The sequence below is a fragment of the Pseudomonas sp. SCT genome, assembly GCF_003864275.1.
GTDB lineage: Bacteria > Pseudomonadota > Gammaproteobacteria > Pseudomonadales > Pseudomonadaceae > Stutzerimonas > Stutzerimonas stutzeri_AE.
In genome coordinates this window covers 681,596-796,938 of the sequence record NZ_BDJA01000001.1, presented here as the reverse complement: position 1 = coordinate 796,938, position 115,343 = coordinate 681,596, and the positions used below count along the sequence as shown (strand labels likewise).

The following is a 115,343-nucleotide window of genomic DNA, read 5'->3' as shown; positions in this document are numbered from 1 at the left end:
GGAACAGCCGCAGATACTGCCCCAGCGCACCGGACATCGGCTGGCGCGGCAGTCCGGCCGGGTAGGTCTCCGGCAGCCACAGCGTGACGGCTACCAGACACATCGCGCTGAACAGCGTCAGCAGGATGAAGATCGACGGCCAGCCGAACGACGCCAGCAACGCGCCGCCCGCCACCGGCGCGAGAATCGGCGCCAGGCCCATCACCAGCATCAGCTGCGAGAACACCTTGGCGCTGGTCATCGGGTCGCACAGGTCACGCACCACGGCCCGCGCCACCACCATGCCGGCGCAACCGCCGAGTGCCTGGACGAAGCGCACACCGATCAGCCAATCCATGGACGGCGCAAAGGCGCTGGCCAGCGACGCCAGGGTGAACAACGTCACGCCGATCAATAGCGGCCCGCGCCGCCCGTAACGATCAGCCAGCGGCCCGTAGACCAATTGACCGATGGCCAGACCGATGAAATAGGCGGCCAGCGATAGCTGCACGTGATCGACGCTGGTGCCGAACGACTGCGCCAGCAAGGGGAAGGCCGGCAGATACATGTCGATCGCCAGAGGACCGAACGCGCTGAGCGCGCCCAGTATGAGAAGAATCCGCAGGGACATCAGAGGCTCGCAAGCTGGAAGAGAGACGTGGCCGGGTGAGTTGTTGGGACCTCGACCTTGCCCGGGAATTTGCACCGGCGCGCAAGATGCTGTTACATACACCGCCGATTGTAAACATGCATCGCGACGAGATGCGCCGTTACACTGGCCGCCTCCATCGCTGCTGGACGCCCGAAGCAGCCGTCATCTGCCTGAATCTGCCCATGCGCCGAACCAAAGAAGAAGCCGAGAAAACCCGTATCGCCATCCTCGCCTCCGCCGAGCGGCTGTTTCTGGACAAGGGCGTGGCCCACACCAGCCTCGACCAGATAGCCCGTGACGCCGGTGTGACGCGCGGTGCGGTGTACTGGCACTTCCAGAACAAGGCGCACCTGTTCCACGAAATGCTCAACCAGATTCGCCTGCCGCCGGAGCAGATGACCGAGCGCCTGTGCAGCTGCAATCAGCAACAACCGCTGCAGGCCCTGATCGCCCTGCGCAACCTGACGGTCGAGGCCATCAGTACGCTGGCCAGCAACGAGCAGAAGCGCCGCATCTTCACCATCCTGCTGCACAAGTGCGAGTTCACCGATGAGCTGCGCGAGGCCGAAGAACGCCATCACGCCTTCATCAACCAGTTCATCGATCTGTGCGAAAACCTGCTGCGCAACGCCTCGGCCTGCCTGCGCCCCGGCGTCACGCCGCGGCTCGCCGCGCTGTCGCTGCACGCCATGGTGGTCGGACTGTTCACCGACTGGACGCGCGACACCGCACTGTTCGCCCCAGAGGTCGACACCAAGGCCTTGATCGACCCGCTGTTCCGCGGCCTGGTTCGCGACTGGCCGGACGATCCCGACCAGCCCACCGGCTGAGCGATCAGCTCACCTGATAACCCTCTTCGCTGATCGCCTCGCGAATCGCCTGTTCGCTGGCGCTGCTCTGTACCTGCACCGTTCCGGCCGCCAGGTCCACCTGCACCTGCACCTGCGCCTGCGGGTCCAGCGCCTGGATGGCCTGGGTTACCGCACGCTCGCAATGGCTGCAGGTCATTCCGCTCACGTTGAATACTTGCATCGTCCTGCTCCTCGACTGGTGAATGCGCCGATTCTCGACCTTGCCCCCCGGGCAAGGTCAAGGCACCTGCTGTCGCAGATCATGGTGTTGACCTTGCCATAGGGTTAAGGTCGACCCTGCAGCCATCGCAATCCAAGGAGTCTCAGCCATGTCCAGCGCCACCCATACGCTGCCGGTCAGCGGTATGACCTGCGCCAGCTGCGCCGGCCGCGTCGAACGGGCCTTACTGAAGGTGCCCGGCGTCGCCGCGGCCAACGTCAACCTGGCCAACGAACAGGTGCGCGTCGAAGGTGATGACGTTGGTGTAGCGGTGCTGATCGAGGCCGTGCAGAAAGCTGGCTACGGCGTACCGCTGCAGAACATCGAGCTGAATATCGAAGGCATGACCTGCGCCAGCTGCGTCGGCCGGGTCGAACGCGCCTTGCTCAAGGTGCCAGGCGTGCGCAGCGCCGCGGTGAATCTGGCCAGCGAGCGTGCGCATGTCGAGGTGATCGGTACGCCGGACCCCGCCGTGCTGATCCAGGCGGTCGAGGCCGCAGGCTACAAGGCAAGCGCCGGCGACCAGCAGCGCCCCGAAGAAGATGCCGAGCGGCGCCTGCAGCGCGAACGCTGGGCAGTGATCGCCGGCCTGCTGCTGGCCGCACCGCTGGTGCTGCCGATGTTCGGCGAGCTGTTCGGACAGCACTGGATGCTGCCGGTGTGGATCCAGTTCCTGCTCGCCACGCCGGTGCAGTTCGTGCTCGGTGCGCGCTTCTACGTCGCCGGCTGGAAGGCGGTGCGCGCCGGAGCCGGCAACATGGACCTGCTGGTCGCCATCGGCACCAGCGCCGGTTACGGCCTGAGCCTCTATCAATGGTGGGCGACGCCGGCCGGGCAGATGCCGCACCTGTATTTCGAGGCCTCGGCGGTGGTGATCGCCCTGGTGCTGCTGGGCAAGTATCTGGAAAGCCGCGCCAAGCGCCAGACCAGCGCGGCGATTCGTGCGCTGGAAGCCCTGCGTCCGGACCGCGCGACACGGGTGATCGACGGCCGCGAGGAAGAAATCGCCATCGCCGCGCTGCGCCTGGACGACCTGGTGCTGGTCAAGCCCGGCGAGCGTTTCCCGGTGGACGGTGAAGTGGTCGCGGGCGAAAGCCAGGCCGACGAAGCGCTGATCAGTGGCGAGAGCCTGCCAGTGAACAAGGCGCCAGGCGACCGCATCACCGGCGGCGCGATCAATGGTGAAGGGCGGCTGCTGGTGCGCACCACCGCGCTCGGTGGCGAGACCGTGCTGGCGCGGATCATCCGCCTGGTGGAAGACGCCCAGGCGGCCAAGGCGCCGATCCAGAAGCTGGTGGACAAGGTCAGCCAGGTATTCGTCCCGGCCGTGCTGGTGATCGCCGTGTTCACGCTGATCGGTTGGCTGCTCAATGGCGCACCGGCCGAGGTGGCGCTGATCAACGCCGTGGCCGTGCTGGTCATCGCCTGCCCCTGCGCACTCGGCCTGGCCACGCCGGCGGCGATCATGGCCGGCACCGGCGTGGCGGCGCGCCACGGCATCCTGATCAAGGACGCCGAAGCGCTGGAGGTCGCCCATGCGGTCACGGCCGTGGCCTTCGACAAGACCGGTACGCTCACCTCGGGCAAGCCGCAGATCATCCATCTGCATGCCGTGGATGGCGACGAAGCGCGAATCCTGCGCCTGGCCGGCGCCCTGCAGCGTGGCAGCGAACACCCGCTGGCGCGCGCCGTGCTGGAGCGCTGCGAAGCCGACGGCATCGCGGTGCCGGATGTGCAGAAGAGCCAGGCCCTCAGCGGCCGCGGCATTGCCGGCACGCTGGACGGCCAGCAGCTGGCGCTGGGCAACCGGCGCATGCTCGGCGAGTACGGCCTGCAGCCGGGCGAGCTGCTGGAAACCGCCCAGCGCTGGGAAGCCGAGGGCCGCACCCTGTCCTGGCTGGTGGAACATGCGCCCGAGCCACGCATCCTCGGCCTGTTCGCCTTCGGTGACAGCCTCAAGGACGGCGCCGCCGCGGCGATTGCCGGGCTGGCGGCGCGGCATATCCGCAGCCACCTGATCACCGGCGACAACCGTGGCAGCGCCCGGGTGGTGGCCGAAGCGCTGCACATCGATGACGTGCATGCCGAAGTGCTGCCGGCGGACAAGGCCGCCACCGTGGCGGAGCTGAAGAAGGGCGGCGCCGTGGTGGCCATGGTCGGCGACGGCATCAACGATGCCCCGGCCTTGGCGGCAGCGGATGTCGGCATCGCCATGGGCGGCGGCACCGACGTGGCCATGCACGCCGCCGGCATCACCCTGATGCGCGGCGACCCGCGCCTGGTGCCGGCGGCGCTGGAGATCAGCCGGCGCACCTACCGCAAGATCCAGCAGAACCTGTTCTGGGCTTTCATCTACAACCTGGTGGGCATTCCGCTCGCCGCCTTCGGCTTTCTCAGTCCGGTGGTGGCCGGTGCGGCGATGGCCCTGTCGAGCGTCAGCGTGGTGAGCAACGCCCTGCTGCTGCGCTCCTGGAAACCGGAAGAATGAGCGGAGGCGCGCGATGAATATGAATATCGGTCAGGCAGCAAAACACAGCGGCCTCACGGCAAAGATGATCCGCTACTACGAATCCATCGGCCTGCTTACGCCGGCCGGACGTGGTGCCAATGGCTATCGCCATTACAACGAGCGCGACCTGCACCAGCTGGCGTTCATCCGCCGCGCCCGCGACCTCGGCTTCTCGCTGGAAGAGGTCGGCAAGCTGCTGGCGCTGTGGCAGGACCGCCAGCGCGCCAGCGCCGATGTGAAGGCCCTGGCCGGTGCACATATCGACGAGCTGAATCGCAAGATCGCCGAGCTGGTCGGCCTGCGCGACACGCTGCAGGAGCTGGTCGACCACTGCCAGGGCGACGACCGGCCGGACTGCCCGATCCTGCAGGGCATCGAAAGCGGCTGCTGCAGCGCCCCGTCATCTCGCCCCGCCGCAATCCAATCTCCTCGCAAAGGCTGACGCGGGCCGCCCTCTCCAAGCCCCATAACATCCCCTGCTCCAGCGTGCCGGACATCCGTGACCAGCACGCTGCGACCACTCCTCGCTTTACATTCAAGTTCGTATGCTCGCGGCCGACAGAGGGGCCGAAGACACCCGCGGGCTGCCAATGCGCCCGTTCGGATCGAACTATTGATTAGATGGACTGCCATGAATAACTGGTTTGCAAACATCGGCGTCAGCAGGAAGCTCGCACTGGGCTTCGGCGTCGTCCTGGCCCTCACCCTCATCCTCGCCTGGAACGGCTGGGGCAGCCTTGGCAGCGTCATCCAGCGCAGCGGCTGGATGACCGAAATCTCGCTGCTGAATAAGACCCTCACCGACCTGCGCATCGCCCGCCTGCAATTCATGCTGGCCAATGGCGACGCCGAGTCCACCGAGCGTCTGGACAAGAACCTCGGCATCTACCTGGCGCAGCAGACCCAGCTGCTCAACACGTTCAAGAACCCGGCCAACGTCGCCCAGCTCAAGGAGCAGGCCGGCTACAACGCGCAGTACCAGAATTCGCTGAACGACATGCGCAAGGCCTACGCCCAGGCCAACGGCGCGCGGCAAGCCATCGATGGCGCCTCCGCCCGCCTGAGCGAGCTGACCGGCGGTGTCGCACGTCAGGTGTTGCAGCTTTCGGAATACGACGAAGAGCGCTTCGCACAATTCCAGGCGATCACCGAGATCGAGGACGACGTACAACGTGCGCAATATCTGCTGCGCGTCTACATCGGTACGCCGGGCAACGAGGCGGCAAAGGCCATCTTCGCCCAGCTCGACGCCACACAGGCTTCGCTGACACGCCACGCCGCCGTGCTCGACGCCAACAGCGGCGCAGCGCTGCAGCAGATCCGCACGGTACTCGACGAGTACCGCAGCGCCATCCAGGCGTTGGAGACGGCCACGCAGGCAATCGCCAAGGCACGTCAGGAGATGACCGATCAGCAGAAGGAAATCGTCCGAATCAGCGATTCGCTGTACCAGTTCCAGCTCGACCGCCTTGATGTGGAAAGCAGCGACGCGCGCAGCCGCCTGATCGTCAGCACGCTGCTGGCGCTGGTGCTCGGCGTGCTGGCCGCCTGGCTGATCACCCGTCAGATCATCCTGCCGCTACGTACCACCATGGCCGACGTCGAGCGCATCGCTTCCGGCGACCTCAGCGAAACCGCGCAGATCCAGCGTCGCGACGAGCTCGGCGTGTTGCAGCGTGGCATCCAGCAGATGGGCTCGACCCTGCGCGAGCTGATCGGTGGCATCCGCGATGGTGTCAGCCAGATCAGCGCGGCTGCCGAGGAACTGTCGGCCGTGACCCAGCAGACCAGTGCCGGCGTGAACAGCCAGAAGGAGGAAACCGACCAGGTGGCCACGGCCATGCATGAGATGTCGGCGACCGTTCAGGAAGTGGCGCGCAATGCCGAGCAGGCAGCCCTGGCCGCCACCGAGGCGGACAGCGAAGCCCGCGAAGGCGATCGCGTGGTGACCGAAGTGGTCACCCAGATCGAACGCATGGCCAGCGCCGTGGTGCGTTCCACCGAGGCGATGACCGCACTGCAGGAAGAAAGCGACAAGATCGGCAGCGTGATGAATGTGATTCGGGCGGTGGCCGAGCAGACCAACCTGCTGGCGCTCAACGCCGCCATCGAGGCCGCCCGTGCAGGCGAGGCCGGGCGCGGATTCGCCGTGGTCGCCGACGAGGTGCGCGGCCTGGCGCAGCGCACGCAGAAGTCCACCGAGGAAATCGAAGGGTTGGTTGCCGCACTGCAGAACGGTACGCAGCAGGTCGCTTCGATCATGCATACCAGTCGCGACCTCACCGACAGCGGCGTCGAGCTGGCGCGCCGTGCTGGCGCTTCGCTCGGCAGCATCACCCGCACCGTGTCGAACATCCAGGCGATGAATCAGCAGATCGCCGCGGCCGCCGAGGAACAGAGCGCAGTGGCCGAGGAAATCAGCCGTAGCGTGGTGAACGTGCGTGACGTGTCGGAACAGACCGCCGCTGCCAGCGAGGAGACGGCCGCATCGAGCACCGAGCTTGCGCGCCTGGGTGGTCAGCTGCAGATGATGGTGAGCCGCTTCCGGCTCTGATGGAACGCAAACGCCCGGCGAGACAGGCTATGTCTCGCCGGGCGAAGGCTCAGCTGGCCTGGGATTGCAGGTAGTTCTGCAGGCCGATGCGGTCGATCAGGCCGAGCTGCTGTTCCAGCCAATAGGCGTGGTCTTCCTCGGTATCGTGCAGCTGCAGCGCCAGCATGTCGCGGGTCGGGTAGTCGCCATGCTGCTCGGCCAGCGCGATGCCCTGGGCCAGCGCGGCGCGCACCTTGTACTCCAGCGCGAGATCGCTGCGCAGCATGTCCGGCACGGTATGCCCCGGATGGATCGGCTCCGGCGTCATGTCCGGAGTGCCTTCGAGAAAGAGGATGCGCTGCAATAGTGCATCGGCGTGCTGCGTCTCTTCTTCCATCTCGTGATTGATGCGTTCGTAGAGCTTGCTGAAGCCCCAGTCGGCGTACATCCGCGAGTGCAGGAAATACTGGTCGCGCGCCGCCAGTTCCCCGCGCAGCAGCTCCTTCAGATAGTCGATTACCGGTGCCTGGCCTTGCATTGCGTATTCCCCATGACTGATGCGTCTTCTACTGCGGGCAAGCATCCCCGCTGAGTCTGTGCCGGTCAAGCGCTGCGCAGCCACTAGGCGCGCCCCTTCAAGTGTGGCAGAGCCTGGGCAGAAAGCGACCGCACGGTCACGTCATTGGCAACACTGTGCCGGCGAACTCCTGCGACGGCGCGGGGCTCTATTGTCAGTCCCAGCGCATGCCCACCAACGCCCTCAATGCCGATCAGCCAGGAGCCCCGATGACGTCGACGCCAGCATTTCCAGTGTCCAAGGCCTGGTTGACGATCATCGCCTGTGCGCTGCCGCTGCTTGGCGGCTGTTCCTCGGAAGCCGAGCCGGCGCCCGAGCCGCCACGGGTGGCGCTGGTCGAGCCCTTGCGTCCAGCCGAGTCCAAGGCCGAAGCCCTGCGTTTCTCTGGTGTGGTGCAGAGCGTGACCACCACGCAGCTGTCCTTCGAAGTGGCCGGGCGCATCGAGCGCATCCTGATCGACGAAGGTACGCGCGTGCGCCGTGGACAAACGCTGGCCCAGCTGGACCGCACCGACTACCGCCTGCAGCTGCGCGAAGCCGAGGCGCGCCTGCGCCAGCTGGAAGCAGACCTGGCACGCAAGCGCACCCTGCTCGCCGAAGGCATCCTCGCCCCGGCCGCCATCGAAGCGCTGCAGGCCAACACCGTGGCCGCCCGCGTGGCCCGCGACAGCGCCCAGCGCAATATCGATCACAGCACCCTGACGGCACCGTTCGATGGCGTGGTTGCGCGCCGCCTGGCCGAGCCGGACATGGTGGTCGCAGTCGGCACGCCGGTATTCGAAATGCAGGACAACCGTCATATCGAAGTGAGTGTCGACCTGCCGGAAAGCGCCGCGCTAAGCATTCCACTCGGGCCCGAGCTGCAAGCCGAGGCTGAACTGGTCATCGCCGACCTGCGTCTGCCGCTGCGCTACAAGGAGCACAGCACCCAGCCGCGCGAAGGCGCGCGCACCTATCGGCTGGTGCTGCAAGGCGAACCACCGGAGGATTTCAACCTGCTGCCCGGCATGGCCATGCGTGTCAGCCTGGAGCGCCCCGCACAGCCAGAGACCGACAATGACGGCTTCCGCCTGCCGCTGTCGGCACTGCAGACCGGCAGCGACGGCAAACACTTCATTTGGCAAGCCGACGACGGCCGCGCGCGGCGGTTGGCGGTAGAGCTGCAGCAGGTCGAAGGCGATCAGGCACTGATCCGTGGCGACGCCCTGCAGGCGCAGCTGCCGATCATCGTCGCTGGCGGCAGCAAGCTGCACGACGACCAGCCGATCGAAGCGCGGGAGCGGAACTGAGCCGATGGATTTCGCCCGTTACGCCATCACGCGCCCGGTCAACATCTGGATTCTGGTACTGATCTGTCTGTTCGGCGGCATCCTCGCCTTTTTCGAGATAGGCCGCCTGGAAGACCCGGAATTCACCATCAAGCAGGCGATCGTCAACGTGCAGTACCCCGGCGCCACGGCACTGGAGGTCGAACAGCAGGTGACCGAGCCGCTGGAAAGCGCCATCCAGCAGATGTCGCAGATCAAGGAGATCCGCTCGCGCTCGATGCCGGGCATCGCCGAGATCCGCGTGGAGATGCAGGACCGCTACGCTGGTGATGCGCTGCCGCAGATCTGGGACGAGCTGCGCAACAAGATCAACGATGCCCAGGGCGACCTGCCGCCCGGCATCGAGCCGCCGCAGGTCAACGATGATTTCGGCGACGTCTACGGCATCTTCTACGCGCTCACTGGCGACGGCCTGACCCTCAAGGAGCTGCACGAAACGGCCAAGGACCTGCGCCGCGCGCTCCTCACCGCCGACGGCGTCGGCAAGGTGGAGATCGCCGGCGTGCAGGAGGAGCGCATCCTGGTGGAGGTCGACCAGGCGCAGCTGGCCGCACTCGGTGTTGCTCCCGACGAGATCGCCGCGGCGCTGGCCGATACCGATGCCGCCGTCGATGCCGGCGGGGTGAATGCCGGTGAATTCTTCGTGCGCCTGCGCCCGAGTGGCGCTTTCGATTCGCTGGAAGAACTGCGAGCGCTGCCGGTCGGCCAAGGACCGCAGCGGGTCGAACTGGGCGCGATCGCCAAGCTCTCCCGGGAATATGCCGAGCGGCCGCAGCAGATCATCCGTCACAACGGCCAGCAGGCGCTGACGCTCGGTATCAGCGGGGTTTCCGGGGCGAATATCGTCGAGGTCGGGCATAGCGTCGAAGCGGTTCTGCAGGCCAACGAGCACCGCATGCCGCTGGGCGCCGAGCTGCATCCGCTGTACGAGCAGCATCAGATCGTCGACGAGTCGGTGAACAGCTTCGCACTCAACGTGTTCCTCTCGGTAGCCATCGTGGTCGGCGTGCTGTGTATTGCCATGGGCCTGCGTGCCGGCTTCATCATCGGCGCGGTGCTGTTCCTCACCGTACTCGGCACGCTGCTGGTGATGTGGCTGGTGGGCATCGAGCTGGAGCGGATTTCCCTCGGCGCGCTGATCATCGCCATGGGCATGCTGGTGGACAACGCGGTGGTGGTCTGCGACGGCATGCTGGTACGCCAGCGCCAGGGCAAGAGCATTCTCGAGGCATCGCAACAAACGCTGCGGCAGACGCAATGGCCGCTGCTCGGCGCGACCATCATCGGCATTCTCGCCTTTGCGGGAATCGGCCTGTCCCAGGACACCACCGGCGAATTCCTCTTCTCGCTGTTCTTCGTCATCGCCGTGTCGCTGCTGCTCAGCTGGTTGTTGGCACTGCTGCTGGTGCCGTTGTTCGGCCATTACCTGCTGCGCAATGCCGACGCCGACGACGACCCCGACGCCGCCTACAACGGCCCCTGGTACAACCGCTATCGCCGGTTGGCCGGCGGCGTGCTGCATCGACCCTGGCTGACCATCGGCGTGCTGCTGGTGCTGACAGTGGTCAGCGCAGTGATCTTCACCCGGCTGCCGCAGAGCTTCTTTCCGCCATCGAGCACGCCGCTGTTCTACGTCAACCTGTTCCTGCCGCAGGGCACGCATATTCGCGATACCGCACGCACCGCGAGCGACGTCGAGGAATATCTGGCAGAGATGGAGGGCGTCAGCGGCGTGTCCAGCTTCATCGGCGCCGGTGCCTCGCGCTTCATGCTGACCTACATGCCGGAGCAGCCGAATTCATCGCTGATGCACTTTCTCGTGCGCACCGAGGATGCCGAGCTGATCGACGGCCTGGTCCGGCAGATCAACCAGGAGTTGCCGCAGCGCTACCCCTCGGCCGATGTCACGGCCGCGCAGTTCATGTTCGGCCCCAACGCCGAGGCCAAGCTGGAGGCGCGCATCAGCGGTCCGGATATCGAGGTGCTGCGAGCCATCTCCGCCGAAGGCCGCAAGCGCCTGCAGGATGAGGGCAAGGTATTCAACGTGCGCGACGACTGGCGCCAGCCGGTGCTGGTGCTGCGCCCGCAACTGGCCCTGGATCGCCTTGCAGACGCCGGTCTGACCCGCCAGGCGGTGGCGCGCGCGCTGGCCGCCGGCAGCGAGGGCCAGCGGGTCAGTCTGCTGCGCGAGCGCGACGAACTGATTCCAGTATTGCTGCGCGCCGCGCCGGAGGACCGCGTCAGCAGCGACGACCTGCTGCAACGATTGATCTGGAGTCCGGCGGGCAACGGCTACGTACCGCTGGCGCAAGTCGCCGACGGCATCGAGCCGACCAGCGAGGACAGCATCATCGTGCGCTATGACCGCGAGCGGACGATCTCCATTCGCGCCGAGCCGCGGGATGGCGAGAACACCAACGAGGCACACCAGCGCATTCGCCCGCTGATCGAGGGTATCGAACTGCCGGTCAACTACAGCCTGAAATGGGGCGGCGACTACGAACAGTCATCCGATGCCCAGCAGGCGCTGGCCAGTACCCTGGCGGTGCCCTACCTGGCGATGGTGCTGGTCACCGTGCTGCTGTTCGCCAAGGTGCGCCAGCCGCTGATGATCTGGCTGGTGGTGCCCATGGCCATCTGCGGGGTCAGCTTCGGCCTGCTGCTCACCGGCCAGGCGTTCGGCTTCATGGCGCTGCTCGGCCTGCTCAGCCTGACCGGCATGCTGATCAAGAATGCCGTGGTGCTGGTGGACGAGATCGACCGGCAGATCGATGACGAAGTGCCGCGTCTGACCGCCATCATCGAGGCCTCGGCATCGCGCCTGCGCCCGGTAATGATGGCCGCCGGCACCACGGTGCTGGGCATGGTGCCGCTGCTGTTCGACCCGTTCTTCGCCAACATGGCGGTGACCATCATGGGCGGCCTGGGCTTCGCCACGCTGCTGACGCTGCTGGCGGTGCCGTGCCTGTACCTGCTGTTCATGAAAGTGCGCCCGGAGGAAACCGCATGACTGCCAAGGCCCTGGCCGCCCCGCTGCTGCTCGCCCTGGCCCTGAGTGCCTGCTCCAGCGCACCGCAGCATGCCGATCCGCAACTGCCGGAAGGCTGGTTCAGTGCCGCCGGTGCGCAGTCGGCGGATGCCGAAACGCTGGCCGCCTGGTGGCGCCAGTTCGATGACCCGCAGCTCACCGCGCTGGTCAGCCGCGCCATGCAGCAGAACCACGATGTACGCCTGGCCATGGCGCGCGTCACCGCAGCGCGGGCCCAGCTGCGCCAGTCGCGTGCCGGCCTGTTGCCGAGCTTCGACCTGCCCGGCTCGACCAGCCGCCAGTGGATCGAGAACGATCAGGACGCCGAACCTGGCAGCCCGCTGGCCGATTTCATTCCTGACGATGATGTGATCAGTGTCGACACCTGGGAGCTGGCCTTGCAGGCGACCTGGGAGCTCGACCTGTTCGGTGCCACCCGCGCACGGCGTGACAGCGCGGCCCGGCAACTGCGTTCGGCCGAGGCACAGACGGTAGCGGCGCGGCTGGCCGTGGCCGCGAATACCGCGCAGGGCTATCTGCAGCTGCGTGCGTTGCAAGGCCAGCGCGCCTTGCTGGTCGAAGGCATCGATGTGGCGCGTGAGCTGGAGCGCATCGCCGGGCTGCTGTTTCACGCCGGCGAAGTGACACGGCTGGACGTCGAGGCCACCTCCGCCGAGCGCGCGTCGCTGGAAGCCGATCTGGACGAGCTGGATATCCATCTGGCCGAAGCGCAGCTGGCACTGGACACCCTGCTCGCCGAACCACCGGGCAGCACTGCCGCCCGCCTCGCCGCCAGCGCGCCGGTGCCGCTGGCCGAGCAGCACATCGCACCCGGCCAGCCCATCGACCTGCTGCGCCGCCGCCCGGACCTGATCGCCGAAGCCGCACGGCTGGACGCCGCCGAGCTGCAATCACTGGCCGCGCGCCGCGACCTGTTCCCCAAGCTGGCGGTACAGGCCGCCGTGGGCCGCTCCGGCTTCGCCCTGGGCGATGCCATCTCCAGCGCCTCGAACTTCGCCCGGGTTGGTGCCACCTTCGGCCTGCCGCTGCTGGACTATCCACGCCGCGGTGCCGCCATCGACCTGGCCGATGCCGAGGGCGAGACCGCCTACGTCGCCTTCGAACAGGCCCTGGCCCGCGCCCTCGAGGAGGTCGAGCGCGGCCTGACGAGGATGGCTGGTCAGCAGCGCAGGCACGTGTCGCTCAGCCGTACCCGCGAACACCGCGAACGTGCGCACCGCCTGGCGCAGCGCAGCTACGAGCTGGGGGAAGCGAACCTGAGTGAAGTGCTGGATGCCCAACGCGGCGCGCTGCAGGCCAGGCGACAAGCGCTGGAAGGCAGGGCCGCGCTGGCGACCGCGCAGGTGGCGCTGTATGTGGCGCTGGGAGGTGGGTGGCAGCCTGAGAGCGCAGATGCCGCGGCTGGGCCTGCAGAGAAATCGACACACTGAACAGCTCAAACAGCCGAAGCCCTGGAGTCTCTAGCCAAGCCGACCGCCGAGCCGCTTGATGGTTGGTCGCGCCCGCCACGGCGAAACCATACGTTCAAGCAACTCGACAACAAGGCAGAACCAGCGATCTCCGACTCTTGCTAGAGGCTGCCGATCAACCTCTCATCCACGGCGGCTCCGGCGGTTCATCCTTCGGTGCATCATCCGCCCCGCGCAAGGCCTCCCGGCGCTCCTGCTCGGCCAGCGTGGCCTTGATCTCCCGCATTACCGCATCTATATCCGCGGCATCTTCCGGCTCGGCAAACTCTCCGGTCAGCTCGGTCTCGGTAGTCAGCTTGCCCTGCTCGTATAGCGCCCACATCTCCTTGGCGTAACGGGTGAACTTGAGTTCTGGGGCAAACCGTCCGAAATAGGCCGACATGTTGCCGACATCGCGCTCGAGCATTTCGAACGCATGGTTGTTGCCGGCCGCATCCACCGCCTGCGGCAGATCGATGATCACCGGGCCGTGTTCGTCGAGCAGCACGTTGAATTCCGACAGGTCCCCATGCACCAGCCCTGCGCAGAGCATCTTGACCACTTCGTGGATCATGAATGCATGGAACTCGCGGGCATCGTCCGGGTGCAGGTCGACGTCATTGAGTCGCGGCGCGGCATCGCCATCCTCGCCGGCGATCATTTCCATCAGCAGCACGCCGTCGAGAAAGTCGTAGGGCTTGGGCACCCGCACGCCGGCATCGGCCAGGCGAAACAGCGCCGCGACCTCGGCGTTCTGCCAGTTGTCTTCCTTCTCCTTGCGCCCGTGCTTGGAGCCCTTGGCCATGGCCCGGGCATCGCGACTGCTGCGCACCTTGCGGCCTTCCTGGTATTTCACGGCCTGGCGGAAACTGCGCTTGTTGGCTTCCTTGTAGACCTTGGCGCAGCGCAGCTCGTCGCCGCAGCGCACTACATATACCGCTGCTTCCTTTCCGCTCATCAGCGGTCGCAGCACCTCGTCGATCAGGCCATCCTCGATCAGCGGTTCGAGTCGTTTAGGCGTTTTCATCAGCTGCTTGCAGGTCCTTCTCGGTGAGGGCGATGCTGCAGGTTACGGCAATCGTCAGCCGGCTTCCATTGCCCCCATCTACTTTGAAAGCATGCTTTGGATTGGCGCACGGCCTGCACAGGTCCGACAATCGCAGCATCAACCAGGGAGTCGCGCCATGCTCGACCAGGACCGCTGCTGGCAAGCGCTATGCGAACGCGATGCTGCCTTCGATGGGCGCTTCGTGTTCGCCGTGCGCTCGACCGGCATTTTCTGTCGCCCCAGCTGCCCGGCACGCCGGCCGGCACGCGAGCGGGTGGTGTTCTACACGGACACCGAGAAGGCCAAAGCCGACGGATTTCGCCCGTGCCGCCGCTGCTCGCCCTGCGGTCCCAGCCCGAGCGAGCAACTCGATGCCTTGGTGGTCGCCGCCTGTCGCCTGCTCGATGAAACCGATGCGCCGCTGCCGCTGCGGCAGCTGGCGATGCGTATCGGCTTGTCGCCGGCCTACCTGTCGCGTGCTTTCAAGGCCCGTACCGGCATGACACCCCATGCCTGGGCTGCGGCGCGGCGCCGCGAGCGCTTGAATGCTCGCTTGCCACAAGCCGATTCGGTACTCGATGCCGCCCTCGCCGCCGGCTATTCGGGCACCCGCGCGCCCTATGCCGAAGCGCAGGCGCTGACCCCGGCCCAGCGCCGCCGCAAGGGCGCAGGCGAAATCCTGCGCTACGCCCTGGCACCCTGCCCGCTCGGCCTGCTGCTGGTCGCCAGCAGCGACAAAGGTATCTGCGCCCTGCTGTTCGGCGACGACGAAGCAGCGCTGGAAGACGAACTGCGCACACGCTTTGCCGCCGCGCAACTGCAGCGCGATCAGGCTGGCCTGGGTGAGTGGCTGCAGGCAATCATCGCTCAACTGCAAGAGCCACAACGTGCCGCCCAGCTACCGCTCGATCTGCGCGGTACGGTCTTCCAGCAACGGGTCTGGCAGGCACTGCAGCAGATACCGGCTGGCGAGACGCGCCGTTACGGCGAACTGGCCGCAAGCCTCGGCAGCCACGCCCGTGCGGTGGCGCGCGCCTGTGCCAGCAACCCGGTCGGATTGCTGGTGCCCTGTCACCGCGTGGTCGGCAGCCAGCAGGCGTTGACCGGCTACCGCTGGGGCCTGCAGCGCAAGGCGGCGCTGCTCGAACGTGAAGCACAGGACGAGCCGGGAGCCTGAGCGGTTTTCGGCGGTCGGATGTATCAGTACCGCCCACCGCAGGAAGCCCGCCATGACCGATCTGAAACGCTACCGCATCCACTACTGCATCAACGGCGAGCCCGCATCGCTGCTGATCAGCTCGTTCGAAGTGCCAGGTCTCGAGCAGGCCGAGCTGGAAATTCTGCTGCATCACGTGCGCGAGCCGCGCGCCGCCGTCGATGCTCCCTGGGAAAATCCGATCCGCCCCAGCGAGGCCAGCCGACTCACCGAACTGGGCGTCAGCGACATCCAGATCGAAGAGGAAAGACACTGAAGGCCATGTAGCATTACCGCCCGCCCACCGCCGACCACTGGAGCCCGCTCGTGCAGTTGATCGACACCCACACCCACCTCGACTTCGAGATGTTCGATGACGACCGGGCGCAGGTCATCGCTCGCAGCCGGGACGCCGGAGTCGAGCGCATCGTGGTGCTCGGTGTACATGAAGCCAATTGGCAACGGGTCTGGCAGCTGGCCTGCGAGCAGCCGAATATCTATGCCGCGCTGGGCCTGCACCCGGTGTTCATCGAAGAGCATCGCGACGAGCATCTGCACCAGTTGCGCGACTGGCTGGAGCGCCTGCACGGCGATTCCAAGCTCTGCGCCATCGGCGAGATCGGTCTGGACTACTACGTGGAAGACCCGAACGTGGAGCGGCAGCACGAACTGCTCGATGCGCAGCTGACGCTGGCCGCGGACTTCGCCTTGCCAGTGCTGCTGCACGTACGACGTGCGCATGCACCGATGATCGCCGCGCTCAAACGGCACAGATTGGCACGCGCAGGTGTCGTTCACGCATTCAGTGGCAGCTGGGAAGAGGCTCGGGAGTACCTGCGCCTGGGATTCAAGCTCGGTCTTGGTGGCGCCGGTACCTGGCCACAGGCGCAGCGCATGCACCGGGTACTGAAACAGCTGCCGCTGGAAGCCATCGTGCTGGAAACCGACTCCCCGGACATCCCGCCGGCCGGTTATGCCGGCGAGCGCAACAGCCCGGAACTGCTGCCGGAGATCTGCCGGATGCTGGCCGATCTGAAAGGCGTCAGCGCCGAAGAGCTGGCCGCCGCCAGCTATCGCAACAGCTGCGAGCTGTTCGGCTGGCCACGGCCCTGAGCGGCGCGGCGCTCAGACGCGGAACGCGCTGATCAGCTGCTGCAGACGCCCGACCAGCTGCGACAGCTCGCGACTCGCCTGCTCGGTATGCCCGGCACCCTCGGCGGTACGCTGGCCGGCCTCGTTGATGGCGACGATGTTGCGATCGATATCGTGCGCCACGGCCGTCTGCTGTTCGGCCGCTGCCGCGATCTGCTGGTTCTGATCGACGATCAGCCCCACCGCGCCGAGGATGTTCTCCAGCGCCTGCTCCACCTGCCCGGATTGCCCCACCGTATCTTCGGCAAGCGCATGGCTGGCGTGCATGGTTTTGACCGCCGCGCCGACGCCATTCTGCAGCCGCGCGATCATCTGCTCGATCTCCGCCGTCGATTTCTGCGTCCGCTGCGCCAACCCGCGCACCTCGTCGGCCACCACCGCAAAGCCGCGCCCCTGCTCACCGGCACGCGCAGCCTCGATGGCGGCGTTGAGCGCCAGCAGGTTGGTCTGCTCGGCGATGGTCTTGATCACGTCGAGCACCTGGCTGATCGCCTTGCTGTCGCCGGCCAGCTGATTGATCACCTGCACCGACTGCTCGATTTCACTGGCCAGGCGCTGAATGCCACCGACCTGCGCCACCACCAGCGCCCGTCCACTGACGGTTTCCTCGTTAACGCTCTGCGCACTGCCCACAGCCGCCTCGGCACTGCTGGCAACCTCCTGGGCCGTGGCGGACATCTCGTTCATCGCCGTTGCGACCTGCTCGATCTGGCCGCGCTGCTCGGACACGGTCTGATTGCTCTCGCCAGAGACGCTTTCGACCCGCTGCGCCTGCCGGTCGACCTCGGCGACCGTCTGGCCGACCCGCTCGATCAGCTCGCGGACCTGCGCCACGGTGGTATTGAACACCTGCCCCAGCTCGCCGAGCTCGTCGCGGCTCTGCACCTGATAGCGCGCGGTCATATCGCCGGCGGCAACCTTGTCCATGATCTTGCCCAGGCTGCGCAGCGAGGCGCGGGTCGAGGCATAGAAGCCGGCGTACAGATAGGCGACCAGAACGAGCACAACGGCCACTGCCGAGATCAGCAGGGTCATCAGCAGACGCTTCTGTTCCAGCCGCTCGGCCAGCTCCACCTCGAGGAAACCGAGAATGGCATCGTTGAGCTGGTAGGTCTTCGCCATCTCGGCACTGATGCGCTCGTAGAACTGCTCCCACGGCCGATCCAGCGCATCGGCCATGATCACCTCGTCCTGCAGGATGTCGCTGCTCGCCTGCAGGGATTCGCGGCTGGCGGTGGCGAAGGATTCGAGCTTGCGCCGCGCGGCGGCGCTTGCACCCAGGGCGTCCTGCAGCTGCGCGGCGTACTGTGCCTGCTGCTTTTCCAGCTCCAGCACGAGGTTGTCCAGCGTGTTGCTGGCATCCGAATTCAGGTAGCCCTGGCCGAAGGTGTAGGAGCCCACCGCGCGGCCTTCGCCGAGCGTTGCACTGATGGCTGGGGTTACCGTGGTGAGCAGCTCGGCAAGCAGGCGCACCTCGCGTTCGAGGTCCTGACTGAGGCCCGATTGTCCGGCGACCAGTTTGATCATCACCTGCGACTGCCCCAGCAGCGTTTCCGCCATGGCCGCCTTGGATTGCAGCGACTGCTCGGCCTGGGCGGCGTTCAGCCCCGCCACCAGCTCATCGCGGCGGGCATTGAACTCGGCGACCTGTTCTGGCGCATCGCCAACCGGCGCAAGGGCCTGCAGCTGCGCCGCCAGCTCACCTTCGACACGGTTCAGACGGGTCTGCAGAGCCTCGACATTGCCGGTCTGGCCGATGATCGACTCGATTCGCACGAGATCCTTCCAGTCCTCCATGCTACGCCGCACCTGCAGGGTCGAACCGAGCAGCTCCAGGCTCTGCAATTCCGTGCGGGTACCGACGAATGCCCGGTACGAATCACGCACCAGGTAGTAGTTGCTCAGCAACATGGGAACGAAGAACAGGACGCTGACCAGGCTGAACTTCACGCCGAAGCTCAGGCGGTTCATGAACGCGATCGCGGGATACAACAGACTATTCACACGACGTCTCCCAATTTTATTGGTATGGGCTTGCACGCAATTGCAGCGCGCAGCAGGGCTCGTCAGAGAGTGGCATCTGCCCGGGTTATACGGGATATCGGTAGGTGCTTTTGTAACTTAAGGTAATAGCCAAATGATGGCCACCCGACAGGCGGTAGCCGCCACAGGCGCAGCCGCTCTGGCTCGCTGGCTGCAGCCTGTCGGGACGCGAACAGCCATCCAGCAGTTTGATGGACGGCCATTCACTTGAGCCTGCTCCGGGTCAGGCGAGGATGGTCAGAACCGCGATCACTGCGTACCAGAACACCCGGGTACGTACCAGCAGGGCGGCGATCCCATCGAGCCGGGCTATGCCCGCCTCGCCATCGATCGACGGTGAGAGATCGGCGGCCAGGGGGCCTGCATCGGCCAGCAGCCGCCGCGCAGGTACGTCCCAGCTCAGCAGTTCGTCGAGCAACGCTCGATTGACCGCGACAAAATTGCCGACCAGGGCAAAGCTGCCTAGCAGTACGCGCACCGGCAGCCAGTCGAAGGCATGGCGCAACTGCTCCCCACGCTCGCGCAAGCCCTCCAGCGAAGCATGCTCAGCGCACAACGCCAGTAGCCGATAGGCCAGCGCCGCCATCGGGCCCAGCAGCAGGTACCAGAAGATAACGGCGAAAAAGCCCTCATAGCTCTTCCACAACAGCCGCGTCTGCACCGCTTGCAGCAGGCTGGGCGGATCCTGTTCCTGCAAGCCGACATCACGGTCGGCGGCCAGTGCCGCAGCCTCCTGGTCGCCACGTCGCCAGGCGTCGCGGAAGGCGCCAAGTTCGGACTTGGCATGGCCACGACCGAGGCTGTAGAGCAGGACCAGCAGATGCAGCGGCAGGCTCAGCCAGCCATACGCCAACGGCTCCAGCGCCGCCAGCAACAGCCCCAACAGCAGCACGGGCAGCAGCACCAGCAGGAGCAGCGCGAGCCAGGGCGCACGCTGCAAGCGCTGATTGCCCTCCGCCTGGCGCAGTCGCGCCAGCCACGGCCCATCGTGTTGAACACGCAGACGCCAATCGGAAAACTTGTCCACCAGCAGCACGAGCAGGATTACCAGAAAACTCATCGCTCTTTTCCTTTCGTCAGCAGGTAATGAAAGCCGCGCGCAACCGCTGCCAGTCGAACGCCGGGCCGGGATCGGTCTTGCGGCCCGGGGCAATATCGCTGTGGCCACACACCCGTTCGGGCGTGATGGCGGGATAGGTGCTTTGCAGCAGTCGGCAGAGCTCGATCAAGGCACGGTATTGCGCGTCACTGAAGGGCTCGAGGTCCGTACCTTCCAGCTCGATACCGATGGAGAAATCGTTGCAGCCCTCGCGTCCGTCGAAACAGGACACACCGGCATGCCAGGCACGATCCAGACAGGAGACGAACTGGGTGACCGCGCCATCACGTTCGATGAGGAAATGCGCCGAGACCTGCAGCCCGGCGATCTCCTCGAAGAAGGGATGCTCGCAACGCTGCAGTGCATTCTGAAAGAACTGCTGGACCTTGCCAGTGCCGAACTGGCCCGGCGGCAGGCTGATGTTGTGAATTACCAGCAGGGATATTTCGCCGGCCGGACGCTGGTTGAAATTCGGTGACGGGCAGTGGCGGACGCCCTGACACCAGCCGGTGGCGCAATCCAGATGCATCGTGAAGGTCCATGCTGACGGCAGGCCCGCAGGCTAGCGCCTGCAAGACGCCAGCTGCAAGCGCCGCCGCAGCCCTCGGCAATCCTGGTTACAACTGCTGCCGGCTACTCTGCCATGCCAGACAGGCGTCGCGCGGCGGCCTTTTCTTCCCGCCGCGATGCGAGCCGGTCGGCCAGACGCGTCGGTTCGGGCAGGCGATAGCGCGTCAGGTAGCGCATGACCAGCTCCGGCGCCGTGGCGATGCTGACGCGATTGCCCGGCGAGATGATCAGCGGCCGCACCTTGTCTTTGCTGCGCAGTACGCAGCCGATCACTTCTCCGGACTTCTTGTCGCGCAACGCCACCTGCGCGCCGCGCGTCAGGTCGAGTTCGTCATGTTCTCCAGTCAGCAACTTCTTCGCCACACCGATGGTAGGCAGGCCGGTGACCACGCCCAGATGCGCAGCGATGCCAAGGCGCCGCGGGTGGGCGATGCCATGGCCGTCGGAGAAGATCAGATCGGGGACCGCTGGCAGCTCGGCGAGCGCCTGCAAGACCGCAGGCAGCTCGCGAAAAGACAGCAAGCCTGGGATGTACGGCATGTTCGTCGGGACACGCGCCAGGCTGCTACCGACCAGCTCGAGCGTGTCGGCATCCAGCAGCACCGCCGCCGCCCGGGTGATGCTGCCACCCTCTTCGAAGCCGACATCCACCCCGGCAATCAGGCGCAACGGTGGAAAATCGTCCTGCAGTCGCACCTGCGAGGCCAACGCCAGCTGCATCGCTCGAGCGGCTGTCGGGCTGCCGTCCCAATCGCCGAAAGGGGCCGCGGGATACGGGTTGTTTTCGCTCATGGTTCGCTCCTGTGCATCAGCGGTTCGACGCCGTGCCGGGACAACGGTTCACCCTTTCGGCAGCAGTTCAGACTGGACAGCGCACCAGAAAAATAGGACGCTCCAGCCGCCAGACGGCAGTTTCACCCTGTTACTCCACACAATAATTAGAATCGCATGCCCAATCACGCCTCGATCAGACACGTCAGCATACTGGCCACCGAAGGAGTGTTCGCCTCGACACTCATGCAGGCCAAGGATTTCTTCCACATGGCCAGCCTGCGCTACGGCAGGCAAATCGGCCTTGACCTGACCCCCGCTTTCGAAACCCGCCTGGTCAGCCCCGATGGTCAACCGGTGAATACTTTCAGCGGCACAGGCATAGCGGTGGATGGTCTGCTCGACGAAGCCGACATGGTCATCCTGCCGGCATTCTGGGGCGATTTCGATGCACTCTGCGCGCAGTATCCGGAAGTCGCGCCGTGGCTTCGCGAGCGGCACGCTGCCGGCAGCGTCATCTGCGGCGAAGCCACCGGCGTCTTCTGGATGGCTCAGGCGAGCCTGCTTGAGGGGCGGGAAGCGACTACCCACTGGCGCTTCGCCAATGATTTCGCAGCTCGCTTTCCTGGCGTGGCCTTCAGCGCCGACAAGCACCTCACCGACAGCGACAACCTCTACTGCGCCGGCGGTACGACCTCGGCATGCGACCTGTACATGTACCTGGTCGAGCGCTTTTGCGGCGCGCATGTGGCGCAGGGCATGGCCCGCGATGTGCTGTTCGAGCTGCAACGCAGCTACAGCCCGGGACGCTTGGGTTTCGGCGGGCAGAAGCTGCACCTCGATACGCGAATTCTGCAGATTCAGGAGTGGCTGGAAGCGAACTTCGCCGAAAAATTCCGCTTCGAGGATGTGGCGCGCCAGCACGGCATGAGCATCCGCAACTTCATGCGGCGCTTCCAGGCCGCCACCGGCGACAAGCCGTTGCACTATCTACAACGCCTGCGGATCGAGACGGCAAAGAGCCTGCTCGCCACCACCGGCAAGAGCATCAAGACGATCAGCTACGAAGTGGGCTACGACGACGCCAGCTTCTTTGCGCGTCTGTTCCGACAGCACACCGAACTGTCACCCAATCACTATCGGCAGAAGTACCGGCCGGAGTCGTAGGACAAACACGGAGAAGCCAAAGCTGCCGTGCGGAAGCAGGATGCCGACTGCTCGCATGCGCCAGCGTGGTCGAGACTTGAGCTACAAGGGCGTAGTGCAAGCAGACCCGCGGGAGCGTCCCTGGCCGCGAAGCTCTCGCGGCCAGGGCATCCTCAGGGCTTGTGCGGCCGAGCCAGGTACTCGTGGGACTGCATCTCCAGCAGGCGGCTCAGGGTGCGCTGGAATTCGAACTCCAGACGACCACCGGTATAGAGGTCCTTGAGTTCGACCTCGGCGGAGATGATGAGCTTGACGTTGCGGTCGTAGAACTCGTCCACCAGGTTGATGAAGCGGCGTGCCATGTCATCCTTGGCCACGTTCATCTGCTCGACGTTAGCCAGCAGGATGGCACCGAAGATCTTGCCCAGCTCGATATAGTCGTTCTGGCTGCGCGGACCGTCGCAGAGTTCGCGGAACTCGAACCAGGCGACATCGTTGCCGGTCTTCACCGCGCGGATCTCACGATTCTCGATCATCAGCGCGTCGTTGTTGACGACCCGGCAGTTCTCCGGCAGCAGGCTCTTGAAGCTGCGCTCCAGGCTCTGTTCGGCCTCGGCATCGAGCGGGAAGTGGAACAGTTCGGCCTGCTCCAGCGCACGCAGACGATAGTCGATGCCGCTGTCGACGTTGACGATCTCGGTATGCTTCTTCAGCAGCTCGATCGCGGGCAGGAAGCGCGCACGCTGCAGGCCGTCCTTGTACAGCCCGTCCGGGACGATGTTGGACGTCGCCACCAGGCTGACACCGTTCTTGAACAGCTCTTCGAGCAGCGTGGCGAGAATCATCGCGTCGGTGATATCGGAGACGAAGAACTCGTCGAAGCAGATCACCCGCGATTCGTCGGCGAAACGCTTGCCGATGATGGTCAGCGGGTTCTTCTCGCCCTTGAGTGTCTTCATTTCCTCGTGCACGCGCTTCATGAAGCGGTGAAAGTGCGTGCGCGTCTTCTGCTTGAAGGGCAACGCATCGAAGAAGGTATCGACCAGATAGGTTTTGCCGCGGCCAACGCCGCCCCAGAAGTAGATGCCCTTGATCGGCTCCTGCTGTTTCTTGCCGAACAGCTTGCCGAGCAAGCCGCTCTTGCTGCGATCGTCGGCCACCAGGTCGTCGTACAGACGCTGCAGGTGGCGCACCGCGTTTTCCTGGGCGGCATCGTGGAAGAAGTCAGGACGTTTCAGGTCGGCCTGATAGCGCTCAAGAGGAGTCATGGCGGAGTCTGGGTAGTGAAACGGGGCCGACACTTTAGCCGCGCCCTCGGTGGTTGGCAATTTACTCAGGTCGTTCAAGCGTCAGCCCTCCTGGGACACCCGTTCATGGAGACCGTCACGAGGCAGCGGAACGCAGCCAATCGGGGCGTTCCGCCGTGGCAGCGCAGCCTTACTCGACGAGCGTGGCCAGCGCCTCGCGCACCCGCAGCATGGCGGCATCGAGCGCCTCGGCGCTCTCGAAGTGCGGACTGTCGGCGATGCATTCGTCGTCCAGCCACAGGGTGAATTGATCGCCTTCGTCCTCGCGAAGTTCCAGCGCGTCCGGCCCGCCAGCGATCAACCGCTGCGTCAGGCTGCCGATGGCCTTCGGGTTGCTCAGCGGCCGGGACAGCAGCAGTTCCTCGCCGTCGGCGGCGAAGAAGCGGAAGCGGAACGCACCGTCGGCCTCGCGGAAGCTGGCGAAACGCGCCACCTTGCTGGACTTCTTCTTGGCTGGCGCCGCGCTTTTCACTTCGCTGCGGAAGTTGCGCAGACCAACCGCCTCGCGCAGCTCGCCGAGGAACGGCGTGGCGATCCGGCGCGCCTTGGCCGCACCTGCCTGCAGGATGTCCTCCAGCTCGGCGGGCTTGGTGATCAACTGGTGATACAGCTCGCGCGCCTCGCCCAGTTCGCTGTCGAGCAGTTCGAACAGGCGCTGCTTGGCATCGCCCCAAGCCAGCCCGCCCAGCAGCTCCTGGCGGAAATCAGCCTGCTGCTGCGCGGTGGCGAAGGCCTGGTACAGGGTGAACAGGTGGGAGTTGTCCGGGTCCTTCGGCTCGCCTGGCAGGCGCGAGTCGGTGACGATGCGCGCGACCGCCGCCTTGAGCTCCTTGGCGCTGCCGAACAGCGGAATGGTGTTGTCGTAGCTCTTGGACATCTTGCGCCCGTCGAGCCCCGGCAGCGTGGCCACGCCCTCTTCGATCACCGCTTCGGGCAGGGTAAAGAACTCGCGGCCGTTACCGAACAGATGATTGAAGCGCTGGGCAATGTCGCGGGCCATTTCCACATGCTGGATCTGGTCGCGGCCAACCGGCACCTTGTGCGCATTAAACATCAGGATGTCCGCCGCCATCAGCACCGGGTAGCTGTACAGACCCATGGTCACGCCGGCGTCCGGGTCTTCACCGCTCTCGACGTTCTTGTCCACCGAGGCCTTGTAGGCATGGGCGCGATTGAGCAGCCCCTTCGCGGTGACGCAGGTGAGCAGCCAGGTCAGCTCCGGAATCTCCGGCACATCGGACTGGCGATAGAAGGTCACGCGCTCGACGTCGAGCCCGCAGGCCAGCCAGGTCGCAGCGATTTCCAGACGCGAACGCTGGATGCGCAGCGGGTCGTCGCACTTGATCAGCGCGTGGTAGTCGGCCAGGAAATAAAAGGAATCGGCGGCTGCATCACGGCTGGCGAGGACCGCAGGGCGAATCGCACCGGCGTAGTTGCCCAGATGCGGTGTGCCGGTGGTCGTAATGCCGGTAAGGATTCGGGTAGTCATTCAGCAAATCTCGATCGTTGCGTACTGAAGAACGAAAGCAGCGGCTAGAGGCGCGGCGCGACCAGCTCTTTCAATTCCACCAGTTTGCCGTGAAAAAAGTGGCCGCATTCTGCCACTTTCAGTAGCTCGTGGGGGTGCTGCAGCGCGGCGGAAAAGGCATAAACCGACTCGGCATCAATCACCTCATCCTGCTCTGGCTGGATAATGGTGAGCTGGCAATCGCCCGCCAGCGACAGGCTGTTCAGCCGCGACACGGCCGGTGCCACTATCAGCAGACGCTGCACACTCTGCCCCTCGGCTTCCAGGCGCGCCGCCAGGCTGCCGGCGACGAAGCCACCAAAGGAGAACCCCAGCAGCGTCAACGGCAGCTCGGGTTGCTGCTGCCGCAGCCAGCGCAATGCGGCCTCGGCATCATCGACTTCCCCCTCGACCATATCGTGCGCGCCGGCACTGCCGCCCACGCCTCGGTAGTTGAAGCGCAGCGTGCAGTAACCCGCGTCGCGCGCGGTGCGCTGCAGCGTCGATACCACCTTGTTCAGCATGGTGCCGCCCTTGACCGGGTTGGGGTGGCAGATCAACGCCAGGCCGGTCGGCTGAGGCTGATCGAAATACAGCGCTTCCAGGGTGCCGCAGGGGCCGTCGAGAGAGAGAGGGGTTTCGCGTTTCAACAAAGCAGGAACTCCGTGACCTTGGGACGAGTCGACTCGTCTTGCTAACTAGCTGCCAACAACCGCCGCCTCGCGTTGCGGTATACAGAGCAGGTACGAGACGTTAACGTAAGCACAGCCGTTTATATAGAGGAAGGACTCGTGGAACAGACCCTCGCGACCTGGTTGCTCCCGATCGTCGGCCTGATCGCCGGCATCGCCATCGGTTATCTGGTGGCGCGCAGCAGCGCACCGAACCGTACACAGCGGCAGGTCGATGACCTGCAGGAACGCTTCGATACCTATCAGAGTGAGGTGGTCACCCACTTCAATACCACCGCCAGCCTGCTGCGCAAGCTGACCAATAACTACCAGGACATTCAGGATCATCTATCCGACGGCGCCAGTCGCCTAGCGCTCGACGAGCAGACCCGCCAGCGCCTGATGGCAGCCTTGCACAGCGAGGAAAATCACGGCACCCGCGAGCGCCTGTCGTCGCCGACGTTCACCGAGCCACCCAAGGATTACGCCCCGAAAGGCGACGACACTCCTGGCACGCTGCATGAGAACTTCGGCCTGAAGAGCCGCCACTGACCCCTCTGCCTGGCGCAGCTCCTGCGCCAGGCAGCGCAACTCCCCGCCTTACTGACGCAACCGCATCGATAGATCCACGGCGCGCACATGCTTGGTCAGCGCGCCAATGGAGATGTAGTCCACCCCGGTTTCCGCCACGCTGCGCAGCGTCTCATCACTGATGCCACCCGACGCCTCCAGCTTGGCCCGCCCCGCGGTCATGGCGACCGCGGTGCGCATGTCGTCCAAAGTCAGCTCATCCAGCATGACGATATCTGCTCCCGCGCGCAGCGCCTGCTCGAGCTCGTCCAGGCTTTCCACTTCGATCTCCACCGGCTTGCCCGGCGCGATTCGATGAGCAGCCGCAACCGCTTCGGCGATGCCACCGCACGCGGCGATGTGGTTTTCCTTGATAAGAAAAGCATCGTAAAGGCCGATCCGATGGTTATGGCAGCCACCGCAGGTAACCGCGTACTTCTGCGCCAGGCGCAGCCCCGGGATCGTCTTGCGCGTATCGAGCAAGCGCACACCGGTACCCGAAACCATGTCGGCGTAATGCCGGCAACGCGTCGCCACACCGGATAGCATCTGCAGGAAATTCAGCGCGCTGCGTTCTCCGGTGAGCAAAGCCCGTGCAGGTCCCTCGAGATGAAACAACACTCGATCGGCCTCAACCCGCTCGCCATCGGCGACCTGCCAATGGACCGCCACCCGCGAATCGACCTGACGGAATACCGCATCGACCCAAGCGGTGCCGCTCACCACTGCCGTCTCCCGAGTGATGACCGAGGCGTGGGCCAACCTCTCGGCCGGAATCAATTGCGCAGTGATATCGCCGCTACCGACATCTTCGGTCAGCGCTCGACGTACGTTAGCCTCGATTTCAGCAGTCAGATCGGCAAGGGTGAGATTCGGCATGGCGGGCTCCTCAGAATTGCGCGGATTATAAAGGTTGGACACGTCAGCGATAGCAACAACATGCCAACCGAAGCCGCGCCCTCAGACTGAGCTTTTTACCTCTCGGCGGAAAACCTGCGAGTATCTGTGAGCCAAGTCATGTCCAATGAAAAACCGGGCTTGGCACATGCAATCAATGCTTATAATGCCGTCTAAGAAATTGACGCCACCGAAATGGCGACACCTTACTGACGAAGCGCCGTTGTAAAATCAGACCGCTCGGCTATGCTGCGCCAAGAATCCGGTTCGACATGACAAAAACCGCACTAGATTGCGGTCTCGCCCGGTACCTTCCGCCTTGCCCTGCCGACTTGGTTACTTTATTAAGACGCTGCTGGAAATCTGGCGTTGTGTCCGCCCCAAATAGCAGGCGACAGCAGGAGAGTCTCGATGCGAACCGACGCGAAAGTGGTGCACCTGAACAAGGCCGCCCCTGAGCACAAGCCTTCCTCCCCGGCAGGCCGCTTGCCCGTGGCGCTGATTAGCGTGCGCGACAAGGCTGCTCAGCAACTTCGCCAGGCTCTGCAGTCGCTATTCGATAACGCTGACGACTCGCTTTTCGAAATCGCTGACCGAGCAACCAGCAACGCCGAACAAAACGCATTTTTCGAAGCGATGCGCGACTTGCGCATGAAACGCCGCAACATCGAGCGCGGCTTTCTGCAACAGCTGTTCGAAGCTTTCGCCAAGCTGAACCAGTACGAGATCGGCAAGCCGCCTGCCCTGGACAGCGTCTCTTTCGACAGCCTGTCGCTGGTACAGAACGACGAACTCGAAGAGTCGGTTGCCATCGACACCATGGTCGCCAAGGTCATGACTCGTGCCGCGCAGCCGCTGGCCCATCTGACCACGCGCATGAATGCCCTGATCAGCAAGAAGCTCGATGACAAGAGCAACCCGCTAGGCCCGCATGCACTCTGCGACCACTTCATCGAAGCGAGCAGCAGCCTGGGCGTGGAGATCAAGGTAAAGCTGATCATCTTCAAGCTCTTCGAAAAATACGTACTTGCCGATATCGACCAGCTGTACGCCGAAGCGAACCAGACACTGGTTGCGGCAGGCATTCTGCCGGAACTCCAGTCGGCGCCTCCGCGCCGCCAGCAACGCCCTGGAGCACCAACTGGCAGTCATTCAGCGAGCACGCCACCCGGTCTATCCGCACACGCTGATGAGGGGCTACAGGAAGCCGCATTCAGCGCCCTGCACAACCTGCTCTCCGAACTTCGCGGCACTAGCGTTCTCCCAGCCCGTAGCGTTCCGAGCGATGCCATCCCGATCTCCAGCGCAGACCTGCTTCGCCTGCTGTCACACATGCAAGCCAGGGCACCGCAGACCGTCGACGATTTCGATCTTCAGGAGCAACTCGCCAACCTGTTGAGCCGGGTCAGCGCAAAAACGGGGAAGTCGCGCGTCGTAGGCGAAATCGACGATGACGTGATCAACCTTGTCTCCATGCTGTTCGAGTTCATCCTCGACGATCGCACTCTGCCGGATTCGCTCAAGGCACTGATCGGCCGCCTGCAGATCCCGCTGCTCAAGGTCGCGGTACTGGACAAGACCTTCTTCAGCCGAGGCAGCCACCCAGCCAGGCGGTTGCTCAATGAGATCGCATCCGCGGCAATGGGCTGGGGCGACCAGGACGAGGCGCAGCGCGACAGTCTGTATCAGAAGATCGAGCAGATCGTGGCCCGCCTGCTCAACGACTTTGTCGATGATCCGGCTATCTTTTCCGAACTGCTGGCTGACTTCCTTGCCTTCAGCGGTGACGAGCGCCGCCGCAGCGAGCTGCTGGAACAACGCACCCGTGATGCCGAAGAGGGCCGCGCAAAGGCCGAAATCGCGCGCCAGGAAGTGGAGCGCGCGCTGAACCAGCGCCTGCTCGGCAGGACCCTTCCCGAGGTCGTTGTGCGCCTGCTGCAAGAAGCCTGGAGCAAGGTCCTGCTGCTGACCTGCCTGAAACATGGTACCCAGTCCGAGGAATGGCAGGCCGCTCTCGACACCATGGATGACCTGGTGTGGAGTGTTACACCGCACGAGGACGACGTATCGCGAGCACGCCTGCTTGAGCTGGTCCCGAGCCTGCTCAAATCACTGCGTGAAGGCCTGGTGAGTGCCGCCTTCGACCCCTTCTCCACCGGCGACTTCTTTACCCAGCTCGAAGCGCTTCATGTCCAGACGTTGCAGCGCTTTCAGCAACCACAGTCGCACCCAGGCGACACGCAACCAACCGACGCTTCAGCGACACCGGATACTGCACCGACCGCAGCCGAAGCTGCACCGGCAATGGTCGAAGTGGTCGACCAGATCGTTCTGCTTGCACCCGGCGAAAGCCGCGAGCAGGAGCCCGAGATCAGCCTGCCGGATAACGACGAAGCGTTGATTCAGGTCGATAACCTGCGCGTCGGCAGCTGGGTGGAATTCCAAGAGGACGAAGAACACAAGCTGCGCTGCAAGCTGGCCGCGGTGATCAAGCCCACCGGCAAATACATCTTCGTCAACCGCACCGGCATGAAGGTCCTGGAAAAGACTCGCATGGGCCTGGCGACCGAGTTCCAGCGTGGCGCCATTCGGCTGCTCAACGACACCCTGCTGTTCGACCGCGCCCTCGAGTCAGTGATTGGCAATCTTCGCAAGCTGAAGAACACCTGATCACAGCGATGAGCATGCTGTCCCAGCATGCTCATCGCTCATCACGCGGCAAATCGCCGCACTTCGCGCTTGGCTTTTGACCCCGCACAGCTAGAATGCCTGCATTCCACTCGAGGTGCCTATGCCCAGCCGCCTGAACCCCGAAGACCAGCAGCGCGTCGACGATTACCTCCGCGCTCCGCAGCACCAGGTCGAGCGCCAGCCGTTTCGCCCATGGATCCTGCTGCTCGTCGTGCTGGCCGTGGTGCTCGGCCTCGGGCTTCTGAGCCGCCTTTTGAGCCGCCTGGTGCTTTGAGCCTCGCTCGCCCCGTCGCGCCGCAGATTTCCTTGCAGCTATGAGTCAATCCCATGTCACATCGGATCGTAATCGTCGGCGGTGGCGCCGGCGGGCTGGAGCTCGCTACCCGTCTGGGTAGAACTCTCGGCAAGCGCGGTAGAGCGCGGATCACCCTGGTTGACGCCAACCTCACCCATATCTGGAAGCCGCTGCTGCACGAAGTCGCCGCTGGCTCGCTGAACTCGTCCGCCGACGAGCTGAACTATGTCGCCCAGGCGAAGTGGAACCATTTCGAATTCCAGATGGGCCGCATGGCCGGCCTGGATCGCGCCAACAAATGCATTCGCCTGGAAGCGACCCGCGACGAATTCGGCGTGGAACTGGTGCCCTCGCGCTCACTGAGCTATGACACGCTGATCATCGCGGTCGGCAGCACGACCAATGACTTTGGCACCCTTGGCGCTGCCGAGCACTGCATCTTCCTCGACACCCGTGAGCAGGCCGAGCGCTTTCACCGGCAGCTGCTAAGCCACTATATGAAGGCGCACGCCGGCGAGGGCGCCTCGAGCGACATCAGCATGGCCATCGTCGGTGCTGGCGCTACCGGCGTCGAACTGGCCGCCGAACTGCTGCATGCCGCCAAGGAGCTGGCCGCGTATGGCCTGGACGGCATCAAGCCCGAGGACGTGAAGATCACCCTCATCGAGGCGGGCCCAAAGGTACTGCCGGCGCTACCCGAGCGCATCAGCCAACCGGTGCACCAGACGCTGCTGAACCTGGGTGTCACGGTACTGACGGGCGCCGCGGTCAGCGAAGTGACTGCCGAAGGCCTGCAGACCAAACAGGGGCAATTCGTGCCAGCCAGCCTGAAGGTCTGGGCCGCTGGAATCAAGGCTCCAGCCTTCCTTCACGAACTCGACGGACTGGAAACCAACCGCATCAACCAACTGGTTGTCCACCCGACACTGCAGAGCACGCGCGACGACAACATCTTCGCCTTTGGCGACTGCGCCGCCTGCCCACAGCCGGACAGCGACCGCAATGTTCCACCTCGCGCCCAGGCAGCCCACCAACAGGCCTCGATGCTGGCCCGCTCGATCCGCAACCGACTCGAAGGCAAGCCGCTGCCAACCTATCGTTACAAGGATTACGGCTCGCTGATTTCGCTGTCGAGCTTTTCGGCGGTGGGCAATCTGATGGGCAACCTGACCGGCAACGTCATGCTCGAGGGCTGGCTGGCACGGATGTTTTATATCTCGCTGTACCGCATGCACCAGATCGCACTGTATGGCGTCCCGCGTACGCTGTTGATGATGCTCGGCGACAAGCTGAGCCGCACCACCGAGCCGCGCCTGAAGCTTCACTGATGCCAAACCGGCGCACCTTCGGGTGCGCCAGCAGGCGGCGATAAATCGCGGGCAAAAAAAAGCTGGATATCCGTGAGGACATCCAGCTCTTCATGCTTCCGCAGAAGCTTTTATGGTGGGTCGTGTAGGATTCGAACCTACGACCAATTGGTTAAAAGCCAACTGCTCTACCAACTGAGCTAACGACCCAAAAATGGTCGGGGTAGGGGGATTCGAACTCCCGACATCCTGCTCCCAAAGCAGGCGCGCTACCGGACTGCGCTATACCCCGATTGGAATTTGGCTCCGCGACCAGGACTCGAACCTGGGACCCAATGATTAACAGTCATTTGCTCTACCGACTGAGCTATCGCGGAACGACTTCAATTCCAGCTCTTTGGCGTTACGTTACCGCCTCAGAGGCGCGCCATTTTACGGTTCCCGGCTCGCCTGTCAACCCTAAAAATGCGATTCCTTACAACACTTTGCGTTCACCCCGCGGTTCGGCGAAAACACTGCGCTGCCAGGCATGACCTGTGGGGATGATTCCACCCCCCAGGGTCGCTACATTGCTCAGTCGAAAACGATCTGCTCGCCCTCGACCCGCGCCTTGACGCTGCTGCCCGGCGCAAACTGACCCGAGAGGATCTGCTGCGCCAGCGGGTTCTCGATCCAGCGCTGGATTGCGCGCTTGAGCGGCCGCGCCCCATAGACCGGGTCGTAGCCGACGGCGATCAGCTTGTCCATTGCCTCTTGACTGAGCTCCAGACTCAGCTCGCGCTCGGCCAGACGCTTGCGCAGGCGCCCAAGCTGAATATCGGCGATGCCGGCGATCTGCTCGCGGCCGAGCGGATCGAACACCACCACCTCGTCGATGCGGTTGATGAACTCCGGCCGGAAATGATGAGCCACCGCGTCCATCACCGCAGCCCGTTGCGCACCGGGGTCACCGACCAGCTCCTGGATCTGTGTCGACCCGAGGTTCGAGGTCATCACGATCACGGTGTTCTTGAAATCCACCGTCCGGCCGTGGCTATCGGTCAGACGGCCATCCTCGAGCACCTGCAGCAGCACGTTGAAGACGTCCGGATGGGCCTTCTCCACTTCGTCCATCAGCACCACCGAGTACGGCTTACGGCGTACCGCTTCGGTCAGGTAGCCACCCTCCTCGTAGCCGACGTAACCCGGCGGCGCACCGATCAGGCGGGCAACCGAATGCTTCTCCATGAACTCGGACATGTCGATGCGGATCATCGCCTCCTCGGTATCGAAGAGGAACTCGGCCAGTGCCTTGCACAGCTCGGTCTTGCCGACCCCGGTCGGGCCGAGGAAGAGGAACGAGCCACTCGGCCGGTTCGGATCAGCCAACCCGGCACGCGAGCGGCGCACAGCATTGGACACAGCGACGACCGCCTCATGCTGGCCGATAACGCGGGTGTGCAGCATGTCTTCCATGCGCAGCAGTTTGTCGCGCTCACCTTCGAGCATCTTCGACACCGGAATGCCGGTCCACTTCGAGACCACCTCGGCGATCTCCTCGTCGGTCACCTTGTTTCGCAGCAGCTGGTTCTCCTTCTTGCCGTGCTGGTCGACCATCTCCAGGCTGCGCTCGAGGTCAGGAATAATGCCGTACTGCAACTCGGCCATGCGCGCCAGATCACCCTTGCGCCTCGCCGCCTCGAGCTCGGCCTTGGCCTGCTCGATCTTCTGCTGGATCTGTGCCGAGCCCTGCACCTCGGCCTTCTCCGACTTCCAGATCTCTTCCAGATCGGCGTATTCGCGCTCCAGCTTGGCAATGTCGTCTTCCAGCTTGGCCAGGCGCTTCTTGGTGGCCTCGTCGTCTTCCTTCTTCAGCGCCTCGCGCTCGATCTTCAGCTGGATCAGGCGGCGATCCAGGCGATCGAGCTCTTCAGGCTTGGAGTCGATCTCCATGCGAATGCGGCTGGCGGCCTCGTCGATCAGGTCGATGGCCTTGTCCGGCAGCTGACGATCAGTGATGTAGCGATGGCTGAGCTTCGCCGCTGCGATGATCGCGCCATCGGTGATGGTCACCCCGTGGTGTACCTCGTAGCGCTCCTTGAGGCCACGGAGGATGGCGATGGTGTCCTCCTCGCTCGGTTCGTCGACCAGTACCTTCTGAAAGCGCCGCTCCAGCGCGGCGTCTTTTTCGATGTACTGGCGGTATTCGTCGAGCGTCGTAGCCCCGACGCAGTGCAGCTCGCCACGCGCCAGAGCGGGCTTGAGCATGTTGCCCGCATCCATGGCGCCCTCGGCCTTGCCGGCGCCGACCATGGTATGCAGCTCGTCGATGAACAGGATTACGCGGCCTTCCTGCTTGGACAGGTCGTTGAGCACGGCCTTGAGGCGTTCCTCGAACTCGCCACGGAACTTGGCACCGGCGATCAGCGAACCCATATCCAGCGCCAGCAGGCGCTTGTCCTTCAGCCCGTCCGGCACTTCACCGTTGACGATGCGCTGCGCCAGCCCCTCGACGATGGCGGTCTTGCCCACGCCGGGCTCGCCGATCAGCACCGGGTTGTTCTTGGTGCGCCGCTGCAGGACCTGGATGGTGCGGCGGATTTCGTCGTCGCGACCAATCACCGGATCGAGCTTGCCGTCTTCGGCGCGCTTGGTCATGTCGACGGTGTACTTGTCCAGCGCCTGCCGCGACTCCTCGGCATTGGGATCATTGACCGCATCGCCACCGCGCAGGTTGTTGATCGCATTTTCCAGCGCCTTCTTGCTGACACCCTGAGCCAGCAGCAACTTGCCCAGACGGGTATTGCTGTCCAGCGCGGCAAGCAGCACCAGCTCGCTGGAAATGTACTGGTCGCCCTTCTGCTGCGCGAGACGATCGGCCTGATTGAGCAGGCGGGCAAGATCCTGCGACAGGTTCATGTCGCCAGTGGGGTTCTGCAGCTTGGGCAGCTGGTCGAGCTCCTTGGTCAAAGCCTGACGCAAAGCTGCAATGTCAAAGCCAACCTGCATCAGCAACGGCTTGATCGACCCGCCCTGCTGCTCCAGCAATGCCTGCATCAGGTGCAGTGGTTCGATGGCGGGGTGATCCAGGCCGACAGCAATGGATTGGGCATCGGAGAGCGCAAGCTGCAGCTTGCTGGTCAATCGATCGATACGCATGGATATTCATCCTCAAGTAGAGCGGGCCGGCACCGTGAATCGCGCCACATAAACCCGCGAGATGCAGCATAGATGAGGATGATTGTTGAGGATTCAAGGCGGATGACATTGATGCATGTCATGCCCGGACCGCAGAGTCACTGCCGGTCGCCCGTGACGGGACGAATTATGGCGCCAGCCAGATCAGGCTGGCGAAGCGCCCGGTGCGCGCGGCACGACGGTAGGAGTAGAAACGCGCATCGCTGAAGCTGCACAGCCCGCCACCGTAGACTGCATGAACGCCGAAAGCCGCCAGACGGAGACGTGCAAGCTGGTAGAGGTCCGCCATGAAACGCCCGGCGTTGACGCTTGGCAAAAAGGCCGCGGCAGCGGCTGGATGCCGTGCCAGGAATGCCTCACGCACCTCGGGACCGATCTCGAATGCCGCTGGTCCGATCGCCGGCCCCAGCCAGACGAGCACCTGGTCGGCAGGAATCGCCAATGCCTCGAGCGTTGCTTCGAGAATGCCGCCTGCCAGCCCCCGCCAGCCCGCGTGTGCAGCCGCAACACGGGTTCCAGCACGATCACAGAACAACACCGGCAGGCAGTCGGCAGTCAGCACCGCGCAGGCCTGGCCCGGCGTCTCGCTCCAGCTGGCGTCGGCAGTCACGCAGGTCCCGGGAGCCGCGTGAACAGCCATGTTCGAATGCACCTGTGCCAACCAGATGGGTTCACAGCCGAGCGTGTCGCGCAGATGCTGCCGGTTCCAGGATACTGCCACCGGATCGTCGCCGACGTGATCGCCGAGGTTGAAGCTGTCGAACGGCGCAACGCTGACGCCGCCTCGACGCGTGGTCACACAGGCGCGGACATTGGCCGGAGCAGGCCACTCAGGCACGAGCCAGTCCTCGCCCCAGCCGCTCACCCGACGAAGGCCTCGCGGTCCTGTTGTAGCAGAGTGAGCAACCAGACGAAGTCGTCCGGCAGCGGCGACTCCCACTTCATCCTCTGCCCGGTCACGGGATGATCGAGCTCGAGGAAGCGCGCATGCAGCGCCTGCCGCGGGAACTCGCGAAGCGTCTGCACCAGGGTCGGATTCGCCGCTGGCGGAATGCGGAAACGCCCGGCATACAGCGGATCACCCACCAGCGGATAGCCAAGATGGGTCATGTGCACGCGGATCTGGTGAGTACGCCCGGTCTCCAGCTTGACCCGAACATGGGTATGCGAGCGGAAGCGTTCCAGCACGCGGTAATGACTGACCGCCGGCTTGCCGCCTTCGACCACCGCCATACGCTGGCGCTGCTGGCCGTGACGGCCGATCGGAGCATCGATGGTGCCACCGGTGATGATCACGCCGATGACGATCGCCTCGTAGATGCGACTGACGCTGCGCGCCTGCAACTGCTCGACCAGGCGCGTCTGCGCCTGCAGGGTCTTGGCGACCACCATCAAGCCGGTGGTGTCCTTGTCCAGGCGGTGGACGATGCCGGCACGCGGTACGTTGATCAGCCCAGGAACATGGTGCAGCAGCGCGTTGAGCAGCGTACCGTCGGCATGCCCGGCCGCAGGGTGCACAACAAGCCCGGCGGGCTTGTCGATCACCAGAATCTGATCATCCTCATAGACGATCTCGAGCGGAATATCCTGCGCCACCCACTCGCCTTGTGCCTGCTGCTCGGCATTCAATTCGAGCACGGCCCCCGCATGCACGGTGTCACGGGGACGCAGCACGGCGCCATCTACGGTCAGCAGACCATCCTTGATCCAGGCGGCAAGACGCGAGCGCGAGTGTTCGGAAAAGAGCTGCGCCGCGACCTGATCGAGACGTTGCCCGCCAAGGTCAAACGGCACCTCGGCATGGAGTTGGATGGCCTGTTTGGAAGTCGTGGACATACGGCGAGATAGGTTCGTCTGAGAGAGGCAGGTGACATCCGCTGGTAACGGACGGACCCGGGGACCGCAGATGGCGGAGCGGCCTTTGGTTTCGGCTACACGCTTGTGTTTAAATACGGCGTCTTTGTCCCGGCGCACCGGGGCGCTCATCATAACAGGACGGCTCCGCGCGAGACAGCCAGCCGTCACAGGGACGCAAGCCGCCATGCAAGTGAAACACCTGCTGCTGATCGCCATTCTCGCCCTCACCGCCGCCTGTTCATCCAATGAAACCGTCGACGAGAATCTGGGTGAAGTCGAGCTGTACCAGCAAGCACAGGCCGACCTGGACAACAAGAGCTACACCAGCGCCATCAGCAAACTCAAGGCACTGGAGTCACGCTATCCCTTCGGTCGCTTCGCCGAGCAGGCGCAACTCGAGCTGATCTACGCCTATTACCGTAACGTCGAGCCAGAAGCCGCACGCTCGGCGGCAGAGCGTTTCATTCGCCTGCATCCGCAGCACCCCAACGTCGACTACGCCTACTACCTGAAGGGCCTGGCCTCGTTCGATCAGGATCGCGGTCTGCTCGCCCGCTTCCTGCCGCTGGACATGACCAAGCGCGACCCGGGTGCGGCGCGCGACTCGTTCAACGAGTTTGCCCAGCTCACCAGCCGCTATCCCAACAGCCGTTACTCACCGGACGCCAAGGCGCGCATGATCTACCTGCGCAACCTGCTGGCGGCCAACGAGATTCATGTCGCCCACTACTACCTCAAGCGCCAGGCCTATGTCGCCGCGGCCAACCGCGGCCGCTATGTGGTTGAGAACTTCCAGAGCACGCCCGCCGTGGCCGACGGCCTGGCCGTGATGACCGAAGCCTATCAGCGCCTTGGCCTCGATGACCTGGCCGATACCAGCCTGAAGACCCTGCAGCTCAACTATCCCGACCATGCCACGCTGGAAGGTGGCAAGTTCACCCCTGTCGAGACAGAAGACGACAACCGCAGCTGGCTGAGCAAGGCCACTCTTGGCCTCATCGAAGGCGAAACGCCGCGTCCGGACGCGTCGCGCGCCAACCGCGACGTACTGCGCCAGTACGAAAATGCCTCTCGCGACCTGCCTGAAGAGCTACGCCCGGTGCTCAAGGACGTAGAGCAGCAGGAGCAGAAACGCTCCTGGTGGAGCCGCCTGACCTTCGGCCTGTTCGACTGAGAACGCTAACCTGGCGCCGGAGCGACATGTACACCGCGCGGCGCCTGCGCTACCAAGGGCCAGGGTCGGCCCTGGCTGGGCCGATCGCCACGCTTAACAGGAAGGAATCGATATGGGGCTGTTTCGACTGCTGTTCTGGATCGCGCTGATCGCCGCGGCGTTCTGGCTCTGGCGCCGCCTTGTGCAAAAGAAGGCAGCGGCAAAGCCGCACCAGACCACCCTGCCGATGGTCCGCTGCGCCCAGTGCGGCGTACACGTACCTCAGGACCAGGCGCTACAGTCGCAGGACCGCTGGTATTGCAGCCGCGCTCACCTGGAGCAGGACAGCAACACTGGTGGGCGCTGAAAACCTCACCTTCTTCGGCGACCAGGGACGGCGAATCCTTCGCCTGTATCACCTCTATCGCCTGACCATCGGCCTCGCGCTGGTCCTGCTGATCAGCGCCGACCTGCACAACGACCTGCTGCAGATGAGCAATCCGCAGCTGTTCCAGTATGGCGCATGGCTCTACCTGATCCTCAACATGCTGGTCGCCGTGTTGGTGCAAAGCCCCGAGCGCGATCTGTCCGTGCTTGGCCTGGCGTTGATGGACGTGATCCTGCTGTCGGGACTGTTCTATTTCGGAGGCGGCACGCCGAGTGGCATCGGCAACCTGCTGATCGTCGCCGTCGCCATCGCCAACATCCTGCTGCGTGGCAGGGTCGGCTTCTTCATCGCCGCGGTGGCGGCGACCGGACTGATCTATCTGACCTTCTACCTCAGCGTGAGCCGCCCGGAAGCGAGCAGCCAGTACGTGCAGGCCGGCGCGCTCGGCACGCTGTGCTTTGCCGCGGCGTTGCTTGTGCAAGGGCTGACGAGGCGCCTGCAGGTCAGCGAGACGCTGGCACGCCAACGTGCCGAAGAGGTCGCCAATCTCGAGGCCCTCAACGCACTGATTCTCCAGCGCATGCGCACCGGCATCATGGTCCTGGACCCCCAGGAGCGCGTCCTGCTCGCCAACCAGGGCGCGTTACAGCTGCTCGGCCAGGACTCGCTGGCTGGCGAACGCCTGGCGCCGCGCTGCCCCGACCTGCTCAAGGCACTGCAACAGTGGCGTGACAACCCGACCCTGCGCCCACGGAATTTCAAGGCCATCGCTGGCGGCCCGACGCTCCAGCCGAGTTTTGCCGCCCTTCAGCACGGCAACAAGCTGGACACGCTGGTGTTTCTCGAAGACACCTCGCAGATTGCGCAGAAGGCACAACAGCTCAAGCTCGCCTCGCTCGGCCGCCTCACTGCCAGCATTGCCCATGAAATCCGCAACCCACTGGGTGCCATCAGCCATGCCGCACAGCTGCTCCACGAATCCGAAGAGCTGGACGGGCCCGACCGGCGCCTGGCGCAGATCATCCAGGATCACTCGCGGCGCATGAATCTGGTGATCGAAAACGTCCTGCAACTCTCCCGGCGGCGCCAGGCTGAGCCGCAGCTGCTCGACCTCAAGTACTGGCTGCACCGTTTCGTGAGCGAGTATCGCCAGGGACTCAATGCGCAGCAGACGGTGCATCTGGAAACCATCGGCAGTTCGCTGCAGACGCGCATGGACCCCAACCAGCTGACCCAGGTCCTCACCAACCTGGTACAGAACGGCCTGCGCTACAGTGGCCAGCAACATGGGCGCGCGCAGGTCTGGCTGCGCCTGTACCGCGAAGAAGCCAGCGATCTACCCGTCGTCGAAGTGCTCGATGACGGGCCGGGCATCGCCACCGAGCAGCTGCATAACGTTTTCGAGCCCTTTTTCACTACCGAAAGCAAGGGCACCGGATTGGGACTCTACCTCTCGCGCGAGCTGTGCGAGAGCAACCAGGCGCGCCTGGATTATCGCGAACGGCCCGAGGGGGGCAGCTGCTTCCGCATCGTCTTTGCCCACCCGCGCAAGCTGAGCTGAACCGCGCGGACCGGTTGCTGGCAACACATCACACATCGACCAAAGCGGCAGCCACGGCGGCCTCCGGGGAGTTAACATGCTCGCCTGCCGCATTCGCGGCGACACCCGCTTCACGAATTTCAAGAGCAGGACCATGACCGCGCGCCAAAAAGCACTGATCATCGACGACGAGCCGGATATTCGCGAGCTGTTGGAAATCACCCTCGGCCGCATGAAGCTCGACACCCGCAGCGCGCGCAATCTCAAGGAAGCGCGCGAACTGCTGGCCCGCGAGCATTACGACCTGTGCCTGACCGACATGCGCCTGCCTGACGGTAGCGGCCTGGAACTGGTGCAATACATCCAGCAGCAGCACCCGCAACTGCCGGTGGCGATGATCACCGCCTACGGCAGCCTGGACACCGCGATCGGCGCACTCAAGGCCGGTGCGTTCGACTTTCTCACCAAACCGGTGGACCTCAATCGCTTGCGCGAACTGGTCAGCACTGCCCTGCGCCTGCGTGCGCCGGCCACGGAGGCGCCGGTAGACAGCCGGCTGCTGGGCGGCTCACCGCCGATGAAGGTCTTGCGCAAGCAGATCGGCAAGCTCGCGCGCAGTCAGGCGCCGGTGTATATCAGCGGCGAATCCGGCAGCGGCAAGGAGCTGGTGGCCCGCCTGATCCACGAACAAGGGCCACGCGCCGAAAAAACCTTCGTGCCGGTCAACTGCGGGGCGATTCCTTCCGAGCTGATGGAAAGCGAGTTCTTCGGCCACAAGAAGGGCAGTTTCAGTGGCGCCATCGAGGACAAGCCGGGCCTGTTCCAGGCCGCCAGTGGCGGCACCCTCTTTCTCGATGAGGTGGCGGATCTGCCACTGCCGATGTAGGTCAAGCTGCTGCGCGCCATTCAGGAGAAAGCCGTTCGTGCGGTCGGTGGCGCGCAAGAAGTCATGGTCGATGTGCGCATCCTCTGTGCGACTCACAAGGACCTGGCCGCCGAGGTCGCGGCGGGCCGCTTCCGCCAGGATCTGTACTACCGCCTGAACGTGATCGAGCTGCGCGTACCGCCGCTACGCGAGCGCCGCGAGGACATCCGCCTGCTTGCCGATGCCATGCTCCGGCGCCTGGCCCAGGAATGCGGCGACAGCATCGCCCATCTTCATCCTGAGGCCCTGGCCAAGCTGGAAAGCTACCGTTTCCCAGGCAACGTGCGCGAACTGGAGAACATGCTCGAGCGCGCCTATACGCTCTGCGATGGGGAGGAGATCAAGGCCGGGGACTTGCGCCTCGCCGACAGCCCCGGCTCGTCGGAGAACGGCGAGGCCAGCCTGGCGCAAATCGACAATCTGGAAGATCACCTGGAAGAGATCGAGCGCAAGCTGATCATGCAGGCTCTCGAAGAAACGCGCTGGAACCGCACAGCGGCAGCCCAGCGACTCGGCCTGACCTTCCGCTCGATGCGTTATCGCTTGAAAAAACTCGGCCTGGATTGAGTAGCGACGGGCCAGGGCCCGCCGCCAGTCCAGACGCCAGCTAGCCCTGCGACAGCAGGTTGCGCAAATCGATGATCGCCGCGTTGGCGCGGGAAATGTAGTTGGCCATCACCAGCGAGTGATTGGCCAGCACGCCATAGCCGCTGCCATTGAGTACCATCGGACTCCACAGCGGCTCCTGCGCCGCCTCAAGCTCACGGATGATCTGGCGCACGCTGATCGTCGCATTCTTCTTCGCCAGCACGTCGGCGAAATCCACCTCGATAGCCCGCAGCAGGTGTGACAGCGCCCAGGCCTGGCCACGCGCTTCGAAGAAGACATTGTCGATCTGCAGCCAGGGCGTCTCCACGACCTGCTCCTTGACCTGCGGAACGATACCCGCCCGCTCCTGCTCGGGTGCGATATCGGTATCCAGCCGCACGCGGCCGACGCTGGCCGAAAGCCGCTGCGAAAGCGAGCCGAGCCGGGTGGCCGCATCGCCAAGCCAGTTGTTCAGGTTGTCGGCGCGGGTATAGAACAGTGCCTTGGGCTCAGGATCGCTGAGGCGAGCCAAATAGCGATCCAGGCCGCGGATTGCATTACGGTATTCGGACTCGGACGCTGGCAGCGCCCAGCTGCGGTTATCGAAATTGAACAACGGTTCGGCCTTGGCCAGGTCCGGGTCTTCTGTGGACTGCGACTGCGAGCGCGCAAAGTCCTTGCGCAGTGCCCGCGAAAGGTCTCGAACCTGCACCAGCACGCCATATTCCCAGCTCGGCATGTTGTCCAGCCAGAGGCCCGGAGGCGCAATGTCGTTGCTCAGGTAGCCGCCTGGTTTGTCCAGCAGGGTGCTGGCAACGCGTTTGAGGGTTTCCACCGTCGTGTAACCGCTGACCAACTGGCGCTGCGATGCCTCAGCCGCCTGGCGTGTGTGCTGCTGCACCGGGAACATATCCGGCTCCCGGCTCCAGTACCATCCGAGTATCAGCGTGACCAACAGGTAGACACCCAGAAGGCCGGCAAGAATCAGCAGAAGCGGGCTGCCCGACCGATGGCCGGCCGTCCCGGCAGAGCCATTCGAGCGGCCTAGGCGGGCGAAGCGGTTCTTCCAGTCCAACATGGGCAATATGTCCTTCTCGCGAGTTCAGGAGTTCGACCGCATGGCGTCGGCGACGTTGCGATGAGATGCCCTCACTATAACGCACAGCCCCGACCAGCTCAGTGCCAAATTGAGAACCACTACCGCACCGGCGCGCTTTCAAAGCGCCCCAGCGGTGATAGCATGCCGCCATTATAAAGCACCAGGGCAGCGCACCTGGCGCACCAGGAAAACCGAGATGTCGGATCAGGAAGAACTCAAGCAGCATTTCGCGCAACGCGTCATCCACCAGGCACGGGAAGTGCTGGAGGTGTGGCAGCAGCTGCAACGCAGCGAATGGAGCGGGGATTACCACGCCGCTCTCAGCGAAGCGACCACCCGCCTTCGCCGCTTCGCCGACCGTTTCGAGCAGACCGAGCACAGCGAACTGGCGCTGAATATCGAGGATTGCCTGGGCGACATTCGTGACAACCGCGGCCGTCTTTCCAGCAGCACCATCTCAACCCTCAGCCAGTTGATCTATCGCCTCGCGCGCACTGGCCTGCGCCACAGCGATCCGCACAATCAGTCGTTTCTTCCGCCGCTGAGCAAGCCGGTATATATCGCCCTGCAGGATCCGCAGCGCGCCGAACACCTGGTACGCCAACTGGACTTCTTCAGCATGTCCGCGCAGGCATTTAACGACGTCGCTGCCTTTCGAACCGCCATGCATCGACGCCATCCTGCCGCCATTGTCATGGATGTGGATTTCAACGGCACCGGCGAGGGGCTACGCCTGGCCGAACAGGTGCAGCAGGGACTGGAATCCAAGCTGCCGATGCTGTTTTCAGCCATACCGAAACCGATACCCCAACGCGCCTGGCTGCCGTGCGCGCGGGCGGTCTGGAGTTCTTCACTGGCACCCTGGACGCCAGCAGCCTGCTGGAGAAGATCGAAATCTTCACCCGTACCGCGCACTACGAACCGATCCGCGTGCTGATCATCGACGACTCCCGCGCCCAGGCCACCCATACCGAGCGAGTCCTGAACAACGCCGGCATCGTCACTCAGACGCTGATCGAGCCGATCCAGGCCATCGGCGTGCTGGCCGAATTCCAACCGGACCTGATCATCCTCGACATGTACATGCCCGAGTGTCTGGGCACTGAACTGGCGAAGGTGATCCGCCAGCATGAGCGCTACGTCAGCGTGCCGATCATCTATCTTTCCGCCGAAGACGACTTGGACAAGCAGCTGGACGCCATGGGTGAAGGCGGCGATGACTTCCTCACCAAACCGATCAAACCCAGCCACCTGATCGCGACCGTGCGCACCCGTGCGACCCGAGCCAGAAGCCTGAAAGCACGTATCGTGCGCGACAGCCTCACCGGGCTCTACAACCACACCCACAGCCTGCAGCTGCTCGAGGACGCACGCTTCCGTGCGCTACGCGACAACCGTCCGCTGAGCTTCGCCATGCTCGACATCGATCACTTCAAGCAGGTCAACGACACCTTCGGCCATCCCATGGGCGACCGGGTCATCAAGAGCCTCGCGCTGTTCCTGAAACAACGGCTGCGCAAGACCGACCACATCGGTCGCTATGGCGGTGAAGAGTTCGCCGTGGTACTGCCCGACACCCCGGCAGAAGCGGCCTGCAAGGTACTGAACGAGATCCGCCAGCGCTTCGCCGAGATTCGCTTCCCGGCCCAGCCGCAGGATCTCAGCTGCACCTTCAGCTGCGGCATTACCGAGCTGACTGGTAATGCGGAGGTCAAGGTACTCACCCAGCAGGCCGACGAGGCGCTGTATCGCGCCAAGCACGGTGGCCGCAACCGCGTCGAGCGTTACTGATCCGCGGTCTTGTCTCCCCGGACGAGCCAACTTCAACCCGGCTGCTGACAGCGCCATCTCGACAGCCTCGCCGGCTGTAACGCGAATGACATCAAACTGCCATACCTTGCAGGGCTTCTGATCTGTCCTGCGAGGCAAGGATGCGCCTGAAGTCGCTCACCACTCTCAATACCCTGCTGCTCGTCGCGGTCTGCCTGGCACTCGGGGTCACGCTCTGGTGGTCTGAACGTGCCATGGAGCGCCCCTACCTGCTCATGGCGCGTTACCTGAGCCTGTCTCAGCAGTTTCAACACCACGCCGCAGAAAACATTCAAAGCTATCTCGCCAGCGGCGACGCGTTGCGCTACAGCCAGGCGCAGCAGGCACTCGCCGAGCTGCAGGAGGGCTCCGCCGAGCTGCCGAGTGTGCTGGCGGAAAACCTGGGTCCGAGCCTGGAAGAGCTGATCCGCTTCACCGCCGTTGATCTGCTCGCCGCTGGCAAGCTGGCCGGTGATCCGCAGGGCCTGCTGCTGCAGGCCGAACGTGAAATATCCGCAGCGCTGGCGCAACTTGACGACTATCGAGCCCAGTCCGACCACCCGGCTGCGCAGCACTACCAGCAGCCGCTGTTCACCACTGGGCAGCAACTGCTGCGACTCAGCCATGCACGGGGGAAGCTGGTGGCATCCGGCCGGGACGAACTCGCCGGCGAAGTCGAGCAAACCTTGCGCCAGCTCGAACACAGCGCAGCGAAGATCGATGCGTTGCCACTGCTGGGCGTGTTGACTGCAGACCCGTCGGCAGCCAACAGTTTCGCCGCGCTACTCGATCTCAACGATAGGGCCGAACAGACCCGTGAAGACCGTGGCATTGCGTTGAAACGCGAGCTGGCCGGCCTGATCAAGCGCTACCCGGCCGAACTGCAGCGCACCCGCCAGCTGATCCGCCAGCGCAGCGAGCTGCTGCAAAGCAGCGCCAGCAAGATCAATGCAGTGCAGCAGGCGCTGGCCGAACTGGAGCCGGCGGTACGCGGCGAACATGGCCGTATCCAGGCCGAGGTGCGCCTGCTGCAGGGCGGCATCATCCTGCTGATTCTGCTGATCGCCCTGGCGATCGACCGCCTGCAGCGCCAGCTGACTCGCACCCTCGGTCAGTTGGTGCCGACACTCTCGGCATGGGCCGAGGGCGACTTCGCCGGCGATGCGCGGATCGAGTCGAAGATCCGCGAGATCGCCGATATCGAAAGCTCGCTCAATCGCCTGCGCAGCTATCTGCTGGACCTAGTCGGCACCTTGCGTCAGCAGGCGACCCAGGTTGCCGCCAGCAGCCGCAGCCTCGACGAAATGAGCAGCGACCTGCACGAAGGCGCCCAGCGCCAGACTGGCGATACCGCGCAGATCCGCGACTCGCTAGGCGAACTGGAGGCCACCATCCAGCAGGTCGCCGATGGAGCCGGAGAAGCCGCCGAGGCGAGTCGTGCCGCGGCGCGCGCGGTGCACCAGGGCCAGCAGGTGATCGGCCAGAGCCTGACCGGCCTGCATGGGCTGGTCAGCGAAGTGCAGGACAACGCGGCTGCGATCGAACGACTAGCCGACGAGACCTCCACCATCGGCAACGTGCTGACGGTGATCCGCTCCATCGCCGAGCAAACCAATCTGCTCGCGCTCAATGCCGCCATCGAGGCGGCCCGCGCCGGCGGGCATGGACGCGGGTTCGCCGTGGTGGCCGACGAAGTGCGCTCACTGGCGCAGCGCACCAGCGGTGCTACCGAGGAGATCCAGCAGCTGATCGGTCGTCTGCAGCAGGCGGCACGGCAGTCGGTCGAGGCGATGCGCAGCCAGGTCGAGCATGCGCAAAGCACGGCGAACCTCGCACAAAGTGCCGATCAGGCGCTGGACGAGATCGTCTCGACCATCGCCACCATCAGCCGCATGGCCGAGCAGATCGCCCAGGCGACCGCCCAGCAGGGTGAAGCGGTGGGCGAGATTCGCGGGCACAGCGAACGCATCCATCAGTTGGGCGACGCCAACCTGAGCCATATCAGCCGTGGACGAGAGCAGAGTGCGCAGATGCTGCAGCTGGGCAGCGAGCTGGATCGCGCAACCCAGGCATTCAGGTTCTGAAAAAAAACGGAGCCTGACGCTCCGTTTTCTTATGCCGAGGAACCGCTACCGCTAGCGGGGTGCGACCGGACGCTGCGGCTTGCCACCCTTGCCCGCCGGCTTGCCACTCTTTTCCGCCTTGCGCCGGGCCTCGGCCGCGGCCTTCGCCTGCTCACGCTTGTCCCAGGCATTACCGTCATGGCTGCGTGGCGGCAGGCCGTTGTGCTGGGTGAGGATCTTGCCGCCCAGACCGGCCTTCTTGCTGCCGACCGGTGTCGAGTTCTTGCGCCGCGCGCTCTGATAACCCTCGGTGGCGGGCTGATGCGCAGGAATCAGCTGGTGCTTGCCATTACCGATCAGGTCGGCGCGCCCCATGCGGATCAGTGCCTCACGCAGCAGCGGCCAACCCTTGGGGTCGTGATAGCGCAGGAAGGCCTTGTGCAGGCGCCGCTGCTCCTCGCTCTTGACCACGGTGACGCCTTCGCTCTTGTAGGTCACCTTACGCAGCGGGTTCTTGCCGGTGTGGTACATGGCGGTGGCCGAGGCCATCGGCGACGGATAGAACGCCTGCACCTGGTCGGCGCGGAAGCCGTTGGCCTTCAGCCACAGCGCGAGGTTCATCATGTCCTCGTCGGTGGTGCCGGGGTGCGCGGCGATGAAGTACGGGATCAGGTATTGCTCCTTGCCCGCCTCTTTCGAGTACTTCTCGAACATCCGCTTGAAGCGATCATAGCTGCCGATGCCCGGCTTCATCATCTTGTCCAGCGGACCACGCTCGGTGTGCTCCGGGGCGATCTTCAGGTAGCCGCCGACGTGATGGGTGACCAGCTCCTTGACGTACTCCGGCGACTCCACGGCGAGGTCGTAGCGCAGGCCGGAGGCAATCAGGATTTTCTTCACGCCCGGCAGTGCGCGTGCCTTGCGGTACAGCTCGATGAGCGAACTGTGGTCGGTATTGAGGTTTTCGCAGATGCCGGGGAATACGCAGGACGGCTTGCGGCAGTGCTTCTCGATTTCGTGGCTCTTGCAGGCCAGGCGATACATGTTGGCAGTCGGCCCGCCGAGATCGGAGACCACGCCGGTAAAGCCCGGCACGTTCTTCATCTCCTCGATCTCGTGCAGGATCGACTCGTGAGAACGGCTCTGAATGATGCGGCCCTCATGCTCGGTGATCGAGCAGAAGGTACAGCCGCCAAAGCAACCGCGCATGATGTTCACCGAGAAGCGGATCATCTCGTAGGCCGGGATCTTCGCGCCGTTGTAGGCCGGATGCGGCACGCGCGCATAGGGCGCGGCGAACACGTAATCCATTTCCTCGGTGGTCAACGGAATCGGTGGCGGGTTGAGCCACAACTCGCGGTCGTCGTGGCGCTGCACCAGCGCACGGGCGTTGCCGGGGTTGGTTTCCAGGTGCAGCACGCGGTTGGCGTGGGCATACAGCGCCGGGTCGTTGCGCACCTTCTCGAAGGATGGCAGGCGGATCACCGTGCGATCACGCTCGAGTTTCGGGTGCGGCAGCAGTTCGACCGGCCTGGCCGCGTTCGGGTCGTCCTGCGGGCCCTTGTCCTTCTCGATGGCGCAGGCGGACAGGTCCTGCGTGTTGACGTAGGGATTGATGATCTTGTCGATCTTGCCCGGACGGTCAATGCGCGTGGAGTCGATCTCGAACCAGCCCTCGGGCGTGTCCTTGCGGATGAACGCGGTGCCGCGCACGTCGGTGATCGCTTCGATCGGTTCGCCGCGGGCCAGGCGCTGCGCCACCTCGACGATAGCGCGCTCGGCGTTGCCATAGAGCAGGATGTCGGCAGTGGCATCCATCAGGATCGAGCGGCGCACCTTGTCCGACCAGTAGTCGTAATGGGCAATGCGGCGCAGCGAGGCCTCGATGCCGCCAAGCACCACCGGAACGTGCTTGTAGGCCTCCTTGCAGCGCTGGCTATAGACCAGGCTGGCGCGATCGGGCCGTTTGCCTGCCAGGCCACCCGCCGTGTAGGCGTCGTCGGAGCGCACCTTGCGGTCGGCCGTGTAGCGATTGATCATCGAGTCCATGTTGCCGGCGGCGACACCGAAGAACAGATTCGGCTCGCCGAGCTTCATGAAGTCGTCTTTGCTGTGCCAGTCCGGCTGGCTGATGATGCCGACGCGAAACCCCTGCGCTTCGAGCAGTCGGCCGATGATCGCCATGCCGAAGGACGGGTGATCGACGTAGGCATCACCGGTGACGATGATGATGTCGCAGGAATCCCAGCCGAGCTGATCCATCTCCTCCCTGCTCATCGGCAGGAACGGCGCCGGACCGAAACACTCGGCCCAGTACTTGGGATAGTCGAACAATGGCTTGACGGCGTGCATGGCGGGAAACCGGGGCAACGAAAACGGGCGCGGAATATAGCACAAAAAATAACCAAGTCCGACCAGCGCGCAGGGTCTTTATCGACCTTGGCGACAGGCGCGCGCCGCGCTTTCCCATCCCGCTATACTCGCGCCACCCGACCCATGCATCGAGCCCGGGAGATCCTGGTGCACGCCGTCCTTCTCGTACTGTTGCTGTGCCTAGGCACACTTCTGCCGGCCCATGCCGATACCGCCCTGATCGGCGCGCATGACAGCGGCCGCAATCTGAATGCACACGTCGAACTGCTGATGGATCCCGGCGCCGAGTTGGAGGTGGAGGACCTGCAGCGGCCCGAGGTGCAGGCGCGCTTTCAGCCAGCGCAGGGCAAGGCCAGCGTCGGCCAGAGCCCGCACCCCTGGTGGGTCAAGGTCACGCTGCAACGGGCCAGTGAGGCGCCAGCGCAATGGTGGCTGGAAGTCGGCTCGGTAACACTGAAGGATCTGCGCCTTTATCTGCCGGACGGTGATGGTGGCTGGCACGGGCGCCAGTCCGGCGAGCTGGTCGGCTTCCACGAAGGACGCGACCACGCCTACCGGCGCATGCTGTTCCGCCTTCCCGAGCTCAGCGACCAGGGCCCGCTGACCTTTTATCTGCGCAGCTACGATCCGGCCGGCAACTCCTTTCCGCTCAAGGTCTGGCAGCTCGACGCCCTGCAGGAGCAGGCCGTGGGCGAGAATCTGTTTCTTGGCCTGATCTACGGCCTGATTCTGGCCATGCTGCTGTACAACCTGTTCATCTTCCTCAGCCTGCGCGATACCGCCTATTTCTGGTACGTGATGACCACCAGCGGCGCGCTGCTGATGATTCTGGGCATGACCGGACACGGCTTTCAGTACCTCTGGCCGAACGGGCCGGTGCCGTTCTGGCTGGATCGCATCAGCATCCCGGCACTGTGGGGCTTCAGCGCCTGCCGCTTCACCCAGACCCTGCTGCAGACCCGCCGTTTCGTGCCCTGGGCCCATCGCCTGCTGACCTTCGCCTTGTGCCTCTATGTCACGGCCGTGCTGCTCAATATATTCGGGCTGCGCGCATTCGGCGCCTGGGTCTTCGTCGCGCTGGCCCTGACCGCGATCCCAGCCTCACTCTGGGCCTCGTTCCGCCGATGGCGCCAGGGTTACTTTCCCGCCCTGCTCTACCTCTGCGGCTTCGGCGTGATCCTGGCCAGCGTCAACCTGCTGTTGCTGCGCGCCACCGGTGTGATCCAGCCGGCGGCCTGGAGCGGCTACGTCTTTCCGCTGGCGGTGGCAGCCGAATCCATCCTGTTCTCCTTCGCCCTGGCCTCGCGCATCCAGATACTCAAGCAGGAACGGGCGGCGGCGCTGGAGCATGCCGACCGGGAAAAGACCGAACGACTGAAACACATGCAGGCCAGCGCCGAGCACCTCAGCCTGGCGGTCGAGGCGCGCACCGCCGAGCTGGCGCAGGCCAACCGGGACCTCAGCGAACGGGAAATCGAACTCAAACAGGCTGCGTTCCACGATCCGCTGACCGAGCTGCCCAACCGTCGCTACCTCATTGAGCGCATCGAAGCGGCCATGGCCGAGGCCGCAAGGCGGGACGAGTCGATCGCGCTGCTACTGATCGATCTGGATCACTTCAAGCCGATCAACGACGGCCACGGCCATGACGCCGGTGATCTCCTGTTGCGCACGCTGGGCCAGCGGCTGCGTGGCCTGGTACGCAGCAGCGACATGGCGGCCCGGTTGGGCGGGGATGAGTTCGCGATACTGCTGACCGGGGCAAACGTCGAGCAGGACGCCAGTCAGGTAGCCGAACGGCTTTTGTACGAGCTTTCGCTACCTGTGCCTTACCGTGGCAACAGCCTGGCAGTGACCGTGAGCGTCGGTGCTGCATTCTTTCCGCACCATGCCGACGAGTTCACCCAGCTCTACAAGGCCGCTGACGAGGCGCTCTATCGCGCCAAGCAGCAGGGCCGGGCGAGCTGGGTCCAGCAGGACGGGTGCTTGCCGGTCGATCAGCCGATATAGCGGCGCGGCACCCGGCCGGTCACCTTGGTCAGCAGTTCATAGCCAATGGTGCCGCAGGCCTGGGCGAGCTCGTCGATGGGCATCTGAGCCCCCCACAGCTCCACCGCGTCGCCGAGCTGCGCCTGCGGCAGATCGGTCAGATCGACCGCCAGCATGTCCATCGAGACCCGGCCGGCCAGTGGCACGCGCTGGCCATGGATCACCACCGAGGTGCCCGAAGGCGCGGCACGCGGGTAACCATCGGCATAGCCGCAGCTGACCGTGCCGATACGCGAGGCGCGTTGCGCGACCCAGCTGGCGCCATAGCCGACACTTTCACCTTCGGACACATCACGCACGGCGATCAGGGCACCGGTCAGCGTCATCACCGGGCGCAATCCAAGTTCCTGCGCACTCAGTTCGGCGAACGGCGTGGCGCCATAAAGCATGATGCCGGGACGAATCCAGGCCATGTGTGCCTGCGGCAACGCCAACACCGCGGCAGAGTTGGCCAGCGAGCAGTTGTCGAACTCCAGCGACAGCAATTCAGCGTAACGCTCCAGCTGCAGCTCAGTCAGCGGGTGGCCGCGTTCATCAGCACAAGCAAAATGGCTGATCAGGTTCAACTCACCGACCTGCGCCTTGCCCTTGAGCCGCTCATGGCAGTCCCGCAGCCCCTCCAACGTGAAACCGAGCCGATGCATGCCGGAATCCAGCTTCAGCCAAACGTTGAGCGGTCGACTGATATTGGCGGCCAGCAGCCAATCGGCTTGGCGCTGATCCTGGACTGCGACATCCAGCCCCAATTCGGCGGCGCGTAGATACTCGGCCGGCTCGAAACAGCCCTCCAGCAGCAGGATGCGCGCGTCCGGCGCACTGCAACGGATATCTTCCGCCTCTTCCAGACAGGCTACGGCAAAGCCATCGGCAATCTCGCGCAGCGCCGTTACCGCCTCGCACGCGCCATGTCCGTAGGCGTTGGCCTTGACCACGGCAAACGCCTTGCGCTGCGGTGCGCATTGCTTGGCTAGCAGGTAGTTGTGACGAAGCGCGGTCAGATCGACCGTGGCAACCAGCGGACGCATGAAAATCTTCCTGTACAACGGCGGGTGGGCGAAATCTTACTCCTGTCGACCGGGCCGCGCAGGCCGGGGTTCTGCCGAAAGCGCGCCACGGATCATGCTGCACGCCTTCGAAAAACCCATCATGCACGCCGGCTATGGTCAGTCGTCGTCGAACTGATAGCTGCCCGGAGCCAGATTTTCGAAGCGCGAATAGCGGCCGAGGAACGCCAGACGGGTGGTGCCGATCGGGCCGTTACGCTGCTTGCCGATGATGATTTCGGCGACGCCCTTGTATTCGGTCTCGGGGTGATACACCTCATCCCGGTACACGAACATGATGATGTCGGCGTCCTGCTCGATTGCCCCCGACTCACGCAAGTCGGAGTTCACCGGGCGCTTGTTCGGGCGCTGTTCGAGCGAGCGGTTTAGCTGCGACAGAGCGATCACCGGGCAATTGAATTCCTTGGCCAAGCCCTTGAGCGAGCGGGAAATCTCGGAAATCTCGTTGGTCCGGTTGTCGCCACTCGAGCCGGGGATCTGCATCAGCTGCAGGTAGTCGACCATGATCATGGCGATCTCGCCGTGCTCACGGGCCAGGCGTCGGGTCCGCGCGCGCATCTCCGACGGACTGATCCCGGCGGTGTCGTCGATGAAGAGCTTGCGGTCGTTGAGCAGGTTCACCGCCGAAGTCAGCCGCGGCCAGTCATCGTCTTCCAGCTTACCGGCGCGGACCTTGGTCTGGTCGATACGGCCGAGCGACGCGAGCATACGAATGACGATGGAGTCGGCGGGCATTTCCAGGGAGAACACCAGTACCGCCTTGTCGGTGCGCAGCACGGCGTTCTCGACAAGGTTCATGGCAAAGGTTGTCTTACCCATGGACGGACGACCGGCGACGATAATCAGGTCAGCTGGCTGCAGCCCGTTGGTGGCTTCATCCAGATCGGTAAAGCCGGTGGAAAGGCCGGTAATCGCCTCGCCCGCATTGAACAGGGTATCAATGCGATCGATCGCCTTGACCAGAATATCGTTGATGCCCACCGGTCCACCGGTCTTGGGCCGTGCCTCGGCGATCTGGAAGATCAGGCGCTCGGCCTCATCGAGAATTTCCTCGCCGGTGCGGCCCTGCGGTGCGTAAGCGCTGTCGGCGATCTCGTTGCTGATGCCAATCAGTTGCCGCAGGGTGGCTCGCTCGCGAATGATCTGCGCGTAGGCCTTGATGTTCGCCACCGACGGGGTGTTCTTCGCCAGCTCACCGAGATAGGCCAGGCCGCCGACCTGCGGCAGGTGCCCTTCCTTGTCCAGCTGCTCGGACAGGGTGACCACATCGAAGGGCGAGTTACGCTCGGCGAGGGTAAAGATGGCGCGGAAAATGAGGCGATGATCGTGGCGATAGAAATCGCCATCGGATACCTGGTCGAGCACACGCTCCCAGGCATTGTTGTCCAGCATCAGACCGCCGAGCACCGCTTGCTCAGCTTCGATGGAGTGTGGCGGCACCTTAAGTGCGGCAGTTTCCAGATCATATTGCTGCGGGACGCTGATGTCGTTCATGGCACTCGAAATTCGAAACTACAGAAAAACAAAGGGCACGCTCCATTCGCATGGAAACGCGCCCGATGTTACTCGTCAGGCACCAGCGGTGCCAGACGATGGCTTAGCCGGCTACGACGATCAGCTTGACGGTCGCTTCGACGTCGGTGTGCAGGTGCACAGCTACGTCGTACTCACCAACCTGGCGGATGGTGCCGTTCGGCAGACGAACTTCGCTCTTCGCCACTTCAACGCCAGAGGCGGTCAGTGCGTCGGCGATGTCGTGAGTACCGATGGAACCGAACAGCTTGCCTTCATCGCCCGCAGTTGCGGTGATGGTGACTTCCAGCTCGGCCAGCTGAGCAGCGCGAGCTTCGGCAGAAGCCTTACGCTCGGCAGCAGCTTTTTCCAGGTCAGCACGACGAGCTTCGAACTCGGCGATGTTAGCTGCGGTAGCAGCAGTAGCCTTGCGCTGCGGCAGCAGGTAGTTGCGGCCGTAACCAGACTTGACGTTTACCTTGTCGCCCAGGTTGCCCAGGTTTGCGACTTTTTCCAGCAGGATGACTTCCATTTGAGTCTTACCTCTTAACTTTTAACCTTCACCGTTCGCAGGTCCCGCACCGTTCTTACCGGCTGCGCGACCACGAAAATCAAACAGACTGTCGACAATGGCCAAAACGGCCAGTAACGGATAAATCAACTGCATGAACAGCACCAGCGTGACGTACAGCCCCACCAGCCAGAATCGCGGCAGACGTCCCTGAGCCACCAACCCGTGCATCAGCGCGATGCCGGCGAATACCAGCGGCACGCTGCACAGCGGCGTCAGCACGGCCAACTGCACACCAAGATTCGGTCCCAGCAGCATGCCGACCAGCAGCGACATCGCCAGCAGCGGTGGAAACCGCAGCGCGCGAAACTCGCTGCCGAACCCGCCTGGGTTGTACAACGCAGCCTGCCAGTAACGACCAAGCATCAGGCTCAGCAGAGTGACCATCTGCAGCAGCGCGGCCAGAAGACCGGTCAGCACAGGTGCCAGCAGCGACTCCAAGCGCCCGCGCTCTTCCACCGAAAGCTGCTGATAGGCACCCGATAATGCGTCAGGCAGCACTTTCTGCAGTTCGCTGGCCAGCGCCGCGATGGGCTCGCCAAACACCGCACCGAGCGCCCAGACATACAACAGCCCGAGCCCCACGCTGCATAACATCACCCGCACCCACGACGCATGGCTGCGCAACAGCAGCGCCAGCCCCAGCGAACCCAGCAGTACCAGCAGGGTTCGCGGATCGCCGAAGTACCACCAGGCCAGCGCCGGCAATACAGCCCAGACCAGCACACCCAGCGCATCGTTGAGACCACGCCGCAGCAGCACCAGACAGCCTGCAGCAGCACTCAACCAGAACAGCATGGGCAGCGCCGCAGCCCCGGCCACCACAAAGATGGCCTGCATACGGCCGCGCATGATGAACTCAGCCAGGGCGCGCATGCGATTTATCCTTTACTTCTGTCGACCAGCCGGATCAACGGCCGTGGCTGTCGGTGTAGGGCAGCAGGGCCAGGTAGCGGGCGCGCTTGATAGCGGTAGCCAGCTGACGCTGATAACGTGCCTTGGTTCCGGTGATACGGCTAGGAACAATCTTGCCGGTCTCGGAGATGTAGGCCTTCAGGGTGTTGAGATCCTTGTAGTCGATCTCTTTCACGCCTTCGGCGGTGAAACGGCAGAACTTACGACGACGGAAAAAACGTGCCATGAAATAGGCTCCTCAATAGATCCGTGGATTACTCGTCAGCGTTGTTATCGCTGTCACTGTCGCTCTCGTTGGAGCCATCAGTGTTGTCAGGGCGATCACGACGCTCGCGGCGTTCGCTACGGTTTTCCTCGGCCTTGAGCATTTCAGACTGTTCGGTCTCGGCTTCGTCGCGACGAATGATCAGGTTACGGATGACGGCGTCGTTGTAGCGGAAGTTGTCTTCCAGCTCGGCCAGGGCCTTGCCACTGCACTCGACGTTCAGCATCACATAGTGAGCCTTGTGCACGTTGTTGATGGCGTAAGCCAGCTGACGACGGCCCCAGTCTTCCAGGCGGTGAATCTTGCCACCGTCTTCTTCGATCAGCTTGGTGTAACGCTCCACCATGCCGCCGACCTGCTCGCTCTGGTCCGGGTGAACCAGAAAGATGATTTCGTAATGACGCATAATTGCTCCTTACGGGTTGCAGCCTGCCGACAATGCGGTCAGGCAAGGAGTGAATGACTTGTTGTCTTGCTTGCAGAAAGGCGCGCAAACGCCTGCCATCCAGGCAAGGGGCGCCATTCTAGAGAAGGGCCGACAGCGGCGCAAGGCAAACTGGTGATTATTTAACCAGCCCAGTGCATATCAGATATGCAGCGCCGCACGCTCGGCGCGAATGCCATCAAGCAGCTCGCGAACCTGATGGATATCGTACGGTTTGAGCATGGTGCGAAGGCGATCAAGCCCTACGTCCGACGCATTGACCGGATAACCCGAAGCGATCACCAATGACAGCCGTGGCAGGCGTGTGCCGGCTTCGCGCGCAAGATCGATTCCGCTCATCCCAGCCAGGCCGACATCGGTCAGCAGTACATCGAACGACTGCCGCTCAAGAATTTCCAGCGCCTCTTCCGCCGTTTCACTGGCGACGACCTCATGACCGAGCTCCATCATCACTTCCCCGGTCAGCATGCGCAGCGTCGGGTCATCTTCGACGAAGAGGATCCGGAGACTGCCATCCACTGAGTCCGCGCCCGACTCAGGCGCCGAGCGCGAGGCGTCATCCTGCATCGACTCGACTGCACCGTCGCCGCCCAGCCCCGAGAGCTGCGGCTCGTTTTCTACATGGCGCGGCAAATGAACATGCACGGCCGTGCCGCCCTGCTCGCCGCTCTCCAGCGTGACGAAGCCACCGCTCTGCTTGACGAATCCATAGACCATGCTCAAGCCGAGACCGGAAGCATTGCTGCTCTGCTTGGTGGTGAAGAAAGGCTCGAACGCCCTGGCGCGGACGCCCTCGGTCATGCCGCTCCCTTCATCGATCACGCTGAGCAACACATAGTCACCACCCTGACCGACCGGAACGTCTGCGCCCAGCAGCCGATTCTCCAGGCGCAGCACGACGCGACCACCACCGGACATCGCATCACGCGCGTTCGCAGCGAGATTCAGCACCACGCTTTGCAGGTTGCCGACATCCACGAACACCGGCCACGGCCGACCCAACACCTGCAGTTCGAGCTGCACGGCCGAACCCAGCGCACCGTTGAGTAACTCATGCATCTGTTCGAGCAGGTCAGGCAGATGCACTTGCTGCGGAAGCAATGGCTGGCGACTGGCAAAGGCGAGTAGTTGCGAAGCGAGACGAGCGCCCTTCTCGACCCCGCTGACAGCGGAGTCCAGCCGCCGCGCGGCGGTTTCGTCACTGCCAAGGCTGCGTCGCAACAGTTGCAGGTTGCCGCCAATGATCTGCAGCATGTTGTTGAAATCATGGGCGATGCCGCCGGTCAGCTTGCCCACTGCCTCCAGACGCTGGGCCTGGAGCAGTGCCTGCTCGGTCATCTGTCGCTCAGCCTCGCTCTGCTGCAGCGCCAGGGTGCGCTCGCGAACCAGCTCTTCCAGATGATCGCGATAGCGGCGCAGCTCCATCTCATTGCGCTGCTGCTCGGTGACGTCCTGCCCCTGTACGAAGATGCCGATCACCTTGCCGTCATTTTCGACGATTGGCTGCAGCACGAAGTCGAGAATCACCTCTTCGGGCTCCCGCTCCGGCTGCCGCTTGAGGAACAGCGATACGCGTTTTCCAATATAAGGCTGCCCGGTCCGATAGACGTCATCGAGCAAACCGATCAGGACCTGCCCCTCGATCTCCGGCAAGCCGTCGCGAATCGTCTTACCCAGAAGCTGGCGGTGCCCGATGACCTGCCGATAGGCATCATTCACCAGCTCGTAGACATGCCTCGGGCCTCGCAGAAAGCAGACGAACCCGGGGGCCTGGGCGAACAGGCGCCGCAACTGCTCGCCTTCCGACTGCAGCAGCTTAGCCCGTGACATGACGCTCTGCTCCAGCTGCTGCACGGGCTGGCGCCCGCCAGCCGCCTGACTCACCGAGTCCTTTATTGCCTGAAGCTCAGTGATATCCGACGTGTGCTGCAGGATCGCCACCACCTCCCCCTGCTCATCCAGAATCGGGGTGTGCGTGGCGCTCCAGTAACGGTCTTCGTAAATGGGACCGAGCGGAGTCTGGCGGGCGATCGAGTAGCGAATCACAGGCAGCGTATCGACAGCCTTGCGACTAAGAACACGCGCGAAGGAATCGAGCAATTCCTGCACCCGGGTCATCTCGGGGCTGAGCGGATCGGCAGCGAACGCTTCATGCAGGCGCTGCCCCTGGATATCCTCCAGCTTGCGCCCGGTCAGGGCGAGGTAAGCTGCATTGGCGTCCAGGATGACCAGATCGCGATCAAGCAGGACATAGGCGTTTGGGGATAGCCGGAACAGGCTTTCGAAAGACGGGCGCTGCTGCATACAACCTCCATGGTACGAGCCTGACGCCGCGTAACGAACTCAGCAAGGCTCCGACAGCACCCGGAGCGCTCAAGCAATATGACGGGAAGCCGCTATCCGGCGGACGGGCCTGGGACACCGATTGACCACAAAAAGGTCAATCGGTTTCAGGCGGGCGGCGCAGCTACGCTGGAATCAGCTGGTGGCCTTGGCGCCCTCGCGCTGGCGCAAGGCCTCGAACAGGCAAACACCGGTCGCGACCGAGACGTTCAGACTGCTGACACTTCCCGCCATCGGCAGGCGCACCAGGTAGTCGCAGTGCTCGCGGGTCAAGCGCCGCATACCGCGACCTTCTGCCCCCATGATAAGAACGATGGGCCCGGTGAGGTCCTGATCGTAAAGCGACTGCTCAGCTTCGCCAGCTGTTCCGACGACCCACAGGCCGCGCTGCTGCAACTTCTCCAGGGTGCGCGCAAGGTTGGTGACGGCGACCAGGGGAATCACCTCGGCCGCCCCGCATGCCACCTTCCGTACAGTGGCGTTAAGCGTGGCCGATTTATCCTTCGGCACGATCACCGCGAGCGCGCCCGCGGCATCTGCGGTGCGCATACAGGCGCCGAGATTGTGCGGATCGGTCACTCCATCGAGCACCAGCAGCAATGGCGGCCCTTCGGCGCGATCGAGCAACTCCTCGAGCATTGCCTCACCCCAGACCTGACTCGGGCTGACATCGGCGACCACGCCCTGATGGACGCCTTCGACCCAGGCATCCATCTCACGGCGCTCGCATTGCCCGACACTCACACGCGCCTGTGCAGCGAGTTCGATCAGTACCTGCACACGCGGATCGCCACGCCCCTCGGCCAGCCAGACCTGCTTGACCCGCTTCGGGTGATGACGCAGCAGCGCCTCCACGGCGTGCAAGCCGTAGATCTTCTCCAGCTGGCTCATGACTTGGCCTTGCGCTTTCTGGGACCACCGCTGGCAGCGGACGGCTTCTCACCAGACTTGGCGGCAGACTTGGGCTTTGCGGAGCCCGACCGGGACTTGCTACCGGTCGACTTCTCACCCTTGCCCTTGCGCCCTCCCTTGGCCTCCTCCAACAGAGCCTTCTTCAGCTCGCGGCTCTTGCGTACGTCGGCATTGCCAGGCTCGCGACCACGACCCTCGCCATCGCGCTGGCCCGGAGCCGATTTGGTCCCGCCTGCAATCAGCTCGAAGTCGATCTTGCGTTCATCCAGGTCGACGCGCATGACGCGGACCTCGACGCTGTCACCAAGACGGAAGCTGCGGCCGCTACGCTCGCCTGACAGGCGATGGTGTAACGGATCGAAGTGGTAGTAATCGCCTGGCATCGCCGTGACGTGTACCAGCCCTTCCACATAGATATCGGTCAACTCGACGAACAGACCGAAACCGGTCACCGCGGTGATTACACCTGGGAAGGTCTCGCCGACGCGATCCTTCATGAACTCGCACTTGAGCCAGTTGGTGACATCACGGGTAGCCTCGTCGGCGCGCCGCTCAGTCATCGAGCACTGCTCGCCCAGCTGCTCCAGCGCCGCTTCGTCGTACGGATAGATACGCGCCTTGGGCATGCTGGTGGCGCCTTCACGGCGCACGTGCGGCGTATCGCGACGGGAACGAATGACACTGCGAATGGCGCGATGCACCAGCAGGTCGGGGTAGCGCCGGATCGGCGAGGTGAAATGCGCGTAGGCTTCGTAGTTCAGACCGAAGTGCCCGTGATTCTCCGCGCTGTACACCGCCTGGCTCAGCGACCGCAGCATGACGGTCTGGATCACGTGGAAATCCGGACGCCCCTGAATCTGCTCTAGCAGCGCCTGATAATCCTTGGGTGTCGGACCTTCCTTGCCCTTGTGCAGCGAGAGCCCCAGCTCTCCTAGAAACGCGCGCAACTTTTCCTGGCGCTCCAGCGGCGGTGCATCGTGTACACGATAGAGCGCGGGGATTTCGTGCTTCTGCAGGAACGCTGCCGTCGCGACGTTGGCGCAGAGCATGCACTCTTCGATCAGCTTGTGCGCATCGTTGCGCTCGGTGGGCTTGATTTCGGCGATCTTGCGATCGCTGCCGAAGACGATACGTGTTTCCTGCGTTTCGAAGTCGATCGCTCCGCGGGTGTGGCGTGCCTTGAGCAGCACCTTGTACAGCGAATAGAGCTGCTTGAGATGCGGCAGCACCTCCGCATACTCGGCACTCAAGCGCTTGCCTTCGGCAGACTTGGGCTGCTCGAGCATGGCACTGACCTTGTTGTAGGTCAGCCGGGCGTGAGAGTGGATCACAGCCTCGTAGAACTGGTAGTCGGTCATCTTTCCCGACTTGCTCAGGGTGATTTCACACACCATCGCCAGACGGTCGACCTGCGGGTTCAACGAGCAGAGCCCGTTGGACAGCTCCTCGGGCAGCATCGGCACCACCCGCTCGGGAAAATACACCGAGTTACCGCGGACCACCGCTTCCTTGTCGAGCGCCGAATCGACCTTGACGTAATGCGACACGTCAGCAATGGCGACGTACAAGCGGAAGCCACCGGTCAGCAGCTTCCAGCCACCCGGCTTCTCGCAGTAGACCGCATCGTCAAAGTCCCGCGCATCCTCACCGTCGATCGTGACGAACGGCAGATGGCGCAGGTCGACGCGCTTGTGCTTGTCCTTCTCCTCCACCTCGGGCTTGAGGCGGGAAGCCTCCTTCAAGGCGGCTTCCGGCCATACATGCGGGATATCGAAGCTGCGCAGTGCGACGTCGATCTCCATACCCGGCGCCATGTAGTTGCCGATCACTTCGACAATGTCGCCCTGTGGCTGGAAGCGCTGAGTTGGCCAGTGAGTGATCTTCACTTCGACGAACTGGCCTGGCTTGGCGTCGAGCGCGCGACCCGGCGTCACCAGCACTTCCTGCTGGATCTTCGGATTATCGGGAATGACGAAACCTACATCACTTTCGATGTGGTAGCGACCGACAATGCTTCCGTGCGCCCGGCTGATTACTTCAACGATGGCACCTTCGCGACGCCCGCGCCGATCCAGGCCGGCTACACGCGCCAGGCAGCGATCACCGTCGAACACCAGGCGCATCTGCGCAGGACTGAGAAACAGATCGTCGCTGCCATCGTCAGGAATCAGGAATCCGAAACCGTCACGATGACCACTGACGCGACCACAGACCAGATCCAGCTTGTCCACCGGGGCATAAGTGCCACGCCGGGTGTAGATCAGCTGACCATCACGCTCCATCGCGCGCAGACGGCGACGCAGCGCTTCGATATCTTCTTCGGACACAAGCCCGAACTCTTCAACCAGCTCTTCGCGGGCGGCCGGTGAGCCGCGCTCACCGAGATGCTGGAGAATCAGCTCGCGACTGGGAATGGGGTTGTCGTACTTTTCCGCTTCACGAGCGGCCTCGGGATCGAGGGATTGCCAATCGGCCATTAAGAGATGTCACCTTTCATTCATTTATAGAGGCAGAACGCCCTTTTTCTATTGAAGCGCGAATCGCTGCCGGACGGCAGCTTTGATGCGAATTATTTTTCGGCATCAGGGGTTTACAAGGCCAAACCTCAGCCGTATAGTTCGCGCCCACAATGTCTGGTAGACGTTGTAACACGGAAACGGCCAAGTATCATCGTTTCTCGTGCCCAGGTGGCGGAATTGGTAGACGCACTAGGTTCAGGTCCTAGCGGTGGCAACACCGTGGAAGTTCGAGTCTTCTCCTGGGCACCACTTATTCAAATGAAACCCGTCGAAAGTTGGCGAGTCTCATGCAAGACGAAGAAGTCGACTTCGACCGACCTGATCGGTAAAACGGCAAAGAAGTCGATGAGCAATCATCGCAATGTGCCCAGGTGGCGGAATTGGTAGACGCACTAGGTTCAGGTCCTAGCGGTGGCAACACCGTGGAAGTTCGAGTCTTCTCCTGGGCACCACTCTTCAAGAAAAAACCGAGCCTCTGGCTCGGTTTTTTCGTTTCAGCGCCAAACCGGCCAGCAGCGCGCAAAGTGCTCACACTAATCGGCTATCCCCGCAAGTCGCAAAGCAAAAGACCGCCTTCGGGCGGTCTTTTGTTGCAGCAGAATGCTTTGATCAGGCGTATGGATGACGCAGCACGATGGTCTCGTTGCGGTCCGGGCCGGTAGAAATGATATCCACCGGCGCCTCGACCAGCTCCTCGAGGCGCTTGATATAGGCGCGGGCATTGGCAGGCAGCTCATCGAGCGTCTTCGCACCAACGGTCGATTCGCTCCAGCCCGGCATTTCTTCGTAGACCGGTTGCAGGCCATCGTAGCTGTCCGCGTCAGTAGGCGCATCGACGAGCACGTCGCCATTGCGATCCTTGTAACCGACACAGATACGGATGGTTTCCAGCCCATCGAGCACATCGAGCTTGGTCAGGCAGATGCCGGAGATGCTATTGATCTCGATGGCGCGACGCAGAATGACCGCATCGAACCAACCACAACGCCGCGCACGGCCGGTGGTCGAACCGAATTCGTGACCACGCTCGGCCAGACGAGCACCAACATCGTCGAACAGCTCGGTCGGGAACGGACCGGAACCAACGCGGGTGGTGTAGGCCTTGGTGATGCCCAGGATGTAATCCAGGTACAGCGGGCCAAAACCGGAACCGGTCGCAGTACCGCCGGCAGTGGTGCTGGAGCTGGTCACGTACGGATAGGTACCGTGGTCGATATCCAGCAGCGAACCCTGCGCACCTTCGAACATGATGCAGGCGCCCTGCTTGCGCAGCTCGTGCAGACGAGCAGTAACGTCGGTGATCAGCGGCTTGAGGATTTCCGCGTAACCGAGAGCTTCATCGAGGGTCTTCTGGAAATCAACCGGCTCCACCTTGTAGAAGTTCTTCAGCACGAAGTTGTGGTACTCCAACAACTCTCGCAGCTTGACCGCGAAACGCTCCGGATTGAACAGATCAGCAATGCGCAACCCCCGACGCGCAACCTTGTCTTCGTACGCCGGACCAATGCCACGGCCGGTAGTGCCGATCTTGCCTTCCGAACGCGACGCTTCGCGCGCCTGATCCAGGGCCACATGGTAAGGCAGGATCAACGTGCAGGAGGGGCTGATGCGCAGACGCTCACGAACCGGCACACCCTTCTCTTCCAGCTTGGTGATCTCACGCAGCAGCGCATCGGGAGCGACCACCACGCCATTGCCGATCAGGCATTGCACGTTGTCGCGCAGGATGCCGGACGGAATCAGGTGCAACACGGTCTTCTCACCGTCGATGACCAGAGTGTGACCGGCATTGTGGCCGCCCTGGTAACGCACGACCGCAGCCGCCTGATCGGTCAGCAGATCGACGATCTTGCCCTTGCCCTCATCACCCCACTGGGTGCCCAGGACCACGACGTTCTTACCCATAACCCTTTGTCCTCTTCGGCGAAGCATGTGCCGGTCGCAACCGGCGATAATCGAAACCTGGCCAGCACCGCGGTGCGGCGCCACAGCCATCAGGACGCCAGCGAGGCCACCGTCCAGACACCATTACTCAACAGCAGCTGTCGATCGCAGCCCAGCGGCGCGGCATCAGCCTGCGACTGCCCATCGAGCGCCTGCACCACGCGCTCACCCTGACGTCGCAACTCGCGAACCACACGCCACAAACCAGGCTCATCGCCATGCGGCGCCCAAATGCCTGACACAGGCGCCGACAGATCCGCGTTACCCAGGCTGACTAAGGTTTTCAGATCCGTGGAAAAGCCCGTCGCCGGCCGCGCACGACCGAAATCGGCACCGATATCGTCATAACGCCCGCCCTGAGCGATCGACTGACCGACGCCAGGCACAAATACCGCGAACACCACTCCTGTATGGTAGTGATAGCCACGCAATTCGCCCAAATCGAAATACAGCGGAACATCCGGATAACGCGCTGCCAGCTGGTCGGCGATCAGAACCAGCGTTTCCAGCGCCGCCTGCACCTCGGCCGGCGCACCCGTCAACGCCTTACGGGCCTCATCGAGCGCCTGGCGCCCGCCGCACAGCCAGGCCAGCGCACGTAGCATATTAGCCAGAGCAGGTTCGAGCGCAGCAGTCAGTTCGGCAATCTCGTCCATCGCCTTGCGCTGCAACGCATCGAACAGGCGCTGCTCGGAATCGCCATTCAAGCCCGCAGCCTTGGCCAGACCGCGATAAATACCGACATGACCGAGATCCATGTGCACATCCGGAACATCGGCCAGCTCAAGCATCTCCAGCATCAAGCTGATCACTTCGATGTCGCTGGATGCAGAGGCGTCGCCATACAGTTCCGCACCCAACTGGATTGGGCTGCGCGAAGTAGAAAGGGCCTGCGGCTTGGCATGCAGTACGCTGCCGGCGTAACACAGGCGGCTCGGGCCTTCGCGGCGCAAGGTATGCGCATCGACACGAGCCACCTGCGGGGTGATATCGGCACGGAGGCCCATCTGCCGACCAGAAAGCGGATCGATAACCTTGAAGGTACGCAAATCCAGATCCTGCCCGGAACCGGTGAGCAGAGACTCGAGAAACTCCACATGCGGGGTGATGACCAGCTCGTAGCCCCAGCACTGGAACAGGTCCAGCACGCGTCTACGTGCCGTTTCGATACGCGCCGCCTCGGGCGGCAGCACCTCTTCGATGCCATCTGGCAAAAGCCAGCGGTCTACCGTTGCCATTCGCGAAATCACCTCTCGTTCCGGTAAGCCCAGACGAAAACCTTGGCAACAGCCTGGGCTGGCCTTCGGTCGCGTGCAGTTGTATTCGATCATGGCATCCGAGCCATGCCCCCTCAGGGGTCGGCATGACCGCGGCATGCCTGGGATAGCCTGCGACCTCAAGGGCACAGACGCAAAAAAGCCGGGATTTTCCCGGCTGGCGGATCATAGCAATCTTTTCCCTACCGGTCACCCGGCGGCACTCGCGCGCCGCCGGGGAAACCGTTCAGGTGGCCATGAAGCGCTACTTGCTGCTTTCCAGATAGCGGAAGAAGTCGCTCTTCGGATCGAGCACCAGCACATCTTCCTTACTGGAGAAGCTCTCACGGTAGGCCTGCAGGCTACGATGGAAAGCGTAGAACTCCTGATCCTGCCCGTAGGCGGAAGCATAGATCGCAGCCGCCTTGGCATCGCCATCACCGCGCAGCTCTTCAGCCTCGCGGAACGCCTCAGCCAGCAGAACCCGACGCTGACGATCGGCATCCGCACGGATACCTTCAGCAAGCTCCTTACCCTTGGCGCGATGCTCACGAGCCTCGCGCTCGCGCTCGGAGCTCATCCGCTCGAATACGCTGCGGTTCACTTCGCGCGGCAGGTCGATACCCTTGACCCGCACGTCGACGACCTCAATGCCCAACTCCTGCTGTGCCGCACGATTGAGACTGGTGGTGACCTGAGCCATCAGCTCGTCACGCTGCCCGGAAACAGACTCGTGCAAAGTGCGCTTACCGAACTGGTCACGCAGCGCCGCCTCGAGGCGACGTGCCAGACGCTCATCGGCGATCTGCTTGACACCGGAGGTCGCGGTATAGAAGCGCTCGGCATCATCCACGCGCCACTTGGCGTAGGAGTCGACCATCAACGCCTTCTTCTCCAGCGTCAGGAAGCGCGAAGTGGTCGTATCCAGCGTCAGCAGTCGCGCATCGAACTTGCGCACCGAGTTCACGTACGGAATCTTCATGTGCAGACCAGGCTTCACGTCAGGCTCGACGATCCGGCCAAAGCGCAGCAACACTGCACGTTCGGTCTGCGAGACGATGTAGAAGCTGTTCCACAGGACGATTGCGGCGACTACACCCACGATCAGCGCCGTAAGGGATTTATTGCTCATCAGCGACTCTCCCTCGTACGAACTTCACGCGGATCCAGCTCCGGCGGCAGACGAGTGCCCTGAGTTGCGGCACCCGAAGCAACGCCGGCAGGCGCTGGCGAGCTTGCACCGCGGCTGTTGATCATCTTGTCCAACGGCAGATAAAGCAGGTTCTGCCCACCATCGCCGCTGACCATGACCTTGCTGGTATTGCTCATGACTTCCTGCATGGTTTCCAGGTACAGACGCTCACGAGTGACCTCCGGCGCCTTGCGATACTCGGCGACCAGCTTGCTGAAGCGATCAGCCTCACCCGTGGCACGCGAGATTACCGCGTCGCGATAACCACTGGCCTCTTCCAGCATGCGCTGGGCCTGACCGCGGGCTTCGGGGATCACGCCATTGGCGTAGGACTCGGCCTGGTTCTTCTCGCGCTGCTCATCCTCGCGCGCGCGGATCACATCATCGAACGCCTCCTGCACCTCACGCGGCGCTGCCGCACTCTGCAGGTTGACCTGGGTGACGACGATGCCGGTGCCATAGTTGTCGAGGAACCGCTGCAGGCGTTCCTTGACCTCGCCAGCCATGACTTCACGACCCTCGGTCAGCACCTGGTCCATTGCCGTCGAACCCACCACGTGGCGTACGGCGCTGTCGGTAGCATGCTGCAGGCTGATTTCGGGTTGATCGACGCTGAGCACGAACGATTGCAGATTGCTGATCTTGTACTGAACGGTGAGCGGCACCTCGATGATATTCTCATCCTCGGTGAGCATCTGGCCCTGCTTGCTGTAAGAGCGCTCGCGGGTGACGTTCTCCTGGAACTTGCGATCGATCGGCGGGAAGTAGATGTTCAGACCCGGCCCTACCGTCTCGTGATACTTGCCGAAGCGCAGCACGACTGCCTGCTCCTGCTCGTCGACGATGTAGATCGCATTGAACAGCCATACCGCCAGCAAAACGACCAGAGCAACCCACACCAAGCCGAAGCCGCCGCGCTTGCCGCTGCCACCGAAATTGCTGCCACCACCACGCTTCTTGCCGCCGAACATGCCGTTCAGGCTGTCCTGCAGCTTGCGGAAAGCCTCATCGAGGTCCGGCGGGCCTTTCTGGTCGCCGCCGCCACCGCGACGACCACCGCCACCACTGCCCCAGGGATCCTGGTTGTTCGAGTTGCCACCCGGCTCATTCCAAGCCATAGCGCTCTCCATTCAAATAAAGCTAAAGGCGCGCCCACGGCACGCCCGCCAATGCTACAGAAAGCCCCGAACCACCGGCAAAAATGCCTGCGGAGGCTTTATTGCAAAGTGTGTTGCTCGATGAACTCGTCCACCCGCAACCCTTCGCGACTGATCAAGCGATTCAATTCGATTCTCGGCAAACGAACTTCCAGCAGGCTGCCGCCCTCTTCATCATGGGTCTCGCGCTGCACAGCGCTCAGCTCGAAGAACTGCGCACGCAGCCGTCCGAGCCGCTGCGGCAAGCGCAGCGTTCCGACGAACAGGTCATTGCCCAGCAACTCGGCGATCGCCTGACGCACAAGATCCAGACCCAGACCGTCACGCGCCGACACCCAGACCCGCTGCGGCTTGCCATCGGCATCACGCTGAATCTGCGGCTCGATACCCTCCATCAGGTCGACCTTGTTGTAGACCTCGAGCATCGGCAGTTCGTTGGCACCAATCTCACCGAGCACAGCCAACACCTGCTCGATCTGCTGATCGCGCTCCGGCTCGTGCGCATCGATGACATGCAGGAGCAAATCGGCATTGCTGGATTCTTCGAGCGTCGCCCGGAAGGACTCCACCAGCTTGTGCGGCAGATGACGAATGAACCCCACGGTATCGGCCAGCACCACTGGCCCGACATCGTCGAGTTCCAGTCGGCGCAGGGTCGGGTCGAGCGTGGCGAACAGCTGATTCGCCGCGTAAACGTCGGACTCGGTGAGTGCGTTAAACAACGTGGACTTGCCGGCGTTGGTGTAACCGACCAGCGACACCGAGGGAATATCGGCGCGACGACGACCACGCCGAGCCTGCTCGCGCTGCCCGCGGACCTTTTCCAGACGCTGCTTGATTTGACGAATACGCACACGCAAAAGCCGGCGGTCGGTTTCCAGCTGGGTTTCACCCGGACCACGCAGACCGATGCCGCCCTTCTGGCGCTCGAGGTGGGTCCAGCCGCGCACCAGTCGCGTACTCATGTGCTCGAGCTGAGCCAGCTCGACCTGCAGCTTGCCCTCATGGGTGCGGGCACGCTGAGCGAAGATATCCAGAATCAAACCGGTACGGTCCAGCACGCGGCATTCAAGTGCGCGCTCGAGGTTGCGCTCCTGACTGGGCGTGAGCGTGTGATTGAAGATCACCAGCTCGACCTCGCCATCCTTGACGAGGTCATGCAGCTCCTCGACCTTGCCGCTGCCAATCAGGAACTTGGCGGACGGCTGATGCCGAGAGACATTGACGAAGCCGACCGTTTCGGCGCCAGCAGAACGCGCCAGCTCCTGGAATTCCTGTGGGTCCTCGCGTGCCGCGGGGTCCTGGCCATCCAGGTGCACCAGGATAGCCCGCTCACCACCACCGGGACGTTCGAAGAACAAGGAAACCTACCTCAGTCGTTGCCCGACTCGGATTGCTCGGCATCGCCAGCGGTCGGCAGGCGTACTGGACGGCCCGGAACGACGGTGGAAATGGCGTGCTTGTAGACCATCTGGCTGACGGTATTCTTCAGAAGAATGACGAATTGGTCGAAGGATTCGATCTGGCCCTGCAGCTTGATGCCGTTTACCAGATAGATGGAAACCGGAACGCGTTCCTTACGCAGTGTGTTGAGGTAAGGGTCTTGTAGCGAATGCCCTTTTGACATGTGCCGCACTCCTTAGAGGATCTGTTTTCATTAGTGTTCTAAAAGTACAACCGACGATCCACGTGTTGAGAATAGACGGTCAATTCGCAGTGTCAGCTCAATATGGAGAGCGATTGCAGGTATTTCAATGCGCGCGGCAGATTGTCGCGGGACAAACTGTCCAGCCAGTGTACCTCCCCCCAACTGCGCAACCAGGTGAACTGCCGCTTGGCCAGCTGCCGAGTTGCGATGATGCCGCGCTCCACCATTTCCTCTCGGGTCGATGATCCGTCCAGATATTCCCAGACCTGACGATAACCGACCGCGCGAATCGACGGCATTCCGGGATGCAGATCACCGCGGCGCCTCAGGGCTTCGACCTCTTCGACGAATCCCTGTTCAACCATGTGCCGGAAACGGCTCTCGATACGCTCGTGCAGGATATGGCGTTGTGCAGGGGCGATGCACAGTTGCGCGACAGTATAAGGCAAGACTCCTGAGCCCGGCGCGTCTGCGGCGGCTTTTTGCGACCTTTGTCGGGCACGGTGCTCGCTCATGGTCAGTCCGCTGACCCGATAGACTTCCAGCGCTCGCACCAACCGCTGCGGATCGTTGGGATGAATGCGTGCAGCCGACTCCGGATCGACCTGCGCCAGCTCGCGGTGCAGTGCCTGCAATCCTTCTGCGGCGGCCAGCGCCTCCAGCTGGGCGCGGACCAAGGGATCGGCCGCCGGCATATCGGCGAGACCGTCCTGCAATGCCTTGAAATACAACATGGTGCCGCCAACCAGCAGCGGAATGCGGCCCAGCGCAGTGATTTCCGCCATGGCAGCCAGCGCATCGGCACTGAACTCGGCCGCCGAGTAGCTCTCAGCCGGATCGAGGATATCCACCAGGCGGTGCGGGAACTCGGCCAGGACCTCGGCGGAGGGCTTAGCCGTACCGATATCCATGCCACGATAGATCAGCGCCGAGTCGACGCTGATCAGCTCGCAGGGCAGCACGCGCGCCAGCTCCAGCGCCAGATCGGTCTTGCCCGAGGCGGTCGGACCCATAAGAAAGATGGCGGGTGGCAAGGAAGACATCGGCAGGCTCAAGGGCACGGCGGCATAGTTTCAGGTGGCAGGCACTCGACCGCAAGTCTGGCTCGCTGCCGGAGACAGTTGCTCAGCGACCGCGCAGGAACAGTTTGTCCAGTTCGTCCATGCCCAGCTGTGTCCAGGTCGGCCGCCCGTGATTGCACTGCCCGCTGCGCTCGGTGTGCTCCATATCGCGCAGCAAGGCGTTCATTTCCGGCAGCGTGAGGCGGCGGTTGGCCCGCACTGCGCCATGGCAGGCCATGGTTGCCAGTAATTCGTTGAGGTGCGCCTGGATGCGGTCACTGGTGCCGTACTCCAGCAGATCGACAAGCACATCACGCACCAGCTGGGTGGCTTCGGCCTGTTTGAGCAGCGAGGGAATCTGACGGATCGCCAGGGTTTCCGGGCCGAGACGCTGCAGCTCGAAGCCGAGCATCTGGAACCACTGCCCATGCTCTTCCGCGCAATCGGCCTCGCGCTGACTGAGGGCAATGGATTCAGGCACCAGCAGCGGCTGACCGCGCAGCCCTTCGCTGGCCATGGCGGTCTTCAGCCGCTCGTAGGTGATGCGTTCGTGGGCGGCGTGCATATCCACCAGCACCATGCCCTGGGCATTCTCGGCGAGGATATAGACACCTTTGAGCTGCGCCAGCGCATACCCAAGCGGCGGCACGTCATCCTGGCTCGCCGGCAGTGCCGCGGGACCGCTTTCGGGTAGCGGCGTGAAAAACTCGCGATACGCGCCCTGGGCCTCGGCGGTGTAGCCGGCCGCTGCCGGGCGTGACGCCTGATAACCCGCGCCAGCGCCCCGCCAGGCAGGTGTCTCGCCTGGTGGTCGCTCGAGCACGCTGGCGGCCAGACTCATCTCGTTCTGCCCACCGAACTCGCCGGCAGCAAGCCCGGAAACCTGGGTCATCGACGTGACGCTGGCAGGAGCCGCGAGCTGATCTTCCGGCCGCACGTCACCCAGTGCGCGGTGCAGCGTGCCGTAGAGAAAGTCATGCACCATGCGGCTGTCGCGGAAACGCACCTCATGTTTGGTGGGATGCACGTTGACATCCACCACCGCCGGATCGACGTCGAGGAACAGCACGAAGGTCGGGTGCCGGCCGTTGAACAGCACGTCGCGATAGGCCTGGCGCACCGCATGGGCGACCAGCTTGTCGCGCACCATGCGACCGTTGACGTAGAAGTACTGCAGATCGGCCTGGCTACGCGAGAAGGTCGGCAGCCCGACCCAGCCCCAGAGCCGCAGGCCGTTGCGCTCGATCTCGATGGGCAGCGCCTGCTCGAGGAACGCCGAGCCGCAAACGGCAGCTACTCGCCGCGCACGCGACGCGTCATCGCTCGCCTGATGCAGCGCCAGCACCGCCTTGCCGTTATGACGCAGATGGAAAGCGACATCGAAACGCGCCAGCGCCAGTCGCTTGATCACTTCCTGCAAGTGATCGAATTCGGTTTTCTCTGTGCGTAGAAACTTGCGCCGCGCCGGTGTATTGAAGAACAGGTCGCGTACTTCTACCGAAGTGCCAACCGGATGCGCTGCGGGCTGCACCCGCGCTTCCATTTCGCGGCCTTCGGTTTCCACCTGCCAGGCTTCGCTGGCATCGGCGGTGCGCGAGGTCATGGTCAGACGCGAAACGGAACTGATGGAGGCCAGCGCCTCGCCACGAAAGCCGAGGCTCATGACCCGCTCGAGATCTTCAAGATCGCGAATCTTGCTGGTGGCATGACGCGCCAGGGCCAGCGGCAGGTCATCCGGAGGAATACCGCAACCGTCATCTCTTACCCGCAACAGCTTGACGCCACCCTGTTCGACGTCCACCTCGATGCGACTGGCGCCGGAGTCCAGGCTGTTTTCCAGCAGTTCCTTGATCACCGATGCCGGGCGCTCGACCACCTCACCGGCGGCAATCTGGTTCGCCAGCCGCGGACTGAGGAGCTGGATGCGCGGAGTATCGGTCATGGCTGGGAAGCCAGCGTGGTAGCGGGGATATTCAGCGTCTGGCCGACCTTGATCACGTCATTGCTCAGACTGTTGGCGCTGCGCAATGCAGCCAGGCTGACCTGATAACGCTGAGCGAGCAGCGCCAGGCTTTCACCCGAGCGCACGATATGCTCGCGCGGGCCGGCGGCGATTTTGCCCGAGTCACGCAGCCAGGCTACGTAAGTGCCCGGCGGCGGATTTTCGTGGAAGAACTGCCGCACTCCGCTGTGAATCGAGCGTGCCAGCGATTGCTGGTGGCTAGCCGTCTGTAGCTTCTTGGCTTCCGAAGGATTGGAGATAAAGCCGGTTTCAACCAGGATCGACGGGATGTCCGGCGACTTCAGCACCATGAAGCCGGCCTGCTCGACACGGCGTTTGTGCAGCGGCGTGATCCGCCCCATGTTGCTCAGGACCTTCTGCCCAACGTTCAGGCTCGAAGACAGCGAGGCGGTCATCGACAGGTCCAGCAACACGCCGGCGAGCATCTGATCCTTGTCGCCGAGGCTGACGTTGCCGGCACCGCCAATCAGGTCGGAGCGGTTTTCGCTATCGGCCAGCCAGCGCGCAGTTTCCGAGGTAGCACCGCGGTCAGACAGGGCGAAAACCGAGGCACCGTAAGCCGCCGAGCGCGGCGCGGCATCGGCGTGGATCGAGACGAACAGGTCGGCGCCCTTCTTGCGGGCAATCTCGGTACGTTTGCGCAGAGGAATGAAGTAGTCGCCAGTGCGCACCAACTCGGCACGGAAGCCCTTGTCGGCGTTGATCTGGCGCTGCAACTCCTTGGAAATCTGCAATACCACGTGCTTTTCGTAGACCTTGCCGGGACCGATGGCGCCCGGGTCCTCACCACCGTGGCCGGCGTCAATAGCGATCACGATGTCGCGCTTGCTGCCGCCCGTTGCCGGCAGCTTCACCGCGGGCAGGGTTGGCGAAACGGGAGCGGCAGGCGTGGCAGGCGTAGCGGTGACCGGCGGCTGGGTCGCGGCGCGGGCAGCCGTGGCCTGGTCGAACAGATCGACCACCAGTCGGTGACCGTACTGCTGGTTGGGCGCCAGGCTGAAACTCTTCGGCGAGACCGGCGCGTGCAGGTCGACCACCACGCGCAGGGTGTTGGCGTCGTGCTGGCCGGCGCGCAGGGAGGCAACCGGCGTGTTTTGCAGCGCGAGCTTGTCGAGCTCGGCCTTGAGCGTGGCGCCGGTCACGTCGATGACCAGCCGATCGGGCGCGGTGAGCGTGAAGATCTTGTGCTCGACCGGCCCGGACAGATCGAACACCAGGCGGGTGTTGTCCGGCGCGCGCCACAAGCGCACGCTCTGCACATCGCTGACCGCCAACAGGTCCGTTGCCATCAGCAACAGCGCCAGGCCGCCAATAAAGGTGCGAATGCGCATACCCAAACCCATGTTATTCATAGCTCTCCGTCGGTCAGGGCGACACACCAGGCGTCGCCCCGCGCAGTGTGGGGCGACAGGCGCAGCGTACGGCCGGCCTCATGCGGTGCAATGGTAATGTCCATGTCGGCCTTTGGCAAAATGCCGGCCCCGCGTTCTGGCCACTCGATCAGGCACAGCGCATTGCCTTCGAAGTAGTCGCGGATACCGAGGAACTCCAGCTCTTCGGGATCGACCAGACGATACAGGTCGAAGTGGAAAACCTGCACATCGCCCAGCTCATAAGGTTCGACCAGGGTGAAGGTCGGGCTCTTGACCTTGCCCTCATGGCCGAAGCCGCGAATCAGGCCGCGCGACAGCGTGGTCTTGCCCGCGCCGAGATCACCCTGCAGATAGATGACGCCACGACCACCGGTCGCCTTGGCGATGCGCGCACCAACCGCAAGCATCGCCGCCTCGTCCGCGGCGTAGAGATTCACTTCAGGCATGGCGATTGCTCCTCGAGCAACTGACGAATCACGGGAATCAGATCGCTGGCGGCCAGCCCGCGGCCTTGCTGGCCGATACGCTCGCCGGCGGCAGCATGCAGCCAGGCGCCCAGGCAAGCCGCGTCGAATGGAGCCAGGCCTTGCGCAAGCAGAGCGCCGAGAACGCCCGCCAGCACATCACCGAGGCCGGCGCTGGCCATGGCTGGATGGCCGCGATCGCACAGCGCGAGGCGGCCATCCGGTGCGGCGATCAGCGTACCGGCGCCCTTGAGCAGCGCCACGCAGGCATAACGCTGCGCCAATGCGCGCGCCGCGGCCGGGCGATCAGCCTGCACTTCGGCCACCGAGCATTGCAGCAGCCGCGCAGCCTCACCCGGATGTGGCGTGATCAGGCTTCCGGACGGCAGGTCGACGACCCCACTCGCCAGAAGGTTCAGCGCATCCGCGTCCCACACCTGCGGCAGATCACGCTGCGCCGTCAGCGACAGCAGGCTGCGTCCCCATGGCGCCTGACCGAGCCCTGGGCCGACCACCAGCACATCGGCGCGCTCGACCAGCGCCGTCAGGCCATAGGTCGACTCGACACCACTGCACATGATTTCCGGGCAGCGCACCAACGAAGCGGTGACGTGCTCTGGACGGGTCGCCAGCGTCACCATGCCCGCACCACAGCGCAACGCCGCCTCGGCGCTAAGCAGTGCGGCGCCGCCAGTCCCCAGATCGCCGCCAATCACCAGCACCTGTCCGAAGCTGCCCTTGTGTGCAGTTGCCGAACGGGGCGCGACCCGCGCCAGCGAACCGTGGTCCAGGCGCACCGCCTCGCTCGCCACCTGCGCGACGATCGCCGGATCGGCCTGCAGATCGTCGAACACCAGGGTGCCGACGCGATCCGGGCCGTCCGCAGTGAACAGGCCAAGCTTGAGGCCGATAAAGGTGACACTGAGATCGGCGCGCACCGCATGACCCAGCACCCGCCCGCTGTTGGCACAGAGGCCGGACGGCAGATCGATGGCCAGCACCGGTAGCGCACTGGCATTGATCGCCTCGATCGCTGCGACATATGGCTCGCGCACGTCACCGCCAATGCCGGTGCCCAGTAGCGCATCCACCAGCACGCCCTGCAACATCGCCTCGGCATGCCAGGGCTCGACGACCACACCGCTCGCCTGCGCCTCGCTCAGGGCCTGCGCGGCATCGCCTTGCAGCATCTGGGGATCGCCCACCGCCAGCACCCGCACCAGCCAACCGGCGCGCTGCGCCAGCGCCGCCACCAGGTAGCCGTCGCCGGCGTTATTGCCACGTCCGGCCAGCACGGTGACAGCACTCGCATCGGGCCAGCGCCGACGCAGTGCGCGCCAGGCGGCATGGGCGGCACGCTGCATGAGTTCGAAACCGGGCGTACCGCTGGCGATCAGACGAGCATCGAGTTCGCGCACCTGGGCGGCGGTATACAGAGCGATGGGCAGGAAGTCGGTCATCGGAGCAGGGATCATCGCGGCGGAATGTCTGGCAGAATTATACGCACCAGCCTGTCATGCCGCTCTCTAATGTCCAGCCTCCCTCCTGATCCCGCCGCCCTCGCCCAATCCATCAAGGAATGGGGCCGTGAGCTCGGCTTTCAGCAAGTTGGCATTACCGACGTGAACCTCGGCGAGCACGAAGCGCACCTCGACGCCTGGCTGGCGGCCGGCTATCAGGGCGAGATGGACTACATGGCCGCCCACGGCAGCAAGCGCTCACGACCGGACGAACTGGTGCCGGGCACCCTCAGGGTGATCTCGCTGCGCATGGACTACCTGCCCGGCGACACGCGCATGACTCAGCAGCTCGCAAGCCCGGAGAAGGCCTATGTGTCGCGCTACGCGCTGGGCCGCGATTATCACAAGCTGATCCGCAAACGCATCCAGCAGCTCGCCGAGCGCATTCAGCAGGTGGTCGGCCCGTTCGGCTTTCGCGCCTTCGTCGACAGCGCGCCGGTGCTGGAGAAGGCCGCCGGACAACAGGCCGGGCTCGGCTGGATCGGCAAGAACACCCTGCTGCTCAATCGCAAGGCCGGCAGCTGGTTCTTTCTTGGCGAGCTGTTCGTCGACATCGCCCTGCCGGTCGACGAACCGACGAGCCGCGATCACTGCGGTAGCTGCCACGCCTGCCTGGACGTCTGCCCCACCGACGCTTTCGTCGGTGAACGGCTGCTGGATGCGCGACGCTGCATTTCCTACCTGACCATCGAGCTGAAAGGCGCAATCCCGGTCGAGCTGCGCGACAAGATCGGCAACCGTGTATTCGGCTGCGATGATTGCCAGATCGTCTGTCCGTGGAACCGTTTCGCTCGCCCCACCGAGCAGAGTGACTTTCAGCCACGCCACAGCCTGGACAACGCCGAGCTGGCAACGCTGTTCCGCTGGACAGAAGAGGAGTTTCTCAGCCGCACCGAGGGCTCGCCGCTGCGTCGCGCTGGCTACCAGCGCTGGCTGCGCAATCTCGCGGTCGGCCTGGGCAATGCGCCGTCGAGCATTCCGGTGCTGGAAGCGCTCGAAGCACGCCGCGACGATCCGTCAGAACTGGTCCGCGAGCATGTCGAGTGGGCGCTGAAGCAGCACGCCCAGCGCCAGCCCGACTGACTGACCGGCCCTAAGGCCGCATCAGCCCTGAGGGGATGCCTGCGCCGGAACGCTGGCTGGAGCTGCGCTGAGCTCACGCAGCTGCTCGGCATCCAGCGTCTCCTGTTGCAGCAAGCGACGCGCACAGCGCTCAAGCAGTTCCCGCCGAGCTTCGAGTAGCTCAAGGCTGCGCTGGAATGCCGCCTGCACCAGCTCTTGCACTTCCTCGTCGATGGCCGTGGCGGTGCTCTCGGCATAGTCATGTTGCGGCTTGAGGCCGAGCATCGCCTCGTTGCCAAGGAACGAGTTCGGCTCACGCTCCAGCGCCAGGTGGCCGAGACGCTTGGACATGCCGTAGCGGGTGACCATGGCGCGGGCGATGTCGGTGACCTTGGCCAGATCATCCGCCGCGCCGGTGGACAGATGCGTATACACCAACCACTCCGCCGCGCGCCCGCCGAGCAGCACGGCCATCTTGTTTTCCAGCTCGTCGCGGGTCATCAGGAAGCGGTCCTCGATGGGCCGCTGGATGGTGTAGCCCAGCGCGCCCATGCCGCGCGGGATGATCGACACCTTGTGCACCGGGTCTACCCCAGGCAGCGCCATGGCTACCAGGGCATGACCCATTTCGTGATAGGCGACGATCTCCCGCTCGCGCGGGTTGAGCAGGCGATTGCGCTTCTCCAGCCCGGCGATGATGCGCTCGATAGCCGCGGTGAAGTCCTCCATCGCCACTGCCTCGGCATTGCGCCGGGTCGCCAGCAGGGTCGCCTCGTTGACCAGGTTGGCGAGGTCGGCACCGGTGAAGCCCGGCGTCAGCGCGGCGATAGCCTGCGGATCGACATCGGTGCCCAGCCGGGATTTCTTCAGGTGCACATTGAGGATCTGTACCCGCCCGACCTTGTCCGGCCGATCGACCAGCACCTGACGGTCGAAACGGCCGGCGCGCAGCAGGGCCGGGTCGAGAATTTCCGGACGATTGGTGGCGGCCAGCAGAACCAGACCGCTGGAGGTGTCGAAACCGTCCATCTCCACCAACAGCTGGTTGAGCGTCTGCTCCTTCTCGTCATGCCCACCGGACAACGGCCCGGCACCGCGGGCGCGGCCGAGGGCATCCAGTTCGTCGATGAAGATGATCGCCGGCGCCTGGGCCCGCGCCTGTTCGAACAGGTCACGCACCCGCGCGGCACCGACGCCGACGAACATCTCGACAAACTCGGAGCCGGAAATGGAGAAGAACGGCACTTTCGCCTCACCAGCCACGGCCCGTGCCAGCAGCGTTTTGCCGGTGCCAGGCGGGCCGACCAGCAGCACGCCTTTCGGCATGCGCCCGCCGAGGCGACCGTAAGTCTGCGGGTCGCGGAGGAATTCGATGATTTCCTTGAGCTCATCCTTGGCCTCGTCGACCCCGGCCACGTCGGCGAAGGACACCTTCATGTCGGTCTCGACGTAAACCCGCGCCTTGCTCTTGCCGATCTGCATCATGCCGCCGCCACCCAGACCGCTGCCGATGCGCTTGAGCAGGAACAGCCAGATGCCGAAGAACAGCATGGCCGGCACGATCCACGACAGCAGGTCACGCACCAGCGTGCTTTCCACCTTGCCGGTGTAGCGCACCGGATACTGCTGCAGATGCTCGGCCAGCTGCGGCTCGACGCGATTGCTGATGAACCGCCGCTGACCGCTGGCCAACGGCTCCTTGAGCAGGCCTTCGATACGCCGCTCGGTGATCGCCAGCTCTTCGACGCGGCCTTCCTTGAGGTGCTGCTCGAACTCGCTGTAGGGGATGGTCGCCACTTCCTGCTGGATCGACAGCAGATACTGCAGGCCGAGGAACACCAGAATGGCGATCATCCAGTAATTCATATGGAACTGAGCCCGGTCTTTCACACCCTTCTCCTTGTGCCGCGAGCACGCGCAGCGCTGTCAGACGCCTCGATTATGCCTGCTGCCCCGCCGCCAGGCCTGGACTCAGATCAGTTCGCCGCAACTAAAGCCCACCGCGAACGCCAAGCCCGACGCCCAGTTCCGCCGCGACGGCGAAGGGCAGCAACAGCGTATCCAGCATGGCGCTGGCGGGTAGGTCCAGCGCGGCATATTTCGGCGGCATGGCACCGAACCGATCCAGCGGGCAACAGCCGCCGTTGAGGCTGTACCAGTCCAGGCGCGTGCCGGAATAGATGATCGGTGCGCCGGGCTTGGCGGCATCCAGCGTGCGGACGCTGGCGCAGCCGCCGAGCAGGCTCAGCGTTGTCAGGACGAGCAGCGCTCGGCCGATCATCTCAGTCGTCGCTAACGATATGGTGCTCACCCCAGCGCGGCAGCATGTCCTGCGGGATATTGAGCAGATTGAGGATGCGCGCGACGACGAAATCGACCAGGTCGTCGATGGTCTGCGGCTGATGATAGAAACCTGGCGAGGCTGGCAGGATGGTTACGCCGAGGTTGGACAGCTTGAGCATGTTTTCCAGATGGATGCTCGAATACGGCGCCTCGCGCGGGACCAGGATCAGCTGGCGGCGCTCCTTGAGGGCAACGTCGGCGGCACGCTCGATCAGGTTGTTGCAGGCGCCGGTGGCGATCGCCGACAGCGTGCCGGTGGAGCACGGCACCACCACCATGGCGGTCGGGGCGCCGGAGCCGGAGGCCGGCGGCGCCATCCAGTCCTCCTTGGCGAACACGCGGATCTGCCCGGCAGCGGCACCGGTGTATTCGGAGAGGAAGGCCTGCATCGCCTGTGGCTTGGCCGGCAACACCACGTCGGTTTCGGTGGCCATCACCAGCTGCGCGGCCTTGGAGATCAGGAAATGCACCTCGCGGTCTTCCTGGATCAGACAGTCGAGCAGGCGCAGGCCGTACTGCGCGCCGGAGGCGCCGGTCATGGCCAGGGTGATGCGTTCCGGTCCGTTCATTCAATCTGCTCCCAAAGCTGCTGCGCTTGCTTATGCCGCGTTGAAACCTTACCCGAACTGCTCACCTGCACCGGCAAGCTGCGCTTCTCGCAAGGTTTCGCCTTGCCCAAGCTTCGCTCGCGACGCGTTGAAAACAAATTCGCCCTGTGCCCGCCACTCGACATTGGCGCCAGCCCGCGCGTGGAAATGCCTTCGGCGATTTCCACCCTACCCATGATCAGCGTAGGGTGGAAAACCGCGAAGCGTTTTCCACCTTGAGCAATCAGCTCAACGCCGCGGCCAGCCTGCCGTGCAAGCCGCCAAAACCGCCATTGCTCATCACCACCACCTGGGTGCCCGGCACGGCGTCAGCTTTCACCTTGGCGATGATCGCCTCCAGCGAATCACACACCGTAGTCTCCACCGGCGAGCCGGCGACGATGGCGGCCAGGTCCCAGCCAAGGTTGGCAGGCGCATACCAGATCGCCTGATCGGCCAGCGCCACGGATTCAGCAAGGCCCTCGCGGTGCGCGCCGAGCTTCATCGAGTTGGAGCGTGGCTCGATCACCGCGATGATCGGTGTATCGCCCACACGCTTGCGCAGCCCGTCGAGGGTGGTTGCGATAGCCGTGGGGTGATGGGCGAAATCGTCATAGATGGTCACGCCATTGACCTCGGCGACCTTCTCCATGCGCCGCTTGACGCTACGGAACTCGCTCAGTGCCTCGGCGCCCTGCTTCGGCAGCACGCCGACATGCCGCGCCGCGGCGAGCGTCGCCAGCGCATTGTTGACGTTGTGCTGGCCGGTCAGCTCCCATTCCACAACGCCCTGTACGACGCCCTCGAAGATCACCTCGAAGCGCGAGCCGTCGGCGCTGAGCAGTTTCGCCTGCCACTGACCGCCATCCCCGGTGGTCTGCACCGGCGTCCAGCAGCCCATGCCGATCACGCGTTTGAGCGCGCCTTCCGACTCAGGATGGATGATCAGTCCCTCGCCCGGCACCGTGCGCACCAGATGATGAAACTGCCGCTCGATGGCGGCGAGATCAGGGAAGATGTCCGCGTGATCGAATTCCAGGTTGTTCAGGATCGCGGTGCGCGGGCGGTAGTGGACGAACTTGCTGCGCTTGTCGAAGAAGGCGCTGTCGTATTCGTCGGCTTCGACCACGAAGAACGGCGTGCCACCCAGGCGCGCGGAGATGCCGAAATTCTGCGGCACGCCACCGATGAGAAAACCCGGGCTCATGCCGGCATGTTCCAGCACCCAGGCGAGCATGCTACTGGTGGTGGTCTTGCCGTGGGTGCCGGCCGCAGCCAGCACCCAGCGTCCCTGCAGCACGTGATCGGCCAGCCACTGCGGACCGGAGACATAGGGCAGGCCCTTGTTCAGCACGTACTCCACCGCCGGGTTGCCGCGTGACAGCGCATTACCGATCACCACCAGATCCGGCGCCGGCTCGAGCTGACTCGGCTCGTAGCCCTGGGTCAGCTCGATGCCCTGAGCCTGCAACTGGGTGCTCATCGGGGGATAGACGTTGGCGTCGGAACCGGTGACCCGATGCCCGAGTTCCTTGGCCAGCACCGCGAGCGAACCCATGAAGGTGCCGCAGATGCCGAGAATATGGATATGCATGGATGCCCTCTGAAGCGGTCAGACCCGCTGAAAACTGCGACGCAGGTTAGCACAGCAGCCCATACCAGCCGACCAGACGCCGTTGGTCAGACGCGGGGCCCGAAAACCGACCGAGCGGTCATCTTCTTGAGCCAGGTCATTCCGCCGCCTGATCCAGATGCGATGCTGCGAGACCAGTTTTCAGACAAGCACAGGGGACTTTCCATGAGCAGCACCTTCTTCATACCCGCGGTGAACATGATGGGCATCGGAAGCCTCGATGAAGCGATGGTCGCCATCGCCAACTATGGCTTTCACAAAGCGCTGATCGTTACCGACGTCGGGCTGGCTCGCGCAGGCGTGGCCGAAAAGGTCGCGACGCTGCTGGCTGGCGCGGATATCCAATCCGTCGTATTCGACGGCGCACAACCCAATCCAACCGTTGGCAACGTCGAGAAGGGCCTGAGCCAGCTGCGCGAAAGCGCTTGCGACTTCATCATTTCGCTCGGCGGCGGCTCGCCCCATGACTGCGCCAAGGGCATCGCCCTGTGCGCCACCAATGGCGGACATATCGCCGACTACGAAGGCGTCGACCGCTCCGCCAAACCGCAACTGCCACTGGTAGCGATCAACACCACCGCCGGCACCGCCAGCGAGATGACCCGCTTCTGCATCATCACCGACGAGAGCCGCCACGTAAAAATGGCCATCGTCGATCGCAATGTCACGCCGCTGCTGTCGGTGAACGACCCGGCGTTGATGGTGGCGATGCCCAAGGGGCTGACCGCCGCTACCGGCATGGACGCCCTCACCCACGCAGTCGAAGCCTATGTCTCGACCGCCGCCACACCGATCACCGACGCCTGCGCGCTCAAGGCCATCGAACTGATCTCGGCCAACCTGCGTACCGCCGTCGCGAGCGGCAGCGACATGCCCGCGCGCGAAGCCATGGCCTATGCGCAGTTCCTTGCCGGAATGGCGTTCAACAACGCCTCGCTGGGCTACGTTCATGCCATGGCTCACCAGCTCGGCGGCTTCTACGATCTGCCGCATGGCGTCTGCAATGCCGTACTGCTGCCTCACGTGGAGAGCTACAACGCCAGCGTCTGCCCCGAACGCCTGCGCGACATCGCCACCGCGATGGGCGTTGAGACCCGCGGGCTCGATGCCACACAGGGCGCCGAGGCGGCACTCGCGGCAATTCGCACCCTGTCGCAGGACATTGGCATCCCCGGTGGCCTTGCCGAGCTTGGCGCCAAGGCCGATGACATCCCGACCCTGGCTGCCAACGCCATGAACGATGCCTGCGGCCTGACCAACCCGCGCCGCGCCACGCAAGAGGAAATCGAAGCCATCTTCCACAGCGCCCTCTGACCCCCCTGGGCCGGGGCTCCTGTCCCCGGCCCGACTGCGCGGCAGCGCTCGCTTTGCCGCCTCAAAAAGCGCCCCTGGCCGCCGCGACAGTATTCAAGTCCTGATCTACGCTTTGTGCAGCGAATCTCCATCCAAGAACAAACTGGAGCCCCCCATGATCTACGCCCCTCCCGGCACCGCCGGTGCCCTCGTTACCCTCAAGGCCCGCTACGGCAACTTCATCAATGGCGAGTTTGTCGAGCCAGTCAACGGGCAGTATTTCACCAACCTCTCTCCGGTTAACGGCCAGCCGATTGCCGAATTTCCGCGCTCCGACGCCGCCGATATCGAGAAAGCCCTGGACGCCGCCCATGCAGCGGCCGACGCCTGGGGCAAGACCAGCGTGCAGGCGCGCTCGCTGATCCTGCTGCAGATCGCCGATCGCATCGAGCAGAACCTGGAGATGCTCGCCGTCACCGAAACCTGGGACAACGGCAAGGCGGTGCGCGAAACGCTGAACGCCGATATCCCGCTGGCCGCTGACCACTTCCGCTACTTCGCCGGCTGCATCCGCGCCCAGGAGGGCACCAGCGCCGAAATCGACGAGCACACTGCGGCCTATCACTTCCACGAACCACTGGGCGTGGTCGGGCAGATCATCCCGTGGAACTTCCCGATCCTGATGGCCGCCTGGAAACTGGCTCCGGCCCTGGCTGCTGGTAACTGCGTAGTGCTGAAACCGGCCGAGCAGACACCGCTGGGTATCACGGTACTGATGGAGGTCATCGGCGACCTGCTGCCACCGGGCGTGCTCAACGTGGTGCAAGGCTACGGTCGTGAGGCCGGCGAGGCCCTGGCCAGCAGCAAGCGCATCGCCAAGATCGCCTTCACCGGCTCCACATCGGTGGGCTCGCACATCATGAAGCGCGCCGCCGAGGCCATCATCCCGAGCACCGTCGAGCTGGGCGGCAAGAGCCCGAACATCTACTTCGAAGACATCATGCAGGCCGAGCCGACCTTCATCGAGAAGGCCGCCGAAGGCCTGGTACTGGGCTTCTTCAACCAGGGCGAAGTGTGCACCTGCCCGTCGCGCGCGCTGGTGCAGGAGTCGATCTATGCACCCTTCATGGAAGCGGTGATGAAGAAGGTCGCGCAGATCAAGCGTGGCGACCCGCTGGACACCGAGACCATGGTCGGCGCCCAGGCCAGCCAGCAGCAGTTCGACAAGATCATGTCCTATCTGGAAATCGCCAAGGGCGAAGGCGCGGAGGTGCTCACCGGCGGCGCAGCGGAGAAGCTCGAAGGCTCGCTCGCCACCGGCTATTACATCCAGCCGACCCTGCTCAAGGGCACCAACCAGATGCGTGTATTCCAAGAGGAGATCTTCGGCCCGGTGATCGGCGTCACCACCTTCAAGGATGAAGCCGAAGCCCTGGCGATCGCCAACGACACCGAGTACGGCCTCGGCGCCGGTGTCTGGACCCGCGACATCAACCGCGCCTACCGCATGGGCCGGGCCATCAAGGCCGGCCGCGTCTGGACCAACTGCTACCACCTCTACCCGGCGCATGCCGCGTTCGGTGGCTACAAGAAGTCCGGCGTCGGGCGCGAAACCCACAAGATGATCCTCGACAGCTACCAGCAGACCAAGAATCTGCTGATCAGCTACGACATCAATCCGCTGGGCTTCTTCTGATGGATCAGCATGGGCGGCGCATGCCGCCCATGCCTTGAACAAGACGCCTGCCGGGCTCCGCCGTGGTGCTGCGGAGCACGCAAAAGGTGCGTTCCTGCCGAACTTGGCTGACAAATCACTGCAAACACCGGTTTGTAGCGTGGGGCATGACGCTTGCTAGGGAGAGACTTGCCAACCTATCCAAGAGGATTCCCCCATGGCTCTCGAACACAGCCGTTCAACGCCACCGCACCACGCAATCGATTTCGAAACCGTTGGCAGTAGTTATTTCCAGGAACGCGAACTGAAGAAAGGCGCCGCCGGTTGGGTGTTGCTGGTTGGCCTCGGCGTCGCCTATGTCATTTCCGGCGACTATGCCGGCTGGAACTTCGGTCTGGCCCAGGGCGGCTGGGGTGGGCTGTTCATCGCCACGCTGCTGATGGCGACCATGTACCTGTGCATGTGCTTCTCGCTGGCCGAGCTGTCCTCGATGGTCCCGACCGCGGGCGGCGGCTACGGCTTCGCCCGCACCGCCTTCGGCCCGCTGGGCGGCTTTCTCACCGGCACGGCAATCCTGATCGAATACGCCATCGCCCCAGCCGCCATCGCCGTATTCATCGGCGCCTATTGCGAATCGCTGTTCGGCATCGGCGGCTGGATGATCTATCTCGCCTTCTACATCATCTTCATCGGCATCCATATCTTCGGTGTCGGCGAGGCGCTGAAGCTGATGTTCATCATCACCGCCGTCGCTGCCCTCGCCCTGGCAGTCTTCATCGTGGCGATGGTGCCGCACTTCTCGGTGGACAAGCTGCTCGATATCGCCCCGACCACCGCTGCCGGTGCCAGCAACTTCCTGCCCTACGGCTACGTCGGCATCTGGGCGGCAATTCCCTACGCGATCTGGTTCTTCCTCGCCGTGGAAGGCGTACCGCTGGCCGCCGAGGAAACCAAGAATCCGCAGCGCGACATGCCGCGCGGCTTGATCGGCGCCATGCTGATACTGGTCGCCTTTGCTGGCCTGATCCTGCTGGTCGGCCCAGGCGGCGCCGGCTCCAGCACGCTGGTGGCATCCGGCAACCCGCTGGTGGAAGCGCTGACCACCGCCTATGGGTCGTCAACCTGGATGAGCGGCTTCGTCAATCTGGTCGGCCTGGCCGGGCTGATCGCCAGCTTCTTCTCGATCATCTACGCCTATTCACGACAGATCTTTGCGCTGTCGCGCGCCGGTTACCTGCCGCGCAAGTTGTCGCTGACCAACCGGAACAAGGCGCCGGTGCTGGCCCTGGTGATCCCCGGCGTAATCGGCTTCCTGCTGTCGCTGACCGGCCAGGGCGACCTGCTGATCCTCGTCGCGGTGTTCGGCGCAACCATCTCCTACGTCTTGATGATGGCCTCGCACATCGTCCTGCGCCTGCGCCGGCCGGACCTGCATCGCCCGTACAAGACCCCCGGCGGCATCGTCACTTCTGGCATTGCCCTGGTTCTCGCTTGCATCGCGGTCATCGCGGGCTTCCTGGTCGACCCGCGGGTGGTGATCGGCGCCGCGATCATCTATGGGATCTTCATCGCCTACTTTGCGATCTACAGTCGACACCATCTGGTGGCCGGCACGCCGGAAGAGGAATTTGCGGCGATCGAGAAAGCCGAGGCATCGCTGCACTGAAGAAGGAGGCTGACATGGCGTACTCGCACAGCGTGGGCGGCACCACCTGGCGCTTCGACGACCTGCGCGAGGTGATGGCCAAGGCCAGCCCGGCACGCTCCGGCGACCTGCTCGCCGGAGTCGCGGCCGACAGCGACGCCGAACGCGTGGCGGCGCAGATGTGCCTGGCAGCGGTGCCGCTCAAGCGCTTTCTCGAAGAAGCGCTGATTCCCTACGAAAGTGATGAAGTGACCCGGCTGATCATCGACAGCCACGACGACGCGGCCTTCGCCCCGGTCAGCCACCTGACCGTGGGCGATTTCCGCAACTGGCTGCTCGGCGATGATGCTAACGAGTCGTCGCTAAAGGCTCTGGCACCTGGCCTGACGCCGGAGATGGTCGCCGCGGTGTCGAAGATCATGCGCGTGCAGGACCTGATCCTGGTCGCGCAGAAGGTCCGGGTCGTCACCCGCTTTCGCAACACCATCGGGCTGGCCGGGCGCATGTCCACCCGGCTGCAGCCCAATCACCCGACCGACCACGGGGCCGGCATCGCCGCGAGCATCCTCGACGGCCTGCTCTACGGCAACGGCGATGCGGTGATCGGCATCAACCCGGCCACCGACAGCACCAGCGGCATCTGCGAGTTGCTGAAAATGCTCGACGCGGTGATCGGCCGCTACGAGATTCCGACCCAGGCCTGCATCCTCACCCACGTCACCACGTCCATCGAGGCGATCAACCGCGGCGCACCGCTGGATCTGGTGTTCCAGTCCATCGCCGGCACCGAGGCGGCCAACGCCAGCTTCGGCATCAGCCTGGCGACCCTGCAGGAAGGCTACGAGGCCGGGCTGTCGCAGAACCGCGGCACCCTCGGCGACAACCTCATGTATTTCGAGACCGGCCAGGGCAGCGCGCTCTCGGCCAACGCCCACCACGGCGTCGATCAGCAGACCTGCGAAGCCCGCGCCTACGCCGTCGCACGCAGCTACAAGCCGCTGCTGGTGAACACCGTGGTGGGCTTTATCGGCCCGGAGTACCTCTACAACGGCAAGCAGATCATCCGCGCCGGGCTGGAAGACCACTTCTGCGGCAAGCTGCTCGGCGTGCCCATGGGGTGCGACATCTGCTACACCAACCACGCCGAAGCCGATCAGGACGACATGGACATGCTGCTGACCCTGCTCGGCACGGCGGGCATCAACTTCATCATGGGCATCCCGGGCTCGGACGACGTGATGCTCAACTACCAGACCACCTCCTTCCACGACGCGCTCTACGTGCGCCAGGTGCTCGGCCTCAGGCCCGCGCCGGAATTCGAGGAATGGCTGGCGAAGATGCAGATCCTCCGCCAGGACGGCAATCGCCTGCAGCTCGGCCGCGAGCTGCCCGAAGCCTTCCGCCGGGCGCTGGAGAAAATGGCATGAAGCCGCTCTCGTTTCCTCGCCCATCCTCAGGTGGAAAACGCTGCACGCTTTTCCACGCGGCTGACCGTCACGCTCCGAGGTAGCCATGCCCGACCGCTCCCCCACCACCGAAAACCCCTGGCAGCACCTGCGCCAGCTGACCCCGGCACGCATCGCCCTTGGCCGGGCTGGTGTCAGCCTGCCCACCGACGCGCAGCTGGATTTCCAGTTCGCCCATGCCCAGGCGCGCGACGCGGTGCATCTGCCGCTGGATTGCGCAGCGCTGGCTGGCGAGCTGGAGAAACATAAACTTGGCTGCCTGCACCTGCGCAGTGCTGCTTCAGACCGGCAGATCTATCTGCAGCGTCCCGACCTCGGTCGGCGCCTCGACGAAGCCAGCGCCGCGACGCTCGACGAGCACGCTGGCGAAGGCTGCGATCTGGCGCTGGTGATCGCCGACGGCCTCTCCGCCCTGGCCGTGCAACGCCACGCCGCACCGATGGCCTTGAAGATCGCCGAGCACTGTCAGGCCGAAGGCTGGTCGCTCGGGCCGATTATCCTGGTCGAGCAGGGCCGCGTGGCGATTGCCGACGAAATCGGCCAGCGCCTCAAGGCGCGCATGGTGGTCATTCTGCTCGGCGAACGCCCAGGGCTCAGCTCACCGGACAGCCTGGGCCTGTACTTCACCTGGGCGCCAGAGGTCGGCCGGCACGATGCGCAGCGCAACTGCATTTCCAACATTCGCCCCGAGGGCCTGAGCTACAACCTCGCCGCGCACCGCCTGCTCTATCTGATGCGCGAAGCCAGCCGCCGACAGCTCTCCGGCGTACAGCTCAAGGACGAAGCGGAAGTAGCGGCGCTGGAAGGCGAACCTCGCGCCGGCAACTTTCTGCTCGGCTGAGCCGGTTCAGGCCTGCTGCCAGGGCTCCAGCGTCTGGCTGTAGACCACCGTGCCGTCGATGTCGCGCAGGCTTACCTGCAACGCGGCGGTCTGCGCGTCGATCTCCACCTCGCCGAAGAACTGGAAGCCTGCCCGCGGCGAGCTGTTCGCAGTTGGCGGCGCCTTCTGGAACACCACCTCCGGGCCGAAGGTGCCGTCCAGCGGGTTCGGCCCGAAGCTGCCGGCATTCAGCGGGCCTGCGACGAATTCCCAGAACGGCTCGAACTGCTGATAGGCCGCGCGATTGGGGTGGTAGTAATGCGCCGCGCAGTAATGCACATCCGCGGTCAGCCAGACAGTGTTGCGCACTCGCGCGCGCTGGATGAAGGTCAGCAGCTCGGCGATTTCCAGCTCGCGGCCAAGCGCCTCGCCGTCATGGCCATTGGCGATCGCCTCCCAACGCGGGCCGTCCGGTACGTGCAGGCCGATGGGCATGTCGGCGGCGATGACCTTCCAGGTCGCGCGCGATGCCCGCAGCTCGCGCTTGAGCCAGCGCAGCTGCTCGCGGCCGAGAAATACCGTATCCGCGCCCTGCTCCGTTTGCAGATTATGGGTGTTCGGCCCGCGGTAGCTGCGCATGTCCAGCACGAACACATCCAGCAGCGGCCCGTAGCTGACTTTGCGATAGATGCGCCCCTGCGTGTCGCCACGGGCCATGCGCATCGGCGCGTATTCGAGATAGGCCTGGCGGGCGCGCTGCACCAGGGTATCGATGTCGCGCACCTGCTGATAGCGGTCGTCCAGTTGCTTGCTCGGCGACCAGTTGTTGGTCACCTCGTGATCGTCCCACTGCCAGATCTGCGGCACCTCGGCGTTGAAGGCCCGGAGGTTCTCGTCCAGCAGGTTGTAGCGGTAGTTGCCGCGAAACTCGTTGAGCGTCTCGGCAACCTTGCTCTTTTCCTCGGTGACCAGGTTGCGCCAGATGCTGCCGTCCTCGGCGGTAACCTCGGCGGGGATCGGCCCGTCGGCATAGATCACATCGCCGCTGTGCAGGAAGAAATCCGGCCGGCGCATGCGCATGCTTTCGTAGATGCGCATGCCGCCGAAGTCCGGGTTGATGCCGTAACCCTGGCCACAGGTGTCACCGCCCCAGACGAAGCGAATGTCGCGCGGGCGCGTTGGTGCGCTGCGCAGATGGCCGAACCAGGGCTCGCTGAGCATGCCGCTGCGGGCATCTTCAAAGCGCGCGCGGTAGAAGATCGATTGATCCGCCGGCAGCCCGCGCAGGTCGACGCGGGCAGTGAAGTCCTGGCCGGCATCGGTGATCGAAGAAACCATGCGCCGCGGATTGCCGAAGCGACTGCGCGTATCCCACTCGACGATCAGGCGGCCGGGGCGGTCGCAGCGGCTCCAGATCAGCGCGCGGTCGCCCGCCACGTCACCGGATTGCACACCGTCAAGCATCTGCGGGCGTTCGCGCGGCGCGGCGATAATGGCGGGCGCAACGCCCAGAGCCGGCAGGGCGAGGCCGGCGCCGATGCCCTGCAGCAGTTGGCGGCGTTTCTGATCCGGTGCGGACATGTCGAAGTCTCCTTGCGAGTGGGTGTCCACCCGATTTACCCACCATGCTTGACAGTCCCGTGACGCGCCGACCGGCGGTACTTCATTGCTTGTCGCATCCTGCAGCCACGCTTAATGTGGGCGCCCCGCCCCGCTGGATGTTTCACCATGTGGTCCTACCGCGCCTGGCAGCGCAAACGCATCCTCGCCCGCAACCCGGTCAGCCCAGAGCTGTGGCAGCAGGTGCTCGACAGCCTGCCGATTCTCGACGGCCTGAGCGAAGACGAGTTGAGCCGCTTGCGTGAGCGCGCCGTGCTATTTCTGCATGAAAAGCGCCTGACGCCGCTGGCGGGCGTCGAGCTGCAACCCCAGGACCGCCTGCGCCTGGCGCTGCAGGCGCAGTTGCCGCTGCTGCACCTGGCCGAGCTTGGCTGGTATCGCGGCTTTCACGAGATCGTCATCTACCCCGACGACTTCCTCAGCCCGCAGAAGCATCGCGATGCCGCTGGCGTCGAGCATGAGTGGGATGCCGAGCACAGCGGCGAAGCCTGGCTGCAGGGCCCGGTGATCCTCGCCTGGCCCGGCGTGCAGGAGAGCGGCGGCTGGGAAGCCTACAACCTGGTGATTCACGAACTGGCGCACAAGCTGGACATGCTCAACGGCGATGCCAACGGCCTGCCGCCGCTGCACCGACAGATGCGCATCGAAGCCTGGGCCAGCGCCATGCAGAGTGCCTACGACCAGCTCGACCGCCTGCTCGACGCCAACCCCGATGCCGAAACGCCGATCGATCCGTACGCTGCCGAAAACCCGGCAGAGTTCTTCGCCGTCACCAGCGAGTACTTCTTCAGCGCGCCGGATGTGCTGCACCAGATATTCCCCGAGGTCTATGCGCAACTCGCCGACTTCTACCGGCAGGACCCGCTGACACGGCTGCAACGCCTGCAAGCCGAACATCCGGCCTACCGGGAACCTGCGTAGGTTGGGCACGTCGAACCCCGTGCATTGCGCGCGACATTGCGCCTATAATCGCGCCCACTTTTTTCCGCCCCCAGGCCGCGCTGGCCGATCAGGAGCCCATCGTTCATGAGCTACAGCAAAGTCCCGGCTGGCAAAGACCTGCCGAACGACATCTACGTCGCCATCGAAATCCCGGCCAATCACGCGCCGATCAAGTACGAAATCGATCACGACACCGACTGCCTGTTCGTCGACCGTTTCATGGCCACCCCGATGTTCTACCCGGCCAACTACGGTTTCATCCCGCACACCCTGGCCGATGACGGCGACCCCCTCGACGTGCTGGTCGTGACCCCCTATCCGGTCGCTCCGGGTTCGGTCATCCGCTGCCGTCCGGTCGGCGTGCTGAACATGACCGACGAAGCCGGCGGCGACGCCAAGCTGATCGCCGTCCCGCACGACAAGCTGAGCCAGCTGTATGTAGACGTTAAGGAATACACCGACCTGCCGCCGCTGCTGATCGAGCAGATCAAGCACTTCTTCGAGAACTACAAGGATCTCGAGAAGGGCAAGTGGGTCAAGGTCGAAGGCTGGGAAGGCGCCGACGCCGCCCGTGCCGCCATCATCAAAGCTGCCGAGGCTTACCAGAAGTAAGTCGAAGCACTGAAGAAAAGCCGGCCACAAGCCGGCTTTTTATTGCCTGCGATTTGAGGGTCCGCTGGCAGGATGATCAACTGTTCAGGAACGCGGGCTTTCGAGCGGGCGTGGGGCGGCTGCGTAGACTTGATCGCGGCCGCCGTGTTTGGCCAGGTATAGCGCCCGATCAGCCTGCACGATCAGATAATCCGCTTCATGTTGCCCGCCATCGGTGCAGGCCAGACCGATGCTGACGGTGATGGATATCTCGCCGGCTGTCGTCGCCACGGGCGCTTGGGCAATGGCTTGGCGGATCTTTTCGGCGACGCAACGCGCACCTTCCAGGTCGGTATTGGGCAGCGCGATGGCGAATTCCTCGCCGCCGATACGGCCGAACAGGTCATGACCACGCAGCAGCGCAGCGCAGATGACGGCGAACTGCTTGAGCACCACGTCGCCGGCCGGGTGGCCATGCACGTCGTTGACGCGTTTGAAATGGTCGATATCGAGCATCAACAGGCTCAGACCGTCGCCATGCCGCCGCGCGCGCGCAAGTTCCGCGTCCAGCCCGTCGAAAAACGCTCGGCGGCTGCGTGCGCCGGTGAGCACGTCGGTGTTGGCGAACTGTGCCAGCTGGTCGTGCGCCTGACGCAGTCGGGCGGTACTCTGGAAATAGCGGCTGCTCAGCACGAAAACCAGCACCGCCACAGCAAGCAACAGCAGCGAAATGACGCCAGCCGAGGCGAGCAACAGCTCCTTGCGCTCCTCGTGAGCGGCCATGAAATCCTTGGGCGAAAGCATCACCAGTACCACCACACCTGCGTCGGTCAGGCGCCGGTAGGCACCCAGGCGATACTCCCCATCGAGAGAACTCACACCCTCGTAGTAACCGCGGACAGGCGCATCGGGGTCGACGTAGGGCCTGTCTGCCGGCACCTTGAAGCGCCCGTAGCGCCCGGCAATCGGCGTTCCCGAGGCGATGGCGCGCAGGCTGCGGTCGGTGCCGAGCAGGGCGATCGCGCCATGCAACCCGACATCGATCTGCTGGTAATAGTCGGCAAAGAAGTTGGTGGGTACCGAAAGGACAAGGACACCGGCGAACTCACCGTTCTGATGAATGGGCCGGGTGAACTGGATGGTCCACTGCTTCGATACTCTGCCCAGCACCGGCTTGCTGATGAACAGCCGATCCTCTTGCGGGTTGTCGCGATGCACCCTGAAATGCTCGCGATCGCTCAAGTCCACCGGCTTTACCGACGACTCCAGGTTGGAGAAGGCCAGCCGGCCATGCTTGTCGATAACCGCCAGCTGCGCAACGAAGCTGCCGTAGGCCTGCAGTTCCTCGCGGACGTGGCGCTCGAAGTCGGCGTTGTCCAGCACATCTTCACGCATGTCCAGCAGCACGATGTCCATGAGCCTGATCGTGCTCTGGACGTGCGCCTCGAAGGCGGTCGCCAGGTTCATCGCATCGTTGCGCGCGGCCCCGATCATCAGCTCACGCTCATGCCTGATCTCGCTAAACACGAACGCCCACATCGGCACCAGCGCCAGCACGAGTATCAGAGCCGCCAGAAGTCCTGCCTTGCGATTCAAGCTCTCTCCATCGCGCCCGGCGCGAACCTGATGTCCATGAAGCTACCAGACGAACGGTCGCGCCCGCCAGACACGTCGCGAACGGGGAAAGCAGCGGCGTGAAGCAGCGTTGCCAAGCACTCGGGAATCGGCGGTATAGCCGCTCAAGCGGGAGTCAGGGCAGCGCCCTCGCTGTTGCGAGATTCTCCCGTAAGGAGTTCGTGGACGACCAGTACCCGCCGGGTCAGCGTGCTCATCAGCAACGCCGAACTCTGGTAGACGCGCCGCTGCGCATCACTGCCGTGCTCGTAGCTGAAGACAAACGGGTCACCAGTGCCGGCGAGCAGCGCCTCGATGCCGTCTGCCAGCCTGGCACCGGCATCGAACCCGTCGCCAGTGGCCGCACGGCAGCGCGCCAGGTAATCCAGCGACTTGCAGCCGGATAAGGCAGCCGGAGCGTTGCCGCCGGCCATCCAGACCTGATTGGCGGTGATCAGCCTGCCGTTGCCGTCGATTACTCCGATGGCCAGCGGCAAGGCGTCGATGATGCCGCGGGTAAATGCCTCGGCATCTTCCAGCCGTGCCTCGCGCCGCTGCTGCTCGGTCACATCCTGTAGGCAGCCCACCAGCAAACCGGCGGGGTGCGCCTTGGTGCGAATCACCGTGCCGGCAAAATGAAAGTGACGCCAATCCTCGGCGGCGGTGCCGCTCAGACGAACCCGCGCGTCGAACCCTGTCTGCCCCTCGGCCAGATCGAGCATGGCGGCAACGAACCCCAGCCTATCCTGTGGATGCAAACGCTCCAGCAGCGCCTCACCGGCAGCGGCGCCAGACGGCATGCCCAACAGCTGCAAGGCCTGGTCGGAGAGATCCAGGCGCTGACTCGTCAGGTCGAATTGCCAGTCACCGAACAGCCCGACCTGCTGGCTCAGCCGCAGGCGCGCCTGCACCGCCTGCGCTGTCTGGGCGCTCGCCACGTCGCGGCTGATGTCGCTGAAGAACAGGTACAGGCCATCGGCGTGCGGATAGGCATGAATGCGATACCAGCCCTGATACTGCGGCGAAAAGGTCTCGATGCGCCGCGCAATGCCCAGATCCATCACTTCCTGCAGCGCGACACCCAGCTCGGCGCCGCGAGCCTGCGGCAGCAGATCCCAGAGCAGGGTGCCGAGCAGTTCGCTGCGCGGACGCTGCAGAAGGGCGACCGCCCGGCCGTTGAGTTCCACCAGCCGCCAGGAACGATCGAGCCGGCAGAAGCCGTCGTCCAGGTGCTCCAGCAAGGTGGTGAGCTCGTCGTTGGTGGTCTGCAGCTGGCATGCACGCTGTCGCACTTCAGTAACGTCCCAGGACAGCACCAGCATCGATGTGGCTTCGCCAGCGCCGGGCAGCGGCATGATCAGCACGTCCCACCATTTCGCAACGCCGGCCAGCGTCGGGCAAAAACCGGAGAAGCGCGCAGGCTCACCGGCAAGGGCGCGGGCGAAGGCATCCCGCGCGGTCGCGGCCGCTTCGCCGGGCCAGATACCGAGCCAGTCCGAGCCGCGCAGCGCATCGAAATCGCATACGTCCATCAGCTGGCGGCCACGTTCGCTCATCGCCAGCAGCCGCCCGTGGGCATCGAGCTCTTTCAGGCAGGCGCCCTCGGACTGGGCCCATAGCGAACAGAGCTGGCGCAGCAAGGCGACCTCCCCGCGCGCATGGGTCAGCCGCTTGCGCTGGTGCAGCAAGCGCGCGCAAAGATAGACCGGCAAGGCGCCAGCCACGGCAATCCCCGGCAGCACCAGCGCAGGCCCGGCCGGCAGATCGAGCGATCGCCACAACACGCCTGCCAGCAGGCTTATCGCGGCCGCGAGCAGTGCCAGCAGCCATGGCTTCTGCCAGGCCGGACGAGGCGACGCTACCGAGGGGCCGGCGTGCCTTGCCAGATAGGCGTCGACGAACACGTCGGCGGAATGGGGATGCATGGCGGGGTCTCGCTTGCCGGGGCCAGGCCACACTGTGGCGCCGCAGCGGCCGTCGCGCTATCAGGCAAACCCCTAGTCGTCGGGGCTGATCAGCCCTTGGCGCACCGCGTAGAGCACCAGCGACGGTACGTCGTGCAGGTTCAGCCGCGCCATGATCTGCGCGCGGTGAGTGTCCACGGTTTTCACGCTGAGGCCGAGGCCAGCGGCGATATCGCGGGTCGATACGCCGCGGGCGATCAAGCGCAGGATCTCGATCTGTCGCGGGGTCAGCACCGGAGCCAGGCTTGTCTCGCGGCTGCGCCCCTCGACGATCGCCGAGCTGATCACCGTCTGCGCAATTCCGGGGCTCAGATAGGACTCGTTGCGCGAGAGCGCCTGCAGGGCCATGTCCAGTTCCTGCGCGGCGGCATCCTTGAGCAGGTAACCGCGGGCACCCAGGCGCAGCGCCGCCAGCACGTAGTCGGCGGTGGCATGCATGGACAGGATCAGCACCTGCACGTCCGGGTACTGGCCGTGCCACTGGCGCAGCGCATCCAGCCCGCCCATGTGCTTCATGCTGAGGTCCAGCAGCAGAATGTCCGGACGCGCCTGGCGCAGGATCGCTTCGACGTCCTGGCCGTCGCCGCCTTCGGCGACCACCTCGTAGCCGGGCTGATCCTCGACCAGCGCTCGCAAACCGGCCCGCACCAGGGCGTGATCGTCAACCAGGGCAACACGCTTGCTCAAAAGCTCATCCTCATCATCAGTCGTTTGGCGCCGGCAGAAGCGCGGTGATGCGCGTCCCCATACCCGGCAGGCTGGAAATCCGCAGGTCGCCACCGAACGAGGCGACCCGTTCGTGCATGCTGGTCAGCCCCAGGCTCTGGGCGCCCTGCAGCGCTTCGGGTACATCGAAGCCGCGGCCATCGTCGAGGATTTCCAGACGCAATTCGTGTTCATCGCAAACCATGAGGATGCGCACCGTGCGCGCCCGTGCATGCCGCGCGACGTTGTTCACCGCCTCCTGCACCAGGCGGAATGCTGCCACAGCCCTGCCGGGCGGAATTTCTGTGGTCGAGCCGCGAACCTCCAGCTCCCAGCACGTGCCGCTGGCCTCGAGGAAATGCTGCAGGTGCCAGCGCACGGCGGCTTCCAGACCGAGCGTTTCCAGCTGCAGCGGGTGCAGCGACAGCGACAGGCTGCGCACCTTGGCCAGCGCCGCATCCATGCTGGCTACCAGCGGTTGCGACAGCCGCTCGAACTCGCTGTCGCCAGCCTGGCGGCGGATCAGCCGTTGCAGATGCAGTTTCAAGCCGGTCAGGTGCTGGCCGACGTCATCGTGCAGGTCACGCGCCACCTCGCGCCGCTCGATTTCCTGCACCTCGATCAAGCGCTGCGAAAGATGTTGCAGGCGCTGGTTGGCGTCTTCCAGATCGCGCCGCAGCTGCTCGGCCTGGCTGACATCGCGGATCAGCAGTTGCACCTCGGCGTCACCGTCGGCGGGCAGCAGTGTTTCGCTGACCTCCGCTTCGAACGGCTGGCCGTCGCGACATACCAGCAGCAAGCGCTGCGGCTGGCCGGCTGCTGCACCGCGCTGCAGGGCGGCCAACCGGGCGGTCTCGCGGGCGCGCTGATGCTCGGCGACGAATTCGATGAACGGCTGGGCGTCCAGCGGCTGCAGTGGGTCGCCGGCCAGCAGCCGGCGCGCAGCTGCATTGGCGTAGTGGATGCGGCCCTGACGCAGCATCAGCACTCCGTCGGGCAAGCCGTCGACCATACGTTCATAGCGGCGTTTCTCGCCGGCCAGGTCGCCCTCCCCGGCCTTGAGTTCGGTGACATCCATCAGCGCGCCAAACAGCGCTCGCTGGCGACCGAGGAGCTGTATGCGCTCGAACATCCAGCGTTGCTCGCCATTCGCGCCCAGCACACGGAACTCATGGGCGAGACTACCGTGCCGCTCAGCCCGCTCATGAGCGGCGGCGACCGCGGGGCGATCATCCGGGTGCAGGTAATCGAGAAAGGCCGTCCAGCTCAGCGCACCCGCGTTGGCGATGCCGAGCACGTCGCCAATCTCCGGTGACCAGTCGACCTGCTCGCTGCCCGGCAGCCGCTGCCAATACGCCATCTGGGCTAAATGCCGGGCCAACTCCAGCTTTCTGAGAGCGCTGGCCAGCTGCGTTTCGGTCTGGAAGTGCGCGCTGACCTCCTGCGCCATCAACAGCGCGAAGGGCGACTCGTCGATGTCCAGCGCGCTGCAGAGCACTTCGACATTCAGTTCGCGGCCGTCGCGCGCCACATGCTGGCGCAGCCCGGCCAACTGCTGCGGCGTGACAGGTTGAGCCAGCGCCTCCAGCCGCTCCCGCTCATGAGCAGCGTACAGATCGAGGATTTCCAGCTCAGCGAATTCCCCGGCGCTGTAGCCGTAGGCCGCCACCGCCTGGCGGTTACCGCGGACGATGCTCAGGGTACGTTTGTCGAACAGCCACATCGGCGCGGGATGGCGATCGAAAAGCATGCGGTAGCTGTTCTCGGCGCGGCCCACCAGCTTCTGCGAGCGAATCACCCCATCGGCCAGCCGCCGCGTGTACCACCAGATCCCCAGTGCGGTGAACAGCACGAACGCCGCGATGCGCAACGTATAGCTCGACTCCGGCAAGCCCAGCGCGGTGATGATCAGGTTCGTCGTGAAGATCCACACCACAGCCACCAGGGCATAGGCCAGGACGATCTTCCACGGCGCCACCCTCAGCGCGCGGCGCGAGGCGTAAAGATTCGCAGCGACATCGGCAGCATTGGGGATCATTGCGATGCTGTCACTCCTCGAAGGCGTCCGTCCGGCATGAGGCCGTGCGGGGACGCGCATTCCGCCAGATTGACTGTAGACAACCCGCTGCGCCGCTTGATCGCCAGAGCGCGCACCAGAGCACTCCGGCCCCGATGCCCGGCAGATCCGCGAAAAACTTTAGCCACCTGGTGCCTTAGGCCAGCCTAGGGGATTGCCCGATACCCGCCCTGCTCGCGGCTGCCTATCGTTCGCCGCACTTGAACCGGGAGGCAGGGTGAGATGATCGCCTACAGCGCACTTTGGATTGCAATCGCCGCAGGGCTCGCGGGCCTGGGCCTTGGCTGGCCGTGGATGACCCTTGCCGGGCTGCTCGGCAGTGCCGGCGCCGCGCTGCTGCTGCGCCCGCCCGCACCAGCGCAGCAGGCAAACCTCGAGCCGGTAAGCGCACCGGCGGCGCCAACCAGCACGGCAGTCGAAGCGCTGCTGCTGGCTGTGGTGCCCACCTGGCGCAGCAACGTCGATCAGGTGCGCCAGGTGCAGCAAGGCAGTGTCGGCGAACTGTTCAGCCGCTTTGCCGGAATGACGCAACGCCTGCAGCAGACCCTGAACACTTCCGAAGCTGTGGTCGGCGGCAATGGCATGGCCAGCAGCCTGCGCCATGCGCGCGATCAGCTCAATGTGGTGACCGGTGCCTTCCATACTGCCAGCGAGCGCAAGGCCGCACTGCTCGGCACCATCGGTGAGCTGAACCAGCACGCCAGCGAACTGCAGAACATGTCGCGGTTGGTTCAGGACATCGCCCGCCAGACCAACCTGTTGGCGCTTAATGCCGCCATCGAGGCCGCTCGTGCCGGCGATTACGGCCGCGGCTTCTCGGTGGTTGCCGATGAAGTGCGCAAGCTGTCCACGCTGTCGGCCGAAACCGGCCACGACATGGATCAGAAGGTCGGCGAAATCAACCAGGCGATCAGCGCCACGGTCAGCGCCGCCGAAGAACTGAGCAATACCGAACAGAGCAACCTGCACTACCTCGACGAAGTCACCGGCGAGGTCATGCAGGGCCTGAGTGCCAGCCTGGAAGAGCTCGCCGACACCTCGCTGCTGCTGCAGCAGGACACCCGCCACACCCAGGCGGACATCGAAGAAATCGTCGTCAACCTGCAGTTCCAGGATCGCACCGACCAGATGCTCGACCACCTGCAGCAGGACATGCAGCGCCTGCATGAGGCCGTCGACCGCCAGGACAGCGCCGTGCTCGACCCGCACCGCTGGCTGCGCGAACTACGTCAGCGCTTCACCACCGACGAAGAGCGCCACGGCGTCAAACGCAGCAGCGCCTCGACCGACGACGTGACCTTTTTCTGACCCCCGCCAAGGAGACATTTTCATGGGCAAGACCATTCTCATCGTCGACGACTCGCAGTCCATGCGCCAGCTGGTGAAGATGACCCTCACCGGCGCCGGCCACCAGGTGATCGAGGCGGTCGATGGCCGCGATGCGCTGACCAAACTCACCGGGCAGAAGATCAACCTGATCATCAGCGACGTGAACATGCCCAACCTCGACGGCATCGGCCTGGTCAAGGCGGTCAAGGCCAACCCGGCCTACCGTTTCACCCCGATCTGCATGCTCACCACCGAAAGCGAGCAGGGCAAGAAGGCCGAAGGCCAGGCCGCCGGCGCCAAGGCCTGGATCGTCAAACCGTTCCAGCCGCAGCAGCTGCTGTCGGCTGTCGAAAAACTGGCCGGCTGAAATGTTCACACTCCAGCAGCAGGCCAGCGCGGTCGGCACGTGCCTGGCCCTGAGCGGCAACCTGACCATCTATGAAGTGCGTGACGCACGCGACGCGCTGCTGGGTGCGTTCGGCGCGCAGCCCAGCGGGCACTGGCAACTGGACCTCAGCGCACTCGACGAACTGGATACCGCCGGCGCTCAGCTGCTGCTCGCCGCGCAGCGCCAGCTGCGCCTGAGCGACGCCACGCTGGAAGTCTGCAACCCAAGCGCGGAGGCACTCGAACTGCTCCAGCTGCTGCGTGTGCAGACGCTGTTCTCCAGCCACGCGCCGGCAGCAAGCGGAGGCCGCCATGCTCAATGACCAACAGTGGAGCCAACTGCTGCTGAGCTTCGTCGAAGAGGCCCGCGACCTGGCCAAGCAGGCCGAGGAATACCTGCTGCAGCTGGAGCAGACGCCGACCGACGAGGACGCCATCAACGGGCTGTTCCGCGCCATGCACACGCTGAAGGGGTCGGCCGGACTGTTCTCGCTGACGCCCCTGGTGAACTTCACTCATCACCTGGAAAGCCTGCTGATGAAGGTCCGCGAGGGCCAGCAGGCGCTCACGCCGGTGCTGCTCGACCTGCTGCTGCGCGGCCTCGACGAGATCAATGCGATGGTCGAGCTGATCGACGCGGACAGCGGCGAGCTGCCCGTGGACGAAGCGCGCCATGCCGGGCTGATCGCGGCCCTGACCAGCCATGAAGTCAGCCCACTCATTCCGCTGACCGTGATCGAGCCCGACGCCTGCAAGGCTTTCGGGCGCCTCGACAAATGCGCCAACTGCGACCAGGAAGCGGCCTGGCACATCTCCCTGCGCCTGCAGCCGGAGATCCTCGCCAATGGTTTCGACCCGGCCTCCTTTCTCCGCTACCTCAGCCGGCTGGGCGACATCCTGCAGCTGGAACTGATCGACGACGCACTGCCGGCGCTGGCCGACATAGATCCGGAAAGCTGCTACCTGGGCATGGAGATCGACCTGTGCACGACGGCCAGCAAGGCCGAGATCGAGGAAGTCTTCGAGTTCATCCGCGAATTCTGCACGCTGCGTATCCTGCCGCCGAACGCCGCGCTGGAAGACTATCTGCAGCTGATCCACGACCTGCCGGAAACCGACCAGAAGATCGGCCGCATCCTCGTCGCCAGTGGCCTGCTCACCGAGCTGGAACTGGACCAGGCGCTGCGCCTGCAGGCTGCCGACGCGCAACAGCCACGTCCGCTCGGCAGCGTGCTGGTCGAGCAAGGCATGGTGCCAGCCCAAGGCGTCAACGCCGCGCTGGCCAAACAACAGACGGTGCGCGAGAAGCGCAACCAGGAGCACAGCCAGATCCGCGTCGCCGCACACAAGCTCGACGAGCTGATCAACCTGGTCGGCGAGCTGGTGATCAGCGCCGCCGGCGCCCAACTGCGGGCCCAGCTGAAGGGCGACGCCGCCTGCATCGAAAGCACGCAGACGGTCAATCTGCACGTGGAACAGATCCGTGAGGCGGCGCTGAAGCTGCGCATGATCGAGATCGGCGACACCTTCAACCGTTTCCACCGAGTGGTGCGCGACGTCAGCCAGCAATTGGGCAAGGACATCCGCCTGGAGATCCAGGGCGCCGACACCGAACTGGACAAGGCGGTGATCGACCGCCTGGCCGACCCACTGACCCATCTGGTGCGCAACGCCATCGACCACGGCATCGAGCCGGCCGAACAGCGCCTCGCCGCCGGCAAGCCGGCCGAAGGGCATCTGCGCCTGGACGCCTATCACGAGTCGGGGATGATCGTCATCGAAGTTGCCGACGACGGTCGCGGCCTAAACACCCAGCGCATCCGCGAGAAGGCCATCGCCCGCGGCCTGATCGATGCCCAGGCAAACCTCAGCGATCACGATGTGCAGATGCTGATCTTCGCCGCCGGCTTCTCCACCGCCGACAACGTTTCCGACCTTTCCGGGCGTGGCGTGGGCATGGATGTGGTGCGCAGTGCCATCGATGCGCTGCGCGGCACCATCGAGATCGACTCGCGCCCCGGCGCAGGCTGCACCTTCCGCATCCGCCTGCCGCTGACCCTGGCCATCATCGATGGCTTCCTGATCAGCCTTGGCGACGACTACTTCGTCATTCCGCTGGACATGGTCACCGAATGCCTGGAGCTGGAAGCCGATCAGCTCGATGGCGCCGCCTACGGCTACCTCGACCTGCGCGGCCGACCGCTGCCGTGCCTGTCGCTGGCCGCGCATTTCAAACTGCGCGAGGCGCCCAGCAAGCGCCGCAACATCATTGTCGTCAGTCACGGCCGGCAGCAGGCCGGGCTGATCGTCGATCACCTGCACGGTGAACTGCAAACCGTCATCAAGCCCCTCGGCCAGCTGTTCCAGCATCTGCAGGGTATTGGCGGCTCAACCATTCTCGGGAGCGGGCAAGTCGCCCTGATCCTGGATATTCCCAGTCTGTTCCGTCATCTGCACACCCACGTCGAAGCGAGCCCTGCTGATCTGCGTACCAGCCAGCCCCGCCAGATCGCCGCAGGTCAGCAAGGAGAAACCCCATGCAATTCTTCCGCAACATGAAAATCGGCGCGCGCCTGACCCTGGGCTTCCTGCTGGTGGTGCTGCTGACCATCGCCGTCGGCCTGCTCGGCATCCGCAACCTCTCCGAGGTCAGCGGGCTATCCGATCTGATGTACGAGCGCGACCTGACCGGTATCGACGCCGTGCATAGCGCCAACTACTCGCTGATCGTCGCCGGACGTGCCCTGCGCGGCTCGCTGCTGGCCACCACCGTGGAAGCCCGCGACAGCTCCGCCGCAGCGGCACAGAAGGCCCTGGTCGACACCCGCACCACCCTGGAAAAGGCCAAGAAGTCCTTCCACTCCGATCAGGCCAAGGCACTGGTCAACCGCATCGACGAGCCGCTGGCCGACTACGAGCGCCGGCTCAACGAAATCCTCTCGATTCACCTGGCATCGGCCGAACTGGCCGAGCAGAGCGCCTTCAGCGAGCTGTTCCCGGCACTGTCGCGCAGCGGCGAGACCGTGGACAACCTGATGTCCGAAGCGGTGGCGTTCCGCCGCGACCGCGCCCAGGAAGCGAACGCGCAGATCAACGCCATCTACCTCGGCTCGAAGACGCAGATGATCGGCCTGATCCTGCTCGCCGTGGTGCTCGGTTTCATCATCGGCATGCTGGTCACACGCAGCATCACCCGCCCGCTCAATCGCGCCGTCAGCGTTGCCGACAGCCTCGCCGCCGGCGATCTGGGCGTGCAGCTGGAGGTCAACAGCAAGGATGAAACCGGGCGCCTGCTGAGTTCGATGAACAACATGGCCGAACGCCTGCGCAACGTCATCAGCGACGTTCGCAGCGCCGCCGACTCGCTGTCGTCGGCCTCCGAAGAGGTCAGCGCCACCTCGCAGTCGCTCAGCCAGGCCGCCAGCGAGCAGGCCGCCAGCGTCGAGGAAACCACCGCCTCGGTGGAACAGATGTCCGCCTCGATCGCACAGAACACCGAAAGCGCGAAGATCACCGACAACATCGCCGGCAAGGCCGCCAATGATGCCGTCGAAGGCGGTCGTGCAGTCCGCGACATGGTCCAGGCGATGAAGCAGATCGCCGACAAGATCGGCATCATCGACGACATCGCCTACCAGACCAACCTGCTCGCCCTCAACGCCGCCATCGAGGCCGCGCGTGCCGGCGATCATGGCAAGGGCTTCGCGGTGGTCGCCGCGGAAGTACGCAAGCTGGCCGAACGCAGTCAGGTCGCAGCCCAGGAAATCGGCGGTGTCGCCAGCAACAGCGTGCAACTGGCCGAGCAGGCCGGGTCGCTGCTCGACGAGATCGTGCCGAACATCCAGAAGACTTCCGACCTGGTGCAGGAGATCACCGCCGCTTCGCAGGAGCAGAGCAGCGGCGCCGAGCAGATCAACATCGCCATGGGCCAGATGAATCAGATCACCCAGCAGAACGCCTCGGCCTCCGAGGAGCTGGCCGCCACCTCCGAGGAAATGAACGCCCAGGCCGGGCAACTGCTCGAGCTGATCAGCTTCTTCCGCTTCGACGCTGCCAACACCGCCTCGCAGCCGCTACGTCGGCCGGTGCCGTTCGCCAGCCCGCGCCCTGCCGCTACGAGCCCACGCGGCGAGCAGCGGGCACGGACGTCGGTGGACGACAGCCAGTTCGTCAGCTTCAGCTGAGGATGCCGTGCATGAACCAGATCGCCAGCGTTGAACACAGCATCCAGCACCTCTCGTTCCGGGTTCGCCAGGCGCGCTATGCGCTGCCGATCGAGCTGGTTCGGGAAATCATCGAGTACGGCCAGATCACCAGCGTGCCGATGATGCCGGCGTGCATCCATGGGGTGATCAACCTGCGCGGCAACGTCGTGCCGGTGCTGGATCTGGCGGCGCGCTTCGGCATGGAGCGCACCGCCGCGGGCAAGCGCACCTGCATCGTGATCATCGAGCTGGAGCTCAACGAGGTGCAGCAGCGCATCGGCCTGGTGGTCGATGCAGTGGATGCGGTACTGGACATCGAAGGGCATGAAGTCGAGCCGGCACCGCCCTTCGGCAGCGGCATCCGCACCGACTTCATCGCCGGCATGGCGCGCAACGAGCAGGGCTTCACCATCATTCTCGACGTGCGCCGGGTGCTCTCGCTGGACGACATCCTGCAGCTCAATCGTGCCATGGCGCTGGCAGGCTGAAGTGACGACGACCCACCTGCCGACGCTGGGCGATCAGGACTTCCGCTTTCTGCAGAAGCTGATGGCCGAGGCTTCCGGGATTCGCATGAGCGAAGCCAAGCGCCCGCTGGTGGCTGGTCGGCTGATGCGCCGGCTGCGGGCGCTGGGCCTGCGCGACTATGGGCATTATCTAGACCTGCTGCGCGCGCCCGAGCAGCAGGTCGAGCGCCGGCTGGTGGTCGATCTGCTGACCACCAACGAAACCTATTTCTTCCGCGAGCCGCAGCACTTCCGCTTTCTCGCCCAGTGGCTGGCCGGCCGTCGCGGGCCGCTGCGCTGCTGGAGTGCCGCCTGCTCCAGCGGCGAAGAACCCTACAGCCTGGCCATGGTGCTGGCCGAGCACGCCAGCTCCGACTGGTCGATCCTCGCCAGCGACCTGAGCCAGAGCGTACTGCACAGGGCTCGCGAGGCGGTCTATCCGATGGCCGACACCGACGCCTTCCCGCCCGGCTGGCTCAAGCGCCACTGCCTGCGTGGCGTCGGCGCCCAGGATGGCAACTTTCGTATCAGCCAGGCGCTGCGCGAGCGGGTCAGCTTTCGCGAGATCAACCTCATGCGTCCACTGCCGCAGGATCTGGAGCCGATGGACCTGATCATGCTGCGCAACGTGCTGATCTACTTCGGCGCCGACGACAAGCGCGCCATCACCGCACGCCTGCTGCAGCACCTGCGCCCGGGCGGCCTGCTGCTGATCGGCCACGCCGAGAGCGTGCACGGTTTCGGCTTGCCGCTGCGCGGTGTGGCGCCTTCGGTGTTCGAGCGCCTATGAACCAGCCAGGTAGCCACACATGATCAAGGTCTTCATCGTCGACGACTCCGCGCTGGTGCGCCAGGTACTGACCGCCTGCCTGGACAGCCACCCGGGCATCCAGGTCATCGGCCAGGCCGCCGACCCGCTGTTCGCCCTGGAAAAGATGCAGCGCGACTGGCCGGACGTGCTGGTGCTGGACGTGGAAATGCCACGCATGGACGGCATCACCTTTCTGCGCAAGATCATGGCTGAACGACCGACACCGGCGATCATCTGCTCGACCCTCACCGAGGCCGGTGCGGCGATCACCCTGGAAGCGCTGGCAGCCGGAGCGGTCGGTGTGTTCACCAAGGCCCGCCTGGGCCTCAAGGAAAGCCTGCAGCAACTCTCCAGCGAGCTGATCCGGCAGATCGAACAGGCGGCCCGCAGCCGCCCGCGCGCCGCCGTGCGTGCACAAGCGAAGCCCAGCAGCCCGTCCCGAGAGCCATCGCCGGCGGCGGGGCTGACCACCACCGATCGAGTCATCGCGCTTGGCACCTCGACCGGCGGCACCCAGGCACTCGAGCTGGTGCTGCGCCAGTTGCCGGCAGACAGCCCGGGCATCGTCATCGTCCAGCACATGCCGGAGAAATTCACCGCAGCCTTCGCCCAGCGTTTGAACAACCTGTGCCAGATCGAGGTACGCGAGGCGCGCCACCTCGATCGCGTGCGCGCCGGGCTGGCGCTGGTCGCTCCCGGCGGGCGGCACATGCAGCTCAAGCGCAGCGGTGCGCAGTACTTCGTCGAGGTGCTCGACGGGCCGCCGGTCAACCGCCACAAACCCTCGGTGGATGTGCTGTTCCGCTCGGTAGCGCGGCATGCCGGGCACAACGCGCTGGGCATCATCATGACCGGCATGGGCGACGATGGCGCACGCGGCCTGCTGAACATGCGCGAGGCCGGTGCCCGCACCGTGGCGCAGGACGAAGCCAGCTGCGTGGTCTTCGGCATGCCGAAGGAGGCGCTGCAGATTGGCGCTGCGCAGAGCACCGAGGCCCTGGAAAACCTGCCCAGGCTGATCAGCGACTATGCGCGTGCAACCTGCCGCAACTGAGCACCGTGCCGTGCGGGCCGCGCCGCTCGACAATTGCTGATGTGATTCAGCGCGCCCCACCGATGCACCGAGCCTAAGTCCCCTGCTTTAGCAGGGATTCCCGTGACCGTACGGTTCCGCTATGGTGGCCAACAGATATCGCGGAGAAATCGTATGTTCCGCTGCACTACCGTCCTGCTGCTGTTGATCGCCTTGCTTGGCTGCCAGCCCGATTCGGAAGCCATTCGCATCGGCAGCAATCGCTGGCTTGGCTATGCGCCGCTCTACCTGGCGGACGACCTCGGCTGGACCGCCCCCAGCGGCGTCCGCCTAGTCGAGTACCCGACCACCACCGGCGTACTGCGCGGTTTTCGCAACGGCATGCTCGACGCCGCGATGCTCACCCTCGATGAAACCCTCGCCCTGCAGGACAGCGCCGCCGATCTCGACCTGGAGATCATTCTTATCACCAATGTCTCCGCTGGCGCCGATGCGCTGTTCGCCCGCGCTCCGGTGGCGACCCTGGCCGATCTGCGCGGCCAACGCATCGGCGTGGAGAACACTGCGCTCGGCGCCTACTTCCTCTCCCGCGTACTCGACCAGGCGCAGCTGACCATCGATGACCTGCAGGTGCTCAGCCTGCCGGTCCACGAGCAGGCCGAGGCCTTCGCCGCACAACAGGTCGATGCGGTGATCACCTTCGCCTCGGAGGGTCCGGCCCTGGAAAGCCAGGGCGCGCGGCGCATCTTCGACAGCCGTCAGCTGCCTGGGGAAATCATCGATGTGCTGGTGGTCGACCGGCAGCGGGTCAACCCCAAGCAACGCCGGCAGCTCAGAGCGCTCTGGTTCGATGCCCTGCGTACCTGGCAGGACAACCGCACCGAGGTCGATCCGCGACTGCACGCTCGCCTGGGCCTGACGCAGGATGAGCTGGACGTCACCCTGGGTGGATTGCTGATGGGCGACGGCAGCGTCAATCGCGAGTGGTTCGAAGGTGGCCAGCTGCAACAGAGCATCGGACGCCTGAGCCAGTACATGATCGAACGCCGCCTGCTCAACGGAATCCGGCATGACAGGCTGATCGCGAGCTGCGAGGTGATCAAATGCTGACAAGTTTGTCGCTACGAAAATCGATGCCGCTGCTGCTCGGTCTGTTCGGCCTGCTGTTCACCGTCCTGCTGATGCTCTGGCACCTGCCGACGCGGATCGAGGAAACCCTGACCGGCTGGCGTAATCACACCCATCAACACCTCTCGCTGCTGCAGAGCAGCCTGAGCGACCATCGTCGCCTGGGCCGCGTTGCCGAACTGGAAACCGAGCTGGCCGACCTCGCCAGTCTGGAGGGCGTGCGTTGGGCGATGGTCATCGACCCTGAATTCAAGGTGATCGCTGCAACCCGTCTCGGCCTCGCGCCTGAGCGACTGGAGTTGATCCGCGCAGACGATCTTGCGGCGCTCGTTGCCAGCGGTCGCGCCGGCTGGATCGGTGAAGACGCCGACCAGCAGTTGGCCATCTACCCGCTGGATCGCGTCGCCCAGAACGGCACGCCGCTGCGCGAAGCGCTGCTGGTGGAGTACGACTTCGCGCCGATGCTCGCGCAGACCAAGCGCGAGGCCTGGTTCTACCTGGCGCAGACCCTGGCGCTGCTGCTGTTGCTCGGGCTGATCCTCAACCGGCTCTACGGGCGTTTACTGACACGAAGACTGGCCTGCATCGACCAGGCGGCGCGCCAGTTTGCCCTCGACCAGCAGCCACAGCCGCCAGCGGTAAGCGGTCGCGACGAGATCGGCAAGCTCGCGCTCACCCTCAGCCGCATGATGAACCAGCTGCACGAGCGCCAGCTCGCCGTCAGCGAAAGCGAGCGGTTGTTCCGCGAGCTGGTCGACACGGCGCCGATCGGCATGCTGGTGGTCGACAGCGACCTGCGCGTGCTGCAAGCCAACCCTGCGGCCGCGGCGCTGTTCGGCTGCAGCCCCGACGAGCTTAGCAACAACCTGCCGGGTGATCGTCTGGTCGAAGGCGATGCCACCGCACGCCTGCGCAGCACCCCAGCCAACACCACCCTGGAGCTGACCGGCCGCCGCAATGGTCAGGAGGTGCCGCTGGAGATCAGCTGCACGCCCTTCCAGCGCTACGGGGAAAAGCACTTCCTGGTGCTGTTGCGCGACATCAGCGACCGCCTGCGCGCCGAGCAGCGCCTGCGCTTTCTCGCCCACTTCGATCCGCTGACGCAGCTGGCCAATCGCAACTATCTGATGCAGCGCCTGGAGCAGCTGCTATCGGCGCGGCTGCCGCTGAGCCTGCTCTACCTCGATCTGGATCACTTCAAGCGCATCAACGACAGCCTCGGTCACGAGGTCGGCGACAAGCTGCTGGTGCAGATAGGCGATCGCCTCGGCCAGCTGATGCCCGAGCACGCGCTGCTGTCGCGAACCGGCGGTGATGAGTTCATGCTGCTGCTCGACGGCTGCGACATTGCCAGCGCCGAACAGCTGGCCCGCCGCATCATCGACGGCTTCCAGCCACCGGTGCGCATCGGCCAGTACGAATGTTTCGTCAGCCCGAGCATCGGCATCACCGTCAGCGATGGTCGACACAGCGCCAGCGATCTGCTCAAGCAAGTCGACCTGGCGCTGTATGCAGCCAAGGACGCCGGGCGCAACTGCACGGTGGTCTACAACGAAGCACTCAGCGAGGCTGCCGCCGGACGCCGCGCCCTCGAGCAGGCCCTGCGCCGGGCGCTGGACCGGGACGAGTTCGTGCTGCATTACCAGGCCCAGGTCAATGCCCAGGGCGAGCCCGAAGTCATGGAAGCCCTGCTGCGCTGGAATTCGCCGGAGCGCGGCCTGGTACCGCCCGGAGAGTTCATTCCGGTGCTGGAAGACAGCGGCATGATCATCGAAGCGACGCGCTGGGTGTTCCGCGAAGCCTGCCGCCAGGCCTGCCGCTGGCATGCACAGGGCTACTCGCTGCGCATCGCGGTCAACCTTTCACCACTGGATTTCAGGCAGGCCGACCTGGCCGGCAGTCTGCTGGCGATACTCGAAGAGGAAGGCGCCTCGACCAGCATGCTCGAGCTGGAGATCACCGAAAGCGCGCTGCTCGAAGCGGACGAGCACGTGCAGCAGACGCTTACCCGCCTGAAGGCCGCCGGGCTGCCGCTGCTGCTCGACGATTTCGGCACCGGCTATGCCTCGCTGACCTATCTGCAGCGCTTCCGCTTCGACGGCATCAAGATCGACCGCGAATTCGTCAGCGGCCTGCCCGACAGTGAAGAGTCCGTCGCGCTGGTGCGGGGCATCCTTACCATGGCCAGCCACCTCGGCCTGCACGTGGTCGCCGAAGGGGTAGAGAACGAGCGTCAGGCGGCGTTCCTGCGCCTCAACGGCTGCCCCAGCCTGCAGGGTTTCTATTACGCTCGGCCACAGCCGGCGGCGCAGTGCCGGTTGCAGCAGAACGGCGGCCCGATCAACCTGCAGCTGCCACTGGACGCCTGATCTGCATCTGCGCGGGCATACCGGCAAACCGCCTTCAATTGCGATTAATTCTCAGTTGAGCTAGGTTCGTTGCCCCCTCCGGCGGCACGCTCCCATGCGCGACAACAACAAGATTCCCGAAGCCTGCCTGCAGTGCTACATCCACCATCGCCAGCAGCTGGTCGCCCATCTCACCCGCCTCGGTGGTTGCCGCGCGCTGGCTGAGGATCTGGCGCAGGACGCCTGGCTGAAACTCGCTCAGATCATGCCCGAGCAGCGCCTCGATAACCCCAAGGCCTATCTCTTTCGCATCGCCACCAACCTGTTGCGTGATGCCATGCGCCGTCGCGCCCTGCTCGGTGCATCGGACGAAGGTCCACTGGAACTCATCGAAGCGGTCCAGGCCGACCCCTGCGCGCTGGTGGAAAATCACTGTGCGCTGCAGTGCGTACTGCGCCAGCTCGCCGACTTGCCGCCACGTTGTCGCGAGGTGTTCGAACTGGCCCGACTGGAAGGGCTCAGCCAGGCCGAGATCGCCGAGCGCCTGGGCATCTCGGTGAATACCGTGATCGCCCAGCTGGCCAAGGCGCGCCAGCGGCTGGAGCGGCCGTAATTTTTTTCTCCGACGCCGTAATGGTTTTTCCGCGCTGATTCGTCTTGCCTGTGCCCTTGCGCAATTGAGATTAATTCTCGATTAACCAGCATCCTCGCAGATGCTTTCGTGCGGCCCCGCCGCCAGACAAGAAACCACCGATGTCGCGAAAACGGCCCGTTCCGGGTCACGGCCGCGCTCGGCCCGAGGAATGTGCATGACCCCGTCCAGTACCGTAGTGCCCTTCGCCCCCGGCCCCGTCAGCAACGGGCTGTTCACCCGCAGCAATCACGATGACTATCGCCAGCTCCTGCAGCAGGGACTGAACCTGGTGCAGCAGTGCCTGCAGCGCCAGCAGCAGCCATTCAGCGGCATCCTTCCGCAGGAACTGGCCGCCGATTTCGAGCGCGTCGATCTCGAGCGTCCGCTGGGCGACGCCGGCGCCGCGTTGCGCGAGCTGGATCAGCTCTATCTGCGCGACGCGGTGTACTTCCATCATCCGCGCTATGTCGCCCACCTCAACTGCCCGGTGGTGCTGCCCGCGCTGCTCGCCGAAGTGCTGGTGTCGTCGCTCAACTCCTCGCTGGACACCTGGGACCAGAGCGCCGGCGGCACGCTGATCGAACAGCGCCTGATCGACTGGACCTGCGCGCGCATCGGTCTCGGCAGCCAGGCCGACGGCGTGTTCACCAGCGGCGGCACCCAATCGAACCTGATGGGCCTGCTGCTGGCCCGCGAGCACGTCTGCAACCGCCTGCCCGACCACGGCGGCAACCTGCGTCACGGCCTGCCGGCCGAGGCCGCCGGGCTGCGCATCTTCGCCTCCCGCGCCAGCCACTTCAGCGTGCAGAAATCCGCCGCGCTGCTGGGGCTGGGCTACGACGCCGTGCGCAGCATCGAAACCGACAGTGCCCAGTGCATGAGCGTGCCGGCGCTGGCCCAGGCGCTGGCGGACTGTCAGCGCCTGGGCGAGCTGCCCATGGCCGTGGTCGCCACCGCCGGCACCACCGACTTCGGCAGCATCGACCCGCTGCCCGAAATCGCCGCGCTGTGCCAGCACTACGGCGTCTGGTTGCACGTCGATGCGGCCTATGGCGGCGGTCTGCTGGTCGCACCGCGCTACCGCGACTGGCTGGCCGGTATCGAGCACGCCGACTCGGTCACCGTCGACTACCACAAGTCGTTCTTCCAGCCGGTCAGCTGCAGCGGTTTCTTCGTTCGCCAGCGCCAGCACCTGAGTTACATCACCCACCACGCCGACTACCTCAACCCGCGCAGCCAGACCCGCGAGGGCACGCCGAACCTGGTCAACAAGAGCATCCAGACCACCCGCCGCTTCGACGCGCTGAAGCTCTGGCTGACCCTGCGCATCCTCGGGGCCGAGCATATCGGTGCGATGTTCGAGGAGGTCATCGACCGCGCCGCCGACACCCATCGCCTGCTCGCCAATGATCCTGCCTTCGAAGTCTTCACCCCGCGCCTGAGCACGCTGGTGTTCCGCTTCGTCGCCCCGGGCGTGGCGAACGAGCGCCTGGATGAGATCAACCGCGAGATCCGCAAGGCGATCTTCCGCTCCGGCGCGGCGGTCATTGCCGCCACCGTGGTCGAGGGCCGGCAGTACCTCAAGTTCACCCTGCTCAACCCGGAAACCACGCTGAACGACCTGCGCGCCATCGTCGAGCTGATTCGCGACCACGGCGCCCGCCTGCTCGACGAGCTACCCACCGCCGCCAACCAGTAAGGAGATCGCACATGAGCAAGCTGTATGACTTCATCGGTATCGGCATCGGCCCGTTCAACCTCGGTCTGGCCTGCCTGGCCGAACCCATCGACGGGCTCGACTGCCTGTTCCTCGACCGCGCCGAGGGCTTTAACTGGCACCCCGGCATGATGCTCGACAGCGCCACCCTGCAGACGCCGTTCATGGCCGATCTGGTGACCCTGGCTGACCCCACCAGCCGCTTCAGCTTTCTCAACTACGCCAAGCAGGTCGGGCGGCTGTACGCCTTCTACATCAAGGAAGATTTCTTCCTGATGCGCCGCGAGTACAACCAGTACTGCCAGTGGGTGGTCGAGCAGCTCGACAGCCTGCGCTTCGAGCACTTCGTCCAGCAGGTCGACTACCTCGACGAGCGCCGCTGCTATCGGGTGCGCGGCGTGCACACTCGCAGCGGCGAGGGCTTCGAGTTCCTCACCCGCCGCCTGGTACTCGGCACCGGCACCACGCCCTATCTGCCGACCTGCTGCGAGGCACTGGCCGAGCACGTCAGCCACAGCGGCAACTACCTGCAGGACAAGCCGCGCCTGCAGGGCAAGCGCTCGATCACCGTGGTCGGCAGCGGTCAGAGTGCGGCCGAGATTTACTACGACCTGTTGCAGGAGATCGACCGCCACGACTACCAGCTCAACTGGATCACCCGCGCGCCGCGCTTCTTCCCGCTGGAATACACCAAGCTGACGCTGGAAATGACCAGCCCGGAGTACATCGACTACTTCCACAGCCTGCCGCGCAGCACCCGGGAAAAGCTCATCGATAGCCAGAAGGGTCTGTACAAGGGCATCAACGCCACCCTGATCAACGCCATCTACGACGAGCTGTACAACCAGAGCCTCAAGGGCGAGGTGCCAACCCAGCTGCTGACCAACGCCGAGCTGCGTCGCTGCCAGCGCCTGGGCGATGGCACGCTGGAGCTGGAGTTCTTCCAGCATGAGCTGGAGCAGAGCTATCGCCACCGCTGCGACGCACTGGTGATGGCCAGCGGGTATCAGTACCGCCTTCCGCGCTGCATCCAGCCGATTGCCGAGCGTATCGCCTGGCAGGCACCGGAACGCTTCGCCGTGGCGCGCAACTACAGCATCGACCGCAACGGCGGCGAGGTCTTCGTTCAGAACGCCGGGCTCGTCGATCACGGTCTGGTAACGCCGGATCTCGGCATGGGCTGCTACCGCAACGCGTGCATCCTGCGCGAGATCTGCGGGCGCGAGCACTACGCGGTGGAAACGAAGATCGCCTTCCAGCAGTTCAGTTTGCCGCAGCCGGTGACACCCCAGGGCGCGGTGGCGGCGCGATGACGCTGCGACGCGCGCTGATCGGCATGACGCTGCTGGCAGTGCTCGGCGACAGCCTGCTGATGCCGTTCTACCCGCAGTACTTCACCGAACGCTTCGGCGAGCTGCGCAGCGAGCAGGTCGGGCTGTACCTGGCCGCGGTGTGCCTGGTAGCGATGCTCGCCTTGCCGCTGTGGGTGCGCCTGTCCAGGCATGCGCATCCGCTGCGCCTGCTGATCTTCGGCCAGTTGATGGCCGGGCTGCTGGCGCTGGCCTGCGCGGCGATCGAGCAACAATGGCTGTTCTGGCCAGTGTCGCTGACGATGATCGCCTTCAAGGCCAGCTACCTGCTGATGTACCCCTACGTGATGGGACTGGTGGGCGCCGACCAGCAGGTGCGTACCATCGGCCTGCTCTCGGTGGTGGTGCATCTGGGCGCGATTGCCGGCGCCACGCTGGGTGGCGGGGTGCTGCATTACCTCAGCCCGGCGCGGATGTTTGTGCTGATGGGCCTGATGGACTTCGTGCAGATGGCTGTCAGCCTGCTCTTGTTGCGCCATGCGCCGCAACCGACACGGGTCGATGCAAGCACGCCGCCACGGCCGCGCGGGGAGCACCTGGCAATCGCCCGGCTGTGCCTGCTGATGCTGGCGTTCTACTTCTGCATCTACCTGGCGCGGCCGTTCTTCACGGTGTACTGGGAACAGCTCGGCGGGCCTCAGGCAAGCTGGATCACCGGCCTGGTCTATGCCATTCCCGGCATGCTGGCGCTGCTCGCCCTGGCCCTGCATTACCACGCCGGCCAGCGCCTGACCGCCTGGCTGCTGCTGGGCGCGGCCGGACTGGCGCTGCAGGGCATCGAGCAGATGCCAACAGTGCTCGCCGGCCGTGTGCTATTCGGCTGGGCGCTGTATCAGCTCACCGTGGCACTGGATGCGCGGCTGTTCGCCCTCAGCCGGCCGGAGCACTACGGCCGCGACTACAGCCTGATCAACATCTTCCAGAACCTCGGCGTGCTCGCCGCCTCCTGGCTGGCCGGACTGGCGGTCCGCGACGCCGGCCTCGCCGCGCCGTTCTTCCTTTCCGCCATCGGCCTCGTTCTCACCGCCTGCGTGCTGCGCTGGCTGCTGGTTTCAGCAGCGGCGCGTGCGCCCCTCTGTGGAGCCAAATCATGAATACCGCTCTTTCCCGCGCGGATGGTCCGCGCTTCGTTCGCTACTGCGCGCTTGGCGCCATGCACTTTGAAACCGTGCAGCCAGAACATTTGCCGTTGCTGCATGACTGGCTGCGCCGCGACTACGCGCGCTTCTGGGCCATGGGCCATTTGAGCCTGGCGCAGTTGACCAATTACGTCGACGAAATCCAGCGCAGCAGCCATCGCGACATTGCCCTCGGCATGTGCAACGGCGAGCCGGCGTTCCTGTTCGAGGGCTATCACCCGGCCCACGACCGCCTCGCCGATCACTACCAGGTGCGCCCTGGCGACCGCGGCATGCACCTGCTACTTGCGCCCTGCGAGCGCCCGGTGCACGGCTTCAGTCTGGAAGTCATGCGCAGCATCCTCGCCTACCAGTTCGCCGACCCTTTCGCACGACGCATCGTCGTCGAGCCCGACGCGCGCAACGCCAAGGTGCATGCCTTGAACCAGCGCGTCGGCTTCGTTTACCAGCGCCTGCTGCAGCTCCCGGAAAAGGACGCCTGCCTGGCGTTCTGCACGCGCGCGCAGTTCCTCGCCACCCTTCAGGAGAATCCGCAATGAATCAGCTCGTGCAACTGCCAACCGCCGCCGGCGATCTGGCCACCGAACACCTGCAGGCCGAACATTGGGCCCGCGCCAATCGCCTGCTGGTGAAGAAAGCCCTGGCCGAGTTCAGCCACGAGAAGCTGCTCAGCCCCGAGCCGCTGGGCGACAGCCACTACCGCGTCGCAGTGCCGGACAGCTCGACCGAGTACCGCTTCAAGGCGCGACGACTGGCGCTGGATCACTGGTCCATCGTTACCGACTCCATCGAGAAACTTGGCGATGGCCAGCCGCAGCCACTGGACGCGCTGAGCTTCATCATCGAGTTCGCCGACACCCTGGGCATCTCGGAAAACAACCTGCCGGTCTACCTCGACGAGATCAGCAGCACCTTGTTCGGCAGCGCCTACAAGCTCGCCAACAGCCCGCTGAGCGCTGCCCAGCTGGCCCTGGCGGACTTCCAGCAGATCGAGACCGGCATGCGCGAAGGCCACCCGGGCTTCGTCGCCAACAACGGGCGGATGGGCTTCGACGCTCAGGATTACCGCGCCTATGCCCCGGAAGCGGCGAGCCCGGTGCGCCTGGTCTGGCTTGCCGTGCACCGCAGCCGCGCCAGCTACAGTGCCATCGACGGGCTCGACCAGCCGACCCTGCTGCGTGACGAGCTCGGTGGTCAGCTCGAGGTGTTTCATAGCCAGCTGCGCGCGCTGCAGCTCGACCCCGACGACTACCTGCTGATGCCGGCGCACCCCTGGCAGTGGCACAACATCCTCGCCATCGGCTTCGCCGCCGAGATCGCCAATCGGCAGATCGTCCATCTCGGCCTGAGCAATGACCGCTACCTCGCGCAGCAGTCGATCCGCACCTTTTTCAACCAGAGCCAGCCGCAGCGGCGCTACGTGAAGACCGCCCTGTCGATCCTCAACATGGGCTTCATGCGCGGGCTGTCGCCCTACTACATGCAGGCGACGCCGGCGATCAACGCCTACCTCGCCAAGCGCGTGGCCAGCGACCCCGTGCTGCGCGACTGCGGCTTCCAGTTGCTGCGCGAAGTGGCAGCGATCGGCTATCGCAACCCTTACTACGAGCAGGCGCTGCCGGCCAGCAGCCCCTACCGCAAGATGCTTTCAGCGCTGTGGCGCGAGAGCCCGCTGGGCCACATCGAACCCGGCCAGCGGCTGATGACCATGGCCGCGCTGCTGCACAGCGACGGCGACGAGCGCGCCCTGCTGCCGACGTTGATCAGCGCCTCGGGGCTTACCGCCGACCGCTGGCTGCGCCTTTACCTCAATGCGTACCTGAGGCCGCTGCTGCACTGCTTTTATGCCCACGACCTGGTGTTCATGCCGCATGGCGAGAACCTGATTCTGGTGCTGGAAGGTCACCTGCCGGTGCGCGTGCTGATGAAGGACATCGGCGAGGAAGCGGTGATTCTCGATGCCGACGCGCAGATTCCCGAGGCCGTAGGTCGCCTGGCGGTATCGGTGCCCGACGAGCTCAAGGTGCTGTCGATCTTCACCGACGTGTTCGACGGCTTCTTCCGCTACCTCAGTCAGAT

Annotated in this window: 89 protein-coding genes, 5 tRNA genes and 5 pseudogenes (2 of these 99 running past the window's edge); 49 read left to right on the top strand and 50 right to left on the bottom strand. The window is 64.3% G+C overall.

Going from position 1 to position 115,343, the window contains the following annotated elements; all coding sequences use genetic code 11:
* A protein-coding gene (locus BHD08_RS03630; RefSeq protein ID WP_015275682.1) for a Bcr/CflA family multidrug efflux MFS transporter crosses the window boundary here: on the bottom strand, positions 1–610 show its 5' portion. It extends 563 nt beyond the left edge of the window; only the first 610 of its 1,173 coding nucleotides appear in the window; its start codon is at positions 608–610; its stop codon lies beyond the left edge, outside the window.
* 203 nt (positions 611–813) lie between these two features.
* On the opposite strand from BHD08_RS03630, the gene BHD08_RS03625 reads away from it, so the two are divergent.
* The gene (locus tag BHD08_RS03625) at positions 814–1,461 is read left to right on the top strand and encodes a TetR family transcriptional regulator (protein WP_125020836.1); all 648 of its coding nucleotides are present in this window, start codon (positions 814–816) and stop codon (positions 1,459–1,461) included.
* Positions 1,462–1,465: 4 nt separating this feature from the next.
* Here BHD08_RS03625 and BHD08_RS03620 read toward each other — a convergent pair whose 3' ends face one another.
* The gene (locus tag BHD08_RS03620) at positions 1,466–1,663 is read right to left on the bottom strand and encodes a heavy-metal-associated domain-containing protein (protein ID WP_125020834.1); all 198 of its coding nucleotides are present in this window, start codon (positions 1,661–1,663) and stop codon (positions 1,466–1,468) included.
* A 148-nt stretch (positions 1,664–1,811) separates the two neighbouring features.
* Between BHD08_RS03620 and BHD08_RS03615 the strand changes: the two genes are divergently transcribed.
* The 4 genes and pseudogenes from BHD08_RS03615 to BHD08_RS23395 all read left to right on the top strand — a co-directional run bounded on the left by BHD08_RS03615 (position 1,812) and on the right by BHD08_RS23395 (position 6,765).
* Entirely contained in the window at positions 1,812–4,190 is a 2,379-nt protein-coding gene (locus BHD08_RS03615; protein WP_125020832.1) for a heavy metal translocating P-type ATPase, read from the top strand.
* A gap of 19 nt (positions 4,191–4,209) precedes the next feature.
* On the top strand, positions 4,210–4,653 hold the full coding sequence (cueR, locus tag BHD08_RS03610) for a Cu(I)-responsive transcriptional regulator (RefSeq protein ID WP_125020955.1): 444 nt from the start codon (positions 4,210–4,212) through the stop codon (positions 4,651–4,653).
* Between the two features lie 189 nt (positions 4,654–4,842).
* Positions 4,843–5,862, top strand: a pseudogene (locus BHD08_RS23400) (methyl-accepting chemotaxis protein); the annotation flags it as partial.
* Positions 5,863–5,901: 39 nt separating this feature from the next.
* On the top strand, positions 5,902–6,765 hold the full coding sequence (locus tag BHD08_RS23395; RefSeq protein ID WP_375708239.1) for a methyl-accepting chemotaxis protein: 864 nt from the start codon (positions 5,902–5,904) through the stop codon (positions 6,763–6,765).
* Positions 6,766–6,814: 49 nt separating this feature from the next.
* On the opposite strand, the gene bfr is transcribed toward BHD08_RS23395, so the two are convergent.
* Positions 6,815–7,282, bottom strand: a complete 468-nt coding sequence (gene bfr, locus BHD08_RS03600; protein WP_015275676.1) for a bacterioferritin — start codon at positions 7,280–7,282, stop codon at positions 6,815–6,817.
* Between the two features lie 248 nt (positions 7,283–7,530).
* Here bfr and BHD08_RS03595 point away from each other — a divergent pair, with 248 nt between their 5' ends.
* The 3 genes from BHD08_RS03595 to BHD08_RS03585 are packed head-to-tail and all read left to right on the top strand — an operon-like array spanning position 7,531 to position 13,128.
* On the top strand, positions 7,531–8,610 hold the full coding sequence (locus tag BHD08_RS03595) for an efflux RND transporter periplasmic adaptor subunit (RefSeq protein WP_125020828.1): 1,080 nt from the start codon (positions 7,531–7,533) through the stop codon (positions 8,608–8,610).
* A 4-nt stretch (positions 8,611–8,614) separates the two neighbouring features.
* A complete protein-coding gene (locus BHD08_RS03590; RefSeq protein ID WP_125020826.1) occupies positions 8,615–11,659 on the top strand; it encodes an efflux RND transporter permease subunit in 3,045 nt (1,014 codons plus the stop codon).
* Positions 11,656–13,128 (top strand): efflux transporter outer membrane subunit, encoded by a 1,473-nt coding sequence (locus BHD08_RS03585; RefSeq protein WP_125020825.1) that lies wholly within the window; start codon positions 11,656–11,658, stop codon positions 13,126–13,128. The genes BHD08_RS03590 and BHD08_RS03585 overlap by 4 nt, the downstream gene beginning before the upstream one ends.
* A gap of 154 nt (positions 13,129–13,282) precedes the next feature.
* Here the strand turns inward: BHD08_RS03585 and BHD08_RS03580 are convergent, their stop codons facing one another.
* A complete protein-coding gene (locus tag BHD08_RS03580) occupies positions 13,283–14,173 on the bottom strand; it encodes a PA4780 family RIO1-like protein kinase (RefSeq protein ID WP_015275672.1) in 891 nt (296 codons plus the stop codon).
* A 157-nt stretch (positions 14,174–14,330) separates the two neighbouring features.
* On the opposite strand from BHD08_RS03580, the gene ada reads away from it, so the two are divergent.
* From ada to BHD08_RS03565, 3 genes are read left to right on the top strand one after another with little or no spacing between them, the layout of a single operon-like run.
* Positions 14,331–15,371, top strand: a complete 1,041-nt coding sequence (gene ada, locus BHD08_RS03575) for a bifunctional DNA-binding transcriptional regulator/O6-methylguanine-DNA methyltransferase Ada (protein ID WP_125020824.1) — start codon at positions 14,331–14,333, stop codon at positions 15,369–15,371.
* Between the two features lie 52 nt (positions 15,372–15,423).
* Complete coding sequence (locus BHD08_RS03570; protein WP_125020822.1) at positions 15,424–15,666, top strand: hypothetical protein; 243 nt, start codon at positions 15,424–15,426, stop codon at positions 15,664–15,666.
* Positions 15,667–15,716: 50 nt separating this feature from the next.
* Positions 15,717–16,502 carry a TatD family hydrolase gene (locus BHD08_RS03565; protein WP_125020820.1) on the top strand — a complete coding sequence of 262 codons (786 nt, stop codon included), beginning with the start codon at positions 15,717–15,719 and terminating at the stop codon, positions 16,500–16,502.
* Between the two features lie 12 nt (positions 16,503–16,514).
* Here BHD08_RS03565 and BHD08_RS23390 read toward each other — a convergent pair whose 3' ends face one another.
* The 5 genes and pseudogenes from BHD08_RS23390 to nfi all read right to left on the bottom strand — a co-directional run bounded on the left by BHD08_RS23390 (position 16,515) and on the right by nfi (position 21,045).
* Positions 16,515–17,219 carry a methyl-accepting chemotaxis protein gene (locus tag BHD08_RS23390; RefSeq protein WP_375708238.1) on the bottom strand — a complete coding sequence of 235 codons (705 nt, stop codon included), beginning with the start codon at positions 17,217–17,219 and terminating at the stop codon, positions 16,515–16,517.
* Positions 17,220–17,372: 153 nt separating this feature from the next.
* Positions 17,373–17,576, bottom strand: a pseudogene (locus tag BHD08_RS23385) (HAMP domain-containing protein); the annotation flags it as partial.
* A gap of 1,231 nt (positions 17,577–18,807) precedes the next feature.
* Positions 18,808–19,644: a regulatory signaling modulator protein AmpE gene (ampE, locus tag BHD08_RS03555; RefSeq protein WP_125020817.1), complete on the bottom strand. Its 837-nt coding sequence runs from the start codon at positions 19,642–19,644 to the stop codon at positions 18,808–18,810.
* 16 nt (positions 19,645–19,660) lie between these two features.
* Positions 19,661–20,212 carry a 1,6-anhydro-N-acetylmuramyl-L-alanine amidase AmpD gene (ampD, locus tag BHD08_RS03550; RefSeq protein WP_015275666.1) on the bottom strand — a complete coding sequence of 184 codons (552 nt, stop codon included), beginning with the start codon at positions 20,210–20,212 and terminating at the stop codon, positions 19,661–19,663.
* A 104-nt stretch (positions 20,213–20,316) separates the two neighbouring features.
* On the bottom strand, positions 20,317–21,045 hold the full coding sequence (nfi, locus tag BHD08_RS03545) for a deoxyribonuclease V (protein ID WP_125020815.1): 729 nt from the start codon (positions 21,043–21,045) through the stop codon (positions 20,317–20,319).
* A gap of 156 nt (positions 21,046–21,201) precedes the next feature.
* On the opposite strand from nfi, the gene BHD08_RS03540 reads away from it, so the two are divergent.
* Positions 21,202–22,191, top strand: coding sequence for a GlxA family transcriptional regulator (locus tag BHD08_RS03540; protein ID WP_125020813.1), 990 nt, complete (start codon positions 21,202–21,204; stop codon positions 22,189–22,191).
* Between the two features lie 152 nt (positions 22,192–22,343).
* On the opposite strand, the gene zapE is transcribed toward BHD08_RS03540, so the two are convergent.
* The 3 genes from zapE to BHD08_RS03525 all read right to left on the bottom strand — a co-directional run bounded on the left by zapE (position 22,344) and on the right by BHD08_RS03525 (position 25,637).
* Positions 22,344–23,438 carry a cell division protein ZapE gene (gene zapE / locus BHD08_RS03535; protein ID WP_106157575.1) on the bottom strand — a complete coding sequence of 365 codons (1,095 nt, stop codon included), beginning with the start codon at positions 23,436–23,438 and terminating at the stop codon, positions 22,344–22,346.
* Between the two features lie 169 nt (positions 23,439–23,607).
* Positions 23,608–24,966 (bottom strand): tryptophan--tRNA ligase, encoded by a 1,359-nt coding sequence (locus BHD08_RS03530; protein WP_125020811.1) that lies wholly within the window; start codon positions 24,964–24,966, stop codon positions 23,608–23,610.
* Between the two features lie 44 nt (positions 24,967–25,010).
* Positions 25,011–25,637 (bottom strand): alpha/beta hydrolase, encoded by a 627-nt coding sequence (locus tag BHD08_RS03525; RefSeq protein ID WP_125020810.1) that lies wholly within the window; start codon positions 25,635–25,637, stop codon positions 25,011–25,013.
* 138 nt (positions 25,638–25,775) lie between these two features.
* Here BHD08_RS03525 and BHD08_RS03520 point away from each other — a divergent pair, with 138 nt between their 5' ends.
* Positions 25,776–26,207: a YhcB family protein gene (locus BHD08_RS03520; RefSeq protein WP_015275660.1), complete on the top strand. Its 432-nt coding sequence runs from the start codon at positions 25,776–25,778 to the stop codon at positions 26,205–26,207.
* Positions 26,208–26,255: 48 nt separating this feature from the next.
* Here the strand turns inward: BHD08_RS03520 and nadC are convergent, their stop codons facing one another.
* Positions 26,256–27,104: a carboxylating nicotinate-nucleotide diphosphorylase gene (gene nadC, locus BHD08_RS03515; protein ID WP_015275659.1), complete on the bottom strand. Its 849-nt coding sequence runs from the start codon at positions 27,102–27,104 to the stop codon at positions 26,256–26,258.
* Positions 27,105–27,533: 429 nt separating this feature from the next.
* On the opposite strand from nadC, the gene BHD08_RS03510 reads away from it, so the two are divergent.
* The 3 genes from BHD08_RS03510 to BHD08_RS03500 all read left to right on the top strand — a co-directional run bounded on the left by BHD08_RS03510 (position 27,534) and on the right by BHD08_RS03500 (position 31,436).
* Positions 27,534–29,792: a DUF1631 domain-containing protein gene (locus tag BHD08_RS03510; RefSeq protein ID WP_015275658.1), complete on the top strand. Its 2,259-nt coding sequence runs from the start codon at positions 27,534–27,536 to the stop codon at positions 29,790–29,792.
* A 121-nt stretch (positions 29,793–29,913) separates the two neighbouring features.
* The gene (locus BHD08_RS03505) at positions 29,914–30,087 is read left to right on the top strand and encodes a DUF3094 family protein (RefSeq protein WP_015275657.1); all 174 of its coding nucleotides are present in this window, start codon (positions 29,914–29,916) and stop codon (positions 30,085–30,087) included.
* A 53-nt stretch (positions 30,088–30,140) separates the two neighbouring features.
* Entirely contained in the window at positions 30,141–31,436 is a 1,296-nt protein-coding gene (locus BHD08_RS03500; protein ID WP_015275656.1) for an NAD(P)/FAD-dependent oxidoreductase, read from the top strand.
* A 113-nt stretch (positions 31,437–31,549) separates the two neighbouring features.
* Here BHD08_RS03500 and BHD08_RS03495 read toward each other — a convergent pair.
* The 6 genes from BHD08_RS03495 to rluD all read right to left on the bottom strand — a co-directional run bounded on the left by BHD08_RS03495 (position 31,550) and on the right by rluD (position 36,428).
* Positions 31,550–31,625: transfer RNA gene (locus BHD08_RS03495), tRNA-Lys, on the bottom strand.
* Positions 31,626–31,630: 5 nt separating this feature from the next.
* Positions 31,631–31,707, bottom strand: a tRNA-Pro gene (locus BHD08_RS03490).
* Between the two features lie 9 nt (positions 31,708–31,716).
* Positions 31,717–31,792 (bottom strand) — tRNA-Asn (locus BHD08_RS03485).
* A 196-nt stretch (positions 31,793–31,988) separates the two neighbouring features.
* Entirely contained in the window at positions 31,989–34,553 is a 2,565-nt protein-coding gene (gene clpB, locus BHD08_RS03480; RefSeq protein ID WP_125020808.1) for an ATP-dependent chaperone ClpB, read from the bottom strand.
* Positions 34,554–34,719: 166 nt separating this feature from the next.
* The gene (pgeF, locus tag BHD08_RS03475) at positions 34,720–35,457 is read right to left on the bottom strand and encodes a peptidoglycan editing factor PgeF (protein ID WP_015275654.1); all 738 of its coding nucleotides are present in this window, start codon (positions 35,455–35,457) and stop codon (positions 34,720–34,722) included.
* A complete protein-coding gene (rluD, locus tag BHD08_RS03470; RefSeq protein ID WP_125020806.1) occupies positions 35,454–36,428 on the bottom strand; it encodes a 23S rRNA pseudouridine(1911/1915/1917) synthase RluD in 975 nt (324 codons plus the stop codon). Before rluD ends, pgeF begins: the two co-directional genes overlap by 4 nt.
* A 205-nt stretch (positions 36,429–36,633) precedes the next feature.
* On the opposite strand from rluD, the gene BHD08_RS03465 reads away from it, so the two are divergent.
* The 4 genes and pseudogenes from BHD08_RS03465 to BHD08_RS03450 all read left to right on the top strand — a co-directional run bounded on the left by BHD08_RS03465 (position 36,634) and on the right by BHD08_RS03450 (position 41,022).
* Positions 36,634–37,623, top strand: coding sequence for an outer membrane protein assembly factor BamD (locus tag BHD08_RS03465; RefSeq protein ID WP_015275652.1), 990 nt, complete (start codon positions 36,634–36,636; stop codon positions 37,621–37,623).
* A gap of 112 nt (positions 37,624–37,735) precedes the next feature.
* Positions 37,736–37,969: a PP0621 family protein gene (locus BHD08_RS03460; protein ID WP_015275651.1), complete on the top strand. Its 234-nt coding sequence runs from the start codon at positions 37,736–37,738 to the stop codon at positions 37,967–37,969.
* The gene (locus tag BHD08_RS03455) at positions 37,959–39,551 is read left to right on the top strand and encodes a PAS domain-containing sensor histidine kinase (RefSeq protein WP_015275650.1); all 1,593 of its coding nucleotides are present in this window, start codon (positions 37,959–37,961) and stop codon (positions 39,549–39,551) included. The genes BHD08_RS03460 and BHD08_RS03455 overlap by 11 nt, the downstream gene beginning before the upstream one ends.
* A 133-nt stretch (positions 39,552–39,684) precedes the next feature.
* Positions 39,685–41,022, top strand: a pseudogene (locus tag BHD08_RS03450) (sigma-54-dependent transcriptional regulator).
* 40 nt (positions 41,023–41,062) lie between these two features.
* Here the strand turns inward: BHD08_RS03450 and BHD08_RS03445 are convergent.
* Positions 41,063–42,121: a DUF2333 family protein gene (locus BHD08_RS03445; RefSeq protein ID WP_125020804.1), complete on the bottom strand. Its 1,059-nt coding sequence runs from the start codon at positions 42,119–42,121 to the stop codon at positions 41,063–41,065.
* 217 nt (positions 42,122–42,338) lie between these two features.
* Here BHD08_RS03445 and BHD08_RS03440 point away from each other — a divergent pair.
* Both BHD08_RS03440 and BHD08_RS23380 read left to right on the top strand, forming a co-directional pair.
* Positions 42,339–43,933: pseudogene (locus tag BHD08_RS03440) on the top strand (diguanylate cyclase).
* 1,592 nt (positions 43,934–45,525) lie between these two features.
* A pseudogene (locus BHD08_RS23380) lies at positions 45,526–46,035 on the top strand (methyl-accepting chemotaxis protein); the annotation flags it as partial.
* 51 nt (positions 46,036–46,086) lie between these two features.
* Here the strand turns inward: BHD08_RS23380 and BHD08_RS03430 are convergent.
* Positions 46,087–48,366: a YgiQ family radical SAM protein gene (locus BHD08_RS03430; protein ID WP_125020801.1), complete on the bottom strand. Its 2,280-nt coding sequence runs from the start codon at positions 48,364–48,366 to the stop codon at positions 46,087–46,089.
* A gap of 168 nt (positions 48,367–48,534) precedes the next feature.
* Between BHD08_RS03430 and BHD08_RS03425 the strand changes: the two genes are divergently transcribed.
* Complete coding sequence (locus tag BHD08_RS03425; protein WP_125020800.1) at positions 48,535–50,397, top strand: diguanylate cyclase; 1,863 nt, start codon at positions 48,535–48,537, stop codon at positions 50,395–50,397.
* On the opposite strand, the gene alr is transcribed toward BHD08_RS03425, so the two are convergent.
* From alr to rnr, 9 genes are all read right to left on the bottom strand, one after another.
* On the bottom strand, positions 50,385–51,461 hold the full coding sequence (gene alr / locus BHD08_RS03420) for an alanine racemase (RefSeq protein ID WP_125020799.1): 1,077 nt from the start codon (positions 51,459–51,461) through the stop codon (positions 50,385–50,387). The genes BHD08_RS03425 and alr overlap by 13 nt on opposite strands.
* Positions 51,462–51,599: 138 nt before the next feature.
* Positions 51,600–52,994, bottom strand: coding sequence for a replicative DNA helicase (dnaB, locus tag BHD08_RS03415; RefSeq protein ID WP_015275642.1), 1,395 nt, complete (start codon positions 52,992–52,994; stop codon positions 51,600–51,602).
* Positions 52,995–53,097: 103 nt separating this feature from the next.
* Positions 53,098–53,544, bottom strand: a complete 447-nt coding sequence (gene rplI / locus BHD08_RS03410) for a 50S ribosomal protein L9 (RefSeq protein WP_015275641.1) — start codon at positions 53,542–53,544, stop codon at positions 53,098–53,100.
* Positions 53,545–53,565: 21 nt separating this feature from the next.
* Complete coding sequence (locus BHD08_RS03405; RefSeq protein ID WP_125020798.1) at positions 53,566–54,459, bottom strand: hypothetical protein; 894 nt, start codon at positions 54,457–54,459, stop codon at positions 53,566–53,568.
* Positions 54,460–54,493: 34 nt separating this feature from the next.
* Entirely contained in the window at positions 54,494–54,724 is a 231-nt protein-coding gene (gene rpsR, locus BHD08_RS03400) for a 30S ribosomal protein S18 (RefSeq protein ID WP_003283112.1), read from the bottom strand.
* A gap of 28 nt (positions 54,725–54,752) precedes the next feature.
* Positions 54,753–55,169 (bottom strand): 30S ribosomal protein S6, encoded by a 417-nt coding sequence (gene rpsF, locus BHD08_RS03395; protein ID WP_003298557.1) that lies wholly within the window; start codon positions 55,167–55,169, stop codon positions 54,753–54,755.
* A gap of 180 nt (positions 55,170–55,349) precedes the next feature.
* Entirely contained in the window at positions 55,350–57,512 is a 2,163-nt protein-coding gene (locus BHD08_RS03390; protein WP_125020797.1) for a PAS domain-containing protein, read from the bottom strand.
* A gap of 174 nt (positions 57,513–57,686) precedes the next feature.
* Positions 57,687–58,442, bottom strand: a complete 756-nt coding sequence (rlmB, locus tag BHD08_RS03385) for a 23S rRNA (guanosine(2251)-2'-O)-methyltransferase RlmB (RefSeq protein WP_125020796.1) — start codon at positions 58,440–58,442, stop codon at positions 57,687–57,689.
* The gene (gene rnr / locus BHD08_RS03380) at positions 58,439–60,940 is read right to left on the bottom strand and encodes a ribonuclease R (protein ID WP_125020795.1); all 2,502 of its coding nucleotides are present in this window, start codon (positions 60,938–60,940) and stop codon (positions 58,439–58,441) included. Before rnr ends, rlmB begins: the two co-directional genes overlap by 4 nt.
* A gap of 204 nt (positions 60,941–61,144) precedes the next feature.
* Here rnr and BHD08_RS03375 point away from each other — a divergent pair.
* Both BHD08_RS03375 and BHD08_RS03370 read left to right on the top strand, forming a co-directional pair.
* Positions 61,145–61,231, top strand: a tRNA-Leu gene (locus BHD08_RS03375).
* 116 nt (positions 61,232–61,347) lie between these two features.
* A tRNA-Leu gene (locus tag BHD08_RS03370) sits at positions 61,348–61,434 on the top strand.
* Positions 61,435–61,591: 157 nt separating this feature from the next.
* Here BHD08_RS03370 and BHD08_RS03365 read toward each other — a convergent pair.
* The 11 genes from BHD08_RS03365 to BHD08_RS03315 form a co-directional block, all read right to left on the bottom strand.
* Entirely contained in the window at positions 61,592–62,887 is a 1,296-nt protein-coding gene (locus BHD08_RS03365; RefSeq protein WP_125020794.1) for an adenylosuccinate synthase, read from the bottom strand.
* Between the two features lie 89 nt (positions 62,888–62,976).
* On the bottom strand, positions 62,977–64,164 hold the full coding sequence (locus BHD08_RS03360) for an ATP phosphoribosyltransferase regulatory subunit (protein ID WP_125020793.1): 1,188 nt from the start codon (positions 64,162–64,164) through the stop codon (positions 62,977–62,979).
* Positions 64,165–64,447: 283 nt separating this feature from the next.
* Positions 64,448–65,314, bottom strand: a complete 867-nt coding sequence (gene hflC / locus BHD08_RS03355) for a protease modulator HflC (protein ID WP_015275634.1) — start codon at positions 65,312–65,314, stop codon at positions 64,448–64,450.
* Positions 65,314–66,492, bottom strand: a complete 1,179-nt coding sequence (hflK, locus tag BHD08_RS03350) for an FtsH protease activity modulator HflK (protein ID WP_125020792.1) — start codon at positions 66,490–66,492, stop codon at positions 65,314–65,316. Before hflK ends, hflC begins: the two co-directional genes overlap by 1 nt.
* 98 nt (positions 66,493–66,590) lie before the next feature.
* Entirely contained in the window at positions 66,591–67,892 is a 1,302-nt protein-coding gene (gene hflX / locus BHD08_RS03345; protein ID WP_015275632.1) for a ribosome rescue GTPase HflX, read from the bottom strand.
* Positions 67,893–67,903: 11 nt separating this feature from the next.
* Positions 67,904–68,158, bottom strand: a complete 255-nt coding sequence (hfq, locus tag BHD08_RS03340; protein WP_003283098.1) for an RNA chaperone Hfq — start codon at positions 68,156–68,158, stop codon at positions 67,904–67,906.
* A gap of 92 nt (positions 68,159–68,250) precedes the next feature.
* A complete protein-coding gene (miaA, locus tag BHD08_RS03335; RefSeq protein ID WP_125020791.1) occupies positions 68,251–69,222 on the bottom strand; it encodes a tRNA (adenosine(37)-N6)-dimethylallyltransferase MiaA in 972 nt (323 codons plus the stop codon).
* Positions 69,223–69,304: 82 nt separating this feature from the next.
* Positions 69,305–71,182: a DNA mismatch repair endonuclease MutL gene (gene mutL / locus BHD08_RS03330; protein ID WP_125020790.1), complete on the bottom strand. Its 1,878-nt coding sequence runs from the start codon at positions 71,180–71,182 to the stop codon at positions 69,305–69,307.
* Positions 71,179–72,594 carry an N-acetylmuramoyl-L-alanine amidase gene (locus tag BHD08_RS03325; RefSeq protein WP_125020954.1) on the bottom strand — a complete coding sequence of 472 codons (1,416 nt, stop codon included), beginning with the start codon at positions 72,592–72,594 and terminating at the stop codon, positions 71,179–71,181. The genes mutL and BHD08_RS03325 overlap by 4 nt, the downstream gene beginning before the upstream one ends.
* Before the next feature lie 17 nt (positions 72,595–72,611).
* On the bottom strand, positions 72,612–73,082 hold the full coding sequence (gene tsaE / locus BHD08_RS03320; protein ID WP_125020789.1) for a tRNA (adenosine(37)-N6)-threonylcarbamoyltransferase complex ATPase subunit type 1 TsaE: 471 nt from the start codon (positions 73,080–73,082) through the stop codon (positions 72,612–72,614).
* Positions 73,070–74,560, bottom strand: a complete 1,491-nt coding sequence (locus tag BHD08_RS03315) for an NAD(P)H-hydrate dehydratase (RefSeq protein WP_125020788.1) — start codon at positions 74,558–74,560, stop codon at positions 73,070–73,072. Before BHD08_RS03315 ends, tsaE begins: the two co-directional genes overlap by 13 nt.
* A gap of 69 nt (positions 74,561–74,629) precedes the next feature.
* On the opposite strand from BHD08_RS03315, the gene queG reads away from it, so the two are divergent.
* Positions 74,630–75,703, top strand: a complete 1,074-nt coding sequence (gene queG / locus BHD08_RS03310) for a tRNA epoxyqueuosine(34) reductase QueG (protein ID WP_125020787.1) — start codon at positions 74,630–74,632, stop codon at positions 75,701–75,703.
* 21 nt (positions 75,704–75,724) lie between these two features.
* Here the strand turns inward: queG and ftsH are convergent, their stop codons facing one another.
* The 4 genes from ftsH to mpl form a co-directional block, all read right to left on the bottom strand.
* Positions 75,725–77,572, bottom strand: a complete 1,848-nt coding sequence (gene ftsH / locus BHD08_RS03305; protein WP_015275625.1) for an ATP-dependent zinc metalloprotease FtsH — start codon at positions 77,570–77,572, stop codon at positions 75,725–75,727.
* A 100-nt stretch (positions 77,573–77,672) separates the two neighbouring features.
* Entirely contained in the window at positions 77,673–77,963 is a 291-nt protein-coding gene (locus tag BHD08_RS03300; protein ID WP_125020786.1) for a YceK/YidQ family lipoprotein, read from the bottom strand.
* Between the two features lies 1 nt (position 77,964).
* A complete protein-coding gene (ubiX, locus tag BHD08_RS03295) occupies positions 77,965–78,594 on the bottom strand; it encodes a flavin prenyltransferase UbiX (RefSeq protein WP_019340101.1) in 630 nt (209 codons plus the stop codon).
* Between the two features lie 262 nt (positions 78,595–78,856).
* Entirely contained in the window at positions 78,857–80,206 is a 1,350-nt protein-coding gene (gene mpl, locus BHD08_RS03290; RefSeq protein ID WP_125020785.1) for a UDP-N-acetylmuramate:L-alanyl-gamma-D-glutamyl-meso-diaminopimelate ligase, read from the bottom strand.
* Positions 80,207–80,410: 204 nt separating this feature from the next.
* Here mpl and yiaY point away from each other — a divergent pair, with 204 nt between their 5' ends.
* The 5 genes from yiaY (at position 80,411) to eutC (ending at position 87,165) form a co-directional block, all read left to right on the top strand.
* Positions 80,411–81,559, top strand: a complete 1,149-nt coding sequence (yiaY, locus tag BHD08_RS03285; RefSeq protein ID WP_125020784.1) for an L-threonine dehydrogenase — start codon at positions 80,411–80,413, stop codon at positions 81,557–81,559.
* A 154-nt stretch (positions 81,560–81,713) separates the two neighbouring features.
* On the top strand, positions 81,714–83,234 hold the full coding sequence (locus BHD08_RS03280) for an aldehyde dehydrogenase family protein (RefSeq protein WP_125020783.1): 1,521 nt from the start codon (positions 81,714–81,716) through the stop codon (positions 83,232–83,234).
* A 196-nt stretch (positions 83,235–83,430) separates the two neighbouring features.
* A complete protein-coding gene (eat, locus tag BHD08_RS03275; protein WP_015275619.1) occupies positions 83,431–84,879 on the top strand; it encodes an ethanolamine permease in 1,449 nt (482 codons plus the stop codon).
* Between the two features lie 14 nt (positions 84,880–84,893).
* Entirely contained in the window at positions 84,894–86,285 is a 1,392-nt protein-coding gene (locus BHD08_RS03270) for an ethanolamine ammonia-lyase subunit EutB (RefSeq protein WP_015275618.1), read from the top strand.
* A gap of 85 nt (positions 86,286–86,370) precedes the next feature.
* Positions 86,371–87,165 carry an ethanolamine ammonia-lyase subunit EutC gene (gene eutC, locus BHD08_RS03265; RefSeq protein ID WP_015275617.1) on the top strand — a complete coding sequence of 265 codons (795 nt, stop codon included), beginning with the start codon at positions 86,371–86,373 and terminating at the stop codon, positions 87,163–87,165.
* 6 nt (positions 87,166–87,171) lie between these two features.
* Here eutC and BHD08_RS03260 read toward each other — a convergent pair whose 3' ends face one another.
* Entirely contained in the window at positions 87,172–88,725 is a 1,554-nt protein-coding gene (locus tag BHD08_RS03260; protein WP_015275616.1) for an alkaline phosphatase, read from the bottom strand.
* Between the two features lie 147 nt (positions 88,726–88,872).
* On the opposite strand from BHD08_RS03260, the gene BHD08_RS03255 reads away from it, so the two are divergent.
* Together BHD08_RS03255 and ppa are read left to right on the top strand one after the other, a co-directional pair.
* Complete coding sequence (locus BHD08_RS03255) at positions 88,873–89,685, top strand: zinc-dependent peptidase (protein WP_015275615.1); 813 nt, start codon at positions 88,873–88,875, stop codon at positions 89,683–89,685.
* A 105-nt stretch (positions 89,686–89,790) separates the two neighbouring features.
* Entirely contained in the window at positions 89,791–90,318 is a 528-nt protein-coding gene (ppa, locus tag BHD08_RS03250) for an inorganic diphosphatase (RefSeq protein ID WP_015275614.1), read from the top strand.
* Between the two features lie 84 nt (positions 90,319–90,402).
* Here the strand turns inward: ppa and BHD08_RS03245 are convergent, their stop codons facing one another.
* From BHD08_RS03245 to BHD08_RS03230, 4 genes are all read right to left on the bottom strand, one after another.
* The gene (locus tag BHD08_RS03245; protein ID WP_015275613.1) at positions 90,403–91,893 is read right to left on the bottom strand and encodes a sensor domain-containing diguanylate cyclase; all 1,491 of its coding nucleotides are present in this window, start codon (positions 91,891–91,893) and stop codon (positions 90,403–90,405) included.
* A 143-nt stretch (positions 91,894–92,036) separates the two neighbouring features.
* Complete coding sequence (locus BHD08_RS03240) at positions 92,037–93,836, bottom strand: PAS domain-containing protein (protein WP_015275612.1); 1,800 nt, start codon at positions 93,834–93,836, stop codon at positions 92,037–92,039.
* 72 nt (positions 93,837–93,908) lie between these two features.
* The gene (locus BHD08_RS03235; protein WP_015275611.1) at positions 93,909–94,562 is read right to left on the bottom strand and encodes a response regulator transcription factor; all 654 of its coding nucleotides are present in this window, start codon (positions 94,560–94,562) and stop codon (positions 93,909–93,911) included.
* A gap of 16 nt (positions 94,563–94,578) precedes the next feature.
* Positions 94,579–96,618, bottom strand: coding sequence for a PAS domain S-box protein (locus tag BHD08_RS03230; protein WP_015275610.1), 2,040 nt, complete (start codon positions 96,616–96,618; stop codon positions 94,579–94,581).
* A gap of 261 nt (positions 96,619–96,879) precedes the next feature.
* Between BHD08_RS03230 and BHD08_RS03225 the strand changes: the two genes are divergently transcribed.
* The 16 genes from BHD08_RS03225 to BHD08_RS03150 form a co-directional block, all read left to right on the top strand.
* Positions 96,880–97,965, top strand: coding sequence for a methyl-accepting chemotaxis protein (locus tag BHD08_RS03225; RefSeq protein ID WP_015275609.1), 1,086 nt, complete (start codon positions 96,880–96,882; stop codon positions 97,963–97,965).
* Between the two features lie 22 nt (positions 97,966–97,987).
* A complete protein-coding gene (locus BHD08_RS03220) occupies positions 97,988–98,353 on the top strand; it encodes a response regulator (RefSeq protein ID WP_015275608.1) in 366 nt (121 codons plus the stop codon).
* A gap of 1 nt (position 98,354) precedes the next feature.
* Positions 98,355–98,696, top strand: a complete 342-nt coding sequence (locus BHD08_RS03215) for an STAS domain-containing protein (protein ID WP_015275607.1) — start codon at positions 98,355–98,357, stop codon at positions 98,694–98,696.
* Positions 98,686–100,932: a chemotaxis protein CheA gene (locus BHD08_RS03210; protein WP_015275606.1), complete on the top strand. Its 2,247-nt coding sequence runs from the start codon at positions 98,686–98,688 to the stop codon at positions 100,930–100,932. Before BHD08_RS03215 ends, BHD08_RS03210 begins: the two co-directional genes overlap by 11 nt.
* Complete coding sequence (locus BHD08_RS03205; RefSeq protein ID WP_015275605.1) at positions 100,911–102,557, top strand: methyl-accepting chemotaxis protein; 1,647 nt, start codon at positions 100,911–100,913, stop codon at positions 102,555–102,557. The genes BHD08_RS03210 and BHD08_RS03205 overlap by 22 nt, the downstream gene beginning before the upstream one ends.
* Before the next feature lie 11 nt (positions 102,558–102,568).
* Positions 102,569–103,066, top strand: a complete 498-nt coding sequence (locus BHD08_RS03200; RefSeq protein WP_015275604.1) for a chemotaxis protein CheW — start codon at positions 102,569–102,571, stop codon at positions 103,064–103,066.
* Position 103,067: 1 nt separating this feature from the next.
* A complete protein-coding gene (locus BHD08_RS03195) occupies positions 103,068–103,874 on the top strand; it encodes a protein-glutamate O-methyltransferase CheR (RefSeq protein WP_015275603.1) in 807 nt (268 codons plus the stop codon).
* A 19-nt stretch (positions 103,875–103,893) separates the two neighbouring features.
* Positions 103,894–104,949: a chemotaxis response regulator protein-glutamate methylesterase gene (locus BHD08_RS03190; protein WP_015275602.1), complete on the top strand. Its 1,056-nt coding sequence runs from the start codon at positions 103,894–103,896 to the stop codon at positions 104,947–104,949.
* Between the two features lie 153 nt (positions 104,950–105,102).
* Complete coding sequence (locus BHD08_RS03185; protein ID WP_015275601.1) at positions 105,103–106,038, top strand: ABC transporter substrate-binding protein; 936 nt, start codon at positions 105,103–105,105, stop codon at positions 106,036–106,038.
* Complete coding sequence (locus BHD08_RS03180; protein WP_015275600.1) at positions 106,032–108,425, top strand: bifunctional diguanylate cyclase/phosphodiesterase; 2,394 nt, start codon at positions 106,032–106,034, stop codon at positions 108,423–108,425. The genes BHD08_RS03185 and BHD08_RS03180 overlap by 7 nt, the downstream gene beginning before the upstream one ends.
* Positions 108,426–108,519: 94 nt before the next feature.
* A complete protein-coding gene (locus BHD08_RS03175) occupies positions 108,520–109,017 on the top strand; it encodes an RNA polymerase sigma factor (protein ID WP_015275599.1) in 498 nt (165 codons plus the stop codon).
* 196 nt (positions 109,018–109,213) lie between these two features.
* Positions 109,214–110,737, top strand: coding sequence for an aspartate aminotransferase family protein (locus BHD08_RS03170; RefSeq protein ID WP_015275598.1), 1,524 nt, complete (start codon positions 109,214–109,216; stop codon positions 110,735–110,737).
* Positions 110,738–110,748: 11 nt separating this feature from the next.
* Positions 110,749–112,068, top strand: a complete 1,320-nt coding sequence (locus BHD08_RS03165) for a lysine N(6)-hydroxylase/L-ornithine N(5)-oxygenase family protein (RefSeq protein ID WP_015275597.1) — start codon at positions 110,749–110,751, stop codon at positions 112,066–112,068.
* Complete coding sequence (locus BHD08_RS03160) at positions 112,065–113,219, top strand: MFS transporter (protein ID WP_015275596.1); 1,155 nt, start codon at positions 112,065–112,067, stop codon at positions 113,217–113,219. The genes BHD08_RS03165 and BHD08_RS03160 overlap by 4 nt, the downstream gene beginning before the upstream one ends.
* On the top strand, positions 113,216–113,803 hold the full coding sequence (locus BHD08_RS03155; RefSeq protein WP_015275595.1) for a GNAT family N-acetyltransferase: 588 nt from the start codon (positions 113,216–113,218) through the stop codon (positions 113,801–113,803). Before BHD08_RS03160 ends, BHD08_RS03155 begins: the two co-directional genes overlap by 4 nt.
* A protein-coding gene (locus BHD08_RS03150) for an IucA/IucC family siderophore biosynthesis protein (protein WP_125020782.1) crosses the window boundary here: on the top strand, positions 113,800–115,343 show its 5' portion. Its footprint extends 265 nt past the window's final position; 1,544 of the gene's 1,809 nt are visible here — the first part of the coding sequence; it begins with the start codon at positions 113,800–113,802; the stop codon falls past the right edge of the window. Before BHD08_RS03155 ends, BHD08_RS03150 begins: the two co-directional genes overlap by 4 nt.

Coding starts and splice junctions, on each gene's coding strand:
- BHD08_RS03530 (WP_125020811.1), bottom strand. CDS start 24,966: ATGACTACCCGAATCCTTACCGGCATTACGACCACCGGCACACCGCAT.
- BHD08_RS03160 (WP_015275596.1), top strand. CDS start 112,065: ATGACGCTGCGACGCGCGCTGATCGGCATGACGCTGCTGGCAGTGCTC.
- BHD08_RS03540 (WP_125020813.1), top strand. CDS start 21,202: ATGCCCAATCACGCCTCGATCAGACACGTCAGCATACTGGCCACCGAA.
- BHD08_RS03170 (WP_015275598.1), top strand. CDS start 109,214: ATGACCCCGTCCAGTACCGTAGTGCCCTTCGCCCCCGGCCCCGTCAGC.
- BHD08_RS03155 (WP_015275595.1), top strand. CDS start 113,216: ATGAATACCGCTCTTTCCCGCGCGGATGGTCCGCGCTTCGTTCGCTAC.
- nadC (WP_015275659.1), bottom strand. CDS start 27,104: ATGCCGAATCTCACCCTTGCCGATCTGACTGCTGAAATCGAGGCTAAC.
- hflK (WP_125020792.1), bottom strand. CDS start 66,492: ATGGCTTGGAATGAGCCGGGTGGCAACTCGAACAACCAGGATCCCTGG.
- BHD08_RS03365 (WP_125020794.1), bottom strand. CDS start 62,887: ATGGGTAAGAACGTCGTGGTCCTGGGCACCCAGTGGGGTGATGAGGGC.
- ada (WP_125020824.1), top strand. CDS start 14,331: ATGCTCGACCAGGACCGCTGCTGGCAAGCGCTATGCGAACGCGATGCT.
- BHD08_RS03165 (WP_015275597.1), top strand. CDS start 110,749: ATGAGCAAGCTGTATGACTTCATCGGTATCGGCATCGGCCCGTTCAAC.
- dnaB (WP_015275642.1), bottom strand. CDS start 52,994: ATGAACGACATCAGCGTCCCGCAGCAATATGATCTGGAAACTGCCGCA.
- BHD08_RS03405 (WP_125020798.1), bottom strand. CDS start 54,459: ATGCGCGCCCTGGCTGAGTTCATCATGCGCGGCCGTATGCAGGCCATC.
- BHD08_RS03430 (WP_125020801.1), bottom strand. CDS start 48,366: ATGCACGCCGTCAAGCCATTGTTCGACTATCCCAAGTACTGGGCCGAG.
- eat (WP_015275619.1), top strand. CDS start 83,431: ATGGCTCTCGAACACAGCCGTTCAACGCCACCGCACCACGCAATCGAT.
- BHD08_RS03580 (WP_015275672.1), bottom strand. CDS start 14,173: ATGAAAACGCCTAAACGACTCGAACCGCTGATCGAGGATGGCCTGATC.
- BHD08_RS03585 (WP_125020825.1), top strand. CDS start 11,656: ATGACTGCCAAGGCCCTGGCCGCCCCGCTGCTGCTCGCCCTGGCCCTG.
- rnr (WP_125020795.1), bottom strand. CDS start 60,940: ATGGCCGATTGGCAATCCCTCGATCCCGAGGCCGCTCGTGAAGCGGAA.
- rlmB (WP_125020796.1), bottom strand. CDS start 58,442: ATGAGCCAGCTGGAGAAGATCTACGGCTTGCACGCCGTGGAGGCGCTG.
- BHD08_RS03185 (WP_015275601.1), top strand. CDS start 105,103: ATGTTCCGCTGCACTACCGTCCTGCTGCTGTTGATCGCCTTGCTTGGC.
- BHD08_RS03460 (WP_015275651.1), top strand. CDS start 37,736: ATGGGGCTGTTTCGACTGCTGTTCTGGATCGCGCTGATCGCCGCGGCG.
- hfq (WP_003283098.1), bottom strand. CDS start 68,158: ATGTCAAAAGGGCATTCGCTACAAGACCCTTACCTCAACACACTGCGT.
- BHD08_RS03510 (WP_015275658.1), top strand. CDS start 27,534: ATGCGAACCGACGCGAAAGTGGTGCACCTGAACAAGGCCGCCCCTGAG.
- BHD08_RS03210 (WP_015275606.1), top strand. CDS start 98,686: ATGCTCAATGACCAACAGTGGAGCCAACTGCTGCTGAGCTTCGTCGAA.
- BHD08_RS03390 (WP_125020797.1), bottom strand. CDS start 57,512: ATGCAGCAGCGCCCGTCTTTCGAAAGCCTGTTCCGGCTATCCCCAAAC.
- mutL (WP_125020790.1), bottom strand. CDS start 71,182: ATGACCGATACTCCGCGCATCCAGCTCCTCAGTCCGCGGCTGGCGAAC.
- BHD08_RS03500 (WP_015275656.1), top strand. CDS start 30,141: ATGTCACATCGGATCGTAATCGTCGGCGGTGGCGCCGGCGGGCTGGAG.
- BHD08_RS03620 (WP_125020834.1), bottom strand. CDS start 1,663: ATGCAAGTATTCAACGTGAGCGGAATGACCTGCAGCCATTGCGAGCGT.
- BHD08_RS03280 (WP_125020783.1), top strand. CDS start 81,714: ATGATCTACGCCCCTCCCGGCACCGCCGGTGCCCTCGTTACCCTCAAG.
- ubiX (WP_019340101.1), bottom strand. CDS start 78,594: ATGAACGGACCGGAACGCATCACCCTGGCCATGACCGGCGCCTCCGGC.
- ampE (WP_125020817.1), bottom strand. CDS start 19,644: ATGAGTTTTCTGGTAATCCTGCTCGTGCTGCTGGTGGACAAGTTTTCC.
- rplI (WP_015275641.1), bottom strand. CDS start 53,544: ATGGAAGTCATCCTGCTGGAAAAAGTCGCAAACCTGGGCAACCTGGGC.
- clpB (WP_125020808.1), bottom strand. CDS start 34,553: ATGCGTATCGATCGATTGACCAGCAAGCTGCAGCTTGCGCTCTCCGAT.
- miaA (WP_125020791.1), bottom strand. CDS start 69,222: ATGTCTTCCTTGCCACCCGCCATCTTTCTTATGGGTCCGACCGCCTCG.
- BHD08_RS03570 (WP_125020822.1), top strand. CDS start 15,424: ATGACCGATCTGAAACGCTACCGCATCCACTACTGCATCAACGGCGAG.
- BHD08_RS03205 (WP_015275605.1), top strand. CDS start 100,911: ATGCAATTCTTCCGCAACATGAAAATCGGCGCGCGCCTGACCCTGGGC.
- mpl (WP_125020785.1), bottom strand. CDS start 80,206: ATGCATATCCATATTCTCGGCATCTGCGGCACCTTCATGGGTTCGCTC.
- BHD08_RS03240 (WP_015275612.1), bottom strand. CDS start 93,836: ATGCATCCCCATTCCGCCGACGTGTTCGTCGACGCCTATCTGGCAAGG.
- BHD08_RS03465 (WP_015275652.1), top strand. CDS start 36,634: ATGCAAGTGAAACACCTGCTGCTGATCGCCATTCTCGCCCTCACCGCC.
- BHD08_RS23390 (WP_375708238.1), bottom strand. CDS start 17,219: ATGTCCGCCACGGCCCAGGAGGTTGCCAGCAGTGCCGAGGCGGCTGTG.
- BHD08_RS03360 (WP_125020793.1), bottom strand. CDS start 64,164: ATGGCAACGGTAGACCGCTGGCTTTTGCCAGATGGCATCGAAGAGGTG.
- BHD08_RS03445 (WP_125020804.1), bottom strand. CDS start 42,121: ATGTTGGACTGGAAGAACCGCTTCGCCCGCCTAGGCCGCTCGAATGGC.
- rpsR (WP_003283112.1), bottom strand. CDS start 54,724: ATGGCACGTTTTTTCCGTCGTCGTAAGTTCTGCCGTTTCACCGCCGAA.
- ppa (WP_015275614.1), top strand. CDS start 89,791: ATGAGCTACAGCAAAGTCCCGGCTGGCAAAGACCTGCCGAACGACATC.
- tsaE (WP_125020789.1), bottom strand. CDS start 73,082: ATGCCTGAAGTGAATCTCTACGCCGCGGACGAGGCGGCGATGCTTGCG.
- BHD08_RS23395 (WP_375708239.1), top strand. CDS start 5,902: ATGGGCTCGACCCTGCGCGAGCTGATCGGTGGCATCCGCGATGGTGTC.
- alr (WP_125020799.1), bottom strand. CDS start 51,461: ATGCGTCCGCTGGTTGCCACGGTCGATCTGACCGCGCTTCGTCACAAC.
- BHD08_RS03325 (WP_125020954.1), bottom strand. CDS start 72,594: ATGCGCATTCGCACCTTTATTGGCGGCCTGGCGCTGTTGCTGATGGCA.
- zapE (WP_106157575.1), bottom strand. CDS start 23,438: ATGACTCCTCTTGAGCGCTATCAGGCCGACCTGAAACGTCCTGACTTC.
- BHD08_RS03270 (WP_015275618.1), top strand. CDS start 84,894: ATGGCGTACTCGCACAGCGTGGGCGGCACCACCTGGCGCTTCGACGAC.
- bfr (WP_015275676.1), bottom strand. CDS start 7,282: ATGCAAGGCCAGGCACCGGTAATCGACTATCTGAAGGAGCTGCTGCGC.
- BHD08_RS03215 (WP_015275607.1), top strand. CDS start 98,355: ATGTTCACACTCCAGCAGCAGGCCAGCGCGGTCGGCACGTGCCTGGCC.
- eutC (WP_015275617.1), top strand. CDS start 86,371: ATGCCCGACCGCTCCCCCACCACCGAAAACCCCTGGCAGCACCTGCGC.
- BHD08_RS03590 (WP_125020826.1), top strand. CDS start 8,615: ATGGATTTCGCCCGTTACGCCATCACGCGCCCGGTCAACATCTGGATT.
- rluD (WP_125020806.1), bottom strand. CDS start 36,428: ATGTCCACGACTTCCAAACAGGCCATCCAACTCCATGCCGAGGTGCCG.
- cueR (WP_125020955.1), top strand. CDS start 4,210: ATGAATATCGGTCAGGCAGCAAAACACAGCGGCCTCACGGCAAAGATG.
- queG (WP_125020787.1), top strand. CDS start 74,630: ATGTCCAGCCTCCCTCCTGATCCCGCCGCCCTCGCCCAATCCATCAAG.
- hflC (WP_015275634.1), bottom strand. CDS start 65,314: ATGAGCAATAAATCCCTTACGGCGCTGATCGTGGGTGTAGTCGCCGCA.
- BHD08_RS03505 (WP_015275657.1), top strand. CDS start 29,914: ATGCCCAGCCGCCTGAACCCCGAAGACCAGCAGCGCGTCGACGATTAC.
- nfi (WP_125020815.1), bottom strand. CDS start 21,045: ATGAGCGAAAACAACCCGTATCCCGCGGCCCCTTTCGGCGATTGGGAC.
- BHD08_RS03220 (WP_015275608.1), top strand. CDS start 97,988: ATGGGCAAGACCATTCTCATCGTCGACGACTCGCAGTCCATGCGCCAG.
- BHD08_RS03230 (WP_015275610.1), bottom strand. CDS start 96,618: ATGATCCCCAATGCTGCCGATGTCGCTGCGAATCTTTACGCCTCGCGC.
- BHD08_RS03225 (WP_015275609.1), top strand. CDS start 96,880: ATGATCGCCTACAGCGCACTTTGGATTGCAATCGCCGCAGGGCTCGCG.
- BHD08_RS03175 (WP_015275599.1), top strand. CDS start 108,520: ATGCGCGACAACAACAAGATTCCCGAAGCCTGCCTGCAGTGCTACATC.
- ampD (WP_015275666.1), bottom strand. CDS start 20,212: ATGCATCTGGATTGCGCCACCGGCTGGTGTCAGGGCGTCCGCCACTGC.
- BHD08_RS03255 (WP_015275615.1), top strand. CDS start 88,873: ATGTGGTCCTACCGCGCCTGGCAGCGCAAACGCATCCTCGCCCGCAAC.
- BHD08_RS03595 (WP_125020828.1), top strand. CDS start 7,531: ATGACGTCGACGCCAGCATTTCCAGTGTCCAAGGCCTGGTTGACGATC.
- rpsF (WP_003298557.1), bottom strand. CDS start 55,169: ATGCGTCATTACGAAATCATCTTTCTGGTTCACCCGGACCAGAGCGAG.
- BHD08_RS03260 (WP_015275616.1), bottom strand. CDS start 88,725: ATGTCCGCACCGGATCAGAAACGCCGCCAACTGCTGCAGGGCATCGGC.
- BHD08_RS03190 (WP_015275602.1), top strand. CDS start 103,894: ATGATCAAGGTCTTCATCGTCGACGACTCCGCGCTGGTGCGCCAGGTA.
- BHD08_RS03625 (WP_125020836.1), top strand. CDS start 814: ATGCGCCGAACCAAAGAAGAAGCCGAGAAAACCCGTATCGCCATCCTC.
- BHD08_RS03180 (WP_015275600.1), top strand. CDS start 106,032: ATGCTGACAAGTTTGTCGCTACGAAAATCGATGCCGCTGCTGCTCGGT.
- BHD08_RS03300 (WP_125020786.1), bottom strand. CDS start 77,963: ATGATCGGCCGAGCGCTGCTCGTCCTGACAACGCTGAGCCTGCTCGGC.
- yiaY (WP_125020784.1), top strand. CDS start 80,411: ATGAGCAGCACCTTCTTCATACCCGCGGTGAACATGATGGGCATCGGA.
- BHD08_RS03200 (WP_015275604.1), top strand. CDS start 102,569: ATGAACCAGATCGCCAGCGTTGAACACAGCATCCAGCACCTCTCGTTC.
- BHD08_RS03315 (WP_125020788.1), bottom strand. CDS start 74,560: ATGACCGACTTCCTGCCCATCGCTCTGTATACCGCCGCCCAGGTGCGC.
- BHD08_RS03615 (WP_125020832.1), top strand. CDS start 1,812: ATGTCCAGCGCCACCCATACGCTGCCGGTCAGCGGTATGACCTGCGCC.